Raw genomic sequence first — 112,184 nt, forward strand, 5'->3', positions numbered from 1 at the left:
TTTCTGCAAGGGGTGCGGGCTGGGGCCTTTACCGTGCCGGGCGACCAGGAGGGCGGCGTCGATTTCGCGCCGCTGCTGAAGATCCTCGCCGGCGCGGGCTATGACGGCTGGATCGTGATCGAGGCCGAGCAGGATCCGGGCCTGCGCAACCCGCTGCTCTATCAGACCCTTGGCCTCGCGACGCTGAAGCGCCTGGCCCGCGACGCCGGTCTGATCTGAACCCGATGGCGACGGGGGGCTGTCTGCCCCCTGCACCCCCCGAGGATATTTGTGAACAGATGAAGGGGCGAGGGATGGCCGATCTGCTGGTGAAACCGCAAGGCACGCGCGGCAAGGTGCAGGATGTGACGCCCGAAAGCGCGGGCTGGGGCTATGTGGGGTTTGGCCTTTACCGGCTGGAACCGGGCGACCGCGTGGCCGAGGCGACGGGCGGGCGCGAGGTGATCCTTGTTCTGGTCGAGGGCAAGGCGCGCATTCACGCCGCCGGGCAGGACTGGGGCGTGATGGGTGCGCGGATGGATGTCTTTGAAAAGACCCCGCCGCATTGCCTTTATGTGCCCGATGGCAGCGACTGGGCCGCCGAGGCGGTGACGCCCTGCACGCTGGCGGTCTGTTCGGCGCCCGGCAAGGGCGGCCATGCGGCGCGGCGGCTTGGCCCCGAGGGGATCGAACTGACGCAGCGCGGCACCGGGCCGAATACCCGCTGGATCAACAATATCGCCATGGAAATGCACGATGTCGCCGACAGCCTGCTGGTGACCGAGGTCTTTACCCCCGCCGGCAACTGGTCGAGCTATCCGAGCCATCGCCATGACGAGGATGATTTTCCCCGCATCACCTATCTGGAGGAAACCTATTACCACCGCATCAATCCCGGCAATGGCTGGGCGCTTCAGCGGGTCTATACCGATGACGGCACGCTGGACGAGGTGATGGCGGTCAAGGATGGCGATGTTGTCCTGGTTCCGCGCGGCCACCATCCCTGTGGGGCGCCGCATGGGTTCGAGCTCTATTACCTCAATGTCATGGCGGGCCCGCGCCGGAACTGGCGCTTTGTCGCCGCCCCCGAGGTCGCGCATCTGTTCTGACCCGCGCGCCGCTCAGCCGGCCGGCATGGTGTAGAATCGCAGCTCGAATTGCGGATGGCTGGCGCGCAATTCGGCCTCCACGATGGCCGGGGCGGGCAGGGGCGGCGCGAAGATGCAGACCGGCCCGGCATAGCCAAGGCGCGCCAGCCGATCCAGCCCTTGCAGCGCATCATAGCCCGGTCGCAGCAGCGGCAGCACCACGCAATCGGGGCGCACCATCGCCAGCAATTCCGGCCCGAGCTGGCGCAGCCGGATCAGCACCGCCGACGGCCGAGGCTCCAACCCTTCGATGCAGGGCAGCGCCTCGGGGGCGTCGATCACCAGAACGGCGTGAACGGGCGGGGCAAAGTCATCCATGGGCCGGGTCTTTCATGGGGGTGGTCTGCGGGGTGTTCGACGGGGTGTTAGGCGCGGGCAGGGCATTGCGCATTCCGCGCCATCCCGGCAGAACGGGGGCAATGACAGGAGGATCGCGATGGATCGCCCCGACCTTGCCCCGCTGCTGGAGGCGGTGCCGCTGCCCATGCTGGAGATCGGCGCCGACTGGCGTATCCGCGCGATGAACGACGCGGCGCGGCAGGTCTTTGGCGTGGCCGGGCTGGAGCGGCATTTCGGCCTGACCTTCCGCAAGCCCCGGCTGGTCGAGGCGATCGAGGCCGTGGGCCGTGGCGCCGCGCGCCAGCAGTTGCGGCTGGCCCTGCCCATGGCCGGGCATGACGCAACCTGCGATGTGACGGTGGCGCCGGTGCCGGGCGGCGGCGCGCTGGTGAGCTTTGTCGATATCACCGAACAGGAGATGGTCACCCAGTTCCGCCGCGATTTCGTGGCCAATGTCAGCCATGAGCTGCGCACGCCGCTGACCGCGCTTCTGGGATTCATCGAGACGCTGCAAGGGCCCGCGCGCGACGATGCGGCGGCGCGGGAGCGGTTTCTGGGCATCATGGCGCGCGAGGCCGGGCGCATGACACGGCTGGTGCGCGATCTGCTGTCGCTCAGCCGGGTGGAGGCGCAGGAGCGGCAGCGCCCCGATGCGCAGGTCGATCTGGCGGGGCTCTTGGGCACCGTCGCCGCCACGTTGCGCCCGGTGGCCGAGGAGGCGGGCGTGACGCTGACGCTCGATCTGTGCGACAGCACGCTGTTGTTGCGCGGCGATGGTGATCAGCTGACCCAGGTCTTTCACAACCTGGTGGAAAATGCCGTGAAATATGGTGGTGGCGGCAAGGCGGTGACGGTGCGACTGCGGCGCGGCGCCGATCTGCCCGGCGTGCCCGGCCCCGCGGTGGAGGTGGCGGTGATCGACCAGGGCGAGGGGATCGAGCCGCAGCACCTGCCACGGCTGACCGAACGGTTCTACCGCGTGGATTCGCACCGCTCGCGCGAGAAGGGCGGCACCGGGCTGGGTCTGGCCATCGTCAAGCATATCGTCAACCGGCATCGTGGCCGCCTTCGGATCGAGAGCGAGAAGGGCAAGGGCAGCACCTTTGCGGTCATTCTGCCCGGCGCCTGATCCCGCGCGCCCCGATCAGAGGCGGGCAATCCTTTCGGTCAGCAGCGCATAAAAACCCTCGGCTTCGACATCGCCGATGAACAGCGCATTGGCGGGGCGGTCTGTCACCCCCCACCAATCGGCCACGGTCATGCCCAGCGTCAGGTCGGATTGCGTCTCGATCTCCACATTGATGCGGCGGCCGGTGAACAGGTCGGGGCGGATCAGCCAGGCGATCACGCAGGGGTCATGCAGCGGCGCGCCGTCATGGCCGTATTTAGCCATGTCATAGCGTTCAAAGAAATCGGTCCATTCCGCCACCATGCGCCCGGGTTCGGTGCCCAGCGACCGGAAGGCCTCGATCCGCGGGCGGGTGGTCAGCGCCTTATGGGTGACATCGAGCGGCAGCACCACCAGGTCAACGCCTGATTTGAACACAATGTCAGCGGCTTCCGGGTCAACGTAAATGTTGAACTCGGCGGCCGGGGTGATGTTGCCCACTTCGAAATAGGCGCCGCCCATCAGCACGATCTGTTGCACGCGGCCGATGATGTCGGGCGCGCGCAGAAAGGCCGTGGCGATATTGGTCAGCGGCCCCAGCGGGCACAGCGTGACCGTGCCCGGCGCCTCGCGTCGCAGGGTTTCGATGATGAAATCGACGGCATGGGTCGGTTGCAGCGCCATGGTCGGTTCGCGCAGTTGCGGCCCGTCCAGCCCGGTCTTGCCATGCACATGTTCGGCGGTGACCAGATTGCGCTGGAGCGGCGCTGCGCAGCCCGCAAAGACCGCCATGTCGGGCCGCCCCGCCAGTTCGCAGATGATGCGCGCATTCCGTTCGGTCAGCGGCAGCGGCACATTGCCGGCCACGGCGCAGATGCCCAGCACCTCCAGATCCTCGGGGCTGGCCAGGGCCAGCAGGATGGCGACGGCATCGTCCTGCCCCGGGTCGGTGTCGATGATGATCTTGCGCGGTGCTTGGGTCATGAGAGCCTTCTGGAGCGGGAGGGAACTGGGAACCACGGCACCGGCAGCGCCAGGCGGCCGGCGAAAGGAGGCACTTTAGCCCCTGCGACAAAATGCGCAAGGCATAGAGGAATGAGCGCGCGTTTACGACAATGCGCGTCGTATACCCTTGATCCAGCGCAAGATCATGAAAAAAGGGGGCCATGCAAGCCCCCTTTATGATTGTTTTTAGGGTTTTCCGTTCAACCGTCGAAATTGATCTCTTCCATGATCTTCAGCGCCTCGGCGCGATGGCCCGACACATCGGTCAGCGGGATCGCGTCGGGGGTGAAGCTGCCCCAGCCCTGCACCAGTTCCGAGGCCGGCACGCCCGGCTTGACCGGGAATTCGTTGTTCGTCTCGGCATAGATACGCTGCGCCTCATCCGAGGACAGCCATTCCATCAGCTTCAGCGCGGCATCCTTGTTCGGCGCCGATTTCGTCATCGCCACGCCCGAAATGTTCATATGCGTGCCGGCGCCCTCGAAGACCGGAAAGACGATGCGCACGCTGTCGGCCCAGACTTTCATTTCCGGGTCTTTCACCATCTGGCCCATGTAATAGGTATTGCCGATCGAGATGTCGCATTCGCCGGCCCAGATCGACTTGACCTGATCGCGGTCGCCGCCTTCGGGTTTCTTGGCGAGATTGGCTTTCAGCCCCTCGGCCCAGGTTTTCGCGGCATCGGCGCCGTGATGGGCGATATAGGCCGAGAGCAGCGCCACATTATAGTCATTGGTGCCCGAGCGCGAACAGATGCGGCCCTTCCATTTCGGATCGGCCAGATCCTCGTAGGTGGTCACCTCGCCATCCTGCACCCGCTCCCGCGAGGCATAGACGATGCGGGCGCGGGTGGTCAGGCCGAACCACTGATTGTCGGTGTCGCGGAAGGCGGCCGGAATATTGGCCGCCAGCACCTCGGATTGCACCGGCTGCACGACGCCGGCATCGACGATCTGCTTGAGCCGGGCAATATCGACCGTCAGCACGATATCGGCGGGCGAACGATCACCCTCTGCCAGAAGACGTTCCGCCATGCCCTTGTCCACAAAGGCAATATTCGCCGCGATGCCCGTCTCGGCAGTAAAGGCGTCGAGCAGCGGCTGGATCAGCTCCGGCTGACGATGGGAATAGATGTTCACCTCATCGGCAAGGGCGGGCAGCGCGGCGCTGGTCATCAGGGCTGCAAGAAGGGCGCGGTTCATTTCTGACCTCTTTTGTCGGAATATCTGCCGCCATAAGCCCGAGTTTTTTGCTCGGGTCAATAGCCAATCAAAACAGTCAGCCTTTCTTCGCCGCTTTTTCCTCGGCCTTGGCGCGGTTCCACAGCGCATCCATCTCGGCCAGATCGCTGTCTTCGGGGCGGCGGCCGGTTTCGGAAAGAATGTCCTCTATCCTGTTGAAACGCCGCAGAAACTTGGCATTGGCGGCGCGCAGGGCCTCTTCCGGGTCCACCGCGAAATGCCGCGCGAGATTGGCCATGACGAACAGCAGATCGCCGAATTCCTCGGTCACTTCGGCCTGCGTCATCTGATCGCGCGCCTCGGTCAATTCGCGCGCTTCCTCGGCGATCTTGTCCACCACCTCATCGGTGGAGGGCCAGTCAAAGCCCACCCGCGCCGCGCGTTTTTGCAGCTTGACCGCGCGCGTCAGCGCCGGCAGGGCCAGAGCCACCCCGTCCAGCGTGCGGGCAGGGCCGCGCTCGGCTGCCTTGATGCGTTCCCAGTCCAGGCTTTGCTGTTCGGGGCTCTTGTCGCGGCTTTCGCTGCCAAAGACATGCGGATGGCGCGCGACCATCTTGTCGGCAATCGCCGCCACCACATCGGCAAAGCCGAACAGCCCGCGATCCGCCGCGATCTGGGCGTGGAACACCGACTGGAACAAGAGATCGCCCAGTTCGGATTTCAGCTCGGCCCAATCCTGCCGGGCGATGGCATCGGCCACCTCATGCGCCTCCTCCAGCGTATAGGGGGCGATGGTGTCGAACCCCTGTTCGATATCCCAGGGGCAGCCGTCGGGCGCGCGCAGCCGGGCCATGATTTCCAGCAGGCGCTCCATGCCTGCCGTAGCGTCATGCACCAGCGCGTCGCTTTCGGGTCGGGGCAAAGGGCGTTCGGGCATTGCGGCTTCCTCGGAATTGCGCTTCCCTGCGGGCTTAGACCTGATCGCCCCGAGGAGTCCACCATGCCCGTTCTCAACCGCATCGCCGATTTCTCGGACGAGATGAAGGGCTGGCGCCAGCACCTGCACCGCCACCCGGAACTGGCCTTCGACTGCCATCAGACCGCCGCCTATATCGTGGAGCGGCTGGAGGAGATCGGCGTGGATGAAATCCATACCGGCATCGCGCAAAGCGGTATCGTGGCGATCCTGAACGGGCAGGGCGACGGGCCGACGATCGGGTTGCGCGCCGATATGGACGCGCTGCCGATCGACGAGGCGACCGGGGCGGAACATGCCTCGACCGTGCCGGGCAAGATGCATGCCTGCGGCCATGACGGGCACGTCACCATGCTGCTGGGCGCGGCGAAATACCTGGCCGAGACGCGGCGCTTTTCGGGCCGGGTCGCGCTGATCTTCCAGCCCGCCGAAGAGGATGGCGGCGGCGGTCAGGTCATGGTGCAGGAAGGCGTGATGGACCGTTTCGGCATCGCCGAGGTTTACGGCATCCACAACGCGCCCGGCGTGCCCTTCGGCCAGTTCCAGACCACGCGCGGCGCGCTCATGGCTTCGGTCGATACGGCGGTGGTGCATGTCACCGGGCGCGGCGGCCACGCCGCCACCCCGCATGAAACCATCGACCCGATCCCGCCGCTGGTCGCCATGGTGCAGGGGCTTCAGACCATCCTGTCGCGCAACATCTATGCGATGGACGAGGCGGTCTTGTCGGTCACCATGATCCAGGCCGGCACCGCCAGCAATATCGTCCCCGAAGAGGCGATGTTCGCCGCCACCATCCGCTGCTTCAAGCCCGAGGTGCGGGCGCTGCTGAAAAAGCGGATTTACGAGATTGTCGAGGGCACGGCATCGGCCTTCAACGTCTCGGCGCGGATCGACTATGACTGGGGCTATCCGCCCACCATCAACCACGAGGCGCAGGCGATTTTTGCCGCCGCCGCCGCCGCCGAGGTGGTGGGCGAGGGCATGGTCGATCTGGATGCCGGGCGCGAGATGGGGTCCGAGGATTTCAGCTACATGCTTGAAGCGCGCCCCGGCGCCTATCTGTTCATGGGCACCGGCCCCGGCGCCGGCCTGCATCACCCCGCCTTCGATTTCAACGACGAGGCCGCGCCGGTCGGTGCCAGCTTCTTTGCCCGCCTGGTGGAACGGGCGCTGCCGCTGGCGGCGGGCTGAGCGAATCGTCCGGGCCGCGCAAAGCCGTTGCCCGGACGCGCTTCAACCCCTTGGGGCCGGGGCAGGGGCGACCACAGCCTTTGCCTGCCCGTCCGGCTGGCGATAATTTGATCAAAATGCTACACTCCGGCGATCTGTCCCCGCAACGGAGTGTCCCATGACCGGCGATTTCCCCCGCAACCTGCCCAGTCCCCAGGATCTGCGCGCCATGGATCAGGCCCATCACCTGCATCCCTGGACCAATTTCGGCCCCTTTGAGGAACGGGGCGCGCTGGTGATGGCGCGGGGCGAGGGCTGTTGGCTGTGGGATGCCGAGGGGCGGCGCTATTTCGACGCGATTGGCGGCATGTGGTGCACCAATATCGGCCTCGGCCGGCGCGAGATGGCCGAGGCGATTGCCGATCAGGTGACGCGGCTGGCCTTTTCCAACACCTTTGTCGATATGACCAACGAACCCGCGGCGCTGCTGGCGGCAAAACTGGCCAGCCTCGCGCCCGGCGATCTGAACCGGGTGCATTTCACCACCTCCGGTTCGGCCGCCGTGGATACCGCCTATCGCATGGTGCAGTATTACCAGACCGTGATGGGGCGGCCGGAAAAGACGCAGGTCATCGCGCGGGATTACAGCTATCACGGATCGACTTATATCGCGCAATCCATCGGCAAGCGGCCGGGCGATCGCGTGCCGTTCTTTCGCTATCACGAGGCGGGCATCCACCACCTGACCGCCCCCAACCCCTATCGCGCCCCCGATGGCATGGACGAGGCGGACTTCTGTGACTGGCTGGTCGCCGAATTCGAGGCGAAACTGGCCGAGATCGGCCCCGAAAATATCGGCGGTTTCTTTGCCGAACCGATTCAGGCCTCGGGCGGGGTGATCGTGCCCCCGGTGGGCTATCTGCCCCGCATGGCCGCGATCTGCCGCCAGCATGACATCTTGTTCGTCGCCGACGAGGTGGTCACCGCCTTTGGCCGTCTGGGCCACTGGTTCGCCAGCGAGGCCGAATTCGGCATCCAGCCCGACATCATCACCTGTGCCAAGGGGCTGACCTCGGGTTATCTTCCCCTTGGCGCCCTGATCTTTTCCGACCGGATCTGGCAGGCCATGGCGGCGGATGGGGCGCGCTGGTTCACCAGCGGCTTCACCTATTCCGGCCATCCCGTCGCCTGCGCCGCCGCGCTCAAGAATATCGAGATTCTCGAACGCGAAGACCTGCTGGGCAATGCCACCCGCATCGGCGCCCTGTTCGAGACGCGGATGAAGGCGCTGGAGGCGCTGCCCATGGTGGGGCAGGTGCGCGGCCGCAAGCTGATGATCTGCGTGGAGAATGTCGCCGACAAGGCCAGCAAGGCGCTGCTGCCCGAGGGGCTGGACGTGGGCACCCGCATCGCGGATGCCTGCGAGGCCATGGGCCTTCTGGTGCGGCCGATGGGCCATCTGAATGTGATGTCACCGCCGCTGACCCTGACGGCCGAGGATGTGGAGAGGGTGGGCGACACGCTGGAGCGCGCGATCCGCCAAGTGGCCGACGGGCTGGTGCGCGAAGGCATCCGGCTGGGGTGATTGGAACTGACGGGCGGGATGCACGTTCCCTTCCTGACCGCCGGGGCACCTCGCCCCGGCCCTTCAGGAAAGGATACCATCATGACCGAGGTTCTGGACACCATTCCGAAAGCCGACCGGATCGACACCGGCGTCGCCAATGTCAAGGCGATCACGCAGGGCCTGTCGCAGGCGCTGGCCGATACCTACCGGCTGGTGTTCAAGTCGCATGCCTATCACTGGAACGTGGAAGGCCCGCTGTTCCACCCGATCCATGTGCTGACCGAGGCGCAGTATACCGACCTGTTTGCCGCCGCCGACGCGCTGGCCGAACGGATCCGCGCGCTTGGCCAGCTGGCGCCGTTCCAGCTGGATGCGATGGCGGAAATGTCCATCGTCAAGGATGCGGGCAAGCTGCCTTCGGCGCAGGATATGGTGGCCGATCTGGCCGCCGATCACGAGGCCGTGGCCAAACGCATGCGCAAGGCGATCGAGGCGGCCGAGAAGGGCAATGATCCCGTCACCGCCGATCTGCTGACCGGGCGCTGCGCCGCGCATGAAAAGGCGGCCTGGATGCTGCGCGCCACGGCAAAATGATCAAATTTTCTTGACAAGCCGATCCGGGGCGGCAATCTCGCCGCACCCGGATCCGGCGCGTCTCCGATGACCAGAATGACGACCTTCAGACCCGAGGAGCGTTCCATGGCCCTTGAAGACGCCAAGAACGAAGTCGATACCGCCTTCACCCGCAAAAGCCCGCGCGGCTATGCCTTTGAAAACGCCTTTGCCGGCGCCACCAGCTTTCTGCGCCGGACCTATAGCAAGGATCTGACCGGGGTCGATGTCGCCGTGACCGGCGTGCCCTTCGATCAGGCGGTGACCCATCGCACCGGCACCCGTTTCGGCCCCCGCGCCATCCGCGAGGCGTCGAGCCTGCAACCCTATGATCCGCCGCAGGGCTGGGGCACCGACCCGCTGGAGGATCTGGCGGTGATCGACTACGGCGATCTGGCCTTCGATTATGCCAAGGTCTCGGATTTCCCCGACCGGCTGACCGATCACATCCGCACCATCCTGAACGCAGGCGCGGCCAGCATCACGCTGGGCGGCGATCACTTCATCACCTGGCCGATCCTCAAGGCCTATGCCGAGAAATTCGGCCCGATGAGCGTGATCCATTTCGACGCCCATTCCGACCTCTGGGCCGATGACGACCTGACCCGGATCGACCACGGCACCATGATGTACAAGGCGGTCAAGACCGGCATCGTGGACCCGAAACGCTCGGTCCAGATCGGCATCCGCACCTTCTGCGACGATTATCTGGGGATGAACGTCATCGACGCGCGCGAATGCCACGAGATCGGCGTGGCGCGGATCGTCGAGAAGGTGAAGGCGATCGTGGGCGACCATCCCGCCTATCTGACCTTCGACATCGACGCGCTCGACCCCGCCTTCGCCCCCGGCACCGGCACGCCGGTCTGGGGCGGGCTGGCGAGTTGGCAGGCGGCGGCGATCCTGCGTGACCTCGCGGGGGTCAATCTGGTGGGCGGCGATGTGGTGGAGGTCTCGCCCCCCTATGATACGACCGGCGCCACCGCGATTGCCGGCGCCCATGTGGCCTACGAGATCCTCTGCCTGCTGCATTGGGCCAAGACCCGCAGATGAAGTGGATCGCGCTTGTCACCTTCGGCCTGCCGCTCCTGGCCGCGCTGTGCTTTTCGGCCTTCGTGCGGCTGGCCCCGGTAGACCCGGCGCGCTGGCATGTGACGCTGGCGGATCACCCCGCCAGCATCAAGCCGAATGACGCCACTGCCTATGCCGAAGGCGGCGATCTGGCAGCCCCGATCCTGCCCGACAGGCCCGAGGCGGTGCTGGAGCGGCTGGCGGCCATAGCGCTGGCCGAACCCCGCAGCCGCCTGATCGCCGGCACCCCGGCCGAAGGCCGGATCACGCTGATGCAGCGCTCCGCGCTTTGGGGCATGCCCGATTTCATCACCGCCGAGGCACGCGCGACCCCGCAAGGCACGCGGCTGGAGATCTGGTCGCGCGCCCGCTTCGGCTTCAGCGATTTCGGCACCAACCGCGCCCGGCTGGAACGCTGGATCGCCGGCCTGCGCGGCTGAGACCGGGCAGGGGGCGCTCGCGCCCCCTCTGGGCCTTGCGGCCCATTCACCCCCTGAGGATATTTATGAACAGATGAATGGACGTGCCTTCCCCTTCATCTGTTCATAAATATCCTCGGGGGGAGGCCCGGCACGGGCCGTGGGGGGCAGACAGCCCCCCTTCTTTTTCGGGGTGGTGGGGCTTGCAATCCGGCCGGGGGGGCTGTATGGGCTGCCTCACTTCACAGGCGAGGCTTGGGCCCTCGGGGGAGACATCCCCGCGGGTCCGCCGGTTGGGAGAGATCCCTCAAGGCTTCGCCGAGGCGCAAACCGGAAAGGAAATGGACATGGCGCTCCCCGAGTTTTCCATGCGTCAGCTGCTTGAAGCTGGCGTTCACTACGGCCACCAGACCGCTCGCTGGAACCCCCGCATGGGCGAGTTCATCTATGGCGACCGCAACGGCATCCACATCATCGACCTGACCCAGACCGTCCCGATGCTGGACCAGGCGCTGAAGGTCGTGCGCGACACCGTCGCCAAGGGCGGCCGCATCCTGTTCGTCGGCACCAAGCGTCAGGCCCAGAAGCCGATCGCCGAAGCCGCCGAGAAATGCGCGCAATACTACATGAACCACCGCTGGCTCGGTGGCACGCTGACCAACTGGAAGACCGTGTCGCAGTCGATCCAGCGTCTGAAGCAGTTCGACGAACTGCTGGCTTCGGGCGCCGAGGGCCTGACCAAGAAAGAGCGTCTGAACATGGAACGCGAACAGTCGAAGCTTCAGGCTTCGCTGGGCGGTATCCGTGAAATGGGCGGCGTGCCGGATCTGCTGTTCGTGATCGACGTGGGCAAGGAAGACCTCGCTCTGCTGGAAGCCAAGAAGCTGGGCATTCCGGTCGTGGCCGTGGTCGATACCAACTGCTCGCCCAAGGGCGTGGACTATGTGATCCCGGGCAATGACGACGCGGCCCGCGCGATCGCGCTTTATTGCGACCTCGTGGCCCGTGCCGCGCTGGACGGCATGTCGGCGCAGCTGGGCGCCGCGGGCGTTGACCTTGGCGCGCTGGAAGAAGCGCCCGAGGAAGAGGCCGCCGAAGCCTGATCCCGCTGACGGGGGGCGCCCGGGGCGCCTTTCGTTGCAGAAGCGTTACCCGGCGGGCGTCAGCCTGCCGGGCCTCTCGTTCCAGGAGATGATGACATGACGATCACCGCTGCGATGGTGAAGGAACTGCGCGAATCGACCGGCGCAGGCATGATGGACGCCAAGAAGGCGCTGACCGAAGTGAACGGCGACATGGAAGCCGCCGTGGACTGGCTGCGCACCAAGGGCCTGGCGAAAGCCGCCAAGAAGGCCGACCGTGTGGCCGCCGAAGGTCTGGTCGGTGTGGCCGTGGCCGGTGGCAAGGGTGTCGCGGTCGAGGTGAACTCGGAAACCGATTTCGTCGGCAAGAATGCCGATTTCCAGAATCTCGTGCGCGGGATCACCACCACCGCCCTCGGCGTGGCCAATGTGGACGCGCTGCGCACCGCCGATCTGGCTGGCAAATCGGTCGAGGCCTCGCTGACCGACGCGATCGCCACCATCGGCGAAAACATGACCCTGCGCCGGATGGCCGCCGTGGAAGGTGACTCGGTCGCCGCCTATATCCACACCGCTGCCGCCGAAGGTCTGGGCCGCATCGGCGTGCTGGTCGCGCTGAAAGGGGCCGATAACGGCATCGGCAAGCAGATCGCCATGCACATCGCCGCCACCTCGCCGGTGTCGCTGTCGGAAGCCGACATGGACCCGACGGTGGTGGAGCGTGAACTGGCCGTGCAGACCGCCAAGGCGCTGGAAGAAAACGCCGCCTCGGCCAAGCCGAAGCCCGAGCAGGTGATCCAGAACAACATCATCCCGGGCCGGATGAAGAAGTTCTTCGAGGAATCGACCCTGCTGAACCAGAAATTCGTCATCAACCCCGATGTCACCGTGGCCCAGGCCGCCAAGGACGCGGGCGTCGAGGTCGTGGGCTTTGTGCGCATGGCTGTGGGCGAAGGCATCGAGAAAGAGAAAGAGGATTTCGCCGCCGAAGTGGCGAAAGCCCTGCAAGGCTGATCCCGCATCTGTGGGACGACGGATCGGGCGGCGCCTTCGGGTGCCGCCCTTTTTCATGTCGCGGCCACAAAAAAGCGGCGCGGCGCGTCCTGAAAAGGGATGCGCCGCGCCGGGGTAACCGATGGAATGTTGTCCCCACCCAAACAGCCAACCGCAGCGACAGAATGGTCGCCCGGCATGGATACGCCGCCCGTCGGGCGGATGAGATGGTCGGCCTGAAATGCCTCCGACCACCGCGATATCGCGTCACGGGCCACCACCCGGAACGGATATGGTCACCTAACCCAAAAGGATGACGTTGCGTAAGTCAGGAATTCCTGACCTCATCTCCGCGAAAAATCTGGTTGAGCAGCGTAGCCTTGGCCACCGCCTGCGCCGAACTTTCGACATCCAGCACCTGCCGCGCCAGCCGCAGATGCTTTTCCACCATGGCGGCCGAGACCCCCATCAGCGCGGCGATATCCTGCGTCGTCTTGCCCTCGGCCACCCATTGCAGCGCCTCGCGCTGGCGCTGCGACAGTTGCGGGCGGCGCACCGGCAGCGGCAACTGACACAGGCGCAGATGCATCATGTTGGCCACCGCCAGCAGCGCCGCCCCCTCGCGCGCCCAGATCGCATCAACGGCGTCATGATCCAGCCCGGTATCAGCCGCCAGCCCCATGGCGGCGCGCTGATGTGCGGTCGGGTCGGGAAAGCTGATGGTGATGCCGGCGCGCAGCCCCCATTCGGCATTGCGCTGCACCGCCTGCGCCTCCTCGGGCGGCAGAAGGCCGGCGCGCAGCCGGTCTTCGACCCATCTCCAGCTACAGGTGCCGCGATTTTCAAGCGCCCAGCGATAGAGCGCGGTGCGCGCATAAAAGCCACCGCGAAAATAGAACTGGCCATAGTCGGGCGGAAAGCTGGTCAGATAGACCGCATCATCGGGGCTGCCCATGTTGCCGGCCTTGCGAAACCGCGTCATGCCGTAATTCGCCCGGGCGAAACCGCAGGTCGCGAAATGCGCTACCGCCAGCGACCATACCGTCTCGGCGGTCTCTGCGGCGGCGATCCGGTTGAGCAATTCCCAGGGGCCTGACATCCGCAACTCCTTGAAATACCATGGCCGGGCCAAAACCGTCGCCGGCAAGTCGCTGGCAGAGCGGCTTGTGCCCGAACTTTGTCATAGCCCGAACCAAAGCCCGGGTCGAGACGCGCCGGGCCGCGAGACAGGCGAGAGAAGGGCAGGCGATGGCACAAAGCTATGACGTGGTGGTGATCGGCGGCGCGGTGATGGGGGCCTCGGTCGCGTTCTGGCTGACGCGGCTGTCGCCCGGGCTGCGCGTCCTGGTGGCCGAACGCGACCCGAGCTTTGCCCAGGCCTCTACCGCCCTGTCGGTGGCCTCGATCCGCCAGCAATTCACCACGGCGGTGAATGTGGAGATCTCGCGCTTTGGCGTCGATTTCATCCGCGATTTCGCGGCAAATCTGGGCGGGCAGGGCGAGGTGGCCTCGCTCGGGCTCAAGGAAAACGGCTATCTTTTCCTGACCCAGACCGCCGAGGGCCGCGCGCTGCTGGAAAGCGTGGCGCAGATGCAGCGTGACCATGGCGCCGCGACCGAGGTGCTGCCGCCCGAGGCGATCAAGGCGCGCTTTCCCTGGCTCAATACCGAGGATCTGAGCGCGGCAAGTTTTGGCAGCCGCGACGAGGGCTGGTTTGACAATATGGGGCTGCTGGCGGGGTTTCGGAACGCCGCCCGGGCGCAGGGCGCGACGTTCGTGCGCGACCGGGCGACCGGCCTGCGGGTTGAGGGCGGCCGTGTCACCGGGGTCATGTTGCAGGAACGCGGGCTGATCGAATGCGCCATCGCGGTCAATGCCGCCGGCACCCGCGCGGCCGAGATCTGCCGCTGGGCCGGGCTTGACCTGCCGGTCGAGCCGCGCAAGCGTACGGTCTTTGTGATCGACGCGCCGAATGCCCGCCATGCCGAGGCGCCGCTTTTGGTGGATCGCGGCTTTTACCTGCGCCCTGAACAGGATCACTGGATCACCGCCACCGTGCCCGATACCGACGGCCCCTGCGCGCCCGACGATTTCGACCCCGACCTGCATCTGTTCGAAGACGTGATCTGGGAACAGCTCTGGCATCGGGCGCCGGGGTTTGATGCGGTCAAGGTCGTGCGCCACTGGGTTGGCCATTACGCCTATAACACCCTGGACCAGAACGCGATTCTGGGGCCGCATCCGGCGCTGCCCAGCCTTTTCCTGATGAACGGCTTTTCCGGCCATGGGCTGCAACAGGCGCCGGCTGTCGGGCGCGGCATTGCCGAACATATCCTGACTGGCGGCTGGCAGAGCCTGGATCTGAGCGATCTTTCCGTGGCCCGCGTGCTGGAAAACCGGCCCTTCCGCGAACAGGCGGTGGTCTGAGCGATCAGCGCGCCGCGCGCGGGCGGGCGGTTTCGCCCCGCGCGGCGTCATGGGTGGCCCGGGTGATCTCGGGCGCCAGCGCCATCAGCGCATCATATTGCGTGAGAAAGACCCGCCCCGACAGATCGGTCAGGAAATGGCTGCGCAGCAGCCGGTCCATCACCGGGCCTTTCACCTCGGTCAGGTGCAGCGCCACGCCGCCATCGGCCAGCCGGTGATTGAGCGCCTCCAGCGTCTCGAGGGCCGAACTGTCGATCCGGTTCACCGCTGCGCAATTCAGCACGATATGGCGCAGCCCCGGCTGTTCGGCCAGCGCCGCCAGCAAGCGGTCCTCCAGAAAGCGGGCATTGGGGAAATACAGGCTTTCGTCGATGCGGATCGACAGCACATCGGGCACCGTCACCACCTCATGCCGCTGCACATTGCGGAAATGCTCGGTCCCGGGCACCTGGCCCACCACCGCGACATGCGGCCGCGAGGATCGCCACAGATGCAGCCCGATCGACAGCAGCACCCCGGCGCTGATCCCGGCCTCGACCCCGATCAGCAGCGTGACCAGAATCGTCGCCAGCATCGCCGCGAAATCGCCCCGGCTATAGTCCCAGGTGCGGCGCAGCGCGCCCAGATCGACCAGGCTCAGCACCGCGACGATGATCGTGGCCGCCAGCGTGACCTTGGGCAGAAAGAACAGGGCAGGGGTCAGGGCCAGCGTTGCCACCGCCATGCCGATGGCGGTAAAGGCGCCCGCCGCCGGCGTCTCGGCCCCGGCGTCGAAATTCACCACCGACCGGGCAAAGCCTCCGGTCACCGGAAAGCCGCCCGAGACGCCCGCCCCGATATTCGACAGGCCAAGCGCCAGCAATTCCTGATCGGGATCAATGCGTTGCCGCCGCTTGGCCGCCAGGGTCTGCGCCACCGAAATGGTTTCGACATAGCCCACGAGCGAGATCAGCGCCGCCGGCAGCAGGATCTGGCGCCAGAGATCGGGGTCGAAATCCGGCAGGCGCGGCAAGGGCAGGCCACGCGGGATCTCGCCCACGATCGGCAGGTCGAGCGCGAGGCCCCAGCTCAGCGCCGTGGTCACCGCCACCGCGACGACCGGCGCCGCCCGTGCCATGGCGCCCGCCAGCCTTGCGCCCAGCCCCAGCCGCATCAGCAGCGGCTTCAGCCGGCTCCGCGTCCAGAACAGGAAGGCCAGCACGGGCAGCCCGATCAGCGCCGCCACGATATTGGCTTGCGTCAGCTTGTCCGCCAGCGCCGCCAGCAGATGCGGCAACGTCTCGCCCCGCACCGACAGGCCCAGAAGCTGCGGCATCTGCCCGGCGGCGATCAGCAGGCCAGAGGCGGTGATAAAGCCCGAAATCACCGGATGGCTGATGAAATTCGCAATGAAACCCAGGCGGAGCAGCCCCATCCCCGCCAGCATCAGCCCCGACAGCACCGCCAGCGCCACCGCCGCACCCAAATATTCGGCGCTGCCCTCGGCCGCCAGCGGCGCCACGGCCGCCGCCGTCATCAGGCTGACCACCGCCACCGGCCCCACGGCCAGCGTGCGCGAGGTGCCGAAGACCGCATAGATCACCAGCGGCGCGATGGAGGCATAAAGCCCGACCTCGGGCGGCAGCCCCGCCAGCAGCGCATAGGCGAGCGATTGCGGGATCAGCATGATGGTGACGATCACCGCCGCCAGCAGGTCATTGCCAAAGGCCCCGCGGCTATAGCGCGGCGCCCAGTCGAGAATGGGCAGGAACTGGCGCATCGGCTCTCCGTCTGCCGGCGGAATGCCGGTTCAGTCAGAGCTAGCCTGCGTTGCTACATATTTCAAGTATTGAATATATGTTCAGCGGGGCAGGGCCGCTTCGGCCGCCGCGCGGATGGCGCGGATATTGACGCCATAGGGCGCGGGATCGGTCACCGACCCGCCCTTGAACACGCCCGAACCGGCGACCAGCACATCGGCGCCCGCCGCCGCCACCAGCGGCGCGGTTTCCGGGGTCACGCCGCCGTCGATTTCGATATGGATCGGGCGATCCCCGATCATGGCACGCAAGGAACGCACCTTATCCACTTGGGAATGAATGAATTTCTGCCCGCCAAAGCCCGGGTTCACCGTCATGACGCAGATCAGGTCCACCATGTCGAGCAGATAAGGCAGGCTGTCCAGCCCGGTCGCGGGATTGAGCGCGAGACCCGCCTTGATGCCATGGGCGCGGATCGCTTGCAGCGTGCGGTGGATATGCGGCCCGGCCTCCAGATGCGCGGTGATGACATCGGCGCCGGCCTGCGCGAAGGCGTCGATATAGGGATCGACCGGGGCGATCATCAGATGCACATCCATAACGCCCTTGATGTGCTTGCGGATCGCCGCGCAAGTGCTTGGCCCAAAAGTGATATTCGGCACGAAATGCCCGTCCATCACATCGACATGGACCCAATCGGCACCTTGCGCCTCGATCGCTTCGCATTCCGCGCCGAAATTGGCGAAATCGGCAGACAGGATCGACGGGGCGATCTTGATGGCACGCGAGAAGGTCATGGGTTGCCTCATGTCATGGGATGCAGGCTCTTTGCCCGATTTCACGTCCCATTGGCAAGGGGGACGCCGTTTTTCAGCCGTCACGCATCAATTGCATTACATAATATTGATTATCGGACTTACATCACCTGGCCCGCCGCCCATCCCGAGGACCAGGCCCATTGGAAGTTATAGCCCCCCAGCCAGCCTGTCACATCCACCACCTCACCGATGAAATAGAGCCCCGGCACCGCCTTGGCCTGCATCGTGCGCGCGTCGAGCGCCTCGGTGCTGATGCCGCCCAGTGTCACCTCTGCGGTGCGATAACCTTCGCTGCCGACCGGCGTGATCGCAAAGTCATGCACCAGCCGCGCCAGCCCGTCGAGCCGCGCATTGGACTGATCCGCGAGATTGCCCTGCAAGCCGCTGACAGTTTCCAGATGCCGGGCCAGCTTTTCCGGCAGCAGCCGCGCCAGCGCGCTGCGCAAGGCGATGCGCCCTTCGCGCCCCCGCAGATCGCGCAGCAGCGCCGCCGCATCCTGCCCGCGCGCAAGATCGAGATGCAGCACATCGCCCTCGCGCCAATAGGAACTGATTTGCAGGATCGCCGGGCCAGACAGGCCCCGATGGGTAAAAAGAACTGCCTCGTCAAAGCCTTGCCGGCCACAGCTCGCGCGGCCCTGCACGGCGGTTCCGGCCAGTGGCCTCAGCGGCTCCAGCACCTGTTCCGCGAGCGTCAGCGGCACCAGACCCGGCCGCGTTTCAGTCAGCGGCAGGCCGAATTGCTGCGCGATCTGATAGCCCAGCCCGGTCGCCCCCATCTTGGGGATCGACTTGCCCCCTGTCGCCACGCAGAGCGCCGCGCCGGTAACCGGGCCTCGGCTGGTCTCCACGACAAAGCCGCGCGCTTGGGTGACAGAACGGATTTCCGTTTCCAGCCAGAGCGTTACGCCGAATTCCTCCATCTGGCGCAGCAGCATCGCCACGATCTCGCGCGCGGATCCGTCGCAGAACAGCTGCCCCAGCGTCTTTTCGTGCCAGGCGATCCCTGCCGCATCCACGCGGGCGATGAAATCCCATTGGGTAAAGCGTTTCAGCGCCGAAAGCGCAAAGCGCGGGTTCTGCGATAAAAAGCATTCGGGACGGATGTCGAGATTGGTGAAATTGCAGCGCCCGCCGCCGGAGATGCGAATCTTTTCGCCCGCTGCCCGGGCATGGTCGATCACCAGCACCCGCCGCCCGCGCCGCCCGGCCTCGATCGCCGCCATCATGCCGGCCGCGCCGGCGCCCAGGATCACCACATCATATGTCATGCCCCTGCTTACCCCGCGCCCCGGCCCGCCGCCAGCGGCGAATGGGCGTGAAAATCGCTCTTGCGGTGCCCGGAGCGCTCGGCTAAATACCGCCGCACGGTTGGGGCGTCGCCAAGTGGTAAGGCAGCGGTTTTTGGTACCGCCATACCTAGGTTCGAATCCTAGCGCCCCAGCCAAATCCCATATAATTCAAAGACCTGCGCGCCACAGCTTGTGCGTTTTTCGCGCGTTTCGCCGCATTTTTCCGCTTGCGCATCCCCCCTGCCTTCGCTACATACCGCCGCACGGTTGGGGCGTCGCCAAGTGGTAAGGCAGCGGTTTTTGGTACCGCCATACCTAGGTTCGAATCCTAGCGCCCCAGCCAAGAATCCTAAGAATTTCCTGCGGCGCGACGGTCAGTGAAGCGGTATCTGCATCACGCCGATACGGTCACATCGAACCCGTGCAGCCAGTCAAAGCGCGACAGCGGCAGCCCCGGTGCGAGGCGGCCGCCGATCCGCAGGCCCAGATGCGCGACACCCCTGCTGAGTCCCGAAAGGTGGTAGGCGCGGGCGTTGCGGTTCGCGGCCTCCACGATGCGGCGGCAACGCGGGGCACGGGTGGCCTGATAGGCGGCCACCATCTCGGCGCCCGGGCCCATCCGGTCCAGCAGATCTGCCAGAACCCAGGCGTCTTCCAGTGCCATATTCGCGCCCTGTGCCAGAAAGGGCAGCGTCGGATGCGCGGCATCGCCCAGCAGTGCGACCATGCCACCGGGCAGCGCGCGGCCCCAGATCTCGGCGACGGGGTGACGGAACAGGCCCCAGAGCCAGAGCTGATCGACCTGCTCCAGCCAGCCGCGCACGCGGGGGCCAAAGCCTTCGAAGGCAAGGCGCAGGGCCAGCGGATCGTCGGGCAGGTTCCAGCCCTCCTCGACCCATTGATTGCGCTCCTCGACGGCGACGAGGTTGCGCAGGCGACCTTCGCGCAGCGGATAGCTGACCAGATGCCGGCCCGCGCCCATATGCACCTCGGCCACGGGGACCGCGCCCGGCTCGGCCGGGATCACCGCGCGCCAGGCGACTTGGCGGGTGAAGAACGGTGCCACCTTGCCTTTGAGTGCCGCGCGCAGCGGTGAATGCAGCCCGTCCGCCCCCAGCACGATCGCGGGTGACAGTTCGGCCCCCTGCGCGGTGGTCAGGCGCGGCACGGGGCCGGAAAGGTCGATCTCGCGCACCTTTTGCAGCAGGCGCACCTGCACCCCGGCGGCGCGGGCGCCCTCGGCCAGAAGGTCGATCAGATCGGCGCGATGCGTCAGGTGCCAGGCCAGATCGGGGCGATGCCGCGCGAGATCCATGCGCAGGACAAGACTGCCATCGCGCCCGTCGCGCAGTTCGACCGCCCGGGCGCGCATCGTCGCCGCGTCCAGCGCGGTGCCCAGGCCAAGCGCGCGCAGCACCGCGGCGCCGTTGGGGGTGATCTGCAAGCCCGCCCCCACCTCGCGGATGGCGGCGGCCTGTTCCAGCACGGTGACCTGGGCACCCCGCAGCGCCAGTGCCCGGGCCAGCGCCAGCCCCGCGACCCCTGCCCCCAGAACCGTGATCTCCCGCCCTGCCAGCCTGCCCATGCGCCTGCCTTTCCGATATGCAAAAGCCGGGCGCGAGGGCCCGGCTCAGCCTGCCGTCATTTCACCGGGGCGCGCAACCGTCGCCCCCTTTCCCCGCCTGCGGCCCAAGGTCGCGCGACGGGGCGGCCCGCGGCCTCAATCCTCGCGATGCACCTTTTCGCGGCGCTCGTGGCGTTCCTGTGCCTCCAGCGTCATGGTGGCGATCGGGCGCGCATCCAGCCGCTTGAGGCTGATCGGCTCGCCGGTCACCTCGCAATAGCCGTATTCGCCATTCTCGATCCGGCGCAGCGCCGAGTCGATCTTGCCGATCAGCTTGCGCTGGCGGTCGCGGGTGCGCAGTTCCAGCGCGCGGTCGGTCTCCTCGCTTGCGCGGTCGGCCAGATCGGGCACGTTGCGGGCGCTGTCGGTCAGATTGTCGAGGGTCTCGGCGCTCTGATCCAGAAGTTCCTGTTTCCAGGTCAGCAGCTTGCGGCGGAAATATTCCAGCTGCCGGTCATTCATGAAAGGTTCGCCTTCCGCGGGGCGATAATCGTCAGGAAGAAAGGTCTCGGCCTTCATCGCAGCACTCCACTTCTGCGACTGCGCCGACCCGGGCCTGGCCGGCGCGTCTGGTGGCGTTCCTCTACCGGAACTCTGACCCCTTGTCACTAGCCCTTGTCACCCAGCGACCTCACTTGTCGTTGCGCCGATTTCGTAGGGGGACTAGGGTCTGCCCACCACAGATTGCAGAAGGCGCCGGTCAGAATGAAGTTCAGCTCCACCTCCAGCTACATCGCCTCGGACGATCTGGCGGTCGCGGTCAATGCCGCTGTCGCGCTGCAACGCCCGCTTCTGGTCAAGGGTGAGCCGGGCACCGGCAAGACCGAACTGGCGCGCCAGGTGGCCGAGAGCCTGGGGATGCCGATGCTGGAATGGAACATCAAGTCCACCACCAAGGCGCAGCAGGGTCTTTATGAATACGATGCCGTCAGCCGGCTGCGCGACAGCCAGCTGGGCGAGGCGCGGGTGCATGATGTGAAGAACTACATCCGCAAGGGCAAGCTCTGGCAGGCCTTCGAGGCCGAGGGCCGCGTCGTCCTCTTGATCGACGAGATCGACAAGGCCGATATCGAGTTTCCCAATGACCTGCTCCAGGAACTCGACCGGATGGAGTTTCACGTCTATGAGACCGGCGAGACGATCCGCGCGCGGCAGCGTCCGGTGGTCATCATCACCTCGAACAATGAAAAGGAACTGCCCGACGCCTTTCTGCGGCGCTGTTTCTTTCACTATATCCGCTTTCCCGACATCGACACGCTGCGCGCCATTGTCGAGGTGCATTTCCCCGGCATCAAGGCGGCGCTGCTGACCACCGCCCTGACGCAGTTCTTCGAGATCCGCGAAACGCCGGGGCTGAAGAAAAAGCCCTCCACCTCCGAGGTGCTGGACTGGCTGAAGCTGCTGCTGGCCGAGGATCTGGGGCCCGAAGACCTCAAGCGGGATGGCAAGACCCTGCTGCCGCGGCTGCATGGGGCGCTGTTGAAGAACGAACAGGACGTGCATCTGTTCGAGCGGCTGGCCTTCATGGCGCGCGGGCGCGGCTAGGCGCGGCGGGGCGGGTTGTTGCGCGATCCGAAACAGGCTGTTGATTGAACTTCGGGTGGCAAGCCGTTGTGCTTTCACCGGGAATCGGTTTCGCAGATTCGGGCGGCCCGCCTTGAATTGGCCACATTTCAGCCACAATGTGTTCACGAAACTCGCTTATTCTGAAATAATCGGAAACAATGCGTGAGATTCCCGCCCCAAATCTGGCATGATCAAGGCGGCCGAGCACGATGGATGGTGCCGCCGCGCAGGGGGCGCGATTCCAGAGATTGACACAATCGTGCCGCTCTCCTGACATGGGGCGGCGTTCCCTTGGACTGGCGTCCTGGAACGCGTCAACCACAAGGACAGGCAACCCGAGCGATGATCTTTTCCCCTTGCCTCAAGGCGGGCCATGCGGCCGCGCCCCGGGCATCCGGCGCCGTTTCTGCGGCGGCACCGGGCGGGTCGGATCTGCGCGGATGCGGCCTTGTGGGGCATGCGGGGCGACATGGCGGTCCGGCGGGGGCCGGACAAACGCCATGGCCCGCCCCTGCCCGCCACGACGCAGCCGCGTCGTCTACCCTTGGCGCAACCGCGCCCGGCACGTCTCTGGGGGAGCGTGACGGGGCTGCGCGGCGGCGCCATTTCCTGCGGCCGGACCGGCCTTGTCGCGATGCGGGGGCATCGCGGCCGGGCCTGGTGCGGGGCGCATCTCACCCGCGGAATGACCGGCCCGGTCTGCTCGGCCGGTCGTTCCGATACCTGAAATACTGCAATCCCGGGGCTGCCAACCCATGCGTCTTGCCGCACTCCTTACCCTTTCGCTGCTGAGCGCCTGCGCGCCCGGATCGAACCCGCATGACGCCGCCCAGGTGTCGATGAACCGCCCGCGCGATGCGACGGCGGCGGCGCCGACCAGCCTGCCGGGGCCGGCCTTTGCCGCCACCACGCCCGGCCGGGTTCAGCGCTCGAATACCGAAATCGCGCAGGATTTCATGGATCTGGAATTCCGCATGGAAAGCGGGCGCCCCCTGCCCGTCCTGACCCGTTTCGAGGGGCCGATCACCGTGGCGCTGCGCGGCCAGGTGCCGCCCTCGGCCCAGGCCGATCTCAGTCGTCTTCTGACGCGATTCCGCAATGAGGCGGGCATCAATGTCAGCCAGACCGGCGGCGAGGCGGCGATCAATGTGGTCTTCGTGCCGCGCCGGGTGATCCGTGCGACCTATGCCAATGTGGCCTGTTTCGTGATGCCCAATGTGTCCTCGCTGGAGGAGTTGCGCGCGGCGCGCGGCACCGGCCTGCTGGATTGGGGCTCGGTGCGCGAGCGGCGCAAGGCCGCGGTCTTTGCCCCCTCGGATGCCAGCCCGCAAGAGATTCGCGATTGCCTGCATGAGGAACTCGCGCAGGCCATGGGCCCGCTGAACGACCTGTATCAACTGCCCGACAGCGTGTTCAACGACGACAACTTCCACACCGTGCTGACCAGTTTCGACATGCTGGTGCTGCGCCTGCATTACAGCCCGCAACTGCGTTCGGGCATGACGCAGGCGCAGGTGGCCGCCGCGCTGCCGGGACTGCTTGCGCAGATGAACCCGGGCGGTGGCACCGGGCGCAGCCATAGCGGCGGGCGCACCCCGCCGGCCTGGGTCAAGTCGATGGAACTGGCGCTTGGCGCTTCGGGCGGGGCCGGCGCGAAAAGGGCGGCGGCGCAACGCGCGCTTCAGATCGCGCAGGCCCAGGGCTGGAGCGATTCCCGCCTTGCCTTTTCGTGGTTCGCCGTGGGGCGGCTGAATATCGGCCAGGATCCGGTCGTGGCAGCCCAGGCCTTTGGCCAGGCCGCGCGCATCTGGCGCGCCCTGCCCGGCGCGCAGGTTCAGGCCGCGCATGTGGACATGCAACTTGCCGCGCTCGCGCTCAGCCAGGGGCGCCCCGATCAGGCGGTGGCCTTTGCCGATCGCGCCATTCCGGCCGTGCGCCGGGCGGAAAACGCCTCGCTGCTGGCGACGATCCTGATGATCAAGGGCCAGGCGCTTGATCTGGCGGGCGACAAGGCCGCGGCGCGGGCGGTGCGGCTCGACAGTGCGCCCTGGGCGCGCTATGGCTTCGGTTCCGACGCCGTGACCCGGGCCCGTCAGCGCGACATCTCCGCCCTGAGCCCGTCGCGGCTGAGCATGGCAATCCGGGGCTGACACCAGGTCGGCCCCGCGCAAGGGCGGCCCGGCTGCGGGCCGCCGCGTGAGGAAGACAGGATGATCGTCATCACCGCCGCAATTTTCGGGGCATTACTGGGCGTGCTGCGGGCGCGCCACCATGGCGGCAGCGGGCTGGACATGGCGCAATGGGGCGCGGGCTTTGCCATCCTCTTCGCGGTGATCGGGCTGATCGTCACGATCGTCATCGCCCGCATGATCTGACCGGCGGAGGGCGCGCGATGTTCCTGCCCTTTTTCGAAACCCTGCGGCGCGGCGGCGTTCCGGTGACGCTGCGCGAATATCTGGGCTTTCTGGAGGGGCTGGCCGCCGGTCTTGTGACGCATGACGCCGAGGGGTTCTATTACCTTGCCCGCACCGCGCTGGTAAAGGATGAGCGCCATCTCGACCGTTTCGACCGCGCCTTTGCCGAGGCGTTTCGCGGTCTGGAAACCATCAGCGATGCCGCCGTGCTGGAGGCGATCGACCTCCCGGGCGACTGGCTTGCCAAGCTGGCCGAAAAGCACCTGACCCCCGAGGAAAAGGCGCAGATCGAGGCGCTTGGCGGTTTCGACAAGCTGATGGAGACGCTGAAGCAGCGGCTGGCCGAACAGAAGGGGCGCCATCAGGGCGGCAACAAATGGGTGGGCACCGCCGGCACCTCGCCCTTTGGCGCCTATGGCTACAACCCCGAAGGCGTGCGCATCGGTCAGGATCAAAGCCGCCATCAGCGCGCGGTCAAGGTCTGGGACAAGCGCGAGTTCCGCAACCTTGACGACACGGTCGAACTGGGCACCCGCAACATCAAGGTTGCATTGCGCAGGCTGCGCCGCTGGGCCCGCGACGGCGCGGCGGAGGAACTGGATCTGGAGGGCACGATCCGCGCCACCGCCGATCATGGCTGGCTGGATGTGCAGACCCGGCCCGAGCGGCGCAATGCCGTGAAGGTGCTGCTGTTTCTCGATGTCGGCGGCAGCATGGACCCCTATATCCGCGTGATGGACGAATTGTTCAGCGCCGCGAAATCCGAGTTCAAGCATCTGCGGCATTTCTATTTCCACAATTGCCTTTACGAAGGCGTCTGGACCGACAACCGCCGCCGCTGGAACGAGCAGACCCCGACATGGGAGGTGCTGCGCAGCTACGGGCCGGATTACAAGGCGATCTTTGTCGGCGATGCCGCGATGTCGCCCTATGAGATCCTGCACCCGGGCGGCGCCAATGAACACTGGAACCCCGAGGCGGGCCAGGTCTGGCTGGAACGGGTCTGCGCGCAATGGCCGAACCATCTGTGGATCAACCCGGTGCGCGAGGATCATTGGCGCCACACTTATTCCACCCGGCTGGTCCAGGACATCTTTGGCGGGCGCATGGTGCCGATGACGCTGGAGGGCATCGCCCGCGGGATCAAGGAGCTGCGATGATCGGACTTGCCCGGCGCCACCCCGTTTTGGTCGCGGCCTTCACGCTGGCGCTGTGTGCGGCGCTGTTCTTTGCGGGGCGGCTGGTGGTGCAGACCGTCTATTGGTCGCAGCATCGCAACGAGGCGGTGCAGCCCTGGATGACCATCGGCTATGTCGGGCGCAGCTGGGGCCTGCCCCCGCGCGAGATCGACGCGCGCGCCGATCTGCCGGTGCCTGAATCCGGCCATCCCAAGACCCTGCAACAGATCGCCGACGAACGGGGCATCGCGGTCGCCGAGGTGATCGCGCTGGTCGAACGCACCGTGGCCGAGATGCGCGCCGAACGCGCGGCGGGCGGGGGGCAGCCGTGACTGAATGGCTGCTGGGCCTTGTGCCGGTCTACGGGCTCTGGCTGATCGCGCTGACCACCTTCTGTTCCTGTCTGGCGCTGCCGATCCCGGCTTCGATCATCATGCTGGCGGCGGGGGGCTTTGCCGCCTCGGGCGATCTGGTGCTGTGGCAGGTGATCGCGGCCGCCCTGAGCGGGGCGGTGATGGGCGACCAGTTCGGCTTTCTGGTCGGGCGGCGCGGCGGGGCGGCCCTGGTGGACCGGATCGGCACCGGCCCCCGCGCCGCGCTGATCGGTCGCGCACGGGCGCTGATCGCGCGCCGGGGCGCGCTGGCGGTGTTCCTGTCGCGCTGGCTGTTTTCGCCGCTCGGGCCTTATGTGAACGTGATCGGCGGGGCGATGCGGCAGAACTGGGGGGTCTTCACCTTCTGGGGCATCGCGGGCGAGGCGGTCTGGTGTGGGCTCTATGTCATGGCCGGCCGCGCGGCGGGCGGCAATCTGACCGCGGCCTCCGACATGCTGGGATCGGTGCTGGGGCTGGTCGCAACCGGCACGGCGGTGATCCTGCTGGGTTGGTGGCTGCTGACCCTGGCGCGGCGCGAAAGGCAGGCTGGATGAGCCGCTTGCCCTGCCCCGCCCGCGGCCCCATATCGACGCCATGCTGAAACTTGCCCCCATTCTGCTGGCGCTGGCCTATGCTTTGCTGATGTATCGCTTCTCGGTCTGGCGGACGCATCGGATGCTGGACGAGAAGTCGCGCCCGCTGCGCGACCCGGGCATTCTGGCGGTGGCGGGGCGGCTGGCCCGGGCGCTCGACCTGCCGGCGATCCGGGTGCATGTCTTTGACGTGGAGCCGGTGAACGGCCTTGCCGCCCCCGACGGGCGGATCTTCCTGACCGAGGGGTTGTTGCGCAAATACCGCGCCGGCGCGGTCAGTGCCGATGAACTGGGCGCGGTGATCGCGCATGAGCTGGGCCATGTGGCGCTTGGCCATACCCGCCGGCGGATGATCGACTTTACCGGGGCGAATGCGGTCTTTGTGCTGCTCACGGCCTTTCTGTCGCGCTTCGTGCCGTTTCTGGGCGTGTTCATCGCCAATGCGATTGCCGGCGCCCTGATGGCGCGGATGTCGCGCAAGGATGAATTCGAGGCCGATGCCTATGCCTCGGCGCTGCTGATCAAGGCGGGCATCGGCACCGCGCCGCAGCGCAGCCTGTTTCAAAAGCTGGGCGCGTTGACCGGCACCCGCGAAAGCGGCGCGGCCTGGCTGATGTCGCATCCGCCGCTGGCCGAGCGGATCGCCGCGATCGAGGCGAACGAGGCCCGCTGGCACGACGCCGAGGCCCGTTGACGCCGGCGCGCGGCCCGGCCAAGGTCGCGCCATGACCCATGCCGCTTTCGCCCCCCGTCTTCGCCGTTCGCCCCTGCCCTTCGATGCCGCCGCCGGGCAGGATGCGCGCCTGCGTTTCGCCGATCTGGCCCCCGAACTGGGCGATCTGATCGCGGGCACGGCCGGCTGTTCGCCCTATCTCAAGGGGCTGATGGAGAAAGAGGCCGACTGGCTGCGCGCCGCGCTGTCGGCGGCGCCGGAAACCGCGCTGACGGCGGAGTTCGACCGCCTCGCAGCGCTGCCGCCCGATGCGCTGGCCTCGGGTCTGCGGCAAGGCAAGCGGCGCGTCGCGCTCCTGACCGGGCTGGCCGATCTGGGCGGGGTCTGGCCGCTGGAGATGGTGACCGGCGCACTGTCCGATCTGGCGGATCTGGCGGTGGATCTTGCGCTGAAAACCCTGGTAGCCGACGAGATCCGGCGCGGCAAACTGCCCGGCGCCACGCCCGACGATGCGGCCATCGCCGGCGGCATGGTCGCGCTTGCCATGGGCAAGGGAGGCGCGCGCGAGCTGAACTATTCCTCCGATATCGACCTGATCTGCCTCTTCGACCAAGATCGCTACGGCACAGACTGGCAAGAGGCGCGCGCGGCCTTCATCCGCGTCACCCGCAAGATGGCCGCCCTGCTGTCGGACATCACCGCCGAGGGCTATGTCTTCCGCACCGACCTGCGGCTGCGCCCCGATGCCAGCGTGACGCCGGTCTGCATCTCCATGGCGGCGGCCGAAGCCTATTACGAGGCGCAGGGCCGCACCTGGGAACGCGCGGCCTATATCAAGGCGCGGCCCGCGGCGGGCGATCTGGCGGCGGGGGCGCGGTTTCTCAAGACGCTGACCCCCTTTGTCTGGCGCAAGCATCTGGATTTCGTGGCGATCCAGGATGCCCATGACATGCGCCTGCGCATCCGCGACCATCGCGGCTTGCACGGCCCGATCGTGCTGGAGGGGCATAACATGAAGCTCGGCCAGGGCGGCATCCGCGAGATCGAGTTCTTTACCCAGACCCGGCAGCTGATCGCCGGGGGGCGCGACCCGGAACTGCGCGACCGCACCACCGTCGGCGGCCTTGCGGCACTGGCGGCAAAGGGCTGGGTGCCGCCCGCCATTGCCGATGAACTGACCGATCTTTACCGCGCGCATCGCGAGATCGAACACCGGCTGCAAATGGTGCAGGATCAGCAGACCCATGACATGCCGGCCAGCCCCGAAGGCATCGCCCGGATCGCGGCCTTTTGCGGCGCGGGCGATGTGGCGCGGTTCCGCGCCGATCTGCTCGACCGGCTGACCCGCACCGATACGCTGACCGAGGGCTTCTTTGCCCCCGGCGCGGCGGCCGAGGGGCCAGACCTTTCCGACAGCGCCCGCGCCATCGTGGAAAACTGGCGCAATTATCCGGCGCTGCGGTCGGAACGCGCGGTGCAGATCTTCAAGCGGCTGCGCCCCACCCTGCTTCAGGCGCTGCAAAAGGCCGCCAACCCCGATGAGGCGCTGCTGGCGCTGGACGGGTTCCTGGCCGGCCTGCCCGCCGGCGTGCAGCTTTTCGCGCTGTTCGAGGCCAATCCGGTGCTGATCGACCTGATCGTCGATATTGCCAGCACCGCGCCGGAACTGGCGCGCTACCTGTCGCGCAATGCCTCGGTGCTGGATGCGGTGATCGGCGGCAGTTTCTGGGCGCCCTGGCCCGGCACGCCGCATCTGCGCGCCGACCTGTACGCGGTGATGGCCGCCCTGCCCGATTACGAACGCAAGCTGGATGCCGCGCGCCGCTGGATGAAGGAATGGCATTTCCGGGTGGGGGTGCATCACCTGCGCGGGCTGATCGACGCCTTCGAGGCCGGGAAATCCTATGCCGATCTGGCCGAGGCGGTGGTCTCCGCGCTCTGGCCCGTGGTCTGCGACGAATTCGCCCGCAAGCACGGGCCGCAGCCGGGGCGCGGCGCGGTGGTGCTGTCGATGGGCAGCCTGGGCGCCGGGCGGCTGAATGCGGGCTCGGATCTCGACCTGATCATGATCTACGACCCCGCGGATGCCGAAATGTCCGAGGGGCCAAAGCCGCTGGCGATCCGGCCCTATTTCGCCCGGCTGACACAGGCCATGGTCACCGCGATGACGGCGCAAACCGCCGAGGGCCGGCTCTATGAGGTGGATATGCGGCTGCGCCCCTCGGGGCGGCAAGGGCCGGTGGCGACCTCGATCACCAGCTTTCGCAACTATCAGATGGACGAGGCCTGGACCTGGGAACATCTCGCGCTCACCCGCGCCCGGGTGCTGGCGGGCGATCCCGATCTGGCGGCGGATGTCGAACAGGTCCGGCGCGCGGTGCTGGCGGCCAAGGCAGGCGGCGCGCAGGTGATCGCCGATGTGGCCGACATGCGCCGCCGGCTTCAGGCCGCGAAACCTGCCTCGGGCGCCTGGGATGGCAAGAACGGCCCGGGCCGGATCATGGATATCGAACTCATGGCGCAGACCGGCTGCCTGCGGGTGGCCGATCCGTCAAGGCGGCTGGAACAGCAATTGCGCGCCGGCGTGAAGGGCGGCGAAATGTCGGTTTCCGACGAGAAGACCCTGCTTGAAAGCTACAGGCTGCTCTGGCGCCTGCAATGCGCAAGCCGCCTGCTCGGCGATCGGGGCCTCGACCCCGCCACGCTGGGCGAAGGCGCGCGGGCCTTTCTGGTGCGCGAAACCGGTGCGGCGGATGCGGCGACGCTGTCGCAACAGGTCGCGCAGGCGGCGGCGGCGGCACGGGCGGTGATCGAAACCCATCTGGGAGGGGCGGATGCAACTGAGTGAGGCGGACCCCAAGGGGCTGGTGCGCGAAAGCTACCGGATCGAGGGCATCACCGAGGCGGAATGCAAGTCGATCTTCATCGACTGGGCGCTGAGCCTGGCCACCCCCGACAGCCCCACCGCGCTGACCACGCTGCTGGGCCATTACGGCCCCGGCCAGGACGACCACCCGATGACCGCCGTGCTGACCGCGGCGCTAGCGGCCCCGCCCGCACCACGCCGCCGGGGCGGGCGCATGGGGCGGCAGGCATCCTGAAAAAGGGGGCGCTCGCGCCCCCTCTGGCCTCACGGCCATTCACCCCCTGAGGATATTTGGGAACAGATGAAGGGCGGAAACGCGTCTTGCCCTTCATCTGTTCACAAATATCCTCGGGGGGAGGCCCGAAGGGCCGTGGGGGGCAGACAGCCCCCCTGCGACGGGTCAGCGCGGCAGCGCGGCGGCCTCGGCGGCGAGCGTCACGATGCCGTCCCAATCGCCGGCCTGCATCAGCGCCTTGGGCGCGACCCAGCTGCCGCCGCAGCACATGACGTTCTTCAGCTTGAGATAGTCCGGCGCCTTGGCCAGCGTGATGCCGCCCGTGGGGCAAAAGCTGACCTGCGGCAGCGGCGCGCCGATCGCGGCCAGCGCGGCGGCGCCGCCATTGGCCTCGGCGGGAAAGAATTTCTGCACCGTATAGCCGCGCTCCAGCAGTGCCATGATCTCGGAACAGGTGGCGGCGCCCGCCAGCAGCGGCAGGTCATGTTCCTCGCAGGCGTCGATCAGCCGGTCGGTCGCACCGGGCGAGACGCCGAAGGTGGCGCCGGCGGCCTTTGCGGCCTTCACATCGGCGGGAGTAAGCAGCGTGCCCGCCCCCACCACGCCGCCCGGCACCTCGGCCATGACGCGGATCACGTCGAGCGCGACCGGCGTGCGCAGCGTCACTTCCAGCACCGGCAGCCCGCCTTTCACCAGTGCCTCGGCCAGCGGTCTGGCATGGGCCAGCTCCTCCAGCACCAGCACCGGGATCACCGGGGCCAGCGCGCAGATCTCGGCAGCACGGCGGGAGGCTTCTTGCGGGGTCATGGCGTCATTCCTTGGATGGGATCAGAACAGGACCGAGGCGCCCTCGGTCGCATTGCCGACATTGCGGCGGAAGGTTTCGAACATCTCGCGGCCGATGCCGTGGCTGTTGCCCGACAGATCGGCGGTCACCGGATCGCGGCGGTCGAAATCCTCGGCCAGCACGCTGAGCGTGCCCGCCACAGCGTCGAGCCGCACCAGATCGCCGTCGCGCAGCCGGGCCAGCGGCCCGCCCATGGCGGCCTCGGGCGCGACATGGATCGCGGCGGGCACCTTGCCGCTGGCGCCCGACATCCGCCCGTCGGTGACCAGCGCGACCTTCAGCCCGCGTTCCTGAAGCACCGACAGGGTGGGCGTCAGCGAATGCAGTTCGGGCATGCCATTGGCGCGCGGCCCCTGAAACCGCACGACGACCACGGTATCGCTGGTGAATTCGCCGCGCTTGAAGGCGGCCTTCACCGCGTCCTGATCGTGGAAGATGCGGGCCGGAGCCTCGATCACATGGCGTTCGGGCGCCACGGCCGAGACCTTGATCACCCCGCGCCCCAGATTGCCGCTGAGCTGCTTGAGCCCGCCGGTCCGGGCAAAGGCATCGCCTGCCGGGCGCAGGATCCGGTCATTGAGCGTGGTGCCGCTGCCGGGCTGCCAGCCCAGCTTGCCGTCGATCAGCTTCGGTTCCTGCCGGTAGAGGTCAAGCCCGTCCCCCGCCACGGTGCGGGCATCGGGATGCAGCAGCCCGGCATCCAGCAATTCGCCGATCATGTAGCCCAGGCCCCCGGCGGCGTGGAAATGGTTCACATCCGCGAGGCCATTGGGATAGACCTTTGCCATCAGCGGCACCACGTCCGAGATATCGGCGAAATCTTCCAGATCCAGCACGATGCCCGCCGCCCGCGCCATGGCCGGTAGGTGCAGCACCAGATTGGTCGATCCGCCGGTGGCCATCAGCCCGACCAGCCCGTTCACGAAGGCGCGTTCGTCCAGGATCTCGCCCGCCGGGCGATAGTCATTGCCAAGCGCGGTGATCGCGGCGGCACGCTCCACCGCCGCTGTGGTCAGCGCCTCGCGCAGCGGGGTGCCGGGGTTCACGAAGCTCGCACCCGGCAGGTGCAGGCCCATGAATTCCATCAGCATCTGATTGGTATTGGCAGTGCCGTAAAAGGTGCAGGTGCCCGGGCCGTGATACGAGGCCATCTCGGCCTCCATCAGCTTGTCGCGGCCGACCTCGCCGGTGGCGAATTGCTGGCGCACCTTGGCCTTTTCGTCATTGGGCAGACCGCTGGTCATCGGCCCGGCGGGCACGAAGACGGCGGGAATATGTGAAAAGGTCGCGGCGGCGATGATCAGCCCGGGCACGATCTTGTCGCAGACGCCCAGGTAGAGCGCCGCGTCAAAGGTGTTGTGGCTGAGCGCGACCCCCGCCGCCAGCGCGATCACATCGCGCGAGAACAGCGACAGTTCCATCCCCGGCTGGCCCTGGGTCACGCCGTCGCACATGGCCGGCACCCCGCCCGCCACCTGCGCCGTGGCCCCGGCCGCACGGGCAGCGGCGCGGATCGTCCTGGGGTAATCCTCATAGGGCTGATGCGCTGAAAGCATGTCGTTATAGGCGGTGACGATGCCCAGATTGGGCACGCGCCCCGCCGCCAGCGCGGCCTTGTCCTCGGCCATGGCGGCATAGGCATGGGCCTGGTTGCCACAGGCCAGATGACCGCGCGCCGGTCCCGCCTCGGCCGCGGCGCGCATCCGCGCCAGATAGTCGCCGCGCAGCCCTTCGGAGCGGGCGCGGATGCGGTCGGTCACACGGGCGATGGTGGCATTGAGCGTCATGGCGGGCCTCGTCAACTGGGTTGCAGCATTTCTAGCACCTTGCGTTAGCGCTAACAACCCTTGCGGCACGCCCAGGGCGGCAATTCGGTGCCGACCGGCCGTGCCATGGGAATTCCCCGCCATTAACGCATGATTAGCCAAATTTGGCCATGATCCGGGGCGATCCTGCCGTCAAGAACTTCGATCCCGTCTGCGTTCCAGAACTGGAGGACAAGATGCGTGCAGCGATTCGTGTGTTTTTGGTTCTGGTTTCCTGTGTCGGATTGGCCGCCTGCGGCGCCGGCGTCAGCCGCAACGCCACATCAGAGGCGTTGCTCTCCGTCGCAACCAAGAACGGCCCCACCGTGATGGTGCCGAAATATGACGTGCAGCAGATCAATGTCTCGGTGCCCGGCAAGCTGCGGGTGTCGGAGGCCAACATGTATTACCCGCTGGCCGATATCGTCTGGCGCGGCGAACCCGTGGGGGATCGTCACCTTCAGGTCAAGTCGATCATCGAAGAGGGCCTGACCCGCGGCACCGCCGCCATGCATTCCGGCCGCCCCGTCGCCCTGGATGTGGAGATCACCCGCTTTCATTCGCTGACCGAAAAGACCCGCTACACCTTTGGCGGCGTGCATTCGGTCAAGTTCGTGCTGACGGTGCGCGATCTGCAAACCGGCCTGCCGCTGGACGGCCCGCGCCATGTGACCGCGGATGTCAAGGGCTCGGGCGGGGCGCGCGCCATCGCCGAGGAGCAGATGGGCCGCACGATGCGCGTTGTCATCACCGAACATCTGGCCGATGTCATCGCCCGCGAATTGTCGATGCCGGTCGCATTGCCGGGCCTGGGCGCCGAGGCGCCGGCCTCGCAAGGGGCGCATCAGGCGGCGACGGTGGGCGCGATCTACTGATCCGGCCTTTCGCCGGGACCGCGAACAGGTTAGACGGGGGGCCTCGCCCCCCCCTTTTTCCGTAGGCCCAGATGACCGATACCCGCAAGACCGTGCGCCTGAAACCCAAGGCCGAGGCCCGCGCCATCCGGCACGGCTTTCCCTGGGTCTATGCCGATGAGCTGGTGACCGACCGGCGCACCCAGTCCCTGCCCGCCGGCACGCTGGCCGTGCTGGAGGATGGCGAGCGCCGGCCGCTGGGGCTGGTCACGGTCAACACGGCCTCGAAGATCATCGCGCGGATGCTTGACCGCGACCCCGAGGCAGTAATCGACGAGGATTGGTGCGCCGCGCGGATCGCCCGCGCGCTGGCGCTGCGCGAACGGCTGTTCGACGCGCCCTTCTACCGGCTGGTCCATGCCGAGGCCGACGGGCTTCCCGGGGTGATCATCGACCGTTTCGGCGATGCGGCGGTGATCCAGCCCAATGCGGCCTGGGCCGAGGCGCATCTCGATCTGCTGGCGGCGGCGCTGCGGCGGGTCACCGGCGTCACCACCGTCATCAAGAACGGCACCGGCCGCGCCCGCGGGCTGGAGGGGCTGACCGAGGAAACCGCGATCCTGTCGGGCGGGCTGGAGGCGCCGGTGCCGGTGCCGATGAACGGCGCGACCTATATGGCGGATCTGCTGGGCGGCCAGAAGACCGGGCTGTTCTATGACCAGCGGCCGAACCACGCCTTTGCCGCGCGGCTGGCGCGGGGGGCGCGGGTGCTGGATGTGTTCACCCATGTCGGGGGCTTTGCGCTGGCGGCGCTGGCCGGCGGCGCCGAACATGCGCTCGCGGTCGATGCCTCGGCCCCGGCCCTGGCGCTGGCACATCGCGGGGCCGAGGCCAGCGGTGCCGCCGACCGTTTCGAGACCCGGCAGGGCGATGCCTTCGAGGTGCTGGAATCGCTGGGCCGCGAAGGCGCGCGCTTTGATCTGGTGATTTGCGATCCGCCTGCCTTTGCCCCGGCCAAACCCGCGCTGGAGGCGGGCCTGCGCGCCTATGAACGCATCGCCCGGCTCTCTGCGCCGCTGGTCGCGCCGGGCGGGTATCTTGTGCTGTGTTCGTGCAGCCATGCCGCAGACCTGACCAGCTTTCGCAATGCCAGCGCGCGCGGCATCGGGCGCGGCGGGCGGCGCGGTCAGCTGATCCATACCGGCTTTGCCGGGCCGGATCATCCGCTGCTGCCGCAACTGGCCGAAAGCGGCTATCTCAAGTCGCTGGTCTTCCGGCTCGACTGATGGGCGGGGTGCCGCGCGTCACGCTGGATGCCTGTGTGCTGTTCCCCTCGGTGCTGCGGGCGATCCTGTTGCGGCTGGCCCGGGCGGGGCTTTACGAACCCGTCTGGTCGGACCGCATCCTGGAGGAATGGCGCCGCGCGGTGATGCGCCTTGGCCCCGATGCACTGGCCGAGGCCGATGCCGATGCCGCCCGCATGCGCGAGGTGTTCCCCCGCGCCCTGACCCCTGCCCGCCCCGATCTGGAGGCGCGCCATGTCCTGCCCGATGCCAATGACCTGCATGTGCTGGCCAGCGCCATCGCCTCGGGGTCGGATGCGCTGCTGACCTATAACGCGGCCGACTTCCCCGGGCATGTGCTGGCGGCCGAGGGGCTGGCGCGGCGCGACCCTGACGGTTTCCTGTGGGAATTGTGGTCGCGCGCCCCCGATGCGGTGCGCGAGGCCATCACCGCCACCCATGCCGATGCCGAACGCCTGGCCGGGCATCCGGTCTCGCTCAAGGCGCTGTTGAAGCGCAATCGCCTGAACCGTCTGGCCCGCGCGCTTGACGCGCCGGGCCGGGCCTGAGCCGCCTGAGGTCTGCCATGTCGAAATCGCTTGCCCGCGTCAGCGCCGCCCTTGCCGCGGCGGGGCTGGACATCACCCCCTTCGAGATGGGCGATTGCCGCACCGCCCAGCAGGCCGCCGAGGCCGCGGGCTGCGGGCTGGACCAGATCGTGAAGTCGATCCTGTTCGCCGGCGTCGGTTCGGGGCGGCTTTATCTGTTTCTGACCGCCGGCGGCAATCAGGTGGACCCGGCCAAGGCATCGGCCCTGGCGGGCGAGGCTCTGGGCCGCGCCGATGCCCGCCAGGTGCGCGAGGTGACGGGCTTTGCCATTGGCGGGGTCAGCCCGGTCGGGCATCTGACGCCCAGCCCCGAATTCCTCGACCCGCGGCTCCTGGATTTCGCGGTGGTCTGGGGGGCGGCGGGCACGCCGCGCCACATCTTCCCCATCGACCCGCGCGATCTCTTGCGCATCACCGGGGCGCGGCAGGCCGATTTCACTGCCTGACATACCGTAGGGTATTTTTCTTGACGACAAAGATACCGCGCGGTATCCAGAACATACCCAACGGTATGATCCCATGTCAGACGCGCATCGCAAGGCCAAATCCCCCGACCAGACGCGCCGCGCCCTGCTGGATGCGGCGGCGGCGCTGGCCTTGGCGCAGGGGGTGGCTGGCTTGTCCCTGCCCGCCGTGGCCGAGGCTGCGGGACTGACCAAGGGCGCGGTGTTTCACCATTTCGGATCGCGTCAGGGGCTGATCGACGCGCTGTGCGACGATCTGATCGCGCGGATCGACACCGAGCTGGAGGAGGCGCTGGCGCGTGATGACGGCGGCCCCGGCACCTTTACCCGCGCCTATGTGACCTGCACCTTCGCGCCGCGCGGCCAATCCTCGCCCTGGTCGGCGCTGTCGCTTTCGGCGCTGACCGATCCCGCCCTGGCGCGGATCTGGACGGGCTGGCTGCGCGCCCGGCTGACGCGCCACGCCCGGACCGATGACGACCCGCGGCTGGAACTGGTGCGGCTGGCGACCGACGGCTATTGGCTTGCCTGCCTGCAAGGTCTGCCGCCCGACGACCCCGGCGCGCTCTGTCGTCGCCTGATCGCCGCCACCCGCGCCTTCCCCTGATCCCCGGTTCCGAAAGCTGCCGCCATGACCCTGACCGCGACCTATGTGATCCTTGCCATCGCCATCGCCTTTGAGGTGGCAGGCACCACGCTTTTGGCGCAGACCGCGCAATTCACCAAGCCCCTGCCGACCGCCGGCATGGCGATCTGCTATGCCATCGCATTTTACTGCCTGGCGCGGATCACCGGCGTCTTGCCGGTGGGCATCGTCTATGCGCTGTGGAGCGGGCTGGGCATCGTCTTTATCGCCGCGCTGAATTTCGTGCTGTTCCGCCAGGCGCTCGATCTCTGGGCGCTGATCGGGTTGGGGCTGATCCTGGCGGGGGTAGTGGTCATCAACACCCTGTCGCGCAGCGTCGTGCATTGAATGTGAAATAGTTTTACATCCACCCTTGACGCTGGGGCGGCGGCTTCCCATCTGCTTCAATGTGAAAGACGTTCACATGCAATGCCAACCGGGAGACCGCCGATGTATACCGCCTCGCCTGCCGCTCCGTCCGCCGCTCTCGGCGGCCGCCCCAACCCCCTGCGCCGCGCCGCGGACTGGCTTGACGGCCATGGCCGCAAGGCCTGGATCGTGGCCATGGTGCTGGGTTTCGTCACGCTCTGGCCGGTGGGCCTGGGGTTGCTTGCCTATATGCTCATGACCGGGCGGTTCAGCCGCCACAGCTTTCAAGGAGATCGCCAGATGTTCTGCCGCCACGGCGCACACCGCCACCAGTTCGGGTTCCGTTCCTCGGGCAATTCGGCCTTCGACGCCTACAAGGCCGATACGCTGAAGCGTCTTGAGGATGAACAGACCGCCTTCGAGACCTTCCTGCAACGTCTGCGCGACGCCAAGGACAAGCAGGAGTTCGACCGTTTCATGGACGAACGCGCGACCCGCGCCTCCGAGCCGAAGGCCGAGGCCGACGGGGATGCGCCGGCGCCCGGCGCCTATTGACCCGACCCGAGGGGGGGCGCCCGCGTCCCCCTTTTTCCTGCCCTGCCCTGCCTTGATGGATCTGCGCCATGTATGCCGTGATTGACATGCCCCGCCTGCCCGACCCCGAAACCCAGCCCGAATTCTATGCCGGCACCGCCACCAAGCGGGCGATGGCCTGGGTCATCGACGTGATCATTCTGGGCGCGCTGACCGCGCTGGCCAGTGTGCTGACGCTGGGCGTGGGGCTGTTTTTCCTGCCGGTGGTCTATGTCACGCTGAGCTTTCTCTATCGCGTCGTCACGCTGGCAGGAGGATCTGCCACTCTGGGGATGCGGGTGATGAATATCGGCTTTCTGACCCGCAATGGCGACCGCTTCGATCTGGCCCATGCGCTGCTGCATACGATCGGCTATACGCTGTCGATCGGCACGCTGCTGGTGCAGCTTCTGTCGATCGCGCTGATGCTGACCTCGGCGCGCGGTCAGGGGCTGACCGATCATGTGTTGGGCACGGTGGTCATCAACCGGCCCTGACACGCGATCCAAGGTGCAAAAATCCGGCTTGGCGGGCGGGCGATGCCTTGCTAGCATTCGCCTCGACACCCACCCCTCAGCCCGCCTTTCAGCACCCGGACCAGATGCGCCACACGGTTCCCATCGCGCCGCAATTCTATGTAACGGCCCCGCAGCCCTGCCCCTATCTGGAGGGGCGGATGGAGCGCAAGCTGTTCACCGCGCTTCAGGGCGAACAGGCGCAGCGGCTGAATGACAGCCTGTCGAAACAGGGGTTCCGGCGCAGCCAGAATGTGCTCTACCGCCCCTCTTGCGCCGAATGTTCGGCCTGCCTTTCGGCGCGGATCCGGGTCGCGGATTTCACCCCGAACCGCACGCAGAAAAAGCTGATGCGCCGCAACGCCCATCTGCGCCGCAACGCCACAAGCCCCTGGGCCACCGAAGACCAGTATCAACTGTTCCGCCGCTATCTGGATCATCGCCATGCCGATGGCGGCATGGCCGATATGGACATCTTCGAATTCGCCGCGATGATCGAGGAAACCCCGATCCGGTCGCGGGTGATCGAATATACCCGCCCCGCGCGTGAGGGCGAGCGCGGGCGCCAGTTGGCCGCGGTCAGCCTGACCGATGTCTTCGATGACGGGCTGAGCATGGTCTACAGCTTTTACGACCCCGATCTCGCGGGGGACAGTCTGGGCACCTATCTGATCCTCGATCATATCGACATCGCGCGCGAGGCCGGTCTGCCCTATGTCTATCTGGGCTATTGGGTGCCGGGCAGCCGCAAGATGGGCTACAAGGCGCGGTTCAATGCGCTGGAGATTTACAAGGGCTCTGCTTGGCAGGATCTGGGCGACCCCGAGGATCACAGCGCCGAGCTGCATCCGCTTTCGGTCGATCCGATCGCCGAACAGGTCGCCCGCATCGCCCTGCCCGATTCCCGGCCCGAGCCGCGCCAACCAGCCGAATGATGCGTCTGGCCGCGCTGTCGGTCATCGTGCCCGATTACGCGGCGGGGCTGGATTTCTATGTCACCCGTCTGGGTTTCACCCTGCTGGAAGATGTGGATCAGGGGCACAAACGCTGGATCACCATCGCGCCGCCGGGCGGGGAACAGGGCTGCCGCATCGTGCTGGCCCGGGCCGAGAACGCGGCGCAACAGGTCACCATCGGCGCGCAGGGCGCAGGCCGGGTCTGGCTGTTTCTGGAAACCGACGATTTCGCCCGCGATCACGCGCGGATGCTGGCCGCCGGCGTGGTTTTCGAGGAAGCCCCGCGCCACGAAGCCTATGGCATCGTCGCGGTCTGGCGCGACCCGTTCGGCAATCGCTGGGTTCTGCTGGAACGGCGGGGCGCCTGAAACGGCAAGGCCGCGGCAGGTTGCCCCGCCGCGGCCGTCTTTCGTCAGGTCAGGATCAGCCGAAGACCGCGCCGTCGGTGCGGCGGATGGCGATCAGCGTCGAACGCGGCAGGCCGCCTGCCATATCGGGGAAATCGCCGCCCGGATGCTGGATGCCGACAAAGACCGTCCGGCGATCCGACGACCAGGTCAGGCCCGTGACCTCCGCCCCTTTCGGCGCGGTCAGGAAGCGTTCGATCCGCCCCGAGGCCGGGTCGCCCACCAGCATCTGATTGTTGCCCTGACCTGCGAAATCGCCCTCATTGCTGTCTTCGCCATCGGTCTGGATCCACAGCATCCCGTTCGAGTCGAACATCATGCCATCGGGCGAGTTGAACATATTGCCGGCATTGATGTTGGACGAACCGGCATAGGCATCCTGATGCGCCTCGGGGTTGCCGGCCATCACGAACAGATCCCATTTGAAGCTGTCGGCGCCGTGATCCTCATCCGCCGGATACCAGCGGACGATCTGGCCGTAATGGTTTTCGGCGCGCGGGTTCGGGCCGCCGACCGGGGTCTCGTCGCCGCCGGCATTCGGCTTCTTGCCGCGGTTCTTGTTGTTGGTCAGCGCGCAATAAGCCTCGATCGCGCGGGGATTCACCGCGACCCATTCCGGGCGGTCCATCGTGGTGGCGCCCAGTTTCGACGCGGCCTGGCGGGTATGGATGCAGATTTCCGCCGCCGTCATGCCGGTCGCCTCGGGCGTCAGCGCCATCCAGCTGCCGGTGCCGTCCTCGGCGAATTTCGCGACGTGAAGCTGGCCCTTGTCGAGCAGCGTCGCGGTATCGCCGCCCGCCTCGTAGCTGTCGGTCGAGACGAATTTATACAGGAACTCGCCGCGCTCATCATCGCCCAGATAGACCACGACGCGGCCATCGCGGGCCAGGGTCACAGCGGCGTTTTCATGTTTGAAACGGCCAAGGGCGGTGCGCTTCACCGGGGTCGATTCCGGGTTGGCCGGGTCGATTTCCACCACGTAGCCAAAGCGGTTGGGCTCATTCACGTTCTTGGCCAGATCGAAGCGCGGGTCGAACTGTTCATAGCCATAGACCGATTCCGCCTCGATCCCGTAGCGGGCAAAGGTTTCGGGCAGCGCGATCTCCAGATTGGTGGAGCCGAAATAGCCGTTGAAGTTTTCCTCGCAGGTCAGATAGGTGCCCCAGGGCGTCTTGCCGGCGCCGCAATTGTTCAGCGTGCCCAGAACCTCGGTGCCGGTCGGATCGGCGGGGGTGCGCAGCAGTTCGTGCCCGGCGGCGGGGCCGGTCAGACGCATCGGCGTGTTGTGGTGGATGCGGCGGTTGAAGGGGCTGTCCTTCACGATGGCCCAGCCTTCGGGCGCCTCGGCCACTTCCATCACCGTGACGCCTTGCAGGTTTTGCAACAGACGCACATCGGCCTCGGATTTCACCTTTTCTTCCTGCTCCTTGGGCAGGTTGATCTCGGGGTTCACATATTCATGGTTCACCGCGATGACCTGACGGCCCCGGATGTTGAACAGTTCCACCCCGTCGGTGTTTTCACCAAACACCCGGTCCGAGCCCTGCGCCGGCACACCCTTGGCCGCGTCAAAACCCGGCGCATCGGAAAACAGCGCATCGCCCCAGCGGGCCAGCGGCTTCCATTCATATCCTTCCGGCACATGCACCGTGCCATCGGTCGCCACCGGCAGCGGCGCAAAGGCGAAACGCGCATTGGCGGTCGCGGCCTCGGCGGCGGTGGAGCGCAGCAGCGTTCCCATCACGGCCGCGCCCGAGCCGAAGGCCACCAGACCCGACAGAAAGCCCCGGCGCGACAGGCCGCGCGCGACGATGCGGTCGAAATCGGTTTCCTCGGCGCGCGGGCTGCGGGCCTCGTCGAAGGCGTCAAAGGAAAAGGGTTCGTGGCGGGTCTCGGTCATTTCTGGCTCCTGCGCTTGCATGCCGCCCCCTTGTATCGGGGTGCTGGGGGTTGCCTAATCCGCCCGGGTGACAGCCATGTTGCGGTCTTGTGAAGCTTCCATGTCGCCCGGAACGCCGGCGAGTCGCCCCCTGCCCCGGCATGTTTTGCGAATCTTGCGGCGGAATGGCGCATCCTTGGAATAAAAGTTCAAGTTTCGCCCCGACCGAGACACTTTCCATGCGGATTTGGCATTGACGCCCCCGGCAGAGGCCCATAAGGTCCGGCGCATCGAAATGCTCACGAAGGGGGACGCCATGGGCGCGCTTCTCGTCATCGTAAGGGACAGGCGCATGGGCCGGTAACGGCAGACCATTCCGGTTCCCCATGCGCCCCCGAGGAAATCCTCCGGGGGCTTTTTCGTATCCACCGCCGCGGCGAAGCGGCACAAGGGAAGTTGAGAGATGACCAAGGCGAATGCGGGCACCATGTCGGGTGCGAAGATGATCGTGAAGGCGCTGAAGGATCAGGGGGTGGAGGTCGTCTTCGGCTATCCCGGCGGCGCCGTTCTTCCGATCTATGACGAGATTTTCCTGCAAAACGACATTCGCCACGTCCTTGTCCGCCACGAACAGGGCGCCATTCACATGGCCGAGGGCTATGCGCGTTCGACCGGCAAGCCGGGCGTGGCGCTGGTGACCTCGGGCCCCGGGGCGACCAATGCGGTGACCGGGCTGACCGATGCGCTGCTTGATTCGATCCCGCTGGTGGTGCTGTCGGGCCAGGTGCCGACCTTCATGATCGGCACCGACGGGTTCCAGGAGGCCGATACGGTGGGCATCACCCGCCCCTGCACCAAGATGAACTGGCTGGTGAGGGATACCGAGCGGCTGGCCGAGACCATTCACACCGCCTTTCATGTGGCGACCTCGGGCCGCCCGGGGCCGGTGCTGATCGACATTCCCAAGGATGTGCAATTCGCCACCGCCGACTATGTGGCGAAGGAAAAGGTCAAGGCCTCGCATTACCAGCCGCGGGTAAAGGGCGATATCGACCAGATCACCCGGCTGGTGGAACTGCTGGAAAAGGCCGAACGCCCGATCTTCTATACCGGCGGCGGGGTGGTGAATTCCGGCCCGGCGGCAAGCCAGCTTCTGCGCGAACTGGTGGATGCGACCGGCTTTCCGATCACCTCCACGCTGATGGGCTTGGGCTCTTATCCGGCGTCGGGCCAGAACTGGCTGGGCATGCTGGGGATGCACGGGCTTTATGAGGCCAATCTGGCCATGCATGGCTGCGATCTGATGATCAATATCGGCGCGCGCTTCGATGACCGGATCACCGGGCGCGTGGCCGATTTCAGCCCGCATTCGGTCAAGGCCCATATCGACATCGACCCCTCGTCGATCAACAAGGTGATCCGGGTGGATGTGCCGATCATCGGCGATGTGGGGCATGTGCTGGAAGACCTGCTGCGCGTCTGGAAATCGCGCGGGCGCAAGGTGAACAAGGATGGCCTGGCGAAATGGTGGAAGCAGATCGCCGAATGGAAGGCGGTGAACTGCCTCGATTTCAAGAACAGCGACAAGACCATCAAGCCGCAATATGCGCTGCAACGGCTGGAGGCGCTGACCAAGGGGATGGATCGCTACATCACCACCGAGGTCGGCCAGCATCAGATGTGGGCGGCGCAATTCCTGGGCTTCGAGGCGCCGAACCGCTGGATGACCTCGGGCGGGCTGGGGACGATGGGCTATGGCCTGCCGGCCTCGATCGGGGTGCAGATCGCGCATCCCGAGGCCCTGGTGATCAACGTCGCGGGCGAAGCGTCCTGGCTGATGAACATGCAGGAAATGGGCACCGCGATGCAATTCCGCGCCCCGGTCAAGCAGTTCATCCTGAACAATGAACGGCTGGGCATGGTGCGGCAGTGGCAGGAATTGCTGCATGGCGAGCGCTACAGCCATTCCTGGTCGGAAAGCCTGCCCGATTTCGTGAAACTGGCCGAGGCCTTTGGCTGCAAGGGCATCAAATGCAGCGATCCGAAGGATCTGGATGACGCGATCATGGAGATGATCCGCTATGACGGCCCGGTGATCTTTGATTGTCTGGTGGAAAAGCACGAAAACTGCTTCCCCATGATCCCGTCGGGCAAGCCGCATAACGAGATGCTGCTGGGCGAGGCCGAGACACAGGGCGTGATCAAGGCCGGCGGCGCGGTGCTGGTGTGACATGTCGCGGGGGGGGCTGTCTGCCCCCCGCACCCCCCGAGGATATTTCTGAACAGATGAAGGGAGGGCCGGATGTCGGCGCTCAATATCACCAAGGGCTCCACGAGCCATTCCGCCTATGACCTGCGCGATCCCTATGCCGAGGTGATCGAAAGCCATACGCTTGCCGTCATCGTCGCCAATGAAAGCGGCGTGCTGGCGCGGGTGATCGGGCTGTTTTCGGGTCGCGGCTACAATATCGACAGCCTCACCGTGGCCGAGGTCGATCACGAAGGGCATCGTTCGCGCATCACCATCGTGACGCGCGGCACGCCGCAGGTGATCGAACAGATCAAGGCGCAGCTGGGCCGGCTGGTGCCGGTGCATGAGGTGCATGACCTGACGGTGGAAGGGCCCAGCGTGCAGCGCGAACTGGCGCTGATCAAAGTGGCGGGCAAGGGCGAGCAGCGGATCGAGGCGCTGCGGCTGGCCGAGATCTTTCGTGCCAATGTGGTGGACAGCACGCTGGAAAGCTTTGTCTTCGAGATGACCGGCACCCCGGAAAAGATCGACGCCTTTGCCGAGCTGATGCGTCCGCTGGGCCTGCGCGAAGTGGCGCGGACCGGCGTCGCCGCCCTGTCGCGCGGGGTCTGAGCGCGATCAGGCCCCCGGCAACGGGGGCCTTCGACTTTTCGCAGAAAAGTCGGGCGCGGGTTCAGGCGCCGGTGAAGCGGGGGGCGCGTTTCTCCAGAAAGGCCGCCACGCCTTCGCGGAAATCGGCGCTTTTGCCGGCCTCGCCTTGCAGGCGCGCTTCAAGGGCCAGTTGGTCGGGAAGATCATGATCCCAGCTTTGGCGCAGCGCCTGTTTCAGCGCGCGATAGGCCCCGGTCGGGCCTTGCGCCAGGTGGGCCGCGCGCGCGGCGACATGGGCGGCAAAGGCATCATCGGCCACGCATTCATAGATCATGCCCCAGCTTTCCGCCTGACGCGCGGTGATCTTGTCGGCAAAGAGGCAGGCCCCCATGGCGCGGGCGGCGCCGATCTGGCGCGGCAGCCACCAGGTGCCGCCGGCATCGGGAATGAGGCCGATCCGGGTGAAGGCCTGGATGAAGCTCGCGCTTTCCGTGGCGATCACCACATCGGCGGCCAGGGCGAGATTGGCCCCCGCCCCGGCCGCCGCGCCATTCACCGCCGCGATGGTGGGCAGCTTGCAATCGTAGATCGCCTTCAGCAGCGGCACATATTCGTCATTCAGGATCTGCTCGAACGGCACTTCGGCGCCGAGGCTCTGCGCATCGGCCAGATCCTGCCCCGAACAGAAGGCGCGCCCGGCCCCGGTGATGACGATCACCCGCGCCTCGGCCTCGGCCTTGCGCAGGGCGGCCAGCATGTCTTGCCGCAGCGCGGAGGACAGCGCGTTCATCACCGTGGGGCGATTGAGCGTGATCGTGGCGATACCCGCCTCGAGCGTCAGAAGGATCGGGTCCATGGCGGGCCTTTCATCGCAGTTGCATGCCGGAACGCGCCGACCCTAGCGGGCCTGCGCAACGGGGCAACCGGAACGGCGCGTCACTCCTTCAGAATCTCGCGCAGGCGGGCTTCTTCCTCGGGGGTGAGGGCGGCGGGTGCGGGGGCCTGACGGCGGCCGCGCAGCCAGAGCGCCGCCGCGCCACCGCCCAGGATCAGCATCCCCGGGCCGGCCAGCCACAGAAGCCAGTTCGCCCCGCTGGCGCGCGGCTCGAACAGCACAAACTCGCCGTAGCGATCGACGATGTAATCCACCACCGCGTCGTCGCTGTCGCCCGCCACCAGCCTTTCGCGCACCAGAAGCCGCAGGTCGCGGCTGATCGTGGCATTGCTGTCGTCGATATTCTCGCCCTGGCAGACCGGGCAGCGCAGCAGTTGCGAGATGGCCCGCGCGCGGGCCTCCAAGGCGGGGTCGGGCAGCATCTCGTCGGGTTGCACCGCGAAGGCGGGGCTGGCGAGGAAGGCGAGCAGGATCAGGGCCTTGCGCATGTGTTCACTCCGCCGCGACGGCCTGGGCACGCCGGGCGCCCGCCGCCACACGATAGCGGCGGTCGCTGAGCGACATCAGCCCGCCAAGCGCCATCAGGCCCGCGCCGATCCACAGCCAGTTGGCAAAGGGTTTCCAATAGGCGCGCACCGCCCAACCGCCGCTCTCTTGCGGGTCGCCGATCACCAGATAGATGTCGCGGAACAGCCCGTAATCCAGCGCGGCCTCGGTCGTGGGCATGGCCTGCACCGGATAGACCCGCTTTTCGGGATGCAGGGTCGCGACGGCCTTGCCATTGCGCGTGACTTCCATCGTGGCAGAGGTGGAGAGGTAGTTCGGCCCCTCTTCCTCATGCACCTCGGCCAGTTTCACCTGATAGCCGTGCAGATCGAAGCTTTCGCCGACCTGCACCACCTTGATGATCTCGGTCGCCCAGCCATTCATCGCGGCCACGGCAAAGATCGTGACGCCAAGCCCGGCATGGGCGCTGGCCCTGCCCCAATCGGCGCGCGGCAGGCGGGTCAGCCGGGCGAGCCGGGCGGCAAATGCGCCGCGCCCCGTGCGGGTCCAGAGGTCAAGCAGCGCCCCCGCCACCACCCAGAGACCGAGGCCCGCCCCCACCGGCACCAGAGCCGAACGGCCGGTCTGCATGGCATAGACCAGCGCGGCCACCGCGAAGGCCAGCGCCGCCACCGGCAGCAACTGCCGCATCACCCGGCCGGCCTGGGCGCGTTTCCAGGGCAGCATGGCCCCCAGCGGCAACAGCAGCGCCAGCCCGATCATGAAGGGCGAGAAGGCCGCGTTGAAGAAGGGCGCGCCCACGCTCAGCTTGCGGTCCCACAGGAGTTCGGCGACCAGCGGCCAGACCGTGCCCACGAAGACCACGAAACTTGCCACCGCCAGCAGCAGGTTATTGGCCACCAGCGCGCTTTCGCGGCTGACCATGGCGAAGATGCCCTTCGCCTCCATCGCCGAGGCGCGCAACCCGAACAGCAGCAGCGCCCCCCCCATGAACAGGCCGAGGATGATCAGGATGAACACCCCGCGTTCGGGATCCGAGGCAAAGGAATGCACCGACGTGATGACACCCGAGCGCACGATGAAGGTGCCGATCAGCGAAAAGCCGAAGGCGAGGATGGCCAGAAGGATGGTCCAGGCCTTCAGGCTTTCGCGCTTTTCCACCACGATGGCGGAATGCAGCAGCGCCGCGCCGAAAAGCCAGGGCATGAAGCTCGCGTTTTCCACCGGATCCCAGAACCAGAACCCGCCCCAGCCCAGTTCGTAATAGGCCCACCACGAGCCAAGCGCGATGCCGATGGTCAGGAAGATCCAGGCGGCCAGCGTCCAGGGCCGCACCCAGCGGGCCCAGGCGGCATCAATCCGCCCCTCCAGCAGCGCGGCGACGGCAAAGCTGAAAGCCATGCTCATGCCGACATAGCCGAGATAGAGGAACGGCGGATGGAAGGCGAGGCCCGGGTCTTGCAGCAAGGGGTTCAGATCCTCGCCGTTGAACGGCGGGGTGACCAGCCGCAGGAAGGGGTTGGAGGTGAACAAAAGAAAGGACATGAAGGCCACACCGATCAGCCCCTGCACCCCCAGCACCCGCGCGCGCAGGCTTTGCGGCAACTGGCTGCCGAACAGCGCGGCACAGGCGCCGAACAGCGCCAGGATCAGCACCCAGAGCAGCAGCGACCCTTCGTGATTGCCCCAGACGCCCGAGATTTTATAGAGCATCGGCTTGTCGGTATGGCTGTTCAGCACCACCAGCCGCAGCGAGAAATCCGAGGTCACAAAGGCCCAGGTCAGCGCGCCGAAAGCCACCGCCACCAGCATCAGTTGCACCACCGCCGCGGGTTCGGCCACCGCCATCCAGCCGCGCCAGCCGCGCCACGCGCCCACCAGCGGCAGCACCGCCTGCGCCAGCGCGACGCCAAGCGCCAGCACCAGCGCGAAATGCCCAAGCTCAACGATCATGCCGGTCTCCCCTGTTCGCGGCGCGATCATAGGCGAAAGCCCGCGCCGCCGCCATGGGGCTGCGCCCACCTGTCGCAACCCTGCGACAGATGGGCGGTCAGACCGGCTTGCGCCCGGCCTTGCGCGTGGAAAGCAGCAGGTTGGTCTCGGAGGTCATGACGCCCTCGACATTGCGGATGCGGTGAATCACCTCGTCCAGTTCCAGCAGGGTCTGGGTCGCCAGTTCCACGATCATGTCCCATTTGCCATTGGTGGAATGCACGTTCATCACCGCCGGCAGGCCCGACAGCCGCGCCATGATCTTTTCGCCGCCGCGCCCCTCGATCCCGATCATCATCAGCGCCCGCACCGGCGCCGCCGTCACATCGGCGCGGGTAACCACGGTAAATCCCGCGATCTCGCCGCGCAGCATCAGCCGTTCCATCCGGCTGCGCACCGTGGCGCGGGTCAGGCCCAGCCGGTCGGCCAGATCGGAAAGCGAAGCCCGCCCGTCGCGGCGCAGCTCTGCCACAAGGCGGAGGTCAACATCGTCCATTTCGATACCTTGCCTGACCGTTTGGGGCAAATCATGATACATTTCGATCATATCACTATGGAAATCACCACCATTCGGCAAGAATTTTTCAGGGAACAGGAGAGCAAAGCCATGACCAGGACCATTTTCATCGGTGCCCCGATCGACAGCGGGCAACGCCGCCCCGGCTGCCTCATGGGGCCGGCGGCCTATCGTGTCGCGGGGCTGGCGCAGGTGCTGCGCGATCTGGGCCACGCGGTCGAGGATTGGGGCGATGTCGCCCTGACCGACCTGCCCGAGGCGCAGTGCGCCAATCCCGCGGTCGATCAACTGCCCGAGACGCTGGGCTGGACCATGGCGCTGACCGAACGGGTCGATGACGCGCTGGCGGCGGGCGGCTTGCCCATCGTGCTGGGCGGCGATCATTCACTGGCGCTCGGGTCGGTGGCGGGGGCGGCGCTGAATGCCCGCCGTCTGGGGCGGCCGCTGTTCCTGCTCTGGCTTGATGCGCATAGCGATTTCCACACGCCGATGACGACGACCAGCGGCAACCTGCATGGCACGCCGGTCGCCTATATCGCCGGTCGCGACGGGTTCGACGCCTTTCCGCCCTTCCCCGCGCCGATCCCGGCCGACCGGATCTGCCTGTTTGGCATCCGTTCGGTCGATCCGGCGGAACATGCGGCGCTGTTGCAGCATGACATCGCGATCAACGACATGCGCGTGCTGGATGAACAGGGCATCGTCGCGCCGCTGCGCAGCTTTCTGGAACGGGTGCGCGCCATGGGCGGGCTGTTGCATGTCAGCCTGGATGTCGATTTCCTCGACCCCTCCATCGCACCGGCGGTTGGCACCACGGTGCCCGGCGGCACCACCTTCCGCGAGGCGCATCTGGTGATGGAGCTTTTGCACGAATCCGGGCTTGTCACCTCGCTTGATCTGGTGGAGCTGAACCCCTTTCTCGACGAACGCGGCCGCACGGCGAAACTGATGGTCGATCTGGTCGCCTCGCTGATGGGCAAGAAGGTGTTTGACCGCCCGACGCGGAGCTTTGCCTGATGCGCCGCAATCTGCTTCAGGCACCCGAGGCGGTGGTGATGATCCGGCCACATGCCTTTCATCCCAACCCCGAAACCCGCGCCGACAATGCCTTTCAGCGCGACAGCGCCGAGGCCGCGACGCAGATCGCCGCCCGTGCCCGCGACGAGTTCGACGCCGCCGTGGCGATCCTGCGGGACCGGGGCGTGGCGGTGCATGTCTTTGACGATGACGGCCGCCACGACACGCCCGACAGCGTGTTTCCGAACAACTGGTTCTCGACCCATGTCGGCGGCCATGTGGCGCTTTATCCGATGCATGCGCCCAATCGCCGCCGCGAACGGCGCGGCGATGTGGTCGAGATGCTCAAGACCCGCTACCGCGTGCAGGATGTGATTGACTATTCCGGTCTGGAACAGGACGGGCTGGCGCTTGAGGGCACCGGGGCCATGGTGCTCGATCATGTCGGTCGCATCGCCTATACGGTGCGCTCGCATCGCGCCGATCCGGTCGCGCTGGAGCGGTTCTGCACCCATTTCGGCTATGAACCCATGGTGTTCGAGGCCCGCGATACGCAGGGGCGCGAGATCTATCATACCAATGTGCTGATGTGCATCGGCACCGAACTGGCGCTGGTCGGGCTGGACATGGTCACCGACCCCGCCCGCCGGGCCGAGATCGCCGCGCGTCTGGCCGAGGGCGGGCGCGAGGTCATCGCGCTGTCCGCTGCCGAAATCGCGGGCTTTGCCGGCAATGCGATCGAACTGTCGGGCGCCGATGGGCGGTTTCTGGCGCTGTCGCGCTGCGCGCATGACAGTCTGACGCCCGAAAACCGTGCGCGCATCGCCGCGATCCTGCCGATGCAGCCGCTGGCGGTGCCCACCATCGAACTGGCCGGAGGATCGGTGCGCTGCATGATCGCCGGCATCCACCTGACCCCGCGCGCCCAAGCGGCCGCCGCCTGAGGATTTTGCCATGCTGACCCCCTCCCGCAACGCGCTTGTGCCTTTCGTGAGCGTTGACAACATGATGCGGCTGGTGCTGCGGATCGGCGCCGAGCGCATGATGGCCGAGCTTGCCGAGGCGATCGAAGCCGATTTCCGCCGCTGGCCGCTGTTTGACAAGACGCCCCGCGTGGCCAGCCATTCCGAGATCGGCGTGATCGAGCTGATGCCGACCTCGGATGGTGAAACCTACGGGTTCAAATATGTGAACGGCCACCCGTCGAACATGAAGAAAGGTTTGCAAACCGTCACGGCCTTTGGCCTGCTGGCGGATGTGGCGACAGGCTATCCGCTGATGCTGAGCGAGATGACGCTGCTGACCGCGCTGCGCACCGCCGCCACCTCGGCGCTTGCCGCGAAATGGCTGGCGCCAGCGGGCGCGCGCAGCATGGCGATGATCGGCAATGGCGCCCAGTCGGAATTTCAGGCCCTGGCCTTCAAGGCGATCTGCGGCATCCGCGAGGTGCGGCTTTACGACATCGACCCCGCCGCGACCCGGAAATGCGCGCGCAACCTGGCGGGCCTCGGGCTGAATGTGGTGCCCTGCACCAGCGCCGAAGCTGCGATGGAGGGGGCGCAGATCATCACCACCTGCACCGCCGACAAGCAATATGCGACGATCCTGACCGACAACATGGTCGGCAGCGGCGTGCATATCAACGCGGTCGGCGGCGATTGCCCGGGCAAGACGGAACTGCATCGCGACATCCTGCTGCGGTCGTCGATCTTTGTCGAATATCCGCCGCAGACCCGGATCGAGGGCGAGATCCAGCAGCTTGACCCCGATCACCCGGTGACCGAGCTGTGGCAGGTGATGACTGGCGCCGCGCCCGGCCGCCGCGATGCGCGCGAGATCACGCTGTTTGACAGCGTGGGCTTTGCGATCGAGGATTTCAGCGCGCTGCGCTATGTCCATTCGCGGCTGAAGGACAGCGGGCTTTACCAGAATCTCGACATGATCGCCGATCCCGACGATCCGCGCGACCTGTTCGGCATGATCCTGCGGGCGGGCGCCGACGCGGCCGCCTAGGCCTCGGCGGCGTTGGTCTTTGCGGCCAGCGTGCCCTTGGCCCAGGCTTGCAGGATGCGCAGCACGATCACCGGGATCGCCCCGACCGCCACGATCAGGAACAGCGTGGCGGTCACATCGGCGCCAATCGCATAAAGCGCGGAACACAGCGCGGCGAGCGGAAAGGTGAAGGCCCCCCACAGCGCCGAAAAGCCCGCCGCAGTAATCCAGCGCAGCCCCGACAGCAGCGCCACCGCGATCAGCCCGGCAAGCCCGGCGCAGATCAGCGCCATGGTCCTGTCGCCCAGCCCGGCCGCGACAGTGGTCAGCAGGCTGGCCGGCGCGAGGTGAATCGCCAGAAGCGGGCGCAGCGGCGCCGGCGGGATGCGGCGGATCAACTGTCCGAGCGATACCGCCCAGATCGCCGCCGCGGCGGCGAGGCTGATCCAGAACAGCCCCTGCGCCAGCCCGGTCATCCCCAGCGGCAGCGCCGACAGCGCCCCGATGATGAAGCCCACGAAATGCAGATGCCAGACCGGCGTCACCCCCCGCCCCTCGGGCGGCGCTTGGATCAGATAGCGCAGGATCAGCGCCGCCAGCACGGCATGCAGCGCCAGCCCCGCAAAAAGCAGCCAGCGCGCGAGGCCGGGCGCATAGGGCACCAGCGCCGCCGCCGTCAGCATCAGCCCGAGCGACCCCGCCGCCAGCCCGGCCCGCCCCGGCAGCACGCGCAGATCCTCGGACACCACTGCGGGGCGGCGCGCGATCTTCACGCCATAGCCAAGGGCGGCAAAGGCCCAGAGCGCGACCGCGATCCCCAGCACCGTCTCGGCCGCCTGTTCCGGCAGGCTCAGCGCCGGCAGGGCGCGGCGCAGCGCAAGGCCCAGCCCCAGCAGCCCCATCAGCGCCGGAAACACCGCCGGCGGCATCCGGGCAAACAGCGCCGGACGGCGCGGCGGAAATTCCGGGGCCGGAAAAGTCTTGGGGCGAAACCTCGGGGGGGCGGTGTTGGGATCAGACATGCAAACCTCGCGATATGTGCGAAAGGCTAATCGCTTCGCCGCCGCAAGGGAAGCGCGACGAATTGCCCGCGCCCCTCACATCGGCAGCACCAGCGAGGTCGGCCCCAGCGGGACGATCTGCGCCCCGGTGCCCAGCTTGAACCGTGCAAGGCCCGGATTGCCGGTATCCACCGCCCCCAGATCCAGCCGCACCACGCCCGCGTCGCGTAGATGCAGCGCCGCCTGCCACAGCATTGCCCGATGTGCACCGGCGGCGCGGCCGGCGGGGCTGGTCCAGCCCAGATGATAGGTCGCGGCGCCGGCATGGATCAGAAACAGCATGGCCGCCGCCATCTCACCCCCGGGGCTGTGGTGCAAAAGCAGGCAACGCCCCGGCCAGGCGTGCAGGAACGCCTCGGGCAGACCGCGATAGCCGCGCTGGCGCGCCTGTTCGGCACAACGCGCCATCAGGGTGTTGCGCGCCGCCTCGCCGCCCTGGCGCAGCGCCAGCCCCTCGCTGCCGCGCAGCGCGTTGCGCCATTTGCCCGCAAGCCCGGCGCGTAGCCGGGCGGGGTCGGGCGTCAGATCCCATTCGGCATGGTGGCAGGCGGTGACCAGCGGCACGATCCCGCGCCCTGACAGCGGCGCCGTGACCACCGTCACCCCGGCATGGCGCGCCAGCCGCCGCGCCGATGCCGCGTCCAGATCGGCCCGCTGCACCAGCCGCAGGCCGCGCCGCGCCAGCCCCTGCACCCGCCCTTGCCAGAACGGCCGCGCCCCGAGCGCGGCCATCGCCTGCCCATAGGCCCAGCTTTGCTGCAAGGGCGGCGCGGGTCGCCGCGCGGCCCATTCCGATTCCGTCATCGCCTGTTCCATGCCGTCATTAACGGCGGCGAAAGGTTTCGGAAGCATAAAGACGGCATGAGAAACCTGCCGCCTCCGCCGCGCCAGACGCTCTGGGTGCCCTTGCTGGTCGCCCTCGCGCTTTCGGCGCTGTTCCTGACCGCCCGCGCCGCCCTGTCAGCGGTAGAGGAGCGAGCGGCCGTTGCTGAACAGGTGGATCTTGGACGGGTCAGCCGCCAGCGACACCGCCTTGTGCCGCAGGTCGCGATGAATGCCGGGCAGCTTGGCCACGACCTGCCGGTCGCCCTCCTTGCGGAAATACAGCAGCGTCACCTCACCAAGCGCCTCGGTGATTTCCACCGTGCCGGTATAAAGCGGGGTGCCGTCGGTCGGCACCATATCCTCCGGGCGCACCCCCAGATTGACCTTCAGCCCCCGGTCGCTGTCGCGGGTGGGAATGGTGGACCAGGCCTCGCCGCCGCCCTCCAGCTTGATCAGCGTCCGATCGCCGGTCTGGGCGATTTCCCCGGGCAAGAGGTTCATCGACGGCGAGCCGATGAATTGCGCGACAAATTCGTTCTCGGGCCGTTCATACAATTCCAGCGGCGTGCCGACCTGGCTGATGCCGCCACCCGCCAGCACCACGATACGGCTGGCCAGCGTCATCGCCTCCACCTGATCATGGGTCACATAGATCATGGTGGAATTTGGCATCGCCTCTTTCAGCTGCGCCACTTCGATGCGCGTGGCGACCCGCAGCGCGGCATCGAGGTTCGATAGCGGCTCGTCGAACAGATAGACCTTGGGGTCGCGCACGATGGCGCGGCCGATGGCGACGCGCTGGCGCTGACCGCCCGACAGGGCCTTGGGCAGGCGATCCAGATAGGGCGTGAGTTGCAGGATACGCGCTGCCTTTTCGATGGCCGCGTCGATTTCCTCACGCGGTTTTTTCGCCAGTTTCAGCGCGAAGGCCATGTTGTCGCGCACCGTCATATGCGGATAAAGCGCGTAGGACTGGAACACCATGGCGATGCCGCGCTCTGACGGCGGCACCTCGTTCATGCGCACATCGTCGATGGTGAAATCGCCGCCGGTAATCTTTTCCAGCCCCGCGATCATCCGCAGCAGCGTGGACTTGCCGCAGCCCGAGGGGCCGACAAACACGATCAACTCGCCCGATTTGATGTCAAGGTTGATGTGATCCAGAACCTTGATATCGCCATAGGCCTTCGCGACCTCGACCAGCTTCAGATTGGCCATGATCTCCCCCTTTCAAAGCCGCCGCGCGAGGCAAATCTGCCAGGCGCCCAGCGTCACCATGTTGCCGTTGAGCGGCAGGCTTTCCAGCTCTGCCCCGATCTGCTGCCAGTTCCCCTCTGGCAGCGTGATGGTCTGTTCGTCCTCGCCCAGATTGAAGGCGCAGAAGATGGTCTCGTCACCGCGACGCACAAAGCGCGCGACCGTGCCTTCGGCGCGGATATCGGTCATCGCGCCGTCGCGCAGCACCGGATGGGCGCGGCGGAAGGCGAGCGCCCGGCGGTAATGCGCCAGCATCGAGCCGCCATCCGCCGCCTGCGCCGCGACCGAGCGCGCCAGATGCGGCGCGGTCACCGGCAGCCAGGCCCGGTCGGCGGTGGTGAAACCGGCCTGCCCGTTGCCGCCCTGCCAGATCATCGGCGTGCGCGCCCCGTCGCGCCCCTTGAATTCCGGCCAGAATTCAATGCCATAGGGGTCTTGCAGATCCTCGAAGGCGACCTCGGCCTCGGGCAGGCCCAGCTCCTCGCCCTGATAAAGGCAGAGCGAGCCGCGCAGGCAGACCATCATCGTCGTATAGCACCGCGCGGCGGCCTCGCTCAGCCCCCAGCGGGTAATGTGGCGCACGGTGTCGTGGTTGGAATAGCTCCAGCACGGCCAGGCATCGGGCGCGGCGGCGGCCATGCGGGCAAAGGTTTCCTCCAGCACCGCGGCGGTCAGGCGGCGCGGCTGCAACATCTCGAACGGGTAGCACATCTGCACCTTGTCACCGCCCGAGGTATATTCGGCCATGATCTCCAGCCCGCGCTGCGCATCGCCCACCTCGCCCACGGCGGCGGCGCCATAGGGCTCCAGCTCGGCGCGGAACCGGCGCAGGAAGGCCAGGTTCTCGGGCTGGTTCTTGGAGAACAGATGCAGCTGGTGGTTATAGGGATTGACCGAGGGCGCGATGGAATCGTTGCGCAACTCCGGCGGCAGCGACGGGTTGTCGCGCAGATACTTGTCGGCGAAATAGAAGTTGATCGTGTCGAGCCGGAACCCGTCCACCCCGCGTTTCAACCAGAAGCGCACAACCTCCAGCAGGGCATCCTGCACCGCCATGCAATGCAGGTTCAGGTCGGGCTGCGAGGTCAGGAAGTTGTGCAGGTAATATTGCTGGCGCCGCCCGTCCCAGGCCCAGGCCGAGCCGCCAAAGACCGAAAGCCAGTTGTTCGGCGGCGTGCCGTCGGGCTTGGGATCGGCCCAGACATACCAGTCGGCGCGCGCATTGTCGCGGCTGGCGCGGCTTTCGCGGAACCAGGGATGCGCGTCCGAGGTATGCGACAGCACGAGGTCGATCATCACCCGCAGGCCCAGTTCATGCGCCCGCGAGACCAGCGCGTCGAAATCCTCGAGCCGGCCGAACATCGGATCGACATCGCAGTAATCGCTGACATCATAGCCGAAATCCTTCATCGGAGAGGTGAAGAACGGGCTGATCCAGATGGCATCGGCGCCAAGTGCTGCGATGTGATCCAGCCGCGACGTGATGCCGGGCAGATCGCCGACACCATCGCCGTTGCTGTCCTGAAAGCTGCGCGGATAGATCTGATAGATCGTGGCACCGCGCCACCAGTCATGGTCCTTGGGAAGCGAAGTCATGGTCTTTCTCATTTCACCGAGCCGGCCAGCAGGCCGCGCACGAGGTATTTCTGCATTGCGAAGAACACCACCAGCGGCACCGCGATCGAGATGAAGGCCGAGGCCGACAGGATCTCCCAGTCGCCGCCGCGCGAGCCCATCAGGTTCAGCAGCGTGCCGGTCAGCACCATCTCGTCCTGCGTGGTGCCGAGGAAGACCATGGCGACCAGCAGGTCGTTCCAGGTCCAGAGGAACTGGAAGATCGCAAACGAGGCCAGCGCCGGAAAGGACAGCGGCAGGATGATGCGGGTGAAGATCTGGAAATCGGTGGCGCCATCGACCTTGGCATTCTCGATGATGTCGCGCGGCAGCCCGGCCATGTAATTGCGCAGGAGATAGATCGCCAGCGGCAGGCCAAAGCCGGTATGGGCCAGCCAGACCCCGTAATAGCCCTTGCCGATGCCGATCGCATTATGGAACTGCAAGAGCGGGATCAGCGCCAGTTGCAACGGCACCACCAGAAGCCCCACCACCGCCGCGACCAGCAGCGCGCGGCCCGGAAACTCCATCCAGGCCAGAGCATAGGCGGCGAAGGCGGCGATCAGGATCGGGATGATGGTCGCCGGGATCGACACGGTCAGCGTGTTCAGAAAGGCCTTGCCCACGCTTTGGCCGACCGCGGGCTTGAACAGCACCGTATCGTAGTTCTGCAAGGTGAATTGCGGCGGCTGCGAGGCGGTGACAAAGACCCGCGGCATCCGCAGATCGGCCATGCTTTGCGTCGAAGACAGCGTATAGCTGCCAGTTTCGGTCACGGTCAGCGCCTCGCCGCTTTGCAGGGCGCCGGTCTCGCCCGCGGCATAGGCCTCGGGGTCGCGGGAATTGATGCCCCAGCGGGCAACGGTGGCGCTGCTGCCTTCAAACAGATTGCCCTCGATGACAAAGACGCCGTCCTTTTGCGTCTCGGTCCCCGAAAGGCGAATGGCGGGCATCTGGCTTTCCTGCGTCGAAAGCGCGCGCCACCAGCCGGAACTGGCGATCTGGTCGCTGGTGCGGAAGGATGACACCAGAAGTCCGAGCGTCGGAAAGACCCAGAGCGCGACCAGAAGCACGGCCGAGATATGCACAGCCCAGGTCAGGGCGGGTTTGGAACCGGCGATATTGTCCATCAGAAACCTCCCCGCGCCTCAGCGCATTTCCTTGCGCGCATTGTAGACGTTCCAGACCAGGATCGGCGTCACCAGCAGCATGATGACCATGGCCGAGGCCGAACCGACGCCCCAATCCAGCGAGGTGAACAGCTTGTCATACATGTAATTGGCCAGAACCTGCGTGCCCCATTGGCCATTCGTCATCGCGCGCACGATGTCGAAGACCTTGAGAACGACGATGGTGATCGTGGTCCAGACCACGACGATCGTGCCCATGATCTGCGGCACCTTGATCTTGAAGAAGATCTGGAACGGGTTGGCGCCGTCCAGGATCGCGGCCTCGATCGTGTCTTCGGGCACGCCGCGCAGCGCCGCCGACAGGATCACCATGGCAAAGCCGGTCTGGATCCAGATCAGCACCGCCATCAGGAAAAAGTTGTTCCAGAACGGCATGGTCAGCCATTGCTGCGGCGCGTCGCCGCCAAGCGCCAGATAGAGCGCGTTCAGGATGCCGATCTGTTCGGCGCCTTCGGGGCGCACGTCATAGATCAGCTTCCAGATCACCGAGGCGCCGACAAAGGAAATCGCCATCGGCATGAAGATCAGCGACTTGGCGATATTGCCCCACCAGATGCGGTCGGTCAGTTGTGCCGCCAGCAGGCCAAAGGCGGTAGAGGCGGCCGGCACGAACAGAAGCCACAGTGCGTTGGAACGCATGGATTCCCAGAATTTCGCCTCTGTCATCATCTGGGCGTAATTGCCGAAGCCCACGAAGGTCTCGCCCGATTTGTCGAACAGGGACAGCTTGAAGGTGGCAAAGACTGGATAGGCCAGATAGAGGCCAAGCGCGATCATCGCCGGCAGCAGGAACAGCCAGGGCCGGATCATGTTGGCGCGGCTGATATTGCGCCCGGCCTGTGGGCCGCGTGCCGGGAACAGCACCTTGTCGAGCAGCAGGTTGGAAAAGTAGAAATAGCCGATACAGCCGCCGACACCGATGACGATGGTCTGGATGGCCTGAAGCGCAGGGTGCATGTCCGTCCCCTCCTCCGTTGGAACACGCGGGCGGCCGCAGCGGGGCCGCCGGGACGCGGACCCGGCTTGCCCGGATCCGCGCGGCGATCAGACGATCACTTCGGCCAGGCCGCGTCGATCTGGGCGGCGACATCGGCGGTCGGCTTGCCGCCGACATAATCCACCATCCCGGTCCAGAAGCTGCCCGCGCCCACGGCGCCCGGCATCAGATCCGACCCGTCAAAGCGGAAGGTGGTCGCGTTCAGCAGCATCTCGCCCTGTTTCTTGAGCGCGGGGTTGCCATAAAGCTCGACATTGGCGCCCTTGAACGGGGTGACAAAGCCATTCTGCGCCATCCAGATCTCATGCGCGATCGGGGTCTTCAGGAACTCGATGAAGGCGCGCGCGGCCTCGCTTTCCTTGGTGATGAAGGCCAGCGTGCCGGCACCCAGGACGGGCTTGCCCAGATCCTTGCCCGCATAGGCCGGCATGTAGAAGAAATCCGCGTCCTGCCCGACCACCGTGCCTTCGGGGAAGAAGGACGGGATGAACGAGGCCTGGCGGTGCATGTAGCATTGCGGCGGCGACGAGAAGAGGCCCTTGGGGCTGTCGCGGAAATCGGTCGAGGCGACCGCGCCCGCGCCACCGGCCACGAATTTGTCATTCCTGGCGAACCAGCCGAATTCGTCGATCGCGCCCTGCACGGCCGGATCGGTGAAGGGGATCTGATGGGTGACCCATTTGTCATAGGTTTCGGGCGACTGGGTGCGCAACATCATGTCCTCGACCCAGTCGGTCGCGGGCCAGCCGGTCGCGCCACCCGATCCCAGACCGATGCACCAGGGCGTGCCGCCATCGGCGACGATCTGTTCGGTCAGCGCCTTCAGGTCTTCCATGCTCTGCGGCACTTCATAGCCCGCATCGGCAAAGTTGTCGGGCGAATACCAGACCAGCGATTTCACGTCGGCCTTGAACGGAAAGGCATAGAGCGCCTCGGCGCCGTCCTTGCCCTTGTAGGTGCCCAGCTTGGCCCAGCTGTCGCCGGCGGCATAGTTTTCTTCCAGCCATTTCTGGGTTTCCTCCCCCAGCGGCAGGACATAGCCCTTGGCGACCAGTTCGGAGATCAGGCCGGGCTGCGGCAGAACGGCGATGTCGGGCGGGCTGCCGGCCTGGGTATCGACCATGATCTGCTGCTCATACCCCTCGGAGGAGGAATAGTTCACCTTCACGCCCGAGGCGGCGGTGAAATAGGCCAGCACGGATTCGACCAGCGCCTGATCCTCGCCGCGCCACGGACCGAAGATGGTCAGGGACTGGCCATCCAGATTGGTGGCCGCGTCATAGGCCTTGTAGCTGTCCCAGTTGAAGGCGCCCTCGCCGACCGGAAATTTCAGATCCTGCGCAAAGGCCCCGCCCGATGCGAGCGCCAGAAGCGCCGCGCTGGCAAAAAGAGCACGAGTCATCATAATCCTCCCGTTATCCTCTCCCTCGGGCCGGGAACCCCCGCGCCCCTCCCAAAGCGGGAATCGCATTCAAACCGCTTTGAATGCCTCAACTAAGCGTTAGGGGGGCTTCAAGTCAACCAGAACTGTCGCGGCGCGGCAGCAAAGGTTTGTTTTGCCTGCGCAGAAACCGGGTGTCCTGGGCGGGCCTTGCGGCATTCGGCTTTGACCTTGCCGCGGGAGACGGCTAATCTGCGGCGGAATTTGAAACGCTTTGGCTGCCTGGACCCGATGAATCTCAAGGAGCTCGCCCGCAAACTCGACCTCTCGCCGACGACCGTCAGCCGGGCGCTGAACGGCTATCCCGAGGTGAACGAGGCCACGCGCGAACGGGTGGCGGCCGCGGCACGACGCTACAATTACAAACCCAATACCCGCGCGATCCGCCTGGCCACCGGCCGCGCCATGGCCGTGGGCCATGTCATTCCCGTCGCGACCCGGCACGAGATCGTGAACCCGGTCTTTGCCGATTTCATCGCCGGCGCCGGCGAGGTCTATTCGCGCAACGGCTACGACATGCTACTCTCGGTTGTGCCTGACGACAATGAGGAACGTATCTACCGCGAGCTGCAATCGCGCGGGGCGGTGGATGGTGTCATCATCCATGCGCCGCGCATGAACGATCCGCGGATCGCGCTGATGACCGAGATGGGCATTCCCTTTGTCGTCCATGGCCGCGCGACCGGCAGCGCCCTGCCCTATTCCTGGGTCGATGTGAACAACCGCCGCGCCTTTCAGCGGGCGACGGAATTCCTGCTTGATCTCGGGCATCGCCGGATCGGGCTGCTGAACGGGCTGGAATTCATGGATTTCGCGATCCGCCGCCGCAAGGGCTATGAGGATGCGCTGGCGGAACGCGGGCTGGCCGCCGATCCCGCCATCATGTCCAGCGACGAGATGACCGAGGCCGCCGGCTATCGCGCCGGCATCGCCATGCTGACCAGGCCCGACCGGCCGACGGCGCTGCTGGTGTCGTCGATGATCATGGGGCTGGGCCTGCGCCGCGCCATCGAGGAGCGCGGGCTGCGCATGGGGCGCGACGTGTCGGTCATCATCCATGACGACGAGTTGAGCTATCTGCGCAATGGCGAGGATGTGCCGATCTTTACCGCGACCCGGTCGTCGGTGCGCGAGGCGGGCCGCCAGGCGGCGGACATGTTGCTCGATCTGATTACCGGCCGTCAAACCGGCCCGGTGGAATTGCTGCTGGAGGCGGAGCTGATCATCGGTCAGTCCACCGGCCCGCGCCCGACATCCTGAGGTTCATCCGATGATCCCGCCCCGCGCCAGTTTCCCCGAAGGTTTCGTCTTCGGCGCCGCCACCGCCGCCTATCAGATCGAGGGGTCGTCCTTTGGCGGCTGCGGCCCGTCGCATTGGGATACCTTCGCCGCCACCCCCGGCAATGTCGTCCGGGCCGAAGGCGGTGCGGTGGCCTGCGACCATTACCACCGCTGGCGCGAGGATCTGGATCTGGTCCGCGCCGCCGGGTTCGACGCCTATCGCTTTTCGACCTCCTGGTCGCGGGTGATGCCGGATGGCGTCACGATCAACCCGGAGGGCCTGGATTTCTATGACCGGCTGGTCGATGGGATGCTGGCGCGCGGGTTGCAGCCGTTCCTCACGCTCTATCACTGGGATCTGCCGGCGGCGCTGTCGGATCTGGGTGGCTGGCGCAACCGTGACACTTGCCTGCGCTTTGGCGATTTCACCGAAACGGTGATCCGCCGGCTGGGCGACCGGCTGGCGACGGTCGCGACCATCAACGAACCCTGGTGCGTGGCCTGGCTTTCGCATTTTCTGGGCGCCCATGCGCCGGGCCTGCGCGACATCCGCGCGGCGGCGCGGGCGATGCACCATATCCTGCTGGCCCATGGCATCGCGGTCGAACGGATGCGCGGTCTCGGCCAGACCGATCTGGGGATCGTGCTGAATTTCGACCATGCCGCCCCCGCCTCGGACAGCGCGGAAGACAAGGCCGCCGCCGCGACCCAGGACGCGATCTTCAACCGCTGGTTCCTTGAGGCGATCTGCCACCGCCGCTATCCCGCCGAGGCCCTGGCCGGGCTGGAGCCGCATATGCCCGCGGGCTGGCGCGACGACATGGCGCTGATCGGGCAGAAGATCGACTGGCTGGGGATCAACTATTACACCCGGCACCTCTATCGTCACGCGCCGGGCACCGCCTGGCCATCTTGTGCCGATGTCGCCGGGCCGTTGCCCAAGACCCAGATGGGCTGGGAAATCTACCCCGAGGGGCTGGAGCAGTTCCTGACTCGCATCGCGCGCGACCATACCGGCGATCTGCCGCTTTATGTCACCGAAAACGGCATGGCCAATGACGATCACGCCGGCCAGCCCGACCCCGTGCGCGAGGATTTCATCGCCGCGCATTTCAATGCAGCGCAGCGAGCCATCGCCGCCGGCGTGAACCTGCGGGGCTTTTTCTACTGGTCGCTTCTCGACAATTACGAATGGGCCGAGGGCTATCAGAAACGCTTCGGTCTAGTCCATGTCGATTACGAGACGCTGGAACGTCTGCCCAAGGCATCCTATCACGCGCTGAGCCGCGCCCTGGCGCGCAACTGAGATCACCGGGGGCTCTGGCCCGGCCCCGACCCTGTTCTGGAGGAGATAATGGGGAAGCTTCCGTCACTTGTGGCCGATATCGGCGGCACCAATACCCGCGTGGCGCTTGCCGATGGCAAGGTGGTGCGCAATGACAGCGTGCGCCGGTTTCGCAATGTCGATCATCCGGGGCTGGAGACGATCCTGCGGCTCTATCTCGACGAGGCCGGGATCGCGGCCTGCGCCGGTGCCTGCGTGGCGATTGCCGGGCCGGTGCGCGATGGTGTCGCCACCATGACCAACCTGGCCTGGACGATCGACGGCCCCGCGCTGACCCGGGCGACCGGGGCCGCGACCGTGGCGATCCTGAACGATCTTCAGGCGCAGGGCCATGCGCTTGGCCATATCGCCGCCGACAAGCTGGCCCCGGTGATCGAGGGCCCTGCCCCCGCCCATGCGGCCAAGCTGGTGGTGGGCGCGGGCACCGGGTTCAACGCGGCGCCGGTGCATGAAACCCCCTGGGGGCGCATCGTCGCCGCGTCGGAATGCGGCCATATCAACATGCCGATCCGCACCGAGGCCGATCTGCGACTGGCGCGTTTCGTGGAAACCGCGCATGGCTTTCCGGGGGTGGAGGATGTGCTGGCCGGGCGCGGGCTGGAACGGCTTTATGCCTTTCTGCGCAGCGAGGCGGGCGATCCGGGCGAAAAGACCGCCTCGGATATCATGGCCGCCATGGCCGAGGGCGATGCCCTGGCCGAGGAAACCGGGCGGCTTTATGTGCGCCTGATGGGGGCCGAGATCGGCAATCTGGCTCTGACCCACCTGCCCTTTGGCGGCATCTTCCTGATCGGCGGGGTGGCGCGGGCCTTTCAGCCCTGGTTCCAACGCTTTGATTTCACCGGCGCTTTCCGTGACAAGGGGCGCTTTGCGGGCTTCATGGCCAATTTCGCGGTCAGCGTGATCGAGGATGATTATGCGGCCCTGACCGGCTGCGCGGTCTATCTGGAACAGGGCGGCAAGGGCTAGCGCCCCGCGCGGCGCAGGGTGACGGCGAAACAAGACCCCTTGCCGGGTTCGGAACGCAATTCCAGCCCGTGATCGAGCGCGGCGCAGGCGCGTTCCACGATGGCAAGGCCCAGCCCCATGCCTTCGGCCGCCGAGGCTTTGGCCTCCAGCCGGTGAAATTCGCGAAAAATCGCGGCGCGGTCGGCCTCGGCGATGCCGGGGCCGGTGTCATGCACCTCGATCGCCAGCGCGCCGCCGCGATGGCGCACACCAACCAGCACCCGGCCCTGCCGGGTATAGCGCAGCGCATTGCCGATCAGGTTTTGCAGGATACGGCGCAGCCAGTGCCCGTCGGTCAGCGCGACCGCCCCGCTGGGCACCAGCCGGAATTCCAGCCCGCGCGCCCGGGCCAGCGCGCCAAATTCATCGGCCAGCGGCCGCAGCACCCGCGCCAGCGCCACCGGCCCCGGGCTGACCGCAAAGCGCCCGGTTTCCAGCCGCGAGATATCGAGCAACTGCGTCAGGATGCCATCCACCTGATCGAGCGCGTTCTGCGCCTTGGCCAGCGCCGCCCCAGCCTCGGCCCCGGTGGCGCCGCCTTCGACCAGCCCGATGAACAGCCGTGCCGCCGCCAGCGGCTGCAACAGATCATGCGAGGCGGCGGCGACGAATCGTGCCCGCGCGGTATGAGTGCGCCCGGCCTCCTCCATCGCCTCGGCATGGGCGGCGCTGCGTTCGCGGCGCACCGCGTCGCTGACATCGGTCTGCACGATCACCGTGCCGCCATTGGCCATCCGCCGCTCTGACACCTGAAGCCAGAGATCGCGCACCAGCCCGACATTGAACACGGTCTGCCCGTCGCCATGGCGCCGCCGCCGCCGGGTGGCCCAGACCTCGGGCGTTTCATCCTCGGGCAGCGCGAGATAGCGCGAGATGCTGATCAGATCGACATAATCCCAGAAATCCAGCCCCGGTTGCAGATGCGGCTGCACATCGGGGAAATGCGCGCAGAATTGCGCATTGCACATGACCAGCTTTTCATCCGGGCCGAACAGGGCAAACCCCTCATCCACCGCACCGATCGCATCGGCCAGATTGCGCCGCGCGGTCTGTGCCTCGCGCGTGGCCTCGGTCAGCTGCGCATGGCTGCGGTTCAGCGCCTCTAGCGCGCGGTTCAGATCATGGGTGCGGCTGCGGACCTGATCTTCCAGCAGGGCGGCGCGCTGAAATTCGGCATAGGCGGCGCCGCCGGCATCGGTCGCGGCCTCGACCCGGCGCATCAGCGCATCGGCGATGATCAGCAGCTTTTCCCGCTGGCGTTCTGGCGTGTCGCCCGGGCTGAGCAGTGCCTCGGGGCCGGTCATGACGCCTCGGCGGGATAAAAGGCGATGGCGGTCATGGTCTGGTTCACATGCAGCGTGTTGAACTGTTCGCCATAGGTCGAAAAGCCCACGACGCGATGGCGGCGCAGCACCTCGGAGAGCGCGGGCGTAACCTGTTTCGATTGCGCCTCCATCCGGCGCAGGATGCAGTCGCAGGCCAGAATGTCGGCCGGCCCCTCCAGCCCTTGCAGCGCCCTGTCCAGATGACTGACCAGATCGTCGGGTTCGGCCAGCGTCAGCACCAGACCCTCGTCGATGGCTGCGAAAAAGACCAGATCGCCATTCGGCGCCACCTCGCGGATGGCGCGCACATGATGCCGCCCGCCCAGCCGCACCACCACCGGATGCGCGGCAAAGGTGAAGGGATCCAGATCGCCGGGCGCCTTGCCCAGCAGGCGGGCATATTCGGGCGCGGCGGGTTCGGCATTGATGCGCCGCACGATGCGTTGCGCGGGGTCGGCCTCGGTCACCACCATGCGGATATCGGTCGGGTGCAGGTGGTCAAGGTTGAAGACCCGCACCCGCCCGCGCCCGCGCACCAGCGCCAGCACCGCCGCATCGCGCAGCGCCCGCCCGTCATGCAGCACGAAAGCCTCGCGGAAGCGCGTGCCATCGCCCGCCGATCCGCCACAAAGCGGCACCGGCCCCAGCCCCACGGCCATGGCGGCCATCAGCTCATCCTCGCGGATCGACAGGCCATCGACCATCTGAAAGGCAAACTCCGCCGGCCAGTCGGGCCGCCGTGCCGCCAGCGAGGCGCGCGCGCGCACCAGATCGTCGATCAGCCCCTCGCGATCCAGCGAGGCGAGGTTTTCGATGCACAGGATCTCGGCCGCGAAATCCGACGCGGGCAGGCCCACGGCCAGCACGCCCCCCTCGGCATAGCCCGAGGGCGCGATTTCGCCCGCCGTGGTGCAGCCGATCACCGGCCCGGCAAAGGCCACATCCTGCATCAGCGCGGCCAGATCGGCCTCGGGCGTGGCAAACAGCAGGACCAGCGCAAACGGCCCCGCGCCCAGCATTTCCGCCAGCGCGGCGGCCGGCCTCGGGTGGTCGCCGGGAACATAGCCGCGCGCGATCATGGACCGTCATCCGCCGGCGTGTCGGGCATCAGCGTGGAAAACCGCGCCGCATTGGCCATCAGCACCGCCTGGGTGCGGCTTTGCACCCGCAGCTTGCGCATGATGGCGGTGACATGGGCCTTGACCGTCGCCTCGGTGATCGAAAGGTCATAGGCGATCTGCTTGTTCAGCCGCCCCTCGCACAGAAGTTGCAGAATGCGCGCCTGCTGGCGTGTCAGCTCCGACAGCCGCTCCAGCGCGCGATCCTCGGGCTGGCTCTCGGGCGGGACAAAACCTTCGGGTTCATAGACCCGCCCCTCGGCCAGCGCGGCAAAGGCCGCCACAAAGACCTCGCGCCGGGCATGTTTGGGCACAAATCCCGCGGCCCCGGCCCGCAGCGCGGCGGCGATGACGCGCGGATCCTCCAGCGATGACACGACCAGCACCGGCACGCCCCCCGCCGCACCGATCAGCCGGATCAGCCCATCGACGCCGGTCACATCCGGCAGATGCAGGTCGAACAGGATGACATCGGGCGCCGGCGTCAGTTCCAGCCGCTTGAGCGCGGTATCCAGCCGCTCCGCGGTTTCGACCGTGGGAATACCGATCAGCATGCGCAGGGTCAGCCCGAGCGCATCGCAGAACAGCGGATGGTCGTCGATGATCAGCGCGCGCGCGAATTGGTCTGGCAAACCGGCCTCCCCTGCCGAGAGGCCAGTTTAGCGCGCCCACGCCCGGCGGCAAGCCGTCAGGTGATCACATCGGGCGTGGTGCGGCCGGTGAATTCCGCGATCCGCGCCAGGCTATGCGCGGCGCGGATCACCGGGGCGAGCGCCTCTTGCGGGTCATGGTCCAGCCCGTCGGGGCCGGGGCTGTAGCGTTCCAGATAGACGCGCAGCGTGGCGCCCTCGGTCCCGGTGCCCGACAGGCGCATGACGATGCGCGAGCCGTCGGCGAACAGGATGCGCACGCCCTGTTTCTGGCTGACCGAACCGTCGATCGGGTCGGTATAGGCAAAGTCATCGGCGGCGGCGATGGTCATGCCCTCCACCTCCTGCCCCGGCAGGGTGGCAAGGCTGCCGCGCAGCGCGGCCATCATCGCATCGGCCTTGTCGGTGGCGATCGCCTCGAAATCGTGGCGGCTATAGTAGTTGCGCCCGTATTTCGCGAAATGTTCGGCCATGATCGCGGCCACCGATTGCCGCCGCGCAGCGAGGATATTGAGCCAGAGCAGCACCGCCCAAAGCCCGTCCTTTTCGCGCACATGATCGGATCCGGTGCCAAAGCTTTCCTCGCCGCACAGCGTGGCGCGGCCGGCATCCAGCAGATTGCCAAAGAATTTCCAGCCCGTCGGGGTTTCGTATTTGCCGATCCCAAGCGCATCGGCCACCCGGTCAGCCGCCGCCGAAGTGGGCATCGACCGCGCCACACCGGCAAGGCCCCGCGCATAGCCGGGCGCCAGATGGGCATTGGCCGCCAGCACCGCCAGACTGTCCGAGGGGCTGACATAGACGCCGCGCCCCACCACCATGTTGCGGTCGCCGTCCCCATCCGAGGCCGCGCCGAAATCGGGGGCGTTCGGGCCCATCATCTCGGCCATCAGCTCATGCGCCCATGTCGGGTTCGGGTCGGGATGCATGCCGCCGAAATCCGGCAGCGGCGTGCCATGGGTCACGGTGCCCGGCGCGGCGCCCAGCCGGTTTTCCAGGATCTCGGTGGCATAGGGGCCGGTCACCGCGCACATCGCATCAAAACGCATGGTGAATCCGCCGGTGAACATCGCGCGGATCGCGGGGAAATCGAACAGGGTTTCCATCAGCGCCGCGTAATCGGTGACGCTGTCCACCACCGTCACCGCCATGCCGTCCAGCGTGGTGTCGCCGATACGGCCAAGGTCGATATCGGGCGCGTCCGAGATGCGGTATTCGGTGATCTCGGTGGTGCGGGCGAACATCGCCTCGGTCACCGCCTCGGGGGCGGGGCCGCCATTGGGCATGTTGAACTTGACCCCGAAATCCTCATTCGGACCGCCGGGGTTGTGGCTGGCCGACATGATGATGCCGCCATCGGTCTTGTTCAGCCGGATCAGATGGCTGGCCGCCGGCGTGGACAGCACCGCGTTCTGCCCGACGATCACCCGCGCCGCGCCATTCGCGGCAGCCATCCTGAGGATGATCTGCGCGGCGCTGTCGTTGAAATAGCGCCCGTCGCCGCCCAGGACAAAGGTCTTGCCCTGCGCGCCGCCGATGGCGTCAAAGATCGCCTGCACGAAGTTTTGCAGGTAATGCGGCCCCATGAAGACCGGGGTCTTCTTGCGCAGGCCCGAGGTGCCGGGCTTCTGGCCCGCGATGGGTTGGGTGGCGATGGTCAGCACGGTCATTTTGGCCCTCAGTCAAATTGCGGAGCGAAGACAAGCACGGAATGGGCGGGCGCCTCAAGTTCGGCGGCGGCCAGGGTGGGCGCCGCCTCCGGGCGGGTGGTATCCAGCAGCAACCGCCAGCGCGGCGCCGATCCGGGCAGCACCAGCCGCGCCGGGCCGCCGGTATTGATGACGGCAAAGATCGCCTCGCGGTCGGTCAGGTCGCCTTCCGCCGCGCGGCGCAGTTCGACGCAGAGACAGCGGAAATCCGGGTCGTGCCAATCCTCGGGGCGCGGGATCACGCCATCGGGGCGGCGCCAGATCACATCGGGCAAGCCGTCGATCGCGCGGTTCAGCCCGTGCAGGAAACGCCGCTGCCGCAGCACGCGATGATCGCGGCGCAACTGCGTCAGCCGCGCGACAAAGCCCGCCATGCGCGGATCGGCCCGGGGCCAGTCCACCCAGCCGATTTCGTTATCCTGGGCATAGGCATTGTTGTTGCCTTGCTGGCTGTTGCCGATCTCGTCGCCCGCCAGCAGCATGGGCACCCCCTGCGACAGCATCAGCGTGGCCAGCAGGTTACGCTTGCGCAGGTCGCGCGCGGCGCGCACGGCCTTGTCGGTGGTCGGCCCCTCCACCCCCAGATTGTCGGAATGGTTGTCGCCATGGCCATCGCGGTTGTCCTCGCCATTGGCCCAGTTGCGCTTGACGGTAAAGCTGACCAGATCCTCCAGCGTGAACCCGTCATGCGCGGTCACGAAATTGACCGAGGCCATGGTGGTGCGCCCGGCGCGGTCGAAATATTCGGCGCTGCCCAGCAGACGCTTGGCCAGGTCGGGCACCATGCCGCTGTCGCCGCGCCAGAGCCGCCGCACGCCATCGCGAAAGCGGTCGTTCCATTCGCTGAAGGGATGCGGGTAATTGCCCAGCTGATAACCGCCCGGGCCGATATCCCACGGCTCCGCGATCAGCTTGACCCGCGCCAGAACCGGATCCTGGCGGATCGCATCGAAGAACCCCGATTGCGGGTCGAAGCCATGCGCCTCGCGCCCCAGGACCGAGGCAAGGTCAAAGCGGAAGCCATCGACATGCATCACCTCCACCCAGTAGCGCAGGCTGTCCATCACCATGCGCAGCACCATCGGATGCGTCAGGTTCAGTGTATTGCCGGTGCCGGTATCGTTGACGTAATAGCGCCCGCCATCGCGCAGCCGGTAATAGCTGCGATTGTCGATACCACGGAAGCTGAGCGTCGGGCCCAGCTCGTCGCCCTCGCCGGAATGGTTGTAGACCACATCCAGCAAGACCTCGATCCCGGCAGCATGAAAGCGGCGCACCATGGTCTGAAACTCCCAGACCTCGCCCCGCGACATGTAGCGCGGTTCGGGCGCGAAAAAGCCCAGCGTCTGATAACCCCAATAGTTGCGCAGGCCCTTGGCCACCAGAAAGCGGTCGTCCAGAAAGGCATGCACCGGCAAAAGCTCGATCGCGGTCACACCCATCTTGACCAGATGATCCAGCACCGCATCCGAGGCGAGGCCGAGATAGCTGCCGCGCAGGGCCTTTTCCACGCCCTGATGCAGCGCGGTCATGCCCTTGACATGGGCCTCGTAGATCACGGTTTCATGCCAGGGCCTGCGTGGCGCGCGGTCCGGCCCCCAGTTGAACGAGGGATCGACGACCACCGATTTCGGCACCGCAAACGCACTGTCGCGCGCGTCAAAGGACAGATCGGCGCGCGGGCTGCCCACCTTGTAGCCCATCATCGCATCCGACCATTTCAACCGCCCCGAAAGCTGGCGCGCATAAGGGTCGAGCAGCAGCTTGTTGGCGTTGAACCGGTGCCCGCCCTCGGGCGCATAGGGGCCCTGCACGCGATAGCCATAGAGCGTGCCGGGCGTCAGCCCGCCGATATGGATATGCCAGATGTCGCCATCGCGGTCGCGCAGCGGAATGCGGCACAGCTCGCGCCGCCCGTCGGGCGAGAACAGGCACAGCTCCACCCGCTCCGCATGGGCCGAGAACAGCGCGAAATTCACCCCCTCGCCGTCAAAGCTCGCGCCCATCGGCCAGGGCCGGCCCGCCGTCACGGCATGGCCCGCCAGCCGGTCGGGCAATTGGGTGCCCGCCGCGATCATGCCCGCAGGATGCCGTCATACAGCGCGGCATAGGCGGCGGCCGAGGCCTCCCATCCCACGGGCTGCGCCATGGCGCGCTTGACGATCTGCGCCCAGGTCTTCGGCGCGGCATGCAGCGCGACCAGCCGGCGCAGCGCCTCGGCAAAGGCGGGGGCGTCGGTCGGCTGGAAGGTCAGCCCCGTCGCCACCCCCTGCGCCAGCGCCGCCGGATTGGCATGGATCACCGTATCGGCCAGCCCGCCCACGGCTGCCACCACCGGCACCGTGCCATAGCGCAGGCCATACATCTGCGTCAGGCCGCAGGGCTCGAACCGCGACGGCACCAGCACGGCATCGCCCCCGGCGAACATGCGGTGGCTCAGCCCCTCGTCATAGCCGATGGTCACGCCGACCCGGCCGGGAAAGCGGTTGGCCAGGGCCAGCATCGCGGCCTCCAGCGCCTTGTCGCCCGAACCGAGCAAGACCAGCCCGCCCCCGGCGGCGATGAAATCTGGCAGCACCTCGGGCAGCAGATCCATCCCCTTCTGATCGGTCAGGCGGCTGACCACGATCGCCAGCGGCCCCGGCACCTCCAGCCCGTATTCGGCACAAAGTGCGGCCCGCGCGACGGCCTTGCGCCCGGGCTTTTTCAGCGAATAGGGGGTGTCCTCGACCTCGGGGTTCCAGACGGTTTCATCCACCCCGTTCAGGATGCCCGCCACATCGGCGGCCCGCGCCTCGATCAGGCCTTGCAGACCCAGCCCGAATTCCGGGCGCATCAGCTCGGCCGCATAGCTGGGCGAGACGGTGGTGATCTTGTCCGCCGTGACCATCCCGGCCTTGAGACTGGACAGCCCGCCATAATATTCCAGCGCGGCCGGGTGGAATTCGTGGCGCGGCAGGCGCAGCGTCTCCAGCATCCAGTCCGGCGCCCAGCCCTGAAAGGCGATGTTGTGAATGGTGATCACCGTCGCCACATCGCGCGGCCCGCCATAGGCCAGATAGGCCGGCGCGAACCCGGCCTGCCAGTCATGCGCATGCAGCACCTGCGGCCGCCAGCCATCGCCCAGCCCGAACCGCGCGATCCGCGCCGCGACCCAGCTCAGCGCGGCAAAGCGCTGCGGATTGTCGGGCCAGTCCACGCCGCCGCTGTTGTAAGGCCCGCCATCACGATCAAAAAGATGCGGCGCCTCCAGCAGCAGCATCGCCACCCCGTCCACCTCGCCGGCCTTCACCACACCGCGCCCGCCGAACAGATCCTGCTCGACAAAGACCTCGGGCCAATCCGCGATACGGGCGCGCAAGCCGCGATAGGCCGGCATCAGCACCCGCATCTCCCAGCCCTGCCCCGCCAGCGCCCCCGGCAGCGCCCCCACCACATCGGCCAGCCCGCCGGTCTTGACCAGCGGCACGCATTCCGACGCAACCGACAGAACCCGCTTCATCCGACATGTTCCTTCATCTGTTCACAAATATCCCCGGGGGGTGCGGGGGGCAGGCAGCCCCCCCCCCGGGACGCGGCGCGCCGCTCAGAGCTTCGCGCGTGACCAGCCGTCTATCATATCCTTGGTGACCAGCACGATGCCATTTTCCGACCGGCGGAACCATTTCGCATCTTCCTCGGGGTCTTGCCCGATGACCAGCCCCTCGGGGATGATGACGCCGCGGTCGATCACGCAATTCTTCAGATCGGCCTTGCGGTTGACCACCACCTGCGGCAGCGCCACCACATATTCCAGACTGGAAAAGCTGTGGGTGCGGCAGCCGGTGAACAACAGGCTGTTGCGCACCTCCGACCCCGAAACGATGCAATCGCCCGAAACCAGCGACGACACCGCCGACCCGCGCCGGCCATCCTCGTCATGGATGAACTTTGCCGGCGGCACGATCTCGGCATAGGTCCAGATCGGCCAGCTGTTGTCATAGAGATCAAGCTTCGGCACGAAATCGGTGAGGTCGATATTGGCCTGCCAGAAGGCGTCGATCGTGCCGACATCGCGCCAATAGGGCTCGTCCTCCAGCCCGCTGGTGACGCAGCTGTCGGAGAAACGATGCGCCACGGCCTTGCCGTTCTTCACGATCTCGGGGATCAGGTCAAAGCCGAAATCGTGGCTGGAATTGTCATCCTGCATGTCGCGCTGCAGCAGGTCGCGCAGGAAGGCCCAGTCAAAGACATAGATCCCCATCGAGGCCAGCGCGTTTTCCGGGTCGCCCGGAATGCCGGGCGGGTCTTTCGGCTTTTCGAGAAAAGCCGTGATGCGCATGTCCTTGTCCACATGCATCACGCCAAAGGCAGTCGCCTCCATCCGCGGCACGGTCAGGCAGCCGATGGTCACATCGGCGCCCGATTCCACATGCTGCTGCAACATCACCTCGTAATCCATCTTGTAGATGTGATCGCCGGCCAGGATCACCACATACTTGATGTTGTAGCTGTCGATGATGTCGATGTTCTGCGCCACCGCATCGGCGGTGCCGCGATACCAGTTCACCTCGTCCATCCGCTGCGAGGCGGGCAGGATATCGAGATATTCGTTGCGCTCGGCGCGAAAGAAATTCCAGCCGCGCTGCATGTGGCGGATCAGGCTATGCGCCTTGTATTGCGTGGCGATGGCCATCTTGCGGATGCCCGAATTCAGCGCGTTCGACAGCGCAAAGTCGATGATCCGGGTCTTGCCGCCGAAATAGACGGCCGGCTTGGCGCGGCGGTCGGTCAGCTCCTTCAGCCGCGAGCCCCGCCCGCCCGCCAGCACGAAGGCCATCGCCTGCGACGACAGTCTCTGGTTCGGTCTTGCCTTCATACGTCCCTCCCTCCGGGGGGTGCCCCGGTCCCTGGATCAGCCCTTTGAATATTGCAGGAACAGCGCCGAAAGCGGCGGCAGCGTCACCTCGGCCGAATGGCTCTGGCCGTGCCAGGGCACAGGCTCTGCCGTCACCCCGCCCAGATTGCCGCGATTGCCGCCGCCATAGATCGCGGCGTCGCTGTTCAAGACTTCGTCCCATTGCCCCGCCTCGGGCAGGCCCAGGCGCAGCCGCCGCTCCACCGGCGTCATGTTCACCACCACGGCGACCGGAGCGTCCTCGGCGCCCCCGCGCCGCAACCAGGCATAGGTGGAACCCTGGGCGTCATTGGCCTCCAGCCATTCAAAGCCCTCGGGGCGGGTATCGTTGACATGCAGCGCGGGCGTGGCGCGATAAAGCGTGTTCAGATCGCGCACCAGGCGCTGCATGCCCGCATGTTGCGGATGGTCGGTCAGGTGCCAGTCGAGGCTTTGCTGATAGTTCCATTCGCGGCCCTGCGCGAATTCGCAGCCCATGAACAGCAGCTTCTTGCCCGGATGGCCCCACATGAAGCCGTAATAGGCGCGCAGGTTTGCGAACTTTTCTTCGCCTTCGCCCGGCATCTTGTCCAGCATGCTGCCCTTGCCATGCACCACCTCGTCATGGCTGATCGGCAGGATATAGTTTTCCGACCAGGCGTAATGCAGGCCGAAGGTCATCTGGTGGTGATGGTATTGCCGATAGACAGGATCGCGTTGCATGTAGCTCAGCGTGTCGTTCATCCAGCCCATGTTCCACTTGAAGCCAAAGCCCAGCCCGCCCCAATCCACCGGGCGCGACACGCCGGGAAAGGCGGTCGATTCCTCGGCCACCGTCACCACGCCCGGCACCTCGCCATAGACCGTCGCATTCATGCGCCGCATCATGGCGATGGCTTCGTAATTCTCGCGCCCGCCATCCTTGTTGGGCACCCACTGGCCTTCGCCGCGCGAATAGTCGCGATAGAGCATGGAGGCCACGGCATCCACCCGCAGCCCGTCCACATGATATTCTTCCAGCCAATACAAGGCGTTGGAGACCAGAAAGTTCTGCACCTCGGTCCGGCCGTAATTGTAGATCAGGGTGTTCCAGTCCTGATGGAACCCCTCGCGCGGGTCGGCATGTTCATAAAGCGCCGTGCCGTCGAACTGGCCCAGCCCGTGCGGATCGGTCGGGAAATGGCCCGGCACCCAGTCGAGGATGACGCCCAGCCCCTTGCGATGCGCCGCGTCGATCAGGGCGCGAAATTCCTCGGGCGTGCCGTGGCGGATGGTGGGGGCGAACAGGCCGACCGGCTGATAGCCCCAGCTGCCATCGAACGGATATTCGGAAACCGGCAGCAGTTCCAGATGGGTGAAGCCCATGCCGGCCGCGTAATCCACGAGCTGATCGGCCAGTTCCAGATAGCTGAGCATCCGGTCCCCCGGCGCGCGCCTCCACGACCCCAGATGCACCTCATAGACCGAGATCGGCGCGTCGATGCGATGCGCCCCGGCCCGCGATTGCATCCAGTCGTCATCCCGCCAGTCGCCGCGGATCGTGCGCACGACCGAGGCATTCTTGGGCGCGTGTTCGCTGCCAAAACCCACCGGATCGGCCTTGAGCGGCAGGATCTGCCCGCCCGAGCCGCGAATTTCGTATTTGTAGGTCGTGCCTTCGCCCAGACCGGGGATGAAAATCTCCCATATGCCGGTGCTGCCGCGCTTGCGCATCGGGTGGCGGCGGCCGTCCCAGATGTTGAAATCGCCCACCACGGAGACACGTTCGGCATTCGGCGCCCAGACGGCGAAATGCACGCCCTCGGCGCCTTCATGGGTCAGGACATGCGCGCCCAGCACCTGCCAGAGCCGGCGATGCGTGCCCTCGCCCAGCAGATATTCGTCCATCTCGCCCAGCACCGGGCCAAAGCGATAGGGGTCTTCCCATTCCCATTCCGCGCCATGGCCCTGCGCCCGCAGCCGATAGGCGGCGCGCGCGGGCAAAAGCCCGGCAAACAGCCCGTCCCCCAGGGGCGTCAGCGCGACCGGATCGGGGCACAGCGCCCAGACCGCCTCGGCGCCGGGCTGCATCACCCGCAGCACGGTCTGCCCGGCCAGATCATGCGGCCCCAGCACGCCAAAAGGATCGCCGTGCCGGCCCTGGCGCAGCGCCTCCGCCGCGCCATGGTCGATCAGCGGCGGATTGGCCTTGCCCGCCGGCCCGGCCGGTGCCGCCGCCGCCTTGCTGCCGGCCTTGCTGCCCGACTTTGCCCCCGCCTTTGCCATCGCTCTCTCCCTTCGACGATCAGTCGTCGCGGCGCGCCCCTCCTCGGGCAGGCCGCCGGCGCCGTTACAGCGCGCTTTCGAGGCCCCAGATATCCGCCATATAACCACGGATCGTGCGATCCGACGAGAAGAAGCCGGAGCGCGCCGTGTTCAGCGCCGCCATTTTCAGCCAGCGCGCGCGGTCGGCATAGGCGATGTCCACCTCGGCCTGCGCCGCCAGATAGGCGTCGAAATCCGCGGCAACCAGGAAATAGTCGTGATGCCAGACCCGATGCACCAGCTGGTGATAGCGGCCGGGTTCACCGGGGCTGAAGGCGCCCTCGGCGATCATCTGCAACACATCCTGCAAGGGCTGGCTGGCCAGGATGGCGTCGCGGGCGTGATCGGGGTTCTTGCGCCGTTCGATCACCTGTTCCGCCGTCAGCCCGAACAGGAAAAAGTTCTCGGCCCCCACCTCTTGCAGGATCTCCACATTGGCGCCGTCCAGCGTGCCGATGGTGGGCGCGCCGTTCATCATGAACTTCATGTTGCCGGTGCCGGATGCCTCTTTCCCCGCAGTGGAGATCTGCTCCGAAAGATCGGCGGCGGGGATCAGCCGCTCGGCCAGGCTCACGTTATAATTCGGCGGATAGACCACCTTCAGCCGGTCGCCGACCTCCGGGTCGCTGTTCACCACCGTCGCCACGTCGTTGATCAGATGGATGATTTCCTTGGCCACCACATAGCCCGGCGCCGCCTTGCCGCCAAAGATCTTGACGCGCGGCACCCAATCCTTCTGCGGATCGGCCTTGATCGCGTGATAGCGCGCGATGGTTTCCAGAATGTTCAGCAGTTGGCGCTTGTATTCATGGATGCGCTTGACCTGCACATCAAACAGCGCGTCGGGCGAAACCGTCACCCCGCAATGATCGGCGATCCAGCCCGCCAGCGCCACCTTGTTGGCGCGCTTGGCGCCGTCAAAGGCCTTGAGGAAGGTCTTTTTCTTCACATGGGGTTCCAGCTCTTTCAGCCGGTCCAGATCGGCCTCCCAGCCCGCACCGATCGTGTCGGTGATCAGCCCCGACAGCGGCCGGTTGCACATCTTGAGCCAGCGGCGCGGTGTCACGCCATTGGTTTCATTGACAATGCGCGGATGCAGCCCCTCCAGTTCGGGAAACAGGTTCTTCTTCACCAGATCGGAATGCAGCGCCGAAACGCCGTTCACCTTATGCGCCATGATGAAGGCCAGCTCGCCCATGCGCACCTCGTGGTGCTTGACGATGCCCACCCAATGCGGCGGGTGATAGGTCTCGCGGTGCCAGGCGTCGATCTTCTCGATGATCTGCATATGACGCGGCAGCACATTGCCAAAGGTGAAGGTCGCCCAGCGTTCCAGGGCCTCGGGCAGCAGGGTGTGGTTGGTATAGCCCAGACAGGCGCGGGCGATCTCCATCGCCTCGGCGAATTCCATGCCGTTTTCATCGACCAGCAGCCGGATCAGTTCCGGCCCGGCAATCGCGGGATGGGTGTCGTTCATCTGGATCGCGACATGATCGGGCAGATCGCGCAGCGCATGGCCCCCCGCCTTGAAGCGGCGCAGGATGTCCTGCAAGGCGGCAGAGGTCAGGAAATATTCCTGCTTCAGCCGCAATTCCTTGCCCTGATAGGTGGTGTCGTCGGGATAGAGCACCCGGCTCAGCGTGCGGGCCAGCGTCTCGGGCTCGGCCGCGGCGGCGTAATCGCCCCGGTTGAACCGATCAAGATCGAAAAGCCGTGTCGGCTTGGCCCCCCAAAGCCGCAGCGTATTGGCCCACCTGCCCTCCCATCCCACGACGGGCGTGTCAAAGGCCTCGGCCAGCACCGTCTCGCCCGGCACCCAGACATCGCGCCCGTCGCGCTTTTCGACATGACCCTTGAAGGCGATGGTATAGGCGGCCTCGGGGCGCTCGAATTCCCAGGGGTGGCGCTGCGTCAGCCAGTCTTCCGGCATCTCGATCTGGCGACCCTGGTCAAAGCCTTGACGGAACAGCCCGTGTTCATAGCGGATGCCATAGCCATAGGCCGGGCAGCCCACTGTCGCCATGCTCTCCATGAAACAGGCGGCCAGCCGGCCCAGCCCGCCATTGCCAAGTGCGGCATCGGGCTCGTCCTCGACGATGGCGCGAAAATCCTGGCCCAGTTCGGCCATGACCTGTTCAGCCTTGTCGCGCAGGCCAAGGTTGATCGTGGCGTCTTCCAGAAGCCGCCCGATCAGGAATTCCATCGACAGGTAATAGACCCGCTTGTGCCCGCTCTCCCAGGTCTTGCGGGTCGAGGCGAACCAGGGATCGACGATCCGGTCGCGAATGGCAAAGGACAGCGCCATGCGCCAGTCATAGAGGCTGGCATGCGGGGCATCCTTGCCCAGCGTGAAGGTCAGATGGCGCAGGATATCGGCCTTGAGGTCCGCAGCGGTCAGGTCAGTCACGTCACATTCCAATCTTGTTGCCCCCGGACAGCAGGCCCCAGCCGCGCCCGCCAGACAAGGCAAACAGGCACCGAGGGGCGACGACGCCGGTTTTTGCGGCGGCGCCGGACGGGCATGCCGAAGGCTTCAGCACTTCACCGTCATTGTTAGCGCAACCAGACCCCCCATGCACCAGAATATGTGCGTTTGAAATCAACGGCCTAAATTTTCAAAGCGCTTTGGCCACGTCCTGCGCGATTCGCATCCACCCAGCCGCAGCGGCCCCACCAGACCGCCCGCAGATAAAATCCGGCATTCCCGCGGCGGCATGATCCAAGTCAAGGCGCCCGCCCCGATGCGATTCTAGCAAAGATGTGCCGGACCCATACCTATCGGAGCATGCGATGCGTCTGACGACCCGCACCAACCTTGCCATGCGCACGCTGATGTTCTGTGCGGTCAACCCCGACCGCGTGGTGCGCAAGGCCGAGATCGCCCAGGCCTGCAACGCCTCGGAAAACCATCTGGCGCAGGTCATTCACCTGCTGGCGCAGCGCGGCTTCCTGACCACGCTGCGCGGCCGCGCCGGCGGGCTGATGCTGCGCCGCGCCCCGCAGGAGATCCGCCTGGGCGAGGTGTTCCGCACCTTTGAAAGCTGCCTTCCCTTCACCGAATGCTTTTCCGAAGGCGCCAATGCCTGCCCGCTGGCGGGCTGTTGCCGGCTGAAATGCGCGCTGGCCGATGCGGTCGAGGCGTTTTACGGCCGGCTCGACGCGCTGTCGTTGCAAGACATGGTCGAGGGCAATACCGAACTTGCAACCCTGCTGAAAGTCGCCTGACCGCGAGCGCCCGGCGGGGTCAGGGGGCGCTCGCGCCCCCTCTGGCCTTTCGGCCATTCACCCCCTGAGGATATTTGGGAACAGATGAAGGGCAAGGCGTGCGTCCTACTTTTCATCTGTTCAAAAATATCCTCGGGGGGAGGCCCGAAGGGCCGTGGGGGGCAGACAGCCCCCCTGCGCCCGCTGCCATCAGGCGCCCCAGCTTCGGCGCAAGACCTTCTTCCAGTTGCCCCAGGCCAGTTTTTCGATCAGCGCCGCATCATAGCCATGGGCGCGCAGGGCGGCGATCAGATTGGGCAGGCCGCGGACATCGGCGATGCCTTCCGGGATCTCGGCCCCGTCGAAATCCGAGCCGAAGCCGACATGATCCTCGCCCAGATGGGTGATCAGATGGTCGAAATGGCGCAGCACGGCCTCCCACCCCATCGCGGCAGAGCGGCGGCCGTCGGGGCGCAGGAAGACGGTGGCGAAATTCACCCCGACCATGCCGCCACTGTCACGGATCATCGCCAGTTGCCGGTCGGTCAGGTTGCGGGTCGAGGGGGTGATGGCATGGGCATTGGAATGGGTGGCGACCAGCGGCGCATCAGAGATCGCGGCGACATCGTTGAACCCCGCCTCGTTCAGGTGGCTCAGATCGACCACGATCTTCAGCGCGTTGCATTCCCGCACCAGCCGCTTGCCCGCCTCGGTCAGCCCGGCGCCGGTATCGGGCGTGCCGGGAAAGCGGAAGGGCACGCCATGGCCAAAGATCGTCGGTCGCGACCAGACCGGCCCCAGCGAGCGCAGCCCCATGGCATGAAAGGCGTGCAGCGCGTCCAGCCCGGCGTCGATCGGTTCGGCGCCTTCCAGATGCATCACCCCGGCGATGGCGCCCGCCGCCCGGGCGGCCTCGATCTCGGCCACGCTGCGGCAGAGCCGGAACGCCCCTTGCGAGGCGCGTTCCATCCACATCAGATGCCCGGCCATCGACAGGGCAATCGGCTGCGCCACCTCAAGCGGGATCATCGCGGGCAGTTCCACCTCATAGGGCGGGTTGTCCATCAGCGCGTCGTAATCCGGCGCGCCGGGCGCCGGAGGCGAGGGGATATAGATCGCGAACATGCCGCCGGCAAAGCCACCTGCCTTCATGCGCGGCAGGTCGAGATGGCCCCTGCCCTCACCCGTCAGCCAGATCGCCTCGCGCTTTTTGGGCGCCATTTGCAGGCGTAGCAGAATGTCGTTGTGACCGTCGAAGACCGGCTGCATCTTTGCTTCCCCTTGATCTGACGCGACCCTGACACGTCGCGCCGGGGATGACCAGAGGTCAGTCGCAGCCGCTTTCCGACAGGCCGGAGAGGATGGGGCAATCGGGCCGGTCATCGCCGGCGCAGGCCGCGACAAGCCCCGCCAGCGTCCGCTTCATCGCCTGCAATTCCGCGATCTTGGCCTCGATCCGCGTCAGATGCGCGCCGGCCAGCGCCTTGACATCGGCGCTGGCCCTTTCGCGATCCTCATAGAGCGCGAGCAGCGCCCGGCAGTCTTCGATGGTGAAACCCAGCCCGCGCGCCCGGCCGATGAAGGCCAGCTTGTGCAGGTCGGCCGCGCCGAAGCTGCGATAGCCGTTTTCCGACCGCGCCGGGCGGATCAGGCCGATCTCCTCGTAATAGCGGATGGTTTTTGCGGGCAGGCCGGCCCGGGCGGCGACCTCCTTGATGTTCATGCAGCACCCCCTTCGACCGACCTGAGCCGCCGCAGACGCAGCGCGTTGGTCAGCACAAAGACCGAAGACAGCGCCATCGCCCCCGCCGCCAGCATGGGCGACAGTTGCGGCCCGCCAAAGGGCACCAGCGCCCCCGCCGCCACCGGGATCAGCGCGACATTATAGCCAAAGGCCCAGACGAGGTTCTGGCGGATGTTGCGCATCACCGCCCGGCTGACCGAAATCGCCGTGGCCGCGCCGCGCGGGTCGCCCGACATCAGCACCACCTCGGCCGCCTCGATGGCGACATCGGTGCCGTGCCCGATGGCAAGGCCCACATCCGCCGCCGCCAGCGCGGGGGCGTCGTTGATGCCATCGCCCACGAAGGCCACGCCGGGGCGCAGACTTTCGATGGCGGCGACCTTGCCGCCGGGCAGCACCTCGGCCCGGACCTCGGCGATGCCGATCTCGCCGGCGACGGCAAGCGCCACGCGCTGCGCATCGCCGGTGATCATCGCGCTTTCCACCCCCATCTCGCGCAGCGCGGCAATCGCGGGCGCCGCGCCGGGTTTGACCCGGTCGGCCACCGCCAGCACGCCCATGGGCTTGCCCTCGACCGCCAGATAGATCGGCGTCTTGCCCTGCACGGCAAAGCCCTCGCCCTCGACCTGCCAGGGGCCAAGACCCCGCGGAAACATCCGCGCGGCGCCCAGGGTCACGCGCTGGCCTTCGACCATCGCCTCGGCGCCATGGCCGGGGGTGGCCGCGAAATCCTGCGCCGGCGGGATTTGCAGGCCCTGCGCCTCGGCGGCCTGCACGACCGCGCGGGCCAGCGGATGTTCCGAGGCCCCCTCGACCGCCGCCGCCAGCCGCAGCAGATGCGGCGAGGCGGGTTTGAGGTCGGTCAGCACCGGCTTGCCCTCGGTCAGGGTGCCGGTCTTGTCAAAGGCCACGCGGCGCACCTTGGACAGGGTTTGCAGCGCCTCGCCCCGCCGGAACAGCACTCCCAGTTCGGCGGCCCGCCCCGTGCCCACCATGATGGAGACAGGCGTGGCCAGCCCCATGGCGCAGGGGCAGGCGATGATCAGGACCGAGACGCCGGCGACCAGCGCCTCGGCCAGACCCGGACCGAAGATCAGCCAGATCAGCACGGTCAGCACCGCCAGCCCCATCACCGCCGGCACGAACCACAGCGTGATGCGATCGACCAGCGCCTGCACCGGCAGCTTGGCCGATTGCGCCTCCTCCACCATGGCAATGATGCGCGACAGGACGGTATCGCCGCCGACCTCGGTCACCTGCATCACCAGCGCGCCGGTGCCGTTCACCGTGCCGCCGGTCAGCCGGTCGCCCGGCGCCTTGGCCACCGGCAGCGCCTCGCCGGTCAGCATGGCCTCGTCCACGGCCGAGCGCCCCTCCTCCACCACGCCATCCAGCGGCACCCGCGCGCCGGGGCGGATCATCAGCCGCGCGCCGGGGCGGATGGTGGCGACCGGCAACTCCTGCCAGCCCTCGGGCACCGAAAGCAGCGCGGTATCCGGGCGCAGGCCCACCAGCCCGGCAATCGCCGCCCCGGCCCGGCCCCGCGCCCGCGCCTCCATCAGCCGGCCAGCCAGGATCAGCACCACGATCACCGCCGCGGCCTCGAAATACACCGCGCGGGCGGCGGCGGGCAGGACCTGCGCCGCAAAGGTCGCGACCGTGGAATAGGACCAGGCCGCCAGGGTGCCGACCGCGACAAGGCTGTTCATGTCGGGCGCCCCGCGCATCAGCGCGGGCAAGCCCTTGCGAAAGAAGCGCCGCCCCGGCAAGGCCAGCACAACGGTTGCCAGCACGAATTGCCCGACCCAGAGCCAGAGCTGCGGCACCAGCCCCATCAGCCAGTGATGAAAGGCCGGGATGAGATGCCCGCCCATCTCGGTGACGAATACCGGCGCCGTCAGCAGCGCCGCCAGCCAGAGATCGCGGCGCAGCGCGGCCATTTCGCGGCTGCGCGCATCGGGGTCGGCGCTGGTCAGCGGCGTCGCGGCAAAGCCCGCCTTGGTGACCTGCGCGGCCAGCGCCTCGGGGCTGGCGGCGCCTTCCCACATGGTGATCGTGGCGCGGCGGGCGGCCAGATTGGCCCGCGCCTCCAGCACGCCGGGCTGGGCGGCCAAGACCCGCTCCACCCGCCCGGTGCATGAGGCGCAGGTCATCCCCTCCACCGCCAATTGCACTGTCACCTGCCGCGCCGGATAGCCCGCCCTGGCCAGGGCCGCCGTCATCGTCTCGGGCGTGGCGGGGCTGTCAAAGCGCACTTCGGCGCTTTCATCGGCCAGATTGACCCGGGCCGCCGCGACGCCGGGCTGCGCGGTCAGCACCCTTTCGGCCCGCGCCACGCAAGAGGCGCAGGTCATCCCGTCGAGTTTCAGGCGCAGGGTCTGGGTCATGGCGGTCTCCGGTCTCTCGGGCGTGGTCGGTTGGTTCTGGGCAGGATATGGGGCTTCCCGTGACTGGAAGGTCAAGCCCCGTCTCACACATTTTCGCGATGCGCGGGGCCGCATGGCCCGGGGGCTTGACCTTCCCCCTGCTGGAAGCCCCATATGTCCCCCAAATACCGCCATCACCGCCGAGGAGAGCCGCCATGACCACCACCCTTGCCATTCCCGACATGAGCTGCGGCCATTGCCGCGCCTCGATCCAGTCGGCGCTTGCGCCCCTGCCGGGGGTGAGCGCGATCCGTTTCGACGCCGAGGCCCGCACCGCCGAGATCGACGGCACCGTGCCGCCCGAGACGCTGATCCGCACGCTGGCCGAGATCGGCTTTCCGGCCAGCCTGACGCGCTGATCCGGGAAGTCCGCATCCCTGTGGCAGTTTTCACAAACTGCCTCAAATTTTTGCGATTTCGCCGGATTGCGCCTGAATATCGCTTGCTCCGCCCATAGGCGCGACATAATTGGCGGCGAAAGCGTCACGCGCTTGCCATTCCACGGCCGGATTGCCCTTGCAGGCTGTCGGTTGGCGGTTAGCAAGTTCGGCCGCCCGTAACGTGTCATGAGCCAGTGTATTCGGAGCAAGAAGATGGCCCAATCGCAACAACCGCAACCCGCCCAGCAACAACAGGGTGGCGGTGAAAGCCCCGCCCCGCAGCAACAGCAGCAGGGCAGCCAGCCGATCTTTCGGGACTGGGCGTCGATCTGATCGTCGCATCCCGAAGACCAGACGGGTCTTGACCAAAGCGGGGCCAGCCGATCAGGCTGGCCCCGTTCCGTTTCGCCCCTGTCCCTGCCGTGTGACCCCGATGCCCGATCCGGTTTCCTCGATCCCCAATCTCGGCCCCGCATCGGAGGCGGCCTTTGCCCGCGCCGGTATCCATTCGGCCGATGCGATCCGCGCCATGGGCGCCGATGCGGCCTATCTGGCGCTGATGCAAAGCGGCACGCCGCCGCATTTCATCGGCTATTATGTGCTGGTGATGGGGTTGCAGGGCCGGCCCTGGAACGATTGCAAGGGCGACGAGAAAAAGGCCCTGCGCCTGCGCTTTGACGCGCTGAAGGCGCGGGTGGCGGTGCAGGCGGCGCCTTCGGGCCTGCCGCGCGATCTGGAAACCGCGCTGAACGTGATCGGCGTGCGGCCGAAATGAAAAGGGCCGCCCCCGCGGGACGGCCCCTCTGATCTTGCGACCCGTGGCTGAAATCAGCCCACCAGTTCCAGACCCGAGAAGAAGAACGCGATCTCGCGCGCGGCCGAGGTCTCGCTGTCCGAACCATGGACCGAGTTCTCGCCTTTCGACAGGGCGAATTCCTTGCGGATGGTGCCTTCGGCGGCCTGGGCCGGATCGGTCGCGCCCATCACTTCGCGGTTCTTCGCGATGGCGCCTTCGCCTTCCAGCACCTGCACCACGACCGGCTCGGACGCCATGAAGCTGCACAGTTCGCCATAGAAGGGGCGCTCGGCATGTTCGGCATAGAACTGGCCGGCTTGCGCGGGCGACAGGTGGATGCGCTTGGAGGCGACGACGCGCAGGCCGGCTTCCTCGAATTTCGCGACGATCTTGCCGGTCAGGTTGCGCTTGGTGGCGTCGGGCTTGACGATCGACAGGGTGCGTTCAATGGCCATGAGGGCTCTCCGTTCGGTTCTGGCGCGGGGTTTTGCGGCCTGCGCTTATTTTGTGGGCGCGCTCTAGCATGGCCCGGCGATGTTGAAAAGAGCATGACATGTATCGTCGGCATGAGGTCGGGCGGCGCCCCATTGCGCGCTGCGCCGATCCGCGCCACGATGGGCGCATGATCGACAGCGCCTTTCTCATCACCGCGACAGCCACGCTCTTTGTGGTGATCGACCCGCCGGGCCTCGTGCCGCTTTTCATCGCGCTCACGCGCGGCATGAGCGTGGAGCGGCGGCGCGCGCTGGCCACCCGCGCCTGCCTGATCGCGGTGGCGATCCTGGCGGCCTTTGCCATCGCGGGCGAGGCATTGCTGGGCTTCATCGGCATCACCATGCCGGCCTTTCGCATCGCGGGCGGGATCCTGCTGTTTCTGACCGCGCTCGACATGCTGTTTGAACGCCGCACCCAGCGGCGCGAGGGGCAACATGCCGAACCCGATCACGACCCTTCGGTCTTTCCGCTGGCGACGCCGCTGATCGCGGGGTCGGGGGCGATTGCGACGATGATCCTGCTGGTCAGCCAGGCGGGCGGCGGCGTCACCGGCATGGCGGCGGCGATCGGGGTCATGCTGGCGGTCATGGGCTCGACCTATGCCTTCCTGCTGGCCGCCCCGCCGCTGGAGCGGTTGCTGGGGCGCACCGGCACCATCGTCATCACCCGGTTGCTGGGCATGTTGCTGGCGGCACTTTCGGTGCAATTCGTGATCGACGGGGTGCGCGGCACCGGGCTGATCGGATGATGGAGGGCGACAATTTCGCCCGCGCGACCTATCTGCTGGTCATCCTTGTGGTGCTGGGCGGCTGGGCGTTGGTGGAATATCGCGGTCGGCTTGGCTTTGCGCTGCGCTCGGCCCTGGCCTGGGGGCTGATCTTCGTGGGCGGGCTGGCGGCGCTTGGCCTGTGGAACGACATCCGCCCGCGTTTCGCCCCCGTGCAGCAGACCGAAGGCGCCAGCCTGGTGACCGAACGCGCGCGGGACGGGCATTTCTACCTGACGCTGACCATCGACGGGCAGCCGGTTGAATTCGTGGTGGATACCGGCGCTTCGGGCGTGGTGATCGGGCAGGACGATGCCGCCCGGCTGGGGATCGAGACCGAGGGGCTGGCCTTTCTGGGCGAGGCGCAGACCGCGAATGGCGCGGTGCGCACCGCGCGGGTCTGGCTGCGCGATGTGCGGCTGGGGGACTGGAGCGACGCCGATCTGCCCGCCTATGTCACCCAGGGCGAGATGCGCGGGTCGTTGCTGGGGATGGATTATCTGCATCTCTACCGGATGGAGATCGACGGCAACCAGATGCGGCTGACGCGCCGGAACTGACCGGGAGGCGACAGGCGAACGGTCTTGCGGGCGCCTCACGGTTTGCTTGGCTGTCACGGGCGGATCAAACCGCAGCAGTGTCAGCATTGCGGCGCAGTTTTCGTCCCGAAGGGCTGCGCGGCAACATAAGGGCTCAGCCCGCCGGGGCGCCGCTTTCGGCCTTCTTGGCCCAGCGGCCGCCCTCCTCTGACCAGTATTGCGCCGCCTGACCTTCGGCCACCACGGCCTTCCACAGCCCGCGCGCGCGGTTCACCGCGCCTTCGTCCTGCCCGTCGAACAGCACCCAGACCCGTTCCAGCCCCGCGGCCTCGCCCGGCAGGGGATCCGCGCCATCGACCAGCATCAGCGCCCGCGCGCCATTGGCGATGGCGCCCTGCCCCAGCAGGACCGGCTGATCGGCATCCTGCGGCCCACCTGCCAGCCCGTGCGGCAAAAAGCCGTCCTCGGGATGCAGCCAGAGCCACTGATCCAGCCGGTCCAGCGCATCGGGGTCGGTGCCGCGCAGCATCACCCGCCAGCCCGCCTGCAAGGCGCGTTCCAGAAGCGCGCGCGCAGTGTCCTGCACGCTGCTCTGGGTGATGTGGTAGAACAGGACCGGCATCGGCGGCGCGTCAGCGCTCGAACCGGTCGCGGATCATGCGGTTCAGCGCCATGACGCCCCAGCCCGTCGCGCCCTTGGGCGCGAGCGGGGTGTCGGATTTCAGCAACGCCGTGCCCGCGATATCGAGATGGATCCAGGGCATGTCATCCTTGACGAAACGTTGCAGGAACTGCGCCGCGGTGATCGCCCCGCCATCGCGCCCGCCCACATTCATCATGTCGGCGATGCGGGATTTCAGCTTCGCGTCATAGGCCGGGCCCATCGGCAGGCGCCAGGCACCCTCGCCCTCGGCCCGGGCGGCGCGCAGGAACTGGTCGCAGAACGCATCGTCATTGGAGAAAACGCCTGTATTTTCATGGCCAAGCGCGATGATGATCGCGCCGGTCAGCGTGGCCAGATCGACCATGCCGCAGGGGGCAAAGCGTTCTTGCGCATACCACAGCACATCGGCCAGCACGAGCCGGCCTTCGGCATCGGTATTGATCACCTCGATCGTGTCGCCCTTCATCGAACGCACCACATCGCCCGGGCGCTGCGCGCGGCCCGAGGGCATGTTCTCGACCAGACCGACCAGACCCACGACATTGGCCCTGGCCTTGCGCAGGGCCAGCGTGCGCATCACGCCGGCCACCACGCCGGCGCCGCCCATGTCCATGGTCATTTCCTCCATCCCGGCGGCGGGCTTGATGGAGATGCCGCCGGTGTCGAAGACCACGCCCTTGCCGATCAGCGCCAGCGGCGCTTCGCCCTCGGCGCCGCCCTTCCACTGCATGACCACGACCTTGGAGGGGCTTTCCGACCCCTGCCCCACGCCCAGAAGCGCGCCCATGCCCAGCCTGGTGAGGTCTTCTTCCTCAAGGATCTCGACCTCCAGCCCCAGTTCCTGCATCGCGGCCAGACGGGCGGCGAAATCATAGGTGGTCAGGATATTCGCGGGTTCGTTGGTCAGGTCGCGGGTGAAGAACACCCCCTCGGCCAGCGCGGCCAGCGGCGCGGCCTCGGCGGCGGTCTTTTCCGGGTCGGCCACCATCAGGGTGACCGGGCCGGGGCGCTTGGCCTCGGCGGTCTTGTGGGCGCTGAAATCATAGGCCCGCAACGCCAGCCCGAAGGACAGATCGGCCGCCAGTTTTACCCCCTCGGCCAGAACCAGCGTGCCGGCCTTGGACAGCGCGCGCCCGATGGTGCCGCCGGCGGCACGCGCCGCGGTCGCCTCGGCCTTGCGATCCAGCTTGACCACCTGCACCGCCTCGGCCGCAAGACCGGCGGGCCAGGCCAGATCGGCGCTTTCGCCCGATTTCAGCGCGGCAAAATCGCCCGAGGCCAGATAGCGCGCCACTGCGCCCCGGGTCAGCTTGTCCAGCCGCCGCCCCGCCGCGCCGGTCTTGCCGTTCTCATCGACGACCAGAACGATGCGGCCGGCAAGCTCGGCCAGCCCCTCGAGATTGACGGGCTGAAACTGGAGCGGGACGGGATGCGACATGGGGAACCTCGATCTGTCTTGGGCCTGCCCGCGCCATTCACGGGCGGGCTTTCGCGGTGAGGCTATCCGCCCGGCCCCGGCTTGACCAGATAGCAGTTTTCCCCGCCGGGGAATTCGGATAGCGTCCCGCGCAACGAAACACGAGGCAGGCAAGGGGACGGAACGGGGTGGCGCGATTCGACAGATATCTGCTGTCGCAACTGCTGGCGCTGTTCGGGTTCTTCTCGCTGGTGCTGGTGGCGATCTACTGGGTCAACCGGGCGGTCGGCCTGTTCGACGAACTGATCGGCGACGGTCAGACGGCGCTGGTTTTTCTGGAATTCTCGCTGCTGACGCTGCCCAATGTGATCCGGCTGGTGCTGCCGATCTCGGCCTTTGCGGCCACGGTCTATGCGGTGAACCGGCTGATGGGCGACAGCGAACTGGTGGTGATGCAGGCCACCGGCTTTTCCGGGTTCCGTCTGGCGCGGCCCGTTCTTTATTTCGGGCTTTGCGTCGCCTTGATGATGGCGATCCTCATGCATGTGCTGGTGCCGGCCAGCCGCGCGATGCTGGCGGCCCGATCGGCCGAGATCTCGGAGAACGTGACCTCGCGCTATCTGTCGGATGGCGAGTTCATGCATCCGACCGAGGGGGTTACACTGTATATCAGCCGCATCACCGACCGGGGCGAATTGCAGGATGTGTTCCTGGCCGATGACCGCAAGCCCGAGGCGCGGCGCATCTATACCGCCAGCCGCGCGCTGCTGGTGCGGGGCGAGACCGGGCCGAAGCTGATCATGTTCGACGGCATGGTGCAGGATCTGGGCCAAAGCCGGCGCCTGTCGGTGACGCGGTTCGAGGATTTCACCTATGACCTCGCGCTGCTGGTTGACAAGGGCAACCTGCCCGGCCGCACGATCGACGAATTGTCCACCCGCGCGCTGCTGGCCGCCGATCCCGCGATGCTGACCGAAACCGGCAAGAGCCGCGCGGCCTTTCTGGCCGAGGCGCATCTGCGCTTTGCCATGCCCTTTCTGGCCACCGCCGCGGCGCTTGTGGGCTTTTCGGCGTTGCTGCTGGGCGGGTTCTCGCGCTTTGGGCTGTGGCGGCAGATCGGGCTGGCGGTGCTGCTGCTGATCGTGATGCAGACCGTGCATACCTGGGCCTCGGGGGCGGCGCTGCGCGATGACCGGGCCTGGCCGCTGGTCTATCTGGCGCCGCTCTCGGGCTTTGGCATCGCGGGTTTCATGCTGTGGCTGTCGCAGCGCCCCCGGCGCCTGCGCCGCCGCGCGGAGGCTGCCGCATGATCCTGAGCTTTTATGTCGCGCGGCGGTTCTTCTGGATGTTCCTACGGGTCTTCGCGGTGTTCTTCGGCATCCTGATGCTGATCGACATGCTGGACCAGTTGCGCCGGCTGTCGGGCAAGGGCGTGGGGCTGGTGCAGGCGGCCGAACTCTCGGCGCTGAACGTGCCTGAAAGCCTTTATAACATCCTGCCGCTGATCATGATCCTGGCCGCCATCGCGATGTTCCTGGGCCTTGCGCGGTCGTCGGAACTTGTCGTCGTGCGGGCGGCGGGGCGGTCGGGGCTGCGCTTCGTGATGGCGCCGCTGGCGGTTTCGCTGATGATCGGCGTGGCGGCGGTGGCGGTGCTGAACCCGCTGGTCGCGGCCACCTCCAAGGCCTATGAGGCGCGCTATGCCGGCTATGCCCGCGGCGCCGAACGGGTGCTTTCGGTTTCCGAGGAAGGGTTGTGGCTGCGCCAGGGCGGCGACGGGATGCAGACGGTGATCCATGCCGCCCGCGCCAATCTGGACGGAACGGAACTGTTCGACGCGACCTTCCTGACCTTTGACGATGCCGGCCTGCCCCGCGAGCGGATCGAGGCGGAAAGCGCGCGGCTCGATCCCGGCGCCTGGGTGCTGACCGGGGCGAAGCGCTGGCCGCTGGACGGGCTGAACCCCGAACGCGGCGCGCAGGCCGAAGGCGACGGGCGTCTGGCCTCGGACCTGACCGCCGATGCGATCCGCGACAGTTTCGGCAGCCCCTCGGCGATTCCGGTCTGGGAATTGCCGGCCTATATCCGCGGGCTGGAACGGGCGGGCTTTTCGGCGCGCAACCATCAGGTCTGGTTGCAGATGCAGCTTGCCCTGCCCCTGCTGATGAGCGCAATGGTCCTGATCGCGGCCGGCTTCACCATGCGCCATGCCCGCGCCGGCGGCACCGGGCTTCTGGTGCTGTTCTCGTTGCTGGGGGGATTTGCCATTTTCTTTCTGCGCAATTTCGCGCAAGTGCTGGGCCAGAATGGCCAGGTGCCGGTTCTGGTCGCCGCCTGGGCGCCGCCGCTGGCGGCCGCGCTGTTCGCCCTGGGTCTGTTGTTGCATCTGGAGGACGGCTGATGTTCCTGCGCCGCCTTGCCGCCACGCTGTTATTGACCACGCTGCCGCTGGCCGCGCCCCTGCCGCTCCATGCGCAGGAAATGGCCTCGCTTCAGGCCGATGCGGTGGCGATCACAGGCGATCAGCTGCTGGTCGCCTCGGGCGGGGTCGAGGTGCGCTATCGCGGGCAGATCCTGCGCGCGGCCTCGGTCAGCTATGACCGCGCGCGCGACCATCTGTCGATCAAGGGGCCGATCACCGTCACCGACGGCCAGGGCAACCTGATCACCGCCGATGCGGCGGAACTGTCGGCCGACCTGTCCGAAGGGCTGCTGACCTCGGCCCGTTTCGTGCTGGATCGACAGATGCAGATCGCTGCGCGGCAGATGTTCCGCAGCCAGGGCCGCTATACGCAACTGACCGATACCGTGGCCTCGTCCTGCCAGGTCTGCACCATCGCGCCGACCCCGCTTTGGGAGATCCGCGCCCGCCGGGTGGTGCATGACCAGCTGGAGCGCCAGATCTGGTTCGATGGCGCGCAGCTGCGCTTTGGCGGCGTGCCGGTGGCCTATATCCCGCGCCTGCGCATGCCCGACCCGACGCTGGACCGCGCGACCGGCTTTCTGCCCGCGCGGCTGCGCACGACCTCCGACCTCGGCACCGGGCTGAAGCTGCCCTATTTCATCGCGCTCGGCCCCAGCCGCGACCTGACGGTCACGCCCTATTTCAGCACCCGCGCCGGGCGGACGCTGGAACTGCGCTATCGCCAGGCCTTTCGCACCGGCACGGTCGAACTGACCGGCGCCCTGTCGCGTGACCGCATCCTGCCCGGGCAGGAGCGCGGCTATCTGCAAGCGCGCGGCGATTTCGCGCTGCCGGCCGGGTTCCAGCTGAGCTTTTCGGGCCTTGCAGTGCGTGACCCGGCCTATCTGCTGGATTACGGCATTTCCGATACCGACCGGATCGAAAGCCGCCTCGAATCCAGCCGCACGCGGCGCAATGAATATATCTCGGGGCGGCTGATCAATTTCCGCTCGATCCGCGATATCGGCGGCGCGCTGGAAAGCAACGCGACCCTACCAACGCTGGTGTCGGATTTCACCTGGCACCGGCGATTCTCGGGCGGCCCCCTGGGCGGCGAGGCGGGGATGCGGTTCCAGACCCACAGCCATTACCGCAGTTCCGACAGCCGCTTCGACAGCGGGATCGACCCCGACAGCATCGCCGACGGACGCGACCTGTCGCGCATCTCGCTGCGGCTCGACTGGCGGCGGAGCTGGATTTTCGGGCCGGGTCTGGTCGGTTCGCTGCTGAGCGAGGGGTCCGCCGATATCTATTCCATCCGGCAGGACGCGCAATATGAGGGCACGATCACCCGCCTGCATGGCGCGGCCGCGGCGGAATTGCGCTGGCCCTGGGTGGGCAGCAGCGGCGCGGGTGTCAGCCATGTGATCGAACCCGTGCTGCAACTGGTGACCGCCACCAATGACACCGCCGATATCCCCAACGAGGACAGCGCGCTGGTGGAATTCGACGAGGGCAACCTGTTCTCGCTGGGCCGGTTTTCCGGCAGCGACGCGCGCGAGGAAGGCACGCGGCTCAATCTCGGGGTCAGCTGGACGCGGTTCGACCCGACCGGCTGGCAGACCGCCTTTGCCATCGGCCGGGTGATCCGGAGCGCCGATAACGGCCAGTTCACCGCCGCCTCGGGGCTGGACGGCACCGCGTCGGACTGGCTGGCCACCGGGCGGGTGATCTGGCCGCAGGGCATCAGCGCCACCGGGCGGATGCTGATCGACGACCAGTTCGCCCTGACCAAGGCCGAGATGCAGTTGGCCATCGACCGCGAGGCTTACGGCCTTGCCGCGTCATACGTCTGGGTGCAGGCCGACAGCGCCGAGAACCGCCTGCGCGACACGCAGGAGATCTATTTCGACGGGCGCCGCGATCTGGGCCGCAACTGGACGGGCCGCGTCTCGGGCCGCTATGATCTGGAGGCGGAGCGGATGAACCGCGCCGATTTCGGGCTGGAATTCCGCAACGAATGCCTGAAGGTCGATCTTTCCCTCTCGCGCCGCTTCACGACCTCGACTAGTGTGAAGCCGACGACGAATGTCGGGCTTTCGGTCGATCTTCTGGGTTTCGGCGGTGCGGCCAAACCCGGCCCGACCCGCAGTTGCCGGGGCTGAGACCCGGCAGCCCGATCCCTGAACTGAGAGACTGCGTGAAGATGATCCGTTTCCTGCCCCTGTTGACCGCAAGCGTTCTGGCCCTGTCGCTGCCCGGCTTCGCGCCGCTGCCGGTGCAGGCGCAGCAGAACCTGTTCGCGCCGCGGCTGGTGATCAACGATTACGCGGTGACCGAATTCGAATATCAGCAGCGCCTTCTGTTCCTGCAATTGCTGCGCGCGCCGGGCGATCTGGAAAAGGTCGCGCTGGACGGGCTGGTCGAGGACCGGCTGCGCATGATGGAGGCCAAGAAGTTCAAGATCGCCCTCAAGGAGGCCGATCTGCGCAAGGGCATGGAAGAATTCGCCAGCCGCGCCAATCTGAGCGCCGATGACTTCATCAAGGCGCTTGGCCAGGCCGGTGTCGAGGCCGAGACCTTTCGCGATTTCGTGGCGGCCGGTCTGGTCTGGCGCGAGATCGCGCGCGGCAAGTTCACCGCCTATGCCAAGGTCTCGGAGGAAGATGTCGATCGCGCGCTGGAGGCCGAGACCCGCAAGACGGCGCTGACCGTCGCGGTGTCGGAGCTGATCATCCCCGCCCCCCCGGGCGAGGAGGCGCGGGTGATGGATCTGGCGCGCCGGCTCAGCCGCGAGGTGCGGGGCGAAGGCGCGTTTTCCGCCGCCGTCGCGCGCTATTCCGCCGCTGCCTCGCGCGGGCGGGGCGGGCGGCTCGATCCCATGCCGATGACCAATCTGCCGCCGCAGATTTCGGCCGTGGTGCTGCCGCTGGCGCCGGGTCAGGTTTCGGCGCCGGTGCCGATTCCGGGGGGCGTCGCGCTGTTCCAGCTGCGCAGCATCACCGAGGGACGCGCCGAGGATGCCGCCCCGGTCGAGGTGGAATATGCCCGGCTGCGCCTGCCCGCCGATGCCGCCGGATCGGCGCTGATGGCCAAGGTGCGCGCGCAGGTGCAGACCTGCAAGGATCTCTACGGTCTGGCCCCCGGCCTGCCGCCCGAACAGCTGTCGATCACCACGCAGACCATGGGCGCCGTCGCGCAGGATATCGGGCTTGAGCTTGCGCGGCTCGATCCCGGTGAAACGGTGCTGCGCGCGGGCGGGCAGGAATTGCTGATGCTCTGCGCCCGCCGCCCGGCCCCGCCGCCCGCCGAAGCCGCCGCCCCGGCCGAGGGCGAGGCCCCCGCCGCGCCCCCAGTCATCGACCGCGAGGCCGTGCGCACCCGGCTGATCAATGCCAAGATCGAACGCATGGCCAACCAGTATCTCGCCAAGCTCAAGGCCGAAGCCATCATCCGCGAGCCGTGACCATGGCGCCGCTTGCCCCGATCGCGCTGACCTGCGGCGAACCCGCCGGGATCGGCCCCGAACTGGCCGTCAAGGCGCGCGCCCGTCTGGGCGACGGCCTGCCCTTCTTCTGGATGGGCGACCCGCGCCACCTGCCCGCCGGCACGCCCTGGCAGCAGATCGCCCGTCCGGCCGAGGCGCTGAGCGTGCCCGCCGGCACCCTGCCGGTGCTGCCCCATCCCTTTGCCGCCCCCGCAACGCCCGGCAAGATCACCTATGCCAATGCGCGCGGCGTGATCGAGGTGATCGCCCGCGCCGTCGATCTGGTGATGAAGGGCGAGGCCTCGGCCATCTGCACCGCCCCCCTGCACAAGAAGGCGCTGAAGGATGGCGCGGGCTTCGTGCATCCCGGCCATACCGAGTTTCTGGCCTATCTCGCGCGGGTCGAACATGTGGTGATGATGCTGGCCAGCCCGGAATTGCGGGTGGTGCCGGCGACGATCCATATCCCGCTGGCCGATGTGCCGCGCCAGTTGACCGCCGAGGGGCTGGAGCGGGTGATCCGCATCACCGAAGCGGGCCTGCGCCGCGATTTCGGGCTAGTGGCGCCGCGCATCGCGGTGTCGGGGCTGAACCCCCATGCCGGCGAAGGCGGGGCCATGGGGCAGGAAGACGGGCGCGTCATCGCCCCGGTCATCGCCAAACTCGCGGCCGAGGGCATGGCCATTCGCGGCCCGCTGCCCGCCGATACCATGTTCCATCCGCGCGCGCGGGCGGGCTATGACGTGGCGATCTGCATGTATCACGATCAGGCGCTGATCCCGATCAAGACCATCGACTTTGACGGCGGGGTGAATGTGACGCTGGGCCTGCCCTTCGTGCGCACCTCGCCCGATCATGGCACGGCGCTCGACATCGCGGGCAAGGGTCTGGCCGAACCCGGCAGCCTGATCGCGGCGCTGCGGGTGGCGCAACAGATGGCGCTGGCCCGGCGCGCAGGCTGACGAGGGGAAGGAACCCGCCATGGCGACAATCGACGGCCTGCCGCCGCTGCGCGAGGTGATCCGCGCGCATGAACTGGTGGCAAAGAAACAGCTGGGCCAGAACTTTCTGCTCGATCTGAACCTGACCGCCAAGATTGCCCGGCAGGCAGGCGATCTGTCCGGCTGCGATGTGCTGGAGATCGGCCCCGGCCCCGGCGGGCTGACGCGCGGCTTGCTGGCCGAGGGCGCGCGCCGTGTGCTGGCGGTGGAAAAGGATGCGCGCTGTCTGCCGGCGCTGGCCGAAATTCAGGCGGCCTATCCGGGCAAGCTGGAGGTCATCAACGGCGACGCGTTGGAGGTCGATGTGCTGGCGCATCTGACGCCGCCGATCCGGGTGGTGGCGAACCTGCCCTATAACGTGGGCACCGAATTGCTGATCCGCTGGCTGACCCCCGCCACCTGGCCGCCCTTCTGGGAAAGCCTGACGCTGATGTTCCAGAAAGAGGTGGCCGAACGCATCGTGGCCAAGCCGCGGGGCGATCACTACGGGCGGCTGGCGCTGCTGGCGCAATGGCGCTGCGAGGCGAAGATCGTGCTGCATCTGCCGCCCGAGGCCTTTACCCCCGCGCCCAAGGTGCATTCGGCGGTGGTGCATCTGACCCGCCTGCCGGGGCCGCGCTTTCCCGCCGATGAAAAGGTGCTGAGCCGGATCACCGCCATGGCCTTCAACCAGCGGCGCAAGATGCTGCGCTCGTCGCTCAAGGGGCTTGGCCCCGATATCGAGGCGCGGCTGGAGGCGGCGGGGATCGCGCCCACGGCCCGGGCCGAGGAGATCCCGCTGGAAGGGTTCTGCGCCCTGGCCAGGGAAATCGCGAAATGAAAACGGGGCCGCGAGGCCCCGTTTCTCATTCTGCCGCTTCGGGCTTTTCCGCCGGTTCTGCCGCGGGCTTTTCGGCAGGCTTTTCGGCGCGGGGCTTGCGCGGGGCCGCAGGCTTGCGCGGCTTGGGCGCCGGGGCCTCGGCGGCGGGTGCGTCGGTCACCACCGCGACAGGCTCGGGCTGCACGGCCGACTGAGGCGCCGGTTGCGGGGCGGCTTCGGGCTGTGCCACCGCATCGGGGCGCGGCGTCCGTTCGCGGAATTCGCGGCGGTCGCGATTGCGGTTCTGCTCACCCCGGTTCTGGTCGCGATCACGGTCGCGCTGGCGGTTGCCCTCACGGTTACCGTCGCGATTGCCTTCCCGGTTGCCGTCGCGGCGCGGCGGCGCGGGGTCGCGCGCCTCGGGCGTTTCGACCAGCACGCTGTCCTCGGTGCCAAAGCCCATCGGCTCGGCCAGGTCGGGCTGGTCGCCGGCGCCGGGATCACGCTCCTCGCGGTAGTCGCCGCGCGGTTCGTTGCGGTCGCGGAAGTTCTGCCCGCCCTGCTGATATTGCTGCTGCCGGGCCTCCTGCTCGGCCGCGAGTTCACGCTGCGCCTCGCCCAGAAGGCGGGTGTAATGCTCGGCATGTTGCAGGAAATTCTCGGCCGCGACGCGGTCATTCGAGAGCTGCGCATCGCGGGCGAGGATCAGGTATTTCTCGATGATCTGCTGGGGCGTGCCGCGCACCTTGCCTTCGGGGCCGGAGCTGTCGAAGACACGGTTGACGACATTGCCCATCGAGCGCGGGCGGTTCGACTTGGAACGCGAGCGGGACTTGGAGGATCTCATCTTGTCCTTGATCCGGGTATGGGGGCCTTGACGTGCGCGCCATGGCGGGAAACCCGTCTGACACTGCGTCCGTTGCGGCTGGATCGCAGGGGCAGGTCAAATCCCCACCCGGCTGCTGGAACCGAGTAACCACGCGACGCGGCCCATGACAAGCGGATTCTGCGCAAAAGCCGCGGGCGCGGCGGCAAAACCACAGGAAAACCGGCGAGATTACGCCGGATCGGCGGCTTGTGCGGCGACGATGCGGTCGCGGCCGTCGAAATCGGGCAGCACACGGATCGCGTGCAGGCCGGCGGCGGCGCACAGCGCCGCGACGGCGGCGCCCTGGCTGGGGCCGATCTCCATCAGCAGCCGCCCCCCCGGGCAAAGATGCGCGGGCGCCCCGGCGGCGATGGCGCGATAGGCATCCAGCCCGTCGCCGCCCGGCGTCAGCGCCAGATGGGGCTCCCAATCGCGGACCTCCGGTGCGAGGCCGGCCATCTCATCGGCGGCGATGTAGGGCGGGTTCGACACGATCAGGTCAAAGCGCCCGCTGACCGGCGCGAACCAGCTGCCTTGGGCGAATGCCGCCCGCGCGGTCAGGCCAAGCGCCGCCGCATTGCCCTGTGCCACCGCAAGCGCCGCCGGGCTGAGATCGGTGGCAAGCCCGGTCGCCCCGGGCCGTTCGGCCAGCAGCGTGAGCAGGATCGCCCCGGAACCGGTTCCCAGATCCAGCACCCGGCGAAAGGGTGTCTCCAGGGCGGCGGCGATCAGGCTTTCGGTTTCCGGGCGCGGGTCCAGCACATCACGGGTGACGCGGAAGGGCCGGCCCCAGAACAGCCGCTGGCCAAGGATCTGGCTGACGGGCTGGCGTGCCAGACGCGCCGCCAGCAGCGGCGCCAGCCGGGCCTCCAGCCCCTCGGGCGCGGTATCCTGCATCATCAGCGGCAGCCGGTCGGGCGCCACGCCAAGCGCATGGGCCAGCAACAGCCGCGCATCGCGGGGCGCGTCGGGCAGGCCGGCCCCGGCCAGCCGCGCCACGGCGGCGCGATAGGCGGCGGCGAGGCTCATCCCTCCATCTCGGCCAGCCGCGCGGCCTGATCATGGGCGATCAGCGCGTCGATCACCTCGGTCAGATCGCCCGCCATGATCTGCGGCAGCGCGTAGAGCGTGAGGTTGATGCGGTGATCGGTCATCCGGCCTTGCGGAAAGTTGTAGGTGCGGATGCGTTCGGACCGGTCGCCCGAGCCGACCTGCGCCTTGCGGTCGGCGGCGCGGGCCGAGGCGGCCTTGTCGCGCTCCTGCTCATAGAGCCGGGCGCGCAGCACCTGCATGGCGATGGCGCGGTTCTGGTGCTGGCTTTTCTCGGAACTGGTGACGACGATCCCGGTCGGGATATGAGTGATGCGCACGGCGGAATCGGTGGTGTTCACATGCTGGCCGCCGGCACCGCTGGCGCGCATCGTGTCAATGCGGATATCGGTTGCGGGGATGTCGATATCGACCTCCTCGGCCTCGGGCAGCACAGCGACGGTGGCGGCCGAGGTGTGGATGCGCCCGCCCGCCTCGGTTTCCGGCACGCGCTGCACGCGATGGGTTCCGGCCTCGTATTTCAGCCGGGCAAAGACCCCTTCGCCCTGCACATGGGCGGTGAATTCCTTGATGCCGCCCAGATCGGAAAGCTGCTGTTCCAGCACCTCGAAGCGCCAGCCCTGGCTTTCGGCATAGCGCTGATACATGCGCGCCAGATCGCCGGCGAACAGGCTGGCCTCCTCGCCGCCCGTGCCGGGGCGGATCTCCAGGATGGCGGGGCGCGCATCGGCGGCGTCCTTCGGCAAGAGCGCGAGGCGCAGCGCCTGCTCCATCTCGGGGATGCGGGCGCGCAGGCGGGGCAATTCTTCCTCGGCCAGCGCCTTCATCTCCGGGTCGGAGAGCATCGCCTCGGCCTCGGCCAGATCGTCCAGCGCGCGGGCATAGGCGGCGATTTCGGCCGCGACCGGCTTCAGATCGGCATATTCGCGCGACAGGGCGGCGATCTCGGCCGGCGCGGCACCGGTCGAAAGCTTCGCCTCCAGAAACTCGAAGCGGCGGGTGATCTGGTCTAGCTTGTCAAAGGGCACCATGGCGCGGGTTTCGCGCGGTTCCGGGGGCGGGTCAAGGGGGCGCTTGCCCCCGGAAGGGGGATTGCGCGGCGCCGCGGAACGGGCGAGAAGCAGAGGCATGACAACACCCGATATCCTCTGCATCGGTTCGGTCCTGTGGGACATCATCGGCCGCGCGCCCACCGTCATGCGGCTGGGGTCTGACGTGCCGGGCCGCATCACGCGCCTGCCCGGGGGCGTTGCGATGAATATCGCGATGACCCTGCGCCGCTTTGGCCTGATGCCGGGCCTGCTGACCGCCATTGGCCGCGACCCCGAGGGGGACGAACTGACCGCCGCCTGCGCGCGGATGGGCATGATCACCGATCACATCTATCGCAGCGAAGACCTGCCGACCGACCGCTACATGGCGGTCGAGGGGGCGAATGGCCTGATCGCCGCCATTGCCGACGCGCATTCGCTGGAGGCGGCGGGCGACAAGATCCTGCGCCCGCTGGCCGATGGCCGGCTGGCCAGTGCCGCCGCGCCCTGGGCCGGGGCGATCGCGCTGGACGGCAACCTGACCGCGGCGCTGCTGGCCGAGATCGCGGCCTCGCCGCTGTTTGCGCGGGCCGATCTGCGGGTGGCGCCGGCCAGCCCCGGCAAGGCCGAGCGGCTGGTGCCGCTGCTCGACCACCCCGGCGCCACGCTCTATGTCAACCTTGAGGAAGCCAGCCTGATCTGCGCACGCGACTTCGCCTCGGCCCCCGAGGCGGCGGAGGGGTTGCTGGCGCGGGGCGCGCATCGGGTGCTGGTCACCCATGGCGGCAAGACCTGCGCCGAGGGCACGCGCGGAGCCGGTGTCATCGCCGATACCCCGCCCGAGGTGCTGGTGACGCGGATCACCGGCGCGGGCGACACTTTCATGGCCGCGCATATCGTGGCCGAACGGCGCGGCACCCCGCGGGCCGAGGCGCTGAGCGCCGCCCTGCGCGCCGCCGCCATCTATGTTTCAGGAGAGATCGGATCGTGACCACCCTGCCGCTGAGCTTTACCCCCGAAGTCCGCGCCGCCCTGGATGCCGGGCGCCCGGTCGTGGCGCTGGAATCCACCATCATCACCCATGGCATGCCCTTTCCGCAGAATGTGGAAGCCGCCCGCGCCGTAGAGGCAGAGGTGCGCAAGGGCGGCGCGGTGCCCGCCACCATCGCCGTCATGGGCGGGCGCATCCATATCGGGCTGAGCGATGCCGCGCTGGACGAACTGGGCCAGACCCCGCAGGCCATGAAGCTGAGCCGCGCCGACCTGCCCACCTGCGTGGCGCTTGGCCGCGTCGGCGCGACCACCGTCGCCGCCACCATGATCTGCGCCGCCATGGCCGGGATCGGCGTCTTTGCCACGGGTGGCATCGGCGGCGTGCATCGCGGGGCGGAGACCAGCTTTGACATCTCGGCCGATCTGGTGGAGCTGGGCATTTCACCCGTCACCGTTGTCGCCGCCGGGGCCAAGGCCATTCTCGACCTGCCCAAGACGCTGGAGGTGCTGGAAACCCAGGGCGTGCCGGTCATCGCCTTTGGCCAGGACGATTTCCCCGCCTTCTGGTCGCGCTCCTCGGGGCTGAAGGCGCCCTTGCGGATGGATGACCCGGCCCAGATCGCCGCCGCGCATCTGATGCGGCAGACCCTGGGCCTGAAGGGCGGGCAACTGGTGGCGAACCCGATCCCGCCCGGGGCCGAGATCCCGCGCGCCGAAATCATGCCGGTGGTCGAACAGGCCCTGGCCGAGGCCGAGGCGCAGGGCATCGCCGCCAAGGAGGTGACGCCCTTCCTGCTGGACCGGATCTTTGCGCTGACCGGCGGGCGGTCACTGGACAGCAATATCGCCCTCGTTCTGAACAATGCGCGGCTGGCGGCGCGGATCGCGGTCGAAATGGCCGCGCAACGCGGCGCGGCCGGGGCATGACGGGATCATCATGACCGACCCGCATCCGCCCCGCAAACATGGCCTTCTGTCCGGGCTGCGCGCCAGCCTGCTGACCGGGCTGGTCGTGGTGCTGCCGGTCGGGCTGACGATCTATCTGATCTATTCGGTGGTCGGCTGGATCGACAGCTGGATCCTGCCATTGATCCCGCAGGACTGGCGCCCGGCGCAACTGGTCAGCTTCTACTTCGGGCCCGAGGCCTATTTCCCGACGCGCGGTCTGGGCGTGATCGTGTTTCTGGTCTTCACCATCATCGTGGGCTGGATCGCCAAGGGCTTTCTCGGCCGGTCGATCATCGGCCAGGCCGAGGCGGTGGTGGACCGGATGCCCGTCGTGCGGTCGGTCTATGGCGGCTTCAAGCAGATCACCGAAACCTTCTTTGCCAAATCCGAAAAAAGTTTCGACCGCACCTGCCTGGTGGAATTTCCGCGCCCCGGCTGCTGGGCCGTGGGTTTCGTCGCCACCACCGCCAAGGGCGAGATCGCGACGAAACTGCCGACCGACCGCAAGATGATCGCGGTCTTTGTCGCGCTGACGCCGCTGACCTCGGGCATCCTGCTTTATGTGCCCGAGGAGGATGTGATCCTGCTCGACATGAAGGCCGATGAGGCGGTCAAGCTGATCGTGTCGGCCGGGCTGGTCGCGCCCACGGCGAAAGAGGTGCGCGCCCTAGCCGAACAGGCCACGCAGATCGACTGAGCTTTCGACCCCGATCTGGCCGCGATGCCGCCGCAGGAAACCCTGCGCGGCCTTGCGCCCCGCCGCCTTGAGCCGCGCCAGCAATGCCGGGCTGGGGGTCAGTTTCGACCCCGCGCCCAGTTCGTTCATCAATTCGTCATCGTCGATCAGGTGGATGTTGAGGTTCTTCATCGCCCCGGCCGGCATCCGCCCCTCGGCTATCAGTCGCTTGACGAAGTTCACCGCGCGCAACTCGCCCAGAAGGGCTGCGTTGAAGCTGATTTCGTTGATGCGGTTCTGGATCTCCACCGGCGACATCGGCACTGCCTCGCGCCGCAGCGGGTTGATCGAGATGATGACGATATCGTCGGGCAGATGCGGCTGATAGAGCGGGAACAGCGCCGGGTTGCCGGTAAAGCCGCCATCCCAGAACACCTCGTCGCGGCCGGTCTGCGCGTCATGCAGTTCCACCGCCTGAAACACCGTGGGCAGGCAGGCCGAGGCCAGGATCACGGCAGGGGTGATTTCAGCGCCGGCAAAGACCCGGATCTTGCCGGACCGGACATTGGTCGCCGAAATGAAAAGGTCGGGCCCGGCGCGGTCGCAGACCTTGCTGAAATCCAGCCCCGCCACGATCTCGTGCAGCGGGTTCTGCCAGAACGGACCCCAGGCGTAGGGCGTATAGACCTGCGCGGCGAGGCCGGCGGTCGAAACCGGCAGTGCGGCCGCGGCCATGTCGCCCATGGCGGCGGCCATGGGGAACACGGTCTTGAACCAGCGGGCGACGCGCAGATCGCCCAGATCGCCCACCTCGGACCAGAGCCGGTCGAGCCGCGCCCGCGCGCCCTCTGCACCGCCCTCGGCCAGACCGGCCTTGAGCGCGGCCGCGTTCAGCGCGCCGGCCGAGGTGCCGGTGATGCCGGCGATTTCCAGCGCCGGCTCCTCCAGCAGGCGGTCAAGCACCCCCCAGGTGAAGGCGCCATGCGCGCCCCCGCCCTGTAGCGCCAGGTTGACCCGCATCACAGCGCCGTCCAGCCGCCATCGACGCTGATCGTGGTGCCGGTGATCTGCGCCGCCGCGTCGGAGCACAGAAAGACGGCGGTGCCGCCCATCTGTTCGACCGTGGCGAACTGGCGCGAGGGCTGGCGTTGCAGCATGACCTCGCGGATCACGGTGTCGCGGTCCATGTTATGCACCTTCATCTGGTCGGGGATCTGCGCCTCGACCAGCGGGGTCAGCACATAGCCCGGGCAGATCGCGTTGCAGGTGATGCCCTGCCCCGCCACCTCGAGCGCCACGGTCTTGGTGAGGCCCACCACGCCGTGCTTGGCCGCGACATAGGCCGATTTGAACGGCGAGGCAGTCAGGCCATGCGCCGAGGCGATGTTGACGATGCGGCCCCAGCCCTTTGCCTTCATCCCCGGCAGGGCGGCGGCGGTGGTGTGAAAGGCCGAGGACAGGTTGATCGCCAGGATCGCGTTCCACTTTTCCACCGGGAATTCATCGACCGCCGCGACATACTGGATGCCCGCATTATTGACCAGGATATCGCAACCGCCGGCCTTTTCCACCAGGGCGCGGCAATCGTCACCCTTGGACATGTCGGCCGCGATATAACGCACGGGGGCGCCGGTCTCGGCCGCGATCTGGGCCGCGAGCGCGTGATCTTCCTCGCGGTCGGTGAAGCTGTTGATCACCACCGCCGCCCCGGCCTTGGCCAGTTCGATGGCGACGCCCAGCCCGATGCCGGAATTGGAGCCGGTGACGATGGCGGTTTTCCCTGCAAGCATGTCGATCCTCCGAATGATGCTGCGGTGCAGGATAGAGGTTTTCAGCGCCATGACCAGACGGCGCGCCCCATGGTCACGCCAAAGCGATCAGCCGGCGGCATTGGCCCGCAGTGTCGCCTCGGGGCCGGCGCGCGCCTGCCGGATCAGCGGGTTGCGCCCCTCGGCCAGATCGGCCCGGATCAGCGCTTGCGCGAGCCGCAGCCGCAGGAACGGCCGGCAGGGTCGCGTCGCGCGGCTGCGCAGCGGCAGGGCCGCCAATGCAAGCCAGGCCGCGCGCGGCAGGCCGGCCCCGGCCTCGCGCCCCAGATGCAGGCTTTCGACCAGCACGCCTTCGGCCGCGATGATCTCGTGCCGGTCGAACAGCAGGTTGACCAGCGGCTGCGGCGGGCAAACCCGCGCCAGCCCCCGCAGCGCGAGCGCCGGGGCCAGCGCCTCGGCCGCGCCGGTCCAGAGTTCAAGCCGTGGCGAGGCCAGCAGCAGACGGTGCCGGGCCGACAGCACCAGCCCGCGCCGCCCGCCGGTCAACGCGGGCGGCAGATGCAAGAGCGGCTCTTGCCCGGCATGGCGCAGCACATGGCGCAACGGCTGATAGCCGTGATCGCGGGTCCAGACCAGATCGCCGGGACGAAGCGTCAGCGCCGTTCGTGGCCCGCGCGGCGTCAGCACCCGGGTCGGCGCCGCCAGGCACATCGGCGTCGCCACGTTCAGGCTGTTGATCGCGAGGTTTTCCCAGGCCTGGTTGGTCTCGTTGTAGAAATCCATCGGGATTCCATAGAACTGCACGCTGCCCGCGCCGAAATCATAGATGAACCCGACCGCCTGATCGGGATTGCCGCCGCCGGTGGTCATCAGCACCTCGGCACCGGCGGGCAGTGAACTGGCATTGACATAGCCATGCGTGGTGTAATTGCCGCCGTCGATCGTGCTGTCCGTGACCACGCCGCCGGGGCCGCTGCCCAGGGCATCTTCGCCCGCATCGGTCAGGTCGGCATCGGCGGACAGATGGCGCATCGCGGTCAGGCTGGTGCCGGGCAGCACGGTGGTCGGGTTGGCCACACCAATGGCGCGGTCGAACATCACCATGTTCATCCCCCCCGCAACGGCGGCAGAGATCTGCGGCATCGCGTCGATGAATTCCTGCCCATATCCCGCATTGCTGCCGTTCCAGACATAGAGCGTGTCGATCTGCCCCAGTTCCTCGGGGCTGAGGGTTTCAAGCCGCAGCGGTGTATGCCCGGCGGCAAGGATATCATCCACCATCCCCGGGTCGCCCGCGCCCAGACCCATGGAATAATAGCCGATCACCGCCATCGCGCACCTCGCTCCTTGCCGGCAGGATCGGGCAGAGGCATGAAGATGGCGTAAAAAAAACGCCGGCACGAAGCCGGCGTTAAGTCTTTGAGGCAGGTTTCATACAGGCAAGAAACCTATCGAGCAGTAAGTCCCTTATACGCCGCCCCGCCGCGTGATCCAAGTTAAAAGTTTGAAATGTCAGGCCGACGCGCCTAATGTCCGGGCCAAGAAAAACAGGGCATCGAAGGATTGTTGCCGGAATGGGACAGGATTATTTCGCAGGTTTTTGTCGGATCGGGCTGCTGGCGGGGCTGGTTCTTGCCGCGATTCCCGCCCGGGCCGATACGCCTGCGCCCGCTATCGCTATGTATGGGCAACCTGCCCTTCCACCGGATTTTGTGTCGCTTCCCTATGCCAACCCCGATGCCCCCAAAGGAGGGCGTATCCTGTTGGGAGAAAAGGGAGGTTTCGACAGCCTGAACCCTTTCATCCTCAAGGGCAACGCGCCGTCGCAGGTCACTGCCTTCACGGTGGAAACCCTGATGGCCCGGTCGCTGGATGAACCCTTTACCCTCTACGGGTTGCTGGCCGAATCGATCCAGACCGACGAATCACGCAGCTATGCCGAATTCACCCTGCGACCCGAGGCGAAATTCGCCGATGGCAGCCCGGTCACTCCCGAAGATGTGATCTGGTCCTTCGAGACTTTGGCCGCCAAGGGCCAGCCGCGCTATGCCGGCGCCTGGGCCAAGATCGCCAAATCCGAGGTGACCGGCCCGCGTTCGGTGCGATTCACCTTCAACACGGTGGACCGGGAATTGCCGCTGATCCTGGGGCTGCGGCCGATCCTGAAAAAGGCGCAATGGGAGGGCAAGGATTTCGCCGAAGCCTCGCTGGAGGCGCCGATCGGATCGGGCCCCTATGTGGTGGGCGATTACGAGCCCGGCCGCTTCATCAGCTTTCGCCGCAACCCCGACTGGTGGGGCAAGGATCTGCCGGTCAATCGCGGGCTCTATAACCTCGATGAGGTGCGGGTCGAATATTTCGGCGTCGATACCGCGCTGTTCGAGGCGTTCAAGGGCGGCGCGATCTCGACCTTCCGCGAGCTGAACCCGGTGAAATGGGCGCAGAATTACAGCTTTCCCGCCGTCACCTCGGGCGAGATCGTCAAGGCCGAGATCCCGCATGGCCGCCCCTCGGGGATCGAGGGCTTCGGCTTCAACACCCGCAGCCCGCTGTTTTCCGACTGGCGCGTGCGCGAGGCGCTGATGCTGGCCTTCAATTTCGAACTGGTGAACCAGACGGTGAATGGCGGGATGCAGCCGCGCATCACGTCCTATTTCGGCAATTCGGTGCTGGGCATGGCGCCCGGCACGCCGGCAGAAGGGCGGGTCAAGGAACTGCTGGCGCCCTTTGCCGCCGATCTGCTGCCCGGCGCCCTTGACGGCTATGCCCTGCCGGTGGGCGAAGGCGAGGCCAATCGCAAGAACCTGCGCGCGGCAACCGCGCTTCTGGAGGAGGCGGGCTGGACCATTCAGGACGGCGTGCTGAAAAACGCCGAAGGCGCGCCCTTCCGCTTTGAGATCCTGCTGACCAATGGTCAGGATGAAATGATCGCCGCCGCCAATATCTATATCGAGGCGCTGAAGCGGCTGGGGATCGAGGCCTGGATCACCACGGTGGACAATGCGCAATACAAGGAGCGGACCAACGAATACCGCTTTGACATGACGCATTACATCCGTGCGCTGTCGCTGTCGCCCGGGAATGAGCAGATGCTCTATTGGGGCGCCAAGGGCGTGACCGAGCCGGGCACACGCAACTGGCCCGGCATCCATTCCCCCGCCGCCGAGGCGATGATCGGGGTCATGCTGGCCAGCACCGACCCGGCCGAATTCGACGCCGCGGTCGAGGCCCTGGACCGCGTGCTGACCAGCGGGCGCTATGTGATCCCGGTCTGGTTCAACAAGGTGTCGCGCCTCGCCTATCGCAAGGAATTCCACTATTCCGACCGGCTGCCGCTTTATGGCGACTGGCCGAACTGGCAACCGGATGCCTGGTGGGTGGAATAGCCCCCATGCCCTGCCCGGCGGCGCCTCTGTGCCGCCGGGCCTATCGTGACGACTCAGTGCAAGACCCCAGAGGCAGACCCATGAAGAAAACCCTGATCCTGCTCGCGGTGCTGGCCGCATTGACAGGCTGCGCAACCGTGGATGGTATCGGCCGGGACATTTCCGGCGGGGCCAATCGCGTGGCCGGCTGGATCGGCTGACGCGCCGAAATTTCAGGTGACCCCTTGCCGGAAAATTGCCAGAAGGGGGTATGACAAACGCTGTGTTACCCGTGGAAGAAATGGCGGAATTCGCCTTGCAAAAGCTGCTTGCGGCGCATGAGGTCGCGCGCGGCCTGCCCCGGGCGCTGGCCGCGCAATGGCCCGATTGCGCGCCGCTTGAGCTGACGCTCGCGCTGTCGCTGGCGGCAAGCGGGCTGGAAAGCGCGTTTTCCAATGCGGCCGACCAGCGGCTTGCGCGCGAGACATGGCGGGTGGCGGCGCTGGTCGCGGTGGATTGCCACATGATGCAGCGCATGGGCCTGCCGCATGGCCGCGCCGCCGATCTGGTGGATTACTGGCGCCACGAGGATCCGTTCTTTCTGCTCTGACCGGCGGGGGCGCGGCTTGCCCCTCGGGGCGGGTCTGCCTAAGCTTCGCGTCAGGCGCGCGCATCGCGGCCCGCCGCTGCCCATGTTGGATCCGATGCCGATTGCCCCCCCGCCCCCCGCCTCCGCCGATTTCAACCTTGCCGCGCATGTGCTGGCACGGGGCGCGGACAGCCCCGACCGGATCGCCATGCAGATCCTGCGCCTTTCGGGCGCCGAACGCTGGAGCTATGGGCGGCTGATCGCGGCGGTGCGGGGCTGTGGCAGCCTGATGTTGGCGCGCGGTCTGGTGCCGGGCGACCGGGTGCTGCTGCGGCTGGGCAATCAGCCGGAATTTCCGGTGGCCTTTCTGGGGGCCATCGCCGCCGGTCTGGTGCCGGTGCCGACCTCGTCGCAACTGACCGGGCCCGAGATCACCGCGCTGGCGGCGCGGCTGGCGCCCGCGCTGATCGTGGGCGCCCCCGGCATTGCCCTGCCCGATCACCCTGCCCCGGTGCTCCCCGCCGCCGATCTCGCCCTGGCCGAGCGTCTGCCGCCCTGCGACTGGCACCGCGGCACGGCCGAGCGCCCGGCCTATATCGTGCTGACATCGGGCACCACGGGCCAGCCGCAGGCCGTGGTTCATGCGCATCGCGTGATCCTGGCCCGCGCCATGATGCATCAGGGTTGGGAAGGGCTGACCGAAACCGACCGGCTGCTGCATGCCGGGGCCTTCAACTGGACCTATACGCTGGGCACCGGGCTGATGGACCCCTGGACGCTGGGCGCGACCGCGCTGATCCCCGGCGCGGGGATCACGCCCGCGCAATTGCCGCTGCTGCTGAAACGGTTTGACGCGACGATCCTGGCCGCCGCGCCGGGGGTGATCCGCCAGATGCTGCGCGCGGCCCTGCCAGCGCTGCCCCGGCTGCGCCATGGCCTGTCGGCGGGCGAAAGCCTGACGCCCGACCTGCGCGCGGCCTGGACCGCCGCCACCGGCACCGACCTGCATGAGGCGCTTGGCATGTCGGAATGTTCGACCTTCATCTCGGGCAGCCCGGACCGGCCGGCGCCCGAGGGCTGCATCGGCTTTCCGCAACCCGGGCGGCGCATCGCCATTCTGGGCGCCGAAGGGCCGGTGCCGCCGGGCAGCCCGGGCGAGCTGGCCATCGCGCATGACGATCCGGGCTTGATGCTGGGCTATCTGGACGACCCGGCCGCCACCGCAGCCCGGCTGCGCGACGGCTGGTTCCTGACCGGCGATCTGGTGCAGGAGACCCCGGAAGGCGCGCTGCGCTATCAGGGGCGCGCCAATGACCTGATGAACCCCGGCGGCTATCGCGTCGCCCCGCAAGAGGTGGAGGCCGCGCTGGCCGGCCTGCCCGGCGTGGCGGAAATCGCGGTGGCCGAAGTGGCGGTGAAACCCGGGGTCACGGTGATTTGCGCCTTCATCGTCGCACAGTCAGAGGGTGAACCTGTGCAGATCGAGAGACTTTCCGACTTTGCAGCCGCCCGCCTTGCCCGTTACAAGCAACCGCGTATCTGGCACCAGATTGCCGCGCTGCCCCGCACCGCCAATGGCAAGCTGAACCGCCGCGCCCTTCCGCCGCTCTGGACCCCGACATGATCCGTCTCGACATCTTTTCCGATCCCGTCTGCCCCTGGTGCTATCTGGGCAAGACCCAGCTGGACCGCGCGCTGGAACGTCACCCCGAACACCCGTTCCTGATCGAATGGCATCCGTTCCAGCTGGCGCCGAACATGCCCCGACAGGGGGTGGATCGCGGCAAGTATCTGCTGTCGATCTTTGGCACCCAGGAACGCACGGTGGCCGCGCATCTGCGGCTGGCGGAACTGGGCCGGGCGGCCGGGCTGGAATTCAATTTCGAGGCGATCCGCACCGCGCCCAACACGTTCGACGCCCATCGGCTGATCCATTGGGCCGGGCTGGAGGGGCGGCAGACGCCGATGGTTTCCGCGCTGTTCCGCGCCTATTGGCGCGAGGGGCGCGATATCGGCGACCCGGAGGTGCTGTGCGATCTGGCCGCCGAAACCGGGCTGGACCGCAAGATGATCAGCCGCCTGATCTACAGCGATGCCGACAGCGACTTGATCCGCACGCGCGAGGCCCATGCCCGCGAACGCGGCATCTCGGCGGTGCCGACCTTCATCGTGGCCGATACCCACGCGATTTCGGGGGCGCAGCCGCCCGAGCTTTGGGGACAGGTGATCGAGGAACTGGCCGGGGCCGGCAAGGCATGACCGAGGCCAGACGCCTGCCCATGGGCGAATTCATCGCCCTGGTCGCGATGCTGTTTGCCACCATCGCCTTTTCCATCGACGCCATGCTGCCCGCCCTGCCGCAGATCGCGCAGGAACTGACACCGGGCGATGCCAACCGGGCGCAACTGATCGTCACCAGCTTTGTGCTGGGCATGGGGCTGGGCACGCTGTTTGCCGGCCCGCTTTCCGACAGTTTCGGGCGGCGTGCGATCATTCTGGCCGGGGCGGCGATCTATGTCGCGGCGGCCTTTGCCGCCACGCAGGCCAGCACGCTGGAAACCGTGCTGGCGGCACGGGTGCTGCAAGGGATCGGCGCCGCCGGGCCGCGCATCGTGTCGCTCGCCCTTGTGCGCGATCTCTACAAGGGGCGCGAGATGGCCCGCGTGGTCAGCTTTGCCATGATGATCTTCACGCTGGTTCCGGCCATCGCGCCGCTGGCGGGCAGCATCATCATCGCCGATTTCGGCTGGCGCGGCATCTTCATCGCCTTCATCCTGTTCATCACGCTGGCAATGACCTGGCTTGCCCTGCGCCAGCCCGAGACGCTGCCCCCCGCCGCGCGCCGGCCACTGGCGGTGGCGCCGCTGCTGGGCGCCTTGCGCGAGGTGCTGTCGCACCGTGTCGTCGTCACCGCCATCGCGGTGCAGACCCTGTGCTTTGGCTGCCTGTTCGGCACCATCTCTTCGACCCAGCAACTGTTTGACACGACCTTTGGCCGGGCCGACAGCTTTCCCTTCTGGTTCGCGCTGATCGCGCTTCTGTCGAGTTCGGCCAGCATGATCAACGCCGCCCTCGTGGTGCGTCTGGGCATGCGCGCGCTGATCTCCGCCACGCTGCGGGTGCAGGTGGTGCTGGCCTTTGGTTTCGGCCTGCTCTGGGTCGGGGATCTGCTGCCGGCGGGGCTGGTCTTTCCGGTCTATATCTTCTGGACGGTGACCGTCTTCATGATGGCCGGGCTGACGCTGGGCAACCTGAACGCGCTGGCGCTGGAGCCGCTGGGCCATATTGCCGGCATGGCCGCCTCGGTCAGCGGGGCGATCGCCACGGTGCTGGCCGTGGGCATCGCGGCGCCGCTGGGCCTGGCCTTTGACGGGACGCCCGTGCCGCTGGCCTTTGGAATCGGGTTGCTGACGCTGGCCGGCAGCCTGCTGATGTGGACCCTGCCGCGCCGCGATTGAGGGGCGCGCCAGGGGCCATTTTTGACCCTCCGGTTGAAATATTCTGCGCAGACGCCCGCCGCGTCGCCAGAATTCCGCGAAACTATCCGCATTTCGACACATTCCACCGGCTTACATCGCCGTCAGAGCAGTATGCTTTTGGAAAGGGACAGAAATGACCACGCATATCCTGTCGAGTGTTCAAGTTACATATTCTGGTTCCAGTGCATCGGCCGTTGCCGCCTCCAATGTCGTCATGACCACGACCGACATCTTTTCGTTTCGTTATTACACCACCGCCCCGTCCAGCAGCACCTTTTCGCCCATCACGGTGACGCCGACCTACGGCACGGCGCTGCATTCCGTCACGGTGAACGGCACGCGGGTGAACCTGAATACCCAGGCGCAGATCGCCGAATACAAATGGGGCGATGGCAATGCCTCGCTCGTGCTGATGATCAATACCGGCGAGCCCAACACCCGTCACTTCGTGGTGCTGGATGGCGACCCCCTGCCGAGCTTTGCCGATGCCGCGGCCTATAATGCCTTCATGGCCGGGCTGAGCGACATCACCTCGGTCTCGCGCGAGATGGATGTGGCCAAGACGCCCGGCCAGTCGCTGCTTCCCGGCGTCATGCCCTCTTTCGTCGCCGCCGATCAGAATGACTTCATCACCGGCGGCGTGCTGGATAACTGGACCATCCGCACCCTGATGACCGGCGTGGGCGACGATCATGTGACCGCGCTGGAAAGCGCCGACAAGATCGACGTGGGCACCGGCAATGACTGGGTTCAGTCGCTGGGCGGCAATGACTCGGTGCAGGGCAAGGCCGGCGACGACACGGTCTATGGGGGTGACGGCGCCGATACGATCGTCGGTGGCACCGGCGCCGATTACCTGTCGGGCGACGATGGCGACGACAAGCTTGTCGGCAATTATGACGATGACCGCATCTATGGCGGCGCGGGCAATGACAAGGCCTATGGCGGCACGGGTGCCGACTGGGTGGCCCTGGGCGACGACAACGACCTGGCATATGGCAGCTATGGCGACGACATCGTCTATGGCGGCGCCGGCAATGACCTTGTCTATGGCGGCAACGATCAGGATCAGATCTCGGGCGGCGCCGGCGATGACACGCTGCGCGCGGATCGCGGCAATGACTCGGTTGACGGCGATGCCGGCAATGACAGCATCGACGGCGGCTATGGCAATGACCTGCTGGCTGGCGGTGGTGACAATGACACCGTGAAGGGCAATATCGGCAACGATACCCTGATGGGTGAAAGCGGCAATGACTCGCTGCTGGGCGGTGACGGGCTTGACTCGCTCTATGGCGGCGTCGGCGATGACACCCTCGCGGGCGGCTCGGGGGCGGACAGCTTCTTCTTTGCCAGCAGCTTTGGCACCGATGTCATCCGCGACTTCCGCGACAACGTGGACACGATCTTCTTCACCGAAGGTCTGGGCGGCGCCTCCACTGCGGCCGAGGCCCTGGCCCATGCCGAACAGGTCGGCCGCGCCGTGGTCTTCACCTTTGGCGAGAATACGCTGACCGTGCTGAACACCACGCTGCTCAAGCTGGAAAACGACATCGACTTCTTCTGATCCCTGACGATCAGACAGGCCCGGGCGGCGCTTGCGCATCGCCCGGGCCTTTGCATGACCGCCCTAGCCCTTGGGCCGGACGACCTTTTCCGCCAGATCGCGCGCCACGCCGAAGGCGCCCTTGATGCGGTCGCCTTCATTGGGCCAATCGACCGCCAGCACGATCTTGTTGCCCTGCACCTTGGCCGCGCCCTTTTGCGCCTGGAGATATTCCACCAAGCCGGCGGGATTGGCGAATTTGTCATTGTGGAACTGCACCGTCACGCCGCGCGGCCCCGCATCCAGCCGCGAGATGCCGGCGCGCTTGCACATGGCCTTGATCCGCAC

General features: G+C 67.0%; 105 protein-coding genes and 2 tRNA genes (2 of these 107 only partly in view). 60 read left to right on the plus strand and 47 right to left on the minus strand.

Annotation, left to right across the window (positions count from 1 at the left end; translation table 11 throughout):
* Both iolE and iolB read left to right on the plus strand, forming a co-directional pair.
* Positions 1-219 carry the 3' portion of a myo-inosose-2 dehydratase gene (gene iolE, locus FOA17_RS14120; RefSeq protein ID WP_149142149.1) on the plus strand. Its footprint begins 678 nt before the window's first position, so only the last 219 of its 897 coding nucleotides appear in the window; its start codon lies beyond the left edge, outside the window; its stop codon occupies positions 217-219.
* Positions 220-293: 74 nt separating this feature from the next.
* Complete coding sequence (gene iolB / locus FOA17_RS14125) at positions 294-1,088, plus strand: 5-deoxy-glucuronate isomerase (RefSeq protein ID WP_149142150.1); 795 nt, start codon at positions 294-296, stop codon at positions 1,086-1,088.
* Between the two features lie 12 nt (positions 1,089-1,100).
* Here the strand turns inward: iolB and FOA17_RS20160 are convergent, their stop codons facing one another.
* Entirely contained in the window at positions 1,101-1,445 is a 345-nt protein-coding gene (locus tag FOA17_RS20160; protein WP_238991826.1) for a hypothetical protein, read from the minus strand.
* Between the two features lie 118 nt (positions 1,446-1,563).
* Between FOA17_RS20160 and FOA17_RS14135 the strand changes: the two genes are divergently transcribed.
* Positions 1,564-2,595, plus strand: coding sequence for an ATP-binding protein (locus FOA17_RS14135; protein WP_149142151.1), 1,032 nt, complete (start codon positions 1,564-1,566; stop codon positions 2,593-2,595).
* Positions 2,596-2,610: 15 nt separating this feature from the next.
* Here the strand turns inward: FOA17_RS14135 and FOA17_RS14140 are convergent, their stop codons facing one another.
* The 3 genes from FOA17_RS14140 to mazG form a co-directional block, all read right to left on the minus strand.
* Positions 2,611-3,558, minus strand: coding sequence for a nucleoside hydrolase (locus FOA17_RS14140; RefSeq protein ID WP_149142152.1), 948 nt, complete (start codon positions 3,556-3,558; stop codon positions 2,611-2,613).
* Positions 3,559-3,779: 221 nt separating this feature from the next.
* A complete protein-coding gene (locus FOA17_RS14145) occupies positions 3,780-4,781 on the minus strand; it encodes a Fe(3+) ABC transporter substrate-binding protein (protein ID WP_149142153.1) in 1,002 nt (333 codons plus the stop codon).
* Between the two features lie 76 nt (positions 4,782-4,857).
* A complete protein-coding gene (gene mazG, locus FOA17_RS14150; protein WP_149142154.1) occupies positions 4,858-5,697 on the minus strand; it encodes a nucleoside triphosphate pyrophosphohydrolase in 840 nt (279 codons plus the stop codon).
* A 63-nt stretch (positions 5,698-5,760) separates the two neighbouring features.
* Here mazG and FOA17_RS14155 point away from each other — a divergent pair, with 63 nt between their 5' ends.
* The 7 genes from FOA17_RS14155 to tsf all read left to right on the plus strand — a co-directional run bounded on the left by FOA17_RS14155 (position 5,761) and on the right by tsf (position 12,674).
* Complete coding sequence (locus FOA17_RS14155; RefSeq protein WP_149142155.1) at positions 5,761-6,930, plus strand: M20 aminoacylase family protein; 1,170 nt, start codon at positions 5,761-5,763, stop codon at positions 6,928-6,930.
* Between the two features lie 157 nt (positions 6,931-7,087).
* Positions 7,088-8,494, plus strand: a complete 1,407-nt coding sequence (locus FOA17_RS14160; RefSeq protein WP_149142156.1) for an aminotransferase — start codon at positions 7,088-7,090, stop codon at positions 8,492-8,494.
* Between the two features lie 81 nt (positions 8,495-8,575).
* On the plus strand, positions 8,576-9,070 hold the full coding sequence (locus tag FOA17_RS14165) for a Dps family protein (protein ID WP_149142157.1): 495 nt from the start codon (positions 8,576-8,578) through the stop codon (positions 9,068-9,070).
* 105 nt (positions 9,071-9,175) lie between these two features.
* Positions 9,176-10,141: an agmatinase gene (speB, locus tag FOA17_RS14170; protein WP_149142158.1), complete on the plus strand. Its 966-nt coding sequence runs from the start codon at positions 9,176-9,178 to the stop codon at positions 10,139-10,141.
* Complete coding sequence (locus tag FOA17_RS14175) at positions 10,138-10,599, plus strand: DUF1499 domain-containing protein (RefSeq protein WP_149142159.1); 462 nt, start codon at positions 10,138-10,140, stop codon at positions 10,597-10,599. Before speB ends, FOA17_RS14175 begins: the two co-directional genes overlap by 4 nt.
* Before the next feature lie 320 nt (positions 10,600-10,919).
* A complete protein-coding gene (gene rpsB / locus FOA17_RS14180; RefSeq protein WP_149142160.1) occupies positions 10,920-11,681 on the plus strand; it encodes a 30S ribosomal protein S2 in 762 nt (253 codons plus the stop codon).
* A 96-nt stretch (positions 11,682-11,777) separates the two neighbouring features.
* Positions 11,778-12,674: a translation elongation factor Ts gene (gene tsf, locus FOA17_RS14185; RefSeq protein ID WP_149142161.1), complete on the plus strand. Its 897-nt coding sequence runs from the start codon at positions 11,778-11,780 to the stop codon at positions 12,672-12,674.
* Positions 12,675-12,981: 307 nt separating this feature from the next.
* Here tsf and FOA17_RS14190 read toward each other — a convergent pair whose 3' ends face one another.
* Positions 12,982-13,752, minus strand: coding sequence for a helix-turn-helix transcriptional regulator (locus tag FOA17_RS14190; RefSeq protein ID WP_149142162.1), 771 nt, complete (start codon positions 13,750-13,752; stop codon positions 12,982-12,984).
* Positions 13,753-13,901: 149 nt separating this feature from the next.
* Between FOA17_RS14190 and FOA17_RS14195 the strand changes: the two genes are divergently transcribed.
* The gene (locus FOA17_RS14195) at positions 13,902-15,080 is read left to right on the plus strand and encodes an NAD(P)/FAD-dependent oxidoreductase (RefSeq protein ID WP_149142163.1); all 1,179 of its coding nucleotides are present in this window, start codon (positions 13,902-13,904) and stop codon (positions 15,078-15,080) included.
* A gap of 4 nt (positions 15,081-15,084) precedes the next feature.
* Here the strand turns inward: FOA17_RS14195 and FOA17_RS14200 are convergent, their stop codons facing one another.
* The 3 genes from FOA17_RS14200 to FOA17_RS14210 form a co-directional block, all read right to left on the minus strand.
* Positions 15,085-16,839 (minus strand): SulP family inorganic anion transporter, encoded by a 1,755-nt coding sequence (locus FOA17_RS14200; RefSeq protein ID WP_149142164.1) that lies wholly within the window; start codon positions 16,837-16,839, stop codon positions 15,085-15,087.
* 81 nt (positions 16,840-16,920) lie between these two features.
* A complete protein-coding gene (gene rpe, locus FOA17_RS14205; RefSeq protein ID WP_149142165.1) occupies positions 16,921-17,616 on the minus strand; it encodes a ribulose-phosphate 3-epimerase in 696 nt (231 codons plus the stop codon).
* 119 nt (positions 17,617-17,735) lie between these two features.
* Positions 17,736-18,908 carry a BaiN/RdsA family NAD(P)/FAD-dependent oxidoreductase gene (locus FOA17_RS14210; protein ID WP_149142166.1) on the minus strand — a complete coding sequence of 391 codons (1,173 nt, stop codon included), beginning with the start codon at positions 18,906-18,908 and terminating at the stop codon, positions 17,736-17,738.
* 101 nt (positions 18,909-19,009) lie between these two features.
* Between FOA17_RS14210 and FOA17_RS14215 the strand changes: the two genes are divergently transcribed.
* Together FOA17_RS14215 and FOA17_RS14220 are read left to right on the plus strand one after the other, a co-directional pair.
* Positions 19,010-19,084 (plus strand) — tRNA-Gln (locus FOA17_RS14215).
* A gap of 113 nt (positions 19,085-19,197) precedes the next feature.
* Positions 19,198-19,272, plus strand: a tRNA-Gln gene (locus tag FOA17_RS14220).
* 51 nt (positions 19,273-19,323) lie between these two features.
* On the opposite strand, the gene FOA17_RS14225 is transcribed toward FOA17_RS14220, so the two are convergent.
* Together FOA17_RS14225 and dksA are read right to left on the minus strand one after the other, a co-directional pair.
* Positions 19,324-20,514, minus strand: a complete 1,191-nt coding sequence (locus tag FOA17_RS14225; protein ID WP_149142167.1) for an FAD-dependent monooxygenase — start codon at positions 20,512-20,514, stop codon at positions 19,324-19,326.
* 135 nt (positions 20,515-20,649) lie between these two features.
* Positions 20,650-21,072 (minus strand): RNA polymerase-binding protein DksA, encoded by a 423-nt coding sequence (gene dksA / locus FOA17_RS14230; protein WP_149142168.1) that lies wholly within the window; start codon positions 21,070-21,072, stop codon positions 20,650-20,652.
* 186 nt (positions 21,073-21,258) lie between these two features.
* On the opposite strand from dksA, the gene FOA17_RS14235 reads away from it, so the two are divergent.
* The 9 genes from FOA17_RS14235 to FOA17_RS14270 all read left to right on the plus strand — a co-directional run bounded on the left by FOA17_RS14235 (position 21,259) and on the right by FOA17_RS14270 (position 30,452).
* Complete coding sequence (locus tag FOA17_RS14235) at positions 21,259-22,098, plus strand: AAA family ATPase (RefSeq protein WP_149142169.1); 840 nt, start codon at positions 21,259-21,261, stop codon at positions 22,096-22,098.
* A gap of 776 nt (positions 22,099-22,874) precedes the next feature.
* The gene (locus tag FOA17_RS14240; protein WP_238991827.1) at positions 22,875-24,269 is read left to right on the plus strand and encodes a DUF2927 domain-containing protein; all 1,395 of its coding nucleotides are present in this window, start codon (positions 22,875-22,877) and stop codon (positions 24,267-24,269) included.
* A 60-nt stretch (positions 24,270-24,329) separates the two neighbouring features.
* Positions 24,330-24,494 carry a hypothetical protein gene (locus FOA17_RS19935; RefSeq protein WP_203232331.1) on the plus strand — a complete coding sequence of 55 codons (165 nt, stop codon included), beginning with the start codon at positions 24,330-24,332 and terminating at the stop codon, positions 24,492-24,494.
* 17 nt (positions 24,495-24,511) lie between these two features.
* Positions 24,512-25,693: a vWA domain-containing protein gene (locus FOA17_RS14245; protein ID WP_149142170.1), complete on the plus strand. Its 1,182-nt coding sequence runs from the start codon at positions 24,512-24,514 to the stop codon at positions 25,691-25,693.
* Positions 25,690-26,043, plus strand: coding sequence for a hypothetical protein (locus tag FOA17_RS14250; protein ID WP_149142171.1), 354 nt, complete (start codon positions 25,690-25,692; stop codon positions 26,041-26,043). Before FOA17_RS14245 ends, FOA17_RS14250 begins: the two co-directional genes overlap by 4 nt.
* Positions 26,040-26,639 carry a DedA family protein gene (locus FOA17_RS14255; protein WP_149142172.1) on the plus strand — a complete coding sequence of 200 codons (600 nt, stop codon included), beginning with the start codon at positions 26,040-26,042 and terminating at the stop codon, positions 26,637-26,639. The genes FOA17_RS14250 and FOA17_RS14255 overlap by 4 nt, the downstream gene beginning before the upstream one ends.
* 40 nt (positions 26,640-26,679) lie before the next feature.
* Positions 26,680-27,372, plus strand: coding sequence for a M48 family metallopeptidase (locus tag FOA17_RS14260; protein WP_149142173.1), 693 nt, complete (start codon positions 26,680-26,682; stop codon positions 27,370-27,372).
* 31 nt (positions 27,373-27,403) lie between these two features.
* A complete protein-coding gene (locus FOA17_RS14265) occupies positions 27,404-30,199 on the plus strand; it encodes a [protein-PII] uridylyltransferase family protein (protein ID WP_149142174.1) in 2,796 nt (931 codons plus the stop codon).
* The gene (locus FOA17_RS14270; protein ID WP_149142175.1) at positions 30,186-30,452 is read left to right on the plus strand and encodes a hypothetical protein; all 267 of its coding nucleotides are present in this window, start codon (positions 30,186-30,188) and stop codon (positions 30,450-30,452) included. Before FOA17_RS14265 ends, FOA17_RS14270 begins: the two co-directional genes overlap by 14 nt.
* Positions 30,453-30,617: 165 nt before the next feature.
* Here FOA17_RS14270 and eda read toward each other — a convergent pair whose 3' ends face one another.
* Both eda and edd read right to left on the minus strand, forming a co-directional pair.
* Positions 30,618-31,259: a bifunctional 4-hydroxy-2-oxoglutarate aldolase/2-dehydro-3-deoxy-phosphogluconate aldolase gene (gene eda / locus FOA17_RS14275; RefSeq protein ID WP_149142176.1), complete on the minus strand. Its 642-nt coding sequence runs from the start codon at positions 31,257-31,259 to the stop codon at positions 30,618-30,620.
* A gap of 21 nt (positions 31,260-31,280) precedes the next feature.
* On the minus strand, positions 31,281-33,086 hold the full coding sequence (gene edd, locus FOA17_RS14280) for a phosphogluconate dehydratase (protein WP_149142177.1): 1,806 nt from the start codon (positions 33,084-33,086) through the stop codon (positions 31,281-31,283).
* A gap of 215 nt (positions 33,087-33,301) precedes the next feature.
* Here edd and FOA17_RS14285 point away from each other — a divergent pair, with 215 nt between their 5' ends.
* The 10 genes from FOA17_RS14285 to FOA17_RS14330 all read left to right on the plus strand — a co-directional run bounded on the left by FOA17_RS14285 (position 33,302) and on the right by FOA17_RS14330 (position 39,719).
* Positions 33,302-33,979 carry a DUF6778 family protein gene (locus tag FOA17_RS14285; RefSeq protein WP_203232332.1) on the plus strand — a complete coding sequence of 226 codons (678 nt, stop codon included), beginning with the start codon at positions 33,302-33,304 and terminating at the stop codon, positions 33,977-33,979.
* A gap of 71 nt (positions 33,980-34,050) precedes the next feature.
* Positions 34,051-35,244 carry an RSP_2647 family RNA methyltransferase gene (locus FOA17_RS14290; protein WP_149142178.1) on the plus strand — a complete coding sequence of 398 codons (1,194 nt, stop codon included), beginning with the start codon at positions 34,051-34,053 and terminating at the stop codon, positions 35,242-35,244.
* Entirely contained in the window at positions 35,244-35,810 is a 567-nt protein-coding gene (locus FOA17_RS14295; protein ID WP_149142179.1) for an RSP_2648 family PIN domain-containing protein, read from the plus strand. The genes FOA17_RS14290 and FOA17_RS14295 overlap by 1 nt, the downstream gene beginning before the upstream one ends.
* A 17-nt stretch (positions 35,811-35,827) precedes the next feature.
* A complete protein-coding gene (locus FOA17_RS14300; protein ID WP_149142180.1) occupies positions 35,828-36,295 on the plus strand; it encodes a YbaK/EbsC family protein in 468 nt (155 codons plus the stop codon).
* Positions 36,296-36,368: 73 nt separating this feature from the next.
* On the plus strand, positions 36,369-36,920 hold the full coding sequence (locus FOA17_RS14305) for a TetR/AcrR family transcriptional regulator (RefSeq protein WP_149142181.1): 552 nt from the start codon (positions 36,369-36,371) through the stop codon (positions 36,918-36,920).
* Positions 36,921-36,944: 24 nt separating this feature from the next.
* Positions 36,945-37,286: a DMT family transporter gene (locus FOA17_RS14310; protein WP_149142182.1), complete on the plus strand. Its 342-nt coding sequence runs from the start codon at positions 36,945-36,947 to the stop codon at positions 37,284-37,286.
* 102 nt (positions 37,287-37,388) lie between these two features.
* Entirely contained in the window at positions 37,389-37,862 is a 474-nt protein-coding gene (locus tag FOA17_RS14315; RefSeq protein WP_149142183.1) for a DUF2852 domain-containing protein, read from the plus strand.
* Between the two features lie 68 nt (positions 37,863-37,930).
* The gene (locus tag FOA17_RS14320; protein WP_238991828.1) at positions 37,931-38,377 is read left to right on the plus strand and encodes an RDD family protein; all 447 of its coding nucleotides are present in this window, start codon (positions 37,931-37,933) and stop codon (positions 38,375-38,377) included.
* Positions 38,378-38,481: 104 nt separating this feature from the next.
* Positions 38,482-39,330 carry an arginyltransferase gene (locus tag FOA17_RS14325; protein WP_149142184.1) on the plus strand — a complete coding sequence of 283 codons (849 nt, stop codon included), beginning with the start codon at positions 38,482-38,484 and terminating at the stop codon, positions 39,328-39,330.
* On the plus strand, positions 39,327-39,719 hold the full coding sequence (locus FOA17_RS14330) for a VOC family protein (RefSeq protein ID WP_149142185.1): 393 nt from the start codon (positions 39,327-39,329) through the stop codon (positions 39,717-39,719). The genes FOA17_RS14325 and FOA17_RS14330 overlap by 4 nt, the downstream gene beginning before the upstream one ends.
* Positions 39,720-39,774: 55 nt before the next feature.
* Here the strand turns inward: FOA17_RS14330 and FOA17_RS14335 are convergent, their stop codons facing one another.
* The gene (locus FOA17_RS14335) at positions 39,775-41,658 is read right to left on the minus strand and encodes a PhoX family protein (RefSeq protein ID WP_149142186.1); all 1,884 of its coding nucleotides are present in this window, start codon (positions 41,656-41,658) and stop codon (positions 39,775-39,777) included.
* 442 nt (positions 41,659-42,100) lie between these two features.
* Between FOA17_RS14335 and FOA17_RS14340 the strand changes: the two genes are divergently transcribed.
* Together FOA17_RS14340 and ilvN are read left to right on the plus strand one after the other, a co-directional pair.
* Positions 42,101-43,867, plus strand: coding sequence for an acetolactate synthase 3 large subunit (locus tag FOA17_RS14340; RefSeq protein ID WP_149142187.1), 1,767 nt, complete (start codon positions 42,101-42,103; stop codon positions 43,865-43,867).
* A 72-nt stretch (positions 43,868-43,939) separates the two neighbouring features.
* The gene (ilvN, locus tag FOA17_RS14345; RefSeq protein ID WP_149142188.1) at positions 43,940-44,500 is read left to right on the plus strand and encodes an acetolactate synthase small subunit; all 561 of its coding nucleotides are present in this window, start codon (positions 43,940-43,942) and stop codon (positions 44,498-44,500) included.
* Positions 44,501-44,561: 61 nt separating this feature from the next.
* Here the strand turns inward: ilvN and FOA17_RS14350 are convergent, their stop codons facing one another.
* From FOA17_RS14350 to FOA17_RS14365, 4 genes are all read right to left on the minus strand, one after another.
* Positions 44,562-45,335 (minus strand): enoyl-CoA hydratase-related protein, encoded by a 774-nt coding sequence (locus FOA17_RS14350; protein WP_149142189.1) that lies wholly within the window; start codon positions 45,333-45,335, stop codon positions 44,562-44,564.
* A gap of 80 nt (positions 45,336-45,415) precedes the next feature.
* Positions 45,416-45,862 carry a cytochrome c-type biogenesis protein gene (locus FOA17_RS14355; protein WP_149142190.1) on the minus strand — a complete coding sequence of 149 codons (447 nt, stop codon included), beginning with the start codon at positions 45,860-45,862 and terminating at the stop codon, positions 45,416-45,418.
* Between the two features lie 4 nt (positions 45,863-45,866).
* Positions 45,867-47,834, minus strand: coding sequence for a heme lyase CcmF/NrfE family subunit (locus tag FOA17_RS14360; RefSeq protein WP_149142191.1), 1,968 nt, complete (start codon positions 47,832-47,834; stop codon positions 45,867-45,869).
* Positions 47,835-47,931: 97 nt separating this feature from the next.
* Positions 47,932-48,369: an Lrp/AsnC family transcriptional regulator gene (locus tag FOA17_RS14365; RefSeq protein WP_149142192.1), complete on the minus strand. Its 438-nt coding sequence runs from the start codon at positions 48,367-48,369 to the stop codon at positions 47,932-47,934.
* Between the two features lie 111 nt (positions 48,370-48,480).
* Between FOA17_RS14365 and rocF the strand changes: the two genes are divergently transcribed.
* From rocF to FOA17_RS14380, 3 genes are read left to right on the plus strand one after another with little or no spacing between them, the layout of a single operon-like run.
* Positions 48,481-49,407 carry an arginase gene (gene rocF / locus FOA17_RS14370; protein ID WP_149142193.1) on the plus strand — a complete coding sequence of 309 codons (927 nt, stop codon included), beginning with the start codon at positions 48,481-48,483 and terminating at the stop codon, positions 49,405-49,407.
* Positions 49,407-50,351, plus strand: coding sequence for a citrulline utilization hydrolase CtlX (gene ctlX, locus FOA17_RS14375; RefSeq protein ID WP_149142194.1), 945 nt, complete (start codon positions 49,407-49,409; stop codon positions 50,349-50,351). Before rocF ends, ctlX begins: the two co-directional genes overlap by 1 nt.
* Before the next feature lie 10 nt (positions 50,352-50,361).
* Complete coding sequence (locus FOA17_RS14380; protein ID WP_149142195.1) at positions 50,362-51,420, plus strand: ornithine cyclodeaminase; 1,059 nt, start codon at positions 50,362-50,364, stop codon at positions 51,418-51,420.
* Here FOA17_RS14380 and FOA17_RS14385 read toward each other — a convergent pair.
* The 7 genes from FOA17_RS14385 to FOA17_RS14415 all read right to left on the minus strand — a co-directional run bounded on the left by FOA17_RS14385 (position 51,417) and on the right by FOA17_RS14415 (position 59,745).
* Positions 51,417-52,421 (minus strand): TDT family transporter, encoded by a 1,005-nt coding sequence (locus FOA17_RS14385; protein WP_149142196.1) that lies wholly within the window; start codon positions 52,419-52,421, stop codon positions 51,417-51,419. The two genes, FOA17_RS14380 and FOA17_RS14385, sit on opposite strands and share 4 nt — an antisense overlap.
* Before the next feature lie 75 nt (positions 52,422-52,496).
* A complete protein-coding gene (locus FOA17_RS14390) occupies positions 52,497-53,276 on the minus strand; it encodes a GNAT family N-acetyltransferase (protein WP_203232333.1) in 780 nt (259 codons plus the stop codon).
* A gap of 144 nt (positions 53,277-53,420) precedes the next feature.
* Entirely contained in the window at positions 53,421-54,503 is a 1,083-nt protein-coding gene (locus tag FOA17_RS14395; protein WP_149142198.1) for an ABC transporter ATP-binding protein, read from the minus strand.
* Between the two features lie 12 nt (positions 54,504-54,515).
* A complete protein-coding gene (locus FOA17_RS14400) occupies positions 54,516-56,138 on the minus strand; it encodes an alpha-glucosidase (protein WP_149142199.1) in 1,623 nt (540 codons plus the stop codon).
* Positions 56,139-56,146: 8 nt separating this feature from the next.
* On the minus strand, positions 56,147-57,286 hold the full coding sequence (locus FOA17_RS14405; RefSeq protein ID WP_149142200.1) for a carbohydrate ABC transporter permease: 1,140 nt from the start codon (positions 57,284-57,286) through the stop codon (positions 56,147-56,149).
* Positions 57,287-57,304: 18 nt separating this feature from the next.
* On the minus strand, positions 57,305-58,303 hold the full coding sequence (locus FOA17_RS14410; protein ID WP_149142201.1) for a carbohydrate ABC transporter permease: 999 nt from the start codon (positions 58,301-58,303) through the stop codon (positions 57,305-57,307).
* A gap of 95 nt (positions 58,304-58,398) precedes the next feature.
* On the minus strand, positions 58,399-59,745 hold the full coding sequence (locus FOA17_RS14415; protein ID WP_149142202.1) for an ABC transporter substrate-binding protein: 1,347 nt from the start codon (positions 59,743-59,745) through the stop codon (positions 58,399-58,401).
* Between the two features lie 270 nt (positions 59,746-60,015).
* Here FOA17_RS14415 and FOA17_RS14420 point away from each other — a divergent pair, with 270 nt between their 5' ends.
* From FOA17_RS14420 to FOA17_RS14430, 3 genes are read left to right on the plus strand one after another with little or no spacing between them, the layout of a single operon-like run.
* Complete coding sequence (locus FOA17_RS14420; protein ID WP_149142203.1) at positions 60,016-61,044, plus strand: substrate-binding domain-containing protein; 1,029 nt, start codon at positions 60,016-60,018, stop codon at positions 61,042-61,044.
* Between the two features lie 10 nt (positions 61,045-61,054).
* Complete coding sequence (locus FOA17_RS14425) at positions 61,055-62,371, plus strand: GH1 family beta-glucosidase (RefSeq protein ID WP_149142204.1); 1,317 nt, start codon at positions 61,055-61,057, stop codon at positions 62,369-62,371.
* A gap of 48 nt (positions 62,372-62,419) precedes the next feature.
* Complete coding sequence (locus FOA17_RS14430) at positions 62,420-63,379, plus strand: glucokinase (RefSeq protein WP_149142205.1); 960 nt, start codon at positions 62,420-62,422, stop codon at positions 63,377-63,379.
* Here the strand turns inward: FOA17_RS14430 and FOA17_RS14435 are convergent.
* The 9 genes from FOA17_RS14435 to FOA17_RS14475 all read right to left on the minus strand — a co-directional run bounded on the left by FOA17_RS14435 (position 63,376) and on the right by FOA17_RS14475 (position 77,807).
* Positions 63,376-64,722, minus strand: a complete 1,347-nt coding sequence (locus tag FOA17_RS14435; protein ID WP_149142206.1) for a sensor histidine kinase — start codon at positions 64,720-64,722, stop codon at positions 63,376-63,378. The two genes, FOA17_RS14430 and FOA17_RS14435, sit on opposite strands and share 4 nt — an antisense overlap.
* Positions 64,719-65,822 carry an FIST N-terminal domain-containing protein gene (locus FOA17_RS14440; protein ID WP_149142207.1) on the minus strand — a complete coding sequence of 368 codons (1,104 nt, stop codon included), beginning with the start codon at positions 65,820-65,822 and terminating at the stop codon, positions 64,719-64,721. The genes FOA17_RS14435 and FOA17_RS14440 overlap by 4 nt, the downstream gene beginning before the upstream one ends.
* Positions 65,819-66,493 (minus strand): response regulator transcription factor, encoded by a 675-nt coding sequence (locus FOA17_RS14445; RefSeq protein WP_238991829.1) that lies wholly within the window; start codon positions 66,491-66,493, stop codon positions 65,819-65,821. Before FOA17_RS14445 ends, FOA17_RS14440 begins: the two co-directional genes overlap by 4 nt.
* A 56-nt stretch (positions 66,494-66,549) precedes the next feature.
* Positions 66,550-68,181 carry an alpha-D-glucose phosphate-specific phosphoglucomutase gene (locus FOA17_RS14450; RefSeq protein ID WP_149142208.1) on the minus strand — a complete coding sequence of 544 codons (1,632 nt, stop codon included), beginning with the start codon at positions 68,179-68,181 and terminating at the stop codon, positions 66,550-66,552.
* Between the two features lie 8 nt (positions 68,182-68,189).
* Positions 68,190-70,298 (minus strand): glycogen debranching protein GlgX, encoded by a 2,109-nt coding sequence (glgX, locus tag FOA17_RS14455; RefSeq protein WP_149142209.1) that lies wholly within the window; start codon positions 70,296-70,298, stop codon positions 68,190-68,192.
* Positions 70,295-71,722: a glycogen synthase GlgA gene (gene glgA, locus FOA17_RS14460; protein ID WP_149142210.1), complete on the minus strand. Its 1,428-nt coding sequence runs from the start codon at positions 71,720-71,722 to the stop codon at positions 70,295-70,297. Before glgA ends, glgX begins: the two co-directional genes overlap by 4 nt.
* Positions 71,723-71,806: 84 nt before the next feature.
* Positions 71,807-73,078 (minus strand): glucose-1-phosphate adenylyltransferase, encoded by a 1,272-nt coding sequence (glgC, locus tag FOA17_RS14465; protein ID WP_149142211.1) that lies wholly within the window; start codon positions 73,076-73,078, stop codon positions 71,807-71,809.
* A gap of 36 nt (positions 73,079-73,114) precedes the next feature.
* Positions 73,115-75,361, minus strand: a complete 2,247-nt coding sequence (gene glgB / locus FOA17_RS14470) for a 1,4-alpha-glucan branching protein GlgB (RefSeq protein WP_149142212.1) — start codon at positions 75,359-75,361, stop codon at positions 73,115-73,117.
* A 64-nt stretch (positions 75,362-75,425) separates the two neighbouring features.
* Positions 75,426-77,807 (minus strand): glycogen/starch/alpha-glucan phosphorylase, encoded by a 2,382-nt coding sequence (locus FOA17_RS14475; RefSeq protein ID WP_162528269.1) that lies wholly within the window; start codon positions 77,805-77,807, stop codon positions 75,426-75,428.
* Positions 77,808-78,190: 383 nt separating this feature from the next.
* On the opposite strand from FOA17_RS14475, the gene FOA17_RS14480 reads away from it, so the two are divergent.
* Positions 78,191-78,625 (plus strand): RrF2 family transcriptional regulator, encoded by a 435-nt coding sequence (locus FOA17_RS14480; protein ID WP_149142214.1) that lies wholly within the window; start codon positions 78,191-78,193, stop codon positions 78,623-78,625.
* A gap of 189 nt (positions 78,626-78,814) precedes the next feature.
* On the opposite strand, the gene FOA17_RS14485 is transcribed toward FOA17_RS14480, so the two are convergent.
* Genes FOA17_RS14485 through FOA17_RS14495 form a run of 3 tightly spaced genes read right to left on the minus strand, consistent with a single transcriptional unit; the run spans position 78,815 to position 82,735 of the window.
* Positions 78,815-79,873: a dipeptidase gene (locus FOA17_RS14485; protein WP_149142215.1), complete on the minus strand. Its 1,059-nt coding sequence runs from the start codon at positions 79,871-79,873 to the stop codon at positions 78,815-78,817.
* 58 nt (positions 79,874-79,931) lie between these two features.
* Positions 79,932-80,327: a Cu(I)-responsive transcriptional regulator gene (cueR, locus tag FOA17_RS14490; protein ID WP_149142216.1), complete on the minus strand. Its 396-nt coding sequence runs from the start codon at positions 80,325-80,327 to the stop codon at positions 79,932-79,934.
* Complete coding sequence (locus tag FOA17_RS14495) at positions 80,324-82,735, minus strand: heavy metal translocating P-type ATPase (RefSeq protein ID WP_149142217.1); 2,412 nt, start codon at positions 82,733-82,735, stop codon at positions 80,324-80,326. The genes cueR and FOA17_RS14495 overlap by 4 nt, the downstream gene beginning before the upstream one ends.
* Before the next feature lie 194 nt (positions 82,736-82,929).
* On the opposite strand from FOA17_RS14495, the gene FOA17_RS14500 reads away from it, so the two are divergent.
* The gene (locus FOA17_RS14500; protein ID WP_149142218.1) at positions 82,930-83,133 is read left to right on the plus strand and encodes a heavy-metal-associated domain-containing protein; all 204 of its coding nucleotides are present in this window, start codon (positions 82,930-82,932) and stop codon (positions 83,131-83,133) included.
* A gap of 42 nt (positions 83,134-83,175) precedes the next feature.
* On the opposite strand, the gene FOA17_RS19760 is transcribed toward FOA17_RS14500, so the two are convergent.
* Positions 83,176-83,523 carry a hypothetical protein gene (locus tag FOA17_RS19760; protein WP_162528270.1) on the minus strand — a complete coding sequence of 116 codons (348 nt, stop codon included), beginning with the start codon at positions 83,521-83,523 and terminating at the stop codon, positions 83,176-83,178.
* Positions 83,524-83,587: 64 nt separating this feature from the next.
* On the opposite strand from FOA17_RS19760, the gene FOA17_RS14505 reads away from it, so the two are divergent.
* Positions 83,588-83,929 carry a TfoX/Sxy family protein gene (locus FOA17_RS14505; RefSeq protein ID WP_149142219.1) on the plus strand — a complete coding sequence of 114 codons (342 nt, stop codon included), beginning with the start codon at positions 83,588-83,590 and terminating at the stop codon, positions 83,927-83,929.
* A gap of 53 nt (positions 83,930-83,982) precedes the next feature.
* Here FOA17_RS14505 and ndk read toward each other — a convergent pair whose 3' ends face one another.
* A complete protein-coding gene (gene ndk / locus FOA17_RS14510) occupies positions 83,983-84,405 on the minus strand; it encodes a nucleoside-diphosphate kinase (RefSeq protein WP_149142220.1) in 423 nt (140 codons plus the stop codon).
* A 167-nt stretch (positions 84,406-84,572) separates the two neighbouring features.
* Between ndk and FOA17_RS14515 the strand changes: the two genes are divergently transcribed.
* Positions 84,573-85,193 (plus strand): MarC family protein, encoded by a 621-nt coding sequence (locus tag FOA17_RS14515; protein ID WP_149142402.1) that lies wholly within the window; start codon positions 84,573-84,575, stop codon positions 85,191-85,193.
* Positions 85,190-85,771 carry a retropepsin-like aspartic protease family protein gene (locus tag FOA17_RS14520; protein WP_238991830.1) on the plus strand — a complete coding sequence of 194 codons (582 nt, stop codon included), beginning with the start codon at positions 85,190-85,192 and terminating at the stop codon, positions 85,769-85,771. The genes FOA17_RS14515 and FOA17_RS14520 overlap by 4 nt, the downstream gene beginning before the upstream one ends.
* A gap of 133 nt (positions 85,772-85,904) precedes the next feature.
* Here FOA17_RS14520 and FOA17_RS14525 read toward each other — a convergent pair whose 3' ends face one another.
* Entirely contained in the window at positions 85,905-86,372 is a 468-nt protein-coding gene (locus FOA17_RS14525; protein WP_149142221.1) for a DNA polymerase III subunit chi, read from the minus strand.
* Between the two features lie 10 nt (positions 86,373-86,382).
* Positions 86,383-87,852: a leucyl aminopeptidase gene (locus tag FOA17_RS14530; RefSeq protein WP_149142222.1), complete on the minus strand. Its 1,470-nt coding sequence runs from the start codon at positions 87,850-87,852 to the stop codon at positions 86,383-86,385.
* 167 nt (positions 87,853-88,019) lie between these two features.
* On the opposite strand from FOA17_RS14530, the gene lptF reads away from it, so the two are divergent.
* The 6 genes from lptF to rsmA are packed head-to-tail and all read left to right on the plus strand — an operon-like array spanning position 88,020 to position 95,543.
* Entirely contained in the window at positions 88,020-89,141 is a 1,122-nt protein-coding gene (gene lptF / locus FOA17_RS14535) for an LPS export ABC transporter permease LptF (RefSeq protein ID WP_149142223.1), read from the plus strand.
* Complete coding sequence (lptG, locus tag FOA17_RS14540; protein ID WP_149142224.1) at positions 89,138-90,232, plus strand: LPS export ABC transporter permease LptG; 1,095 nt, start codon at positions 89,138-89,140, stop codon at positions 90,230-90,232. The genes lptF and lptG overlap by 4 nt, the downstream gene beginning before the upstream one ends.
* Positions 90,232-92,400, plus strand: a complete 2,169-nt coding sequence (locus FOA17_RS14545) for an LPS-assembly protein LptD (protein ID WP_149142225.1) — start codon at positions 90,232-90,234, stop codon at positions 92,398-92,400. Before lptG ends, FOA17_RS14545 begins: the two co-directional genes overlap by 1 nt.
* A gap of 41 nt (positions 92,401-92,441) precedes the next feature.
* Entirely contained in the window at positions 92,442-93,701 is a 1,260-nt protein-coding gene (locus tag FOA17_RS14550; RefSeq protein ID WP_149142226.1) for a peptidylprolyl isomerase, read from the plus strand.
* Between the two features lie 2 nt (positions 93,702-93,703).
* Complete coding sequence (gene pdxA / locus FOA17_RS14555; RefSeq protein ID WP_149142227.1) at positions 93,704-94,684, plus strand: 4-hydroxythreonine-4-phosphate dehydrogenase PdxA; 981 nt, start codon at positions 93,704-93,706, stop codon at positions 94,682-94,684.
* 19 nt (positions 94,685-94,703) lie between these two features.
* A complete protein-coding gene (gene rsmA / locus FOA17_RS14560; RefSeq protein ID WP_149142228.1) occupies positions 94,704-95,543 on the plus strand; it encodes a 16S rRNA (adenine(1518)-N(6)/adenine(1519)-N(6))-dimethyltransferase RsmA in 840 nt (279 codons plus the stop codon).
* A 25-nt stretch (positions 95,544-95,568) separates the two neighbouring features.
* Here rsmA and FOA17_RS14565 read toward each other — a convergent pair whose 3' ends face one another.
* From FOA17_RS14565 to prfA, 3 genes are all read right to left on the minus strand, one after another.
* Positions 95,569-96,369, minus strand: coding sequence for a DUF4167 domain-containing protein (locus FOA17_RS14565; RefSeq protein ID WP_149142229.1), 801 nt, complete (start codon positions 96,367-96,369; stop codon positions 95,569-95,571).
* A 210-nt stretch (positions 96,370-96,579) separates the two neighbouring features.
* Positions 96,580-97,419, minus strand: coding sequence for a peptide chain release factor N(5)-glutamine methyltransferase (gene prmC / locus FOA17_RS14570; RefSeq protein WP_149142230.1), 840 nt, complete (start codon positions 97,417-97,419; stop codon positions 96,580-96,582).
* On the minus strand, positions 97,416-98,471 hold the full coding sequence (gene prfA / locus FOA17_RS14575; protein WP_149142231.1) for a peptide chain release factor 1: 1,056 nt from the start codon (positions 98,469-98,471) through the stop codon (positions 97,416-97,418). Before prfA ends, prmC begins: the two co-directional genes overlap by 4 nt.
* Before the next feature lie 97 nt (positions 98,472-98,568).
* On the opposite strand from prfA, the gene FOA17_RS14580 reads away from it, so the two are divergent.
* The 3 genes from FOA17_RS14580 to FOA17_RS14590 are packed head-to-tail and all read left to right on the plus strand — an operon-like array spanning position 98,569 to position 101,109.
* A complete protein-coding gene (locus FOA17_RS14580) occupies positions 98,569-99,462 on the plus strand; it encodes a PfkB family carbohydrate kinase (protein ID WP_149142232.1) in 894 nt (297 codons plus the stop codon).
* Entirely contained in the window at positions 99,459-100,391 is a 933-nt protein-coding gene (locus FOA17_RS14585) for a pseudouridine-5'-phosphate glycosidase (RefSeq protein ID WP_149142233.1), read from the plus strand. Before FOA17_RS14580 ends, FOA17_RS14585 begins: the two co-directional genes overlap by 4 nt.
* A 10-nt stretch (positions 100,392-100,401) precedes the next feature.
* Positions 100,402-101,109, plus strand: coding sequence for a DUF502 domain-containing protein (locus tag FOA17_RS14590; protein WP_149142234.1), 708 nt, complete (start codon positions 100,402-100,404; stop codon positions 101,107-101,109).
* On the opposite strand, the gene FOA17_RS14595 is transcribed toward FOA17_RS14590, so the two are convergent.
* The 3 genes from FOA17_RS14595 to FOA17_RS14605 all read right to left on the minus strand — a co-directional run bounded on the left by FOA17_RS14595 (position 101,080) and on the right by FOA17_RS14605 (position 104,189).
* Positions 101,080-102,108: a patatin-like phospholipase family protein gene (locus FOA17_RS14595; RefSeq protein WP_149142235.1), complete on the minus strand. Its 1,029-nt coding sequence runs from the start codon at positions 102,106-102,108 to the stop codon at positions 101,080-101,082. The two genes, FOA17_RS14590 and FOA17_RS14595, sit on opposite strands and share 30 nt — an antisense overlap.
* On the minus strand, positions 102,108-102,878 hold the full coding sequence (locus tag FOA17_RS14600; protein ID WP_162528272.1) for a 3-hydroxybutyrate dehydrogenase: 771 nt from the start codon (positions 102,876-102,878) through the stop codon (positions 102,108-102,110). Before FOA17_RS14600 ends, FOA17_RS14595 begins: the two co-directional genes overlap by 1 nt.
* Positions 102,879-102,965: 87 nt before the next feature.
* Positions 102,966-104,189, minus strand: a complete 1,224-nt coding sequence (locus tag FOA17_RS14605) for a Hint domain-containing protein (protein WP_149142236.1) — start codon at positions 104,187-104,189, stop codon at positions 102,966-102,968.
* A gap of 242 nt (positions 104,190-104,431) precedes the next feature.
* Here FOA17_RS14605 and FOA17_RS14610 point away from each other — a divergent pair, with 242 nt between their 5' ends.
* The 6 genes from FOA17_RS14610 to FOA17_RS14635 all read left to right on the plus strand — a co-directional run bounded on the left by FOA17_RS14610 (position 104,432) and on the right by FOA17_RS14635 (position 111,857).
* Positions 104,432-106,243 carry an extracellular solute-binding protein gene (locus FOA17_RS14610; protein WP_420841716.1) on the plus strand — a complete coding sequence of 604 codons (1,812 nt, stop codon included), beginning with the start codon at positions 104,432-104,434 and terminating at the stop codon, positions 106,241-106,243.
* Between the two features lie 250 nt (positions 106,244-106,493).
* A complete protein-coding gene (locus FOA17_RS14615) occupies positions 106,494-106,832 on the plus strand; it encodes a hypothetical protein (protein ID WP_149142237.1) in 339 nt (112 codons plus the stop codon).
* A 94-nt stretch (positions 106,833-106,926) separates the two neighbouring features.
* Entirely contained in the window at positions 106,927-108,435 is a 1,509-nt protein-coding gene (locus FOA17_RS14620) for a class I adenylate-forming enzyme family protein (protein WP_238991831.1), read from the plus strand.
* A complete protein-coding gene (locus FOA17_RS14625; protein ID WP_149142239.1) occupies positions 108,432-109,070 on the plus strand; it encodes a DsbA family oxidoreductase in 639 nt (212 codons plus the stop codon). Before FOA17_RS14620 ends, FOA17_RS14625 begins: the two co-directional genes overlap by 4 nt.
* The gene (locus tag FOA17_RS14630) at positions 109,067-110,269 is read left to right on the plus strand and encodes an MFS transporter (RefSeq protein WP_149142240.1); all 1,203 of its coding nucleotides are present in this window, start codon (positions 109,067-109,069) and stop codon (positions 110,267-110,269) included. The genes FOA17_RS14625 and FOA17_RS14630 overlap by 4 nt, the downstream gene beginning before the upstream one ends.
* A gap of 235 nt (positions 110,270-110,504) precedes the next feature.
* Positions 110,505-111,857 (plus strand): calcium-binding protein, encoded by a 1,353-nt coding sequence (locus FOA17_RS14635; RefSeq protein WP_162528273.1) that lies wholly within the window; start codon positions 110,505-110,507, stop codon positions 111,855-111,857.
* A gap of 63 nt (positions 111,858-111,920) precedes the next feature.
* On the opposite strand, the gene mfd is transcribed toward FOA17_RS14635, so the two are convergent.
* Positions 111,921-112,184 carry the 3' end of a transcription-repair coupling factor gene (gene mfd / locus FOA17_RS14640; protein WP_149142242.1) on the minus strand. Its footprint extends 3,201 nt past the window's final position, so 264 of the gene's 3,465 nt are visible here — the last part of the coding sequence; its start codon lies beyond the right edge, outside the window; its stop codon occupies positions 111,921-111,923.

The organism is Gemmobacter caeruleus (assembly GCF_008271655.1).
GTDB lineage: Bacteria > Pseudomonadota > Alphaproteobacteria > Rhodobacterales > Rhodobacteraceae > Gemmobacter > Gemmobacter caeruleus.

Bases quoted from the DNA above. Each gene is read 5' to 3' on its own strand.
- iolB (WP_149142150.1), top strand. From the start codon at position 294: ATGGCCGATCTGCTGGTGAAACCGCAAGGCACGCGCGGCAAGGTGCAG.
- FOA17_RS20160 (WP_238991826.1), bottom strand. From the start codon at position 1,445: ATGGATGACTTTGCCCCGCCCGTTCACGCCGTTCTGGTGATCGACGCC.
- FOA17_RS14135 (WP_149142151.1), top strand. From the start codon at position 1,564: ATGGATCGCCCCGACCTTGCCCCGCTGCTGGAGGCGGTGCCGCTGCCC.
- FOA17_RS14140 (WP_149142152.1), bottom strand. From the start codon at position 3,558: ATGACCCAAGCACCGCGCAAGATCATCATCGACACCGACCCGGGGCAG.
- FOA17_RS14145 (WP_149142153.1), bottom strand. From the start codon at position 4,781: ATGAACCGCGCCCTTCTTGCAGCCCTGATGACCAGCGCCGCGCTGCCC.
- mazG (WP_149142154.1), bottom strand. From the start codon at position 5,697: ATGCCCGAACGCCCTTTGCCCCGACCCGAAAGCGACGCGCTGGTGCAT.
- FOA17_RS14155 (WP_149142155.1), top strand. From the start codon at position 5,761: ATGCCCGTTCTCAACCGCATCGCCGATTTCTCGGACGAGATGAAGGGC.
- FOA17_RS14160 (WP_149142156.1), top strand. From the start codon at position 7,088: ATGACCGGCGATTTCCCCCGCAACCTGCCCAGTCCCCAGGATCTGCGC.
- FOA17_RS14165 (WP_149142157.1), top strand. From the start codon at position 8,576: ATGACCGAGGTTCTGGACACCATTCCGAAAGCCGACCGGATCGACACC.
- speB (WP_149142158.1), top strand. From the start codon at position 9,176: ATGGCCCTTGAAGACGCCAAGAACGAAGTCGATACCGCCTTCACCCGC.
- FOA17_RS14175 (WP_149142159.1), top strand. From the start codon at position 10,138: ATGAAGTGGATCGCGCTTGTCACCTTCGGCCTGCCGCTCCTGGCCGCG.
- rpsB (WP_149142160.1), top strand. From the start codon at position 10,920: ATGGACATGGCGCTCCCCGAGTTTTCCATGCGTCAGCTGCTTGAAGCT.
- tsf (WP_149142161.1), top strand. From the start codon at position 11,778: ATGACGATCACCGCTGCGATGGTGAAGGAACTGCGCGAATCGACCGGC.
- FOA17_RS14190 (WP_149142162.1), bottom strand. From the start codon at position 13,752: ATGTCAGGCCCCTGGGAATTGCTCAACCGGATCGCCGCCGCAGAGACC.
- FOA17_RS14195 (WP_149142163.1), top strand. From the start codon at position 13,902: ATGGCACAAAGCTATGACGTGGTGGTGATCGGCGGCGCGGTGATGGGG.
- FOA17_RS14200 (WP_149142164.1), bottom strand. From the start codon at position 16,839: ATGCGCCAGTTCCTGCCCATTCTCGACTGGGCGCCGCGCTATAGCCGC.
- rpe (WP_149142165.1), bottom strand. From the start codon at position 17,616: ATGACCTTCTCGCGTGCCATCAAGATCGCCCCGTCGATCCTGTCTGCC.
- FOA17_RS14210 (WP_149142166.1), bottom strand. From the start codon at position 18,908: ATGACATATGATGTGGTGATCCTGGGCGCCGGCGCGGCCGGCATGATG.
- FOA17_RS14225 (WP_149142167.1), bottom strand. From the start codon at position 20,514: ATGGGCAGGCTGGCAGGGCGGGAGATCACGGTTCTGGGGGCAGGGGTC.
- dksA (WP_149142168.1), bottom strand. From the start codon at position 21,072: ATGAAGGCCGAGACCTTTCTTCCTGACGATTATCGCCCCGCGGAAGGC.
- FOA17_RS14235 (WP_149142169.1), top strand. From the start codon at position 21,259: ATGAAGTTCAGCTCCACCTCCAGCTACATCGCCTCGGACGATCTGGCG.
- FOA17_RS14240 (WP_238991827.1), top strand. From the start codon at position 22,875: ATGCGTCTTGCCGCACTCCTTACCCTTTCGCTGCTGAGCGCCTGCGCG.
- FOA17_RS19935 (WP_203232331.1), top strand. From the start codon at position 24,330: ATGATCGTCATCACCGCCGCAATTTTCGGGGCATTACTGGGCGTGCTG.
- FOA17_RS14245 (WP_149142170.1), top strand. From the start codon at position 24,512: ATGTTCCTGCCCTTTTTCGAAACCCTGCGGCGCGGCGGCGTTCCGGTG.
- FOA17_RS14250 (WP_149142171.1), top strand. From the start codon at position 25,690: ATGATCGGACTTGCCCGGCGCCACCCCGTTTTGGTCGCGGCCTTCACG.
- FOA17_RS14260 (WP_149142173.1), top strand. From the start codon at position 26,680: ATGCTGAAACTTGCCCCCATTCTGCTGGCGCTGGCCTATGCTTTGCTG.
- FOA17_RS14265 (WP_149142174.1), top strand. From the start codon at position 27,404: ATGACCCATGCCGCTTTCGCCCCCCGTCTTCGCCGTTCGCCCCTGCCC.
- FOA17_RS14270 (WP_149142175.1), top strand. From the start codon at position 30,186: ATGCAACTGAGTGAGGCGGACCCCAAGGGGCTGGTGCGCGAAAGCTAC.
- eda (WP_149142176.1), bottom strand. From the start codon at position 31,259: ATGACCCCGCAAGAAGCCTCCCGCCGTGCTGCCGAGATCTGCGCGCTG.
- edd (WP_149142177.1), bottom strand. From the start codon at position 33,086: ATGACGCTCAATGCCACCATCGCCCGTGTGACCGACCGCATCCGCGCC.
- FOA17_RS14285 (WP_203232332.1), top strand. From the start codon at position 33,302: ATGCGTGCAGCGATTCGTGTGTTTTTGGTTCTGGTTTCCTGTGTCGGA.
- FOA17_RS14290 (WP_149142178.1), top strand. From the start codon at position 34,051: ATGACCGATACCCGCAAGACCGTGCGCCTGAAACCCAAGGCCGAGGCC.
- FOA17_RS14295 (WP_149142179.1), top strand. From the start codon at position 35,244: ATGGGCGGGGTGCCGCGCGTCACGCTGGATGCCTGTGTGCTGTTCCCC.
- FOA17_RS14300 (WP_149142180.1), top strand. From the start codon at position 35,828: ATGTCGAAATCGCTTGCCCGCGTCAGCGCCGCCCTTGCCGCGGCGGGG.
- FOA17_RS14305 (WP_149142181.1), top strand. From the start codon at position 36,369: ATGTCAGACGCGCATCGCAAGGCCAAATCCCCCGACCAGACGCGCCGC.
- FOA17_RS14310 (WP_149142182.1), top strand. From the start codon at position 36,945: ATGACCCTGACCGCGACCTATGTGATCCTTGCCATCGCCATCGCCTTT.
- FOA17_RS14315 (WP_149142183.1), top strand. From the start codon at position 37,389: ATGTATACCGCCTCGCCTGCCGCTCCGTCCGCCGCTCTCGGCGGCCGC.
- FOA17_RS14320 (WP_238991828.1), top strand. From the start codon at position 37,931: ATGTATGCCGTGATTGACATGCCCCGCCTGCCCGACCCCGAAACCCAG.
- FOA17_RS14325 (WP_149142184.1), top strand. From the start codon at position 38,482: ATGCGCCACACGGTTCCCATCGCGCCGCAATTCTATGTAACGGCCCCG.
- FOA17_RS14330 (WP_149142185.1), top strand. From the start codon at position 39,327: ATGATGCGTCTGGCCGCGCTGTCGGTCATCGTGCCCGATTACGCGGCG.
- FOA17_RS14335 (WP_149142186.1), bottom strand. From the start codon at position 41,658: ATGACCGAGACCCGCCACGAACCCTTTTCCTTTGACGCCTTCGACGAG.
- FOA17_RS14340 (WP_149142187.1), top strand. From the start codon at position 42,101: ATGACCAAGGCGAATGCGGGCACCATGTCGGGTGCGAAGATGATCGTG.
- ilvN (WP_149142188.1), top strand. From the start codon at position 43,940: ATGTCGGCGCTCAATATCACCAAGGGCTCCACGAGCCATTCCGCCTAT.
- FOA17_RS14350 (WP_149142189.1), bottom strand. From the start codon at position 45,335: ATGGACCCGATCCTTCTGACGCTCGAGGCGGGTATCGCCACGATCACG.
- FOA17_RS14355 (WP_149142190.1), bottom strand. From the start codon at position 45,862: ATGCGCAAGGCCCTGATCCTGCTCGCCTTCCTCGCCAGCCCCGCCTTC.
- FOA17_RS14360 (WP_149142191.1), bottom strand. From the start codon at position 47,834: ATGATCGTTGAGCTTGGGCATTTCGCGCTGGTGCTGGCGCTTGGCGTC.
- FOA17_RS14365 (WP_149142192.1), bottom strand. From the start codon at position 48,369: ATGGACGATGTTGACCTCCGCCTTGTGGCAGAGCTGCGCCGCGACGGG.
- rocF (WP_149142193.1), top strand. From the start codon at position 48,481: ATGACCAGGACCATTTTCATCGGTGCCCCGATCGACAGCGGGCAACGC.
- ctlX (WP_149142194.1), top strand. From the start codon at position 49,407: ATGCGCCGCAATCTGCTTCAGGCACCCGAGGCGGTGGTGATGATCCGG.
- FOA17_RS14380 (WP_149142195.1), top strand. From the start codon at position 50,362: ATGCTGACCCCCTCCCGCAACGCGCTTGTGCCTTTCGTGAGCGTTGAC.
- FOA17_RS14385 (WP_149142196.1), bottom strand. From the start codon at position 52,421: ATGTCTGATCCCAACACCGCCCCCCCGAGGTTTCGCCCCAAGACTTTT.
- FOA17_RS14390 (WP_203232333.1), bottom strand. From the start codon at position 53,276: ATGGAACAGGCGATGACGGAATCGGAATGGGCCGCGCGGCGACCCGCG.
- FOA17_RS14395 (WP_149142198.1), bottom strand. From the start codon at position 54,503: ATGGCCAATCTGAAGCTGGTCGAGGTCGCGAAGGCCTATGGCGATATC.
- FOA17_RS14400 (WP_149142199.1), bottom strand. From the start codon at position 56,138: ATGACTTCGCTTCCCAAGGACCATGACTGGTGGCGCGGTGCCACGATC.
- FOA17_RS14405 (WP_149142200.1), bottom strand. From the start codon at position 57,286: ATGGACAATATCGCCGGTTCCAAACCCGCCCTGACCTGGGCTGTGCAT.
- FOA17_RS14410 (WP_149142201.1), bottom strand. From the start codon at position 58,303: ATGCACCCTGCGCTTCAGGCCATCCAGACCATCGTCATCGGTGTCGGC.
- FOA17_RS14415 (WP_149142202.1), bottom strand. From the start codon at position 59,745: ATGACTCGTGCTCTTTTTGCCAGCGCGGCGCTTCTGGCGCTCGCATCG.
- FOA17_RS14420 (WP_149142203.1), top strand. From the start codon at position 60,016: ATGAATCTCAAGGAGCTCGCCCGCAAACTCGACCTCTCGCCGACGACC.
- FOA17_RS14425 (WP_149142204.1), top strand. From the start codon at position 61,055: ATGATCCCGCCCCGCGCCAGTTTCCCCGAAGGTTTCGTCTTCGGCGCC.
- FOA17_RS14430 (WP_149142205.1), top strand. From the start codon at position 62,420: ATGGGGAAGCTTCCGTCACTTGTGGCCGATATCGGCGGCACCAATACC.
- FOA17_RS14435 (WP_149142206.1), bottom strand. From the start codon at position 64,722: ATGACCGGCCCCGAGGCACTGCTCAGCCCGGGCGACACGCCAGAACGC.
- FOA17_RS14440 (WP_149142207.1), bottom strand. From the start codon at position 65,822: ATGATCGCGCGCGGCTATGTTCCCGGCGACCACCCGAGGCCGGCCGCC.
- FOA17_RS14450 (WP_149142208.1), bottom strand. From the start codon at position 68,181: ATGACCGTGCTGACCATCGCCACCCAACCCATCGCGGGCCAGAAGCCC.
- glgX (WP_149142209.1), bottom strand. From the start codon at position 70,298: ATGATCGCGGCGGGCACCCAATTGCCCGACCGGCTGGCGGGCCATGCC.
- glgA (WP_149142210.1), bottom strand. From the start codon at position 71,722: ATGAAGCGGGTTCTGTCGGTTGCGTCGGAATGCGTGCCGCTGGTCAAG.
- glgC (WP_149142211.1), bottom strand. From the start codon at position 73,078: ATGAAGGCAAGACCGAACCAGAGACTGTCGTCGCAGGCGATGGCCTTC.
- glgB (WP_149142212.1), bottom strand. From the start codon at position 75,361: ATGGCAAAGGCGGGGGCAAAGTCGGGCAGCAAGGCCGGCAGCAAGGCG.
- FOA17_RS14480 (WP_149142214.1), top strand. From the start codon at position 78,191: ATGCGTCTGACGACCCGCACCAACCTTGCCATGCGCACGCTGATGTTC.
- FOA17_RS14485 (WP_149142215.1), bottom strand. From the start codon at position 79,873: ATGCAGCCGGTCTTCGACGGTCACAACGACATTCTGCTACGCCTGCAA.
- cueR (WP_149142216.1), bottom strand. From the start codon at position 80,327: ATGAACATCAAGGAGGTCGCCGCCCGGGCCGGCCTGCCCGCAAAAACC.
- FOA17_RS14495 (WP_149142217.1), bottom strand. From the start codon at position 82,735: ATGACCCAGACCCTGCGCCTGAAACTCGACGGGATGACCTGCGCCTCT.
- FOA17_RS14500 (WP_149142218.1), top strand. From the start codon at position 82,930: ATGACCACCACCCTTGCCATTCCCGACATGAGCTGCGGCCATTGCCGC.
- FOA17_RS14505 (WP_149142219.1), top strand. From the start codon at position 83,588: ATGCCCGATCCGGTTTCCTCGATCCCCAATCTCGGCCCCGCATCGGAG.
- ndk (WP_149142220.1), bottom strand. From the start codon at position 84,405: ATGGCCATTGAACGCACCCTGTCGATCGTCAAGCCCGACGCCACCAAG.
- FOA17_RS14515 (WP_149142402.1), top strand. From the start codon at position 84,573: ATGATCGACAGCGCCTTTCTCATCACCGCGACAGCCACGCTCTTTGTG.
- FOA17_RS14520 (WP_238991830.1), top strand. From the start codon at position 85,190: ATGATGGAGGGCGACAATTTCGCCCGCGCGACCTATCTGCTGGTCATC.
- FOA17_RS14525 (WP_149142221.1), bottom strand. From the start codon at position 86,372: ATGCCGGTCCTGTTCTACCACATCACCCAGAGCAGCGTGCAGGACACT.
- FOA17_RS14530 (WP_149142222.1), bottom strand. From the start codon at position 87,852: ATGTCGCATCCCGTCCCGCTCCAGTTTCAGCCCGTCAATCTCGAGGGG.
- lptG (WP_149142224.1), top strand. From the start codon at position 89,138: ATGATCCTGAGCTTTTATGTCGCGCGGCGGTTCTTCTGGATGTTCCTA.
- FOA17_RS14545 (WP_149142225.1), top strand. From the start codon at position 90,232: ATGTTCCTGCGCCGCCTTGCCGCCACGCTGTTATTGACCACGCTGCCG.
- FOA17_RS14550 (WP_149142226.1), top strand. From the start codon at position 92,442: ATGATCCGTTTCCTGCCCCTGTTGACCGCAAGCGTTCTGGCCCTGTCG.
- pdxA (WP_149142227.1), top strand. From the start codon at position 93,704: ATGGCGCCGCTTGCCCCGATCGCGCTGACCTGCGGCGAACCCGCCGGG.
- rsmA (WP_149142228.1), top strand. From the start codon at position 94,704: ATGGCGACAATCGACGGCCTGCCGCCGCTGCGCGAGGTGATCCGCGCG.
- FOA17_RS14565 (WP_149142229.1), bottom strand. From the start codon at position 96,369: ATGAGATCCTCCAAGTCCCGCTCGCGTTCCAAGTCGAACCGCCCGCGC.
- prmC (WP_149142230.1), bottom strand. From the start codon at position 97,419: ATGAGCCTCGCCGCCGCCTATCGCGCCGCCGTGGCGCGGCTGGCCGGG.
- prfA (WP_149142231.1), bottom strand. From the start codon at position 98,471: ATGGTGCCCTTTGACAAGCTAGACCAGATCACCCGCCGCTTCGAGTTT.
- FOA17_RS14580 (WP_149142232.1), top strand. From the start codon at position 98,569: ATGACAACACCCGATATCCTCTGCATCGGTTCGGTCCTGTGGGACATC.
- FOA17_RS14590 (WP_149142234.1), top strand. From the start codon at position 100,402: ATGACCGACCCGCATCCGCCCCGCAAACATGGCCTTCTGTCCGGGCTG.
- FOA17_RS14595 (WP_149142235.1), bottom strand. From the start codon at position 102,108: ATGCGGGTCAACCTGGCGCTACAGGGCGGGGGCGCGCATGGCGCCTTC.
- FOA17_RS14600 (WP_162528272.1), bottom strand. From the start codon at position 102,878: ATGCTTGCAGGGAAAACCGCCATCGTCACCGGCTCCAATTCCGGCATC.
- FOA17_RS14605 (WP_149142236.1), bottom strand. From the start codon at position 104,189: ATGGCGGTGATCGGCTATTATTCCATGGGTCTGGGCGCGGGCGACCCG.
- FOA17_RS14610 (WP_420841716.1), top strand. From the start codon at position 104,432: ATGGGACAGGATTATTTCGCAGGTTTTTGTCGGATCGGGCTGCTGGCG.
- FOA17_RS14615 (WP_149142237.1), top strand. From the start codon at position 106,494: ATGACAAACGCTGTGTTACCCGTGGAAGAAATGGCGGAATTCGCCTTG.
- FOA17_RS14620 (WP_238991831.1), top strand. From the start codon at position 106,927: ATGCCGATTGCCCCCCCGCCCCCCGCCTCCGCCGATTTCAACCTTGCC.
- FOA17_RS14625 (WP_149142239.1), top strand. From the start codon at position 108,432: ATGATCCGTCTCGACATCTTTTCCGATCCCGTCTGCCCCTGGTGCTAT.
- FOA17_RS14630 (WP_149142240.1), top strand. From the start codon at position 109,067: ATGACCGAGGCCAGACGCCTGCCCATGGGCGAATTCATCGCCCTGGTC.
- FOA17_RS14635 (WP_162528273.1), top strand. From the start codon at position 110,505: ATGACCACGACCGACATCTTTTCGTTTCGTTATTACACCACCGCCCCG.